We start from the raw sequence: 83,591 nt of genomic DNA, 5'->3' as shown, positions 1-83,591 counted from the left end.
TCGCTACTTTTGCTTTAAACGTTGCTCCATGATTCCTTCTTAATTTCTTCATTTTACCGCTGCTCCTTTCTATATTTTAAAATCAATTTAGAACAGCTTTACCACTTAAGCAACTGTACAGTTTTTCCCGACCAGCTCTTAGCCAGACCGCGCCAGGTATGGGGACAGTAGGAGCAGGCGCACCAGAGCCATAAACAACCCTTTGGAGATTAACAGAACCCACAATTGTTCCACCAAATGTTGTACTTCCATCATAGTCATTGTCAACACTGGGAAAATGCATAGCAGAGATAGCAGACAAATCCCAATTTGTTGGCAGGTATATCACATTCGAGTTATTATCAATAAAGTATGGAGTTGCAGATGAGTCATGGAAATAAAGACCGAGAGCCCCTCCCTCTATAGAAAGTCCATTCGGTACAGACACTAAATCTTCTCTTTCACCGCTTATGTCATTTTCAAGCCAAGTATCAAAAACCACCGAACCATCAGAATTCATATCTAGTGACATTCCTAATTGATGCCGGATATCAATCGCATTAATTGGAGCATAAAATTCAAGTTCTAAACATAAACCTAAATCTGCAGAACCAGTTATTGCATTTGTTAATGAGCCGTATTCTAGTTGAATAAAACCATTATTAAAAATTGAAAACCCAGGCAAATCATGTCTGGATGCATTCAGACCACCCCCTGCTTCGCTCCCAACATCGATATTTGCAGTTATCCCACCAGAAGGGTTATCAGTCAATGTAAGGGTGCCTGGATATTCTTCCTCATATGTCCAGCCTCCACCCAGCTCATATTCAATCGTAGTACTGGCGGCTGCATGACCAGCAAAGAAAATAATTGTCAATATTCCTATCGCCAATATCAAGCGTAGCTTCTTCATTTGCAAATTCCTCCTCCCTTTTTATTATTGATGGTTTAACTGATAAAAAAGACCGATAGGGGTCAAGTCCGCTTTTGGCTCTTATTTGTCATATTAACCCGTTCAATAATGCTGGCAGAACAATGGATCAGCACATCACTCAAAACTGAACAATACACTTTGAACAGAATAACTCCAATTACTATAAATATCTGAAAGCATAATTTCAGGCTTTAGCTTTTTCCTTTTAAAACCTAGGATTCATGAAACTGTTTTATTTCAAAAACAGAATTTATGTGGCTATAACACAAAACAATATACTATAAAAGGATAAACTAATTGTAATAGGCAGTTTTATTTCTCTTTTTGAGATGATAAAGGAGGAATGATGATGTATTGATTTATTACATGACCATCAACGTGAACTGACAAAACCTTAAAGCAGATACCGCAAACAAATTGCTATTCTCAAAAAAATGAGTTTGAATATTGGCAACTATAACGTGACAGCTTACAATAGGCTCATGATAAAATCTTTTGCCGACAAAGAAACGAAACAACTTTTTATAACAGGCAAATCAAAACGTTCGCCCTCTGAATTAATCAAACGGGCCATAAGGCGTTTGGAATATATACATTATGCATCAACCTTAAATGATCTCATGGTGCCTCCAAGCAACCGATTACACGCACTAAAAGAAGACAGGAAAGGTCAATTTCAATATCGATCAATACCCAATGGCGAATCTGTTTCAGTTTCGTTGAAGGCGATTCCTACGATGTTGAAATAACTGATTACCATTGAGGGATAGAAACATGACTATTACAAACACTATAAAAAGAGAATTCCCCCCAACACATCCCGGCGAAATGCTCAGAGAAGATTTCATGCCGGATTATGATTTGAACGCTACTTCAATGGCTACGGCTTTGGGCGTATCACGCCAGACAATTAATGAAATTTTAAGAGAACGGCGGGCCATAACACCTGCCATGGCATTGAGATTATCCCGTCTTTTCGGGAATTCTCCCGAATTTTGGCTGAATGCCCAACATGCCTGGGATTTATGGGAGTCCGAACAGCGGTTTCACAAAGAACTATCTCAGATTAAGCCTTTGAAGCTGCATGACATAGAAGTTATGATAGATAGATGAAGTATATGGGAATGTGAGATGCAGTAAATTATAAAGAGGCAGAAAAATGCAAATGTACATATGATGCCAAAGTATTTCTTACGCGAAATCCTTTGGCTTTTTCTTTCGGATTTCCTGAATAAATATTTTCCATCAGGTTTTTACAAGCAAATAAAATGATTTAATAATAGAGCCCATGCGCAACAACGGCTTTTTGTTTCGGTTATAAACTTTCCAAACCGGTTCAGAAAATCATCCCGATCGGAATCGGTCCTGAATATTTTGACCCGCTCAATTCCCCGTACAATGATATGATGAAGGGCTCTCGGTGCATCTACTCTTGCTTTTTTTGGCATGTTATCTTTTTAATATAAAATGTTTAGATTGGCAACTACAAATGTAAAGGGCGTACCTTAACTGTCCCTAAAATGTTTAGATTGGCAACTACAAATGTCAAGGGCGTCCCCGAACTGTCCCAATTATTAGCTTTTTATGAAGTGTAGTTGTTTAAATAGATAGTTTTGCTGCATAATAAGCTGAGCTTTTCTTTCAACATCATCCTGCAATTGAGATTTAGTCAGATCAGCAATCAATTTGTTAATTTTTTCAATTTTATCGTTATAGAGTTTTATGCAAATAGAACTCCAATCAATATCTTCTATCTCCCCACTTTTTCTTAAAGAACAAATGGTGCAAGGAACTTTGTTACCAAATGAATAAATTATCCGCTCAGTTGCATTAGTTTCTAAATTTTTAACATCATTAAACAAAAATCTAAAGTCTTCTGGCCTATACTCAATATAATCTTCTTCGGATTCTTTCATAGTTTCTGTTATTTCAATAGAGCCGTTTATTTTTATTGAATTTAGAATAAAAGAAATAAACATGTGCAAATCATGTAACGGAATTTCATGCATTACATCTATTATAAAAGCATAATCAGCGTCAAATTTTTTAGTATAGACTTCATGCATAGCAAGAATTTCTGATGAATGAACTTTATTTTCAAAACCTAAATCTTCAATCATTTTTTTTATTGGATAGACTTTTTTGTGGTTTATACCAATATAGTCTATAGTTCTTAATTGTTCTTTTGGCAAATCGCTTAGTCCATATAATAATGCACCTTTTCCACAGCCAATGTCTATTATTTTAATTTGTCTTTGCCCAAACAATCTTGCCAAAGCAAATGTTATATCTGCCCTATCTTTTCCTGTGTAATACTCAGCCTCATCTACTTCAAACATATTCGCATTAAGTATTTGTATCGCTAATGCTTCTAATGTTGGATTTTGGACTTGTTCAATTTTATAAGGTTTTACACCACTGGTTCTTGACATAAATAATAATTGTTTAAAATTTTTTAATACAAATTGTGAAAGTCTTTTAAAACCGTTTATAAAAGCTTCAAAATCAATCATATTTTCTTCTGATGAGTGAACTAAATTATTTCTCGTTAAGTTAATAACATTTAAATTATCTACATCTTCATTATTAAAAAATTCATTTCTTCCGTTTTTTACCCATTCCTCAAAGATTCTGCGCACCTTTCCTAAAGTTAATGGATTCTTGCTTACACGTATACTCAAATCCGATAACATAACATCCCAATTTTCAATTCCGCCATAATTTGCTAAAATTGCAGAAGAAACTATAGGCACTAGTTTTTCTGCACATCGAATGTAATATGCTGTATTATCGATAAGTTTTTCTGTCACAATGGATGATAAAACTTGTTTAGCCGCTTTTTCATAAACTTCATAAAAACTTTTATCATTAATAACACCAGCGCATTCTTTGTAGTTTGCATATATATCCTCTACTAGTTTTATTTTCATAGGTATTCGATCACATATACCTTTGATCTGAGGTACAAAACTCAATGCTTCATATGCTTTTGGGCTTACTCTTGGCAAAATAATGCCTTTATAATAATCACTATTAAACGTTTTTAATGAAATAAGTGTAGTGGTTTTAATTTGAAGATTATTTATTTTGGCATAATCATGTAATGACCAAATAAACTCATCTCTAAACGAACTCTCTGATAAAACTTCAATTAAATAATTTACTCCTTTTATACTGCTCCCTTGAATAAAATTTATAATAATTTTATTCTTATCGAGTTTTGTTAAAACATCAGAAACTAATTTCTCAGCATCTTTTTCAGATCTAGAATAAGAGCCAATTAGTATAAAAGCTCTTCTAAGTTTTTCTGAATTGTTTATAGCGATATTTTCGATTAGATAGTTCCGTTTAAGGTATTCATGATTCTCCTCTAATTGTTGATCACATGCGAGTGCACTGTAGATTCCACACAAATGGCTCTCTATATCAATAGTAGAGTCATTGATGGCCTTATTTCCAATCTCTACTCCATTAAACATATAAAATTTTTCTGCAATAAAGATTAAGGCTTCCTCCAAATAGTGTTTTTTATCACTAAGCAAAAACTGTATAGCAGGTTCGCAATTTAATATATCCAGTATTGCTATATCAAAAGTTCCACAAAGCCAAAAAGTGACAATACCTTCTTTATACTCTATGTTTTCTAAAGCATCTATAAGTCTATCAGTTGTATAGAATCTAAATATATATCGTTTATCAATATATTTACATAGATTCGGATTAAGCGAATATTTAGACATAGTTACAACCCTCTATTTTTGGCGACTCATAATTAAAGATCGAGTTTGATTAAAAGGCGGAAGGATTATTTCACCTATTTTGGGGAACTTAGTATATTGTTTTTTTGCTTCCTCCCCAAGATCTTCTACACGTTTACCTTCAATCTCTTCTTGTTCTATCAAATATGTAATAAAAACTTCTGTAGAATCTAATCTGTTTTTTATTCGATTGGCTTTAGCTATGTCCTTTTTTTCATATAATTCCATCATTAAATTATGATATTCTTCACTCATAAATGATGAATGTTTTATGCAATCAAGATATGCAGTTTCTGAGCAAAGACTATTTAAATATTCCCTACCCTTAAAGGTAAGCCGAATAAAACTTATATGATCATTAATCTTAGTACCTTCATAATGAGGAGCCTCAACCAAAGCAGCCTCTAGAAATAAATCCAACACTGATTTTACAGCATCTTTAGGGTATCCAATTACTTCCATAGTTTCAATTAGTTTAGGAACAAACACTTTATTTGAAAATATATCTAACGCTTGCAACGTTCTTAATCTAATAAGATTATTAAAAGGCGATTGTTTATCTTCATTATCAAAAAGATTAATAATCAAAGTAGAAGGATTATCTCCTACGTAGTATAAGTTGTTACCAAGCATAATCGCTCTTAGAAAATCATAATATCTAATATTTGAGTATTTCTCTTGTCTTTCTTCTGGATAAATATATCCGGAAGAAAGTGCAACTCTAATCATTTTCAGCATATATCGATAATCACCACCGGCCATTCTCTCGATAAAGTTCAAAAGCTCTTCACTTAATAGAGAATCAAGAGCAAACTTTAACAATTCATTTAATGAATCGATATCAAATAACAGCTTTTTACCGGATAAAGACTCTATTTGTATTTCATTTTTTCCAATTTTTTCAAATAAGGATTTAATTACAGTTGAGCTTAAAGCATAATCAATTCTTTTTTTTAATAATTCTTTTATGTTAGGTGAAGATAGGTTTAAAAACCTTGGTTGATAGGCGGATATCCAAGAATGAGTTAACGCTGTTGGCACAGTATATGATCTTGTCGTCATGATGATTGGGCAATTATATTCTGCTCTTAGTCCTGATCCAACTCCGAATGCTCTATTTTGAAAGTCGAGGCTATAATGATCAACATTATCGAATATTAAATAAACTTTTTTATTTATAACATTTGTGATGTACCGAATCCTTGCAGCATTAAATGCTCTTTTGTTTCTGATATTTTTTAATATGTCATTTAATCTTTCGGTATCAGCAGCTTTCTTATCAACAAGTTTTTCAAGTTCTAAATACAAATTTTCTGAGCATGCCAGCTCCTTATCAAATAAAATAAGGCCAAAATTTAGATCTGGTTTTGAGATATCAGGATATTTTGTTGTTAATATAGCATCGACTTTATTCTCTAAGATATCTAAGATGTCAGCATCCTCAGATCCAATTTCTCTTAAATCAATTAATAATCCTTCTATTCTATCATCCAAATGAAGTTTTTTTGCCTCGATTTTAAAGAAATGATTGATAAATGTGGTTTTGCCAGAACCAACATCCCCAATAATTAAATATGGGTGATACGAATCTTGAATAGATGGAAGACGCTCATTTAGAAAGGATGAAGGACTAAAATTACCAGGACATAGTAAAGCACCTGGAATACCTGTAGTTATTGAGAGAATAAATTGCTCATCGAAATCTCTGCTTCTTATCGGAGAATAACATTGCTCTAATAAGTCATCATCATTTGCTATCTCACCAAAAATTTTCGATAAAATTGACCCATAGAGATGCCAAAAACTATCCGGGGTTTCTCGGATTGCAGACCGGTTAAAGGATTCAATTGTTCTGATATAGCGCATTATCGCCTCCAATTAAAATACATTGCTTTCATTACTAATGGTAGACTATTTGCGAAGACAACATAGCATCACAAACACAAGGATACGACTACCGTAAATACTTCGGGGCGTGTTTAGGGTCGGGTATTTAGAAATTGATATAGACCATTTACCCTTCCACTATCACCCCCCCGTTTTGTCGATCAATCAATATAGCAATACCCATCCCCAACTTTTCCTCCTTCACCGCATGACTCTTTCACTCACTACTCCTTGCCGGTTTTTACCTGCGCTCTCGGGATACTTTATCTTCCTTAGGAATCTAATGGGATACAAATGGGCAAGCCCATTATTCATTTCGTGCCAATGATTTATACTTATACTTTTGCATAGCGAAAATACCCTTTGATATGTTGTGCAAAATATTTTCCTTTAGAACTTGCCTCCATTATACCATTATAAACATTCAAAGGAACATCGAAGTATTGGTAAACTGCACCGCTATGAAATTCTACTTCGAGAGTGTTTGATCCTTCATCAAATCCTATTGATGAAATGTTTGATGAATCAACTGGTGTTCTTTTCATTTTTAATTCTTCCTTTACTCTTGATAGAAATGGGTTTTGGGCTCTCCATACTTCTAAAAATTCTTCATAATTTGGGTTTGGTTCCATTGGCATACCCCAACCACCTGGCTGTAATGAATCTTCAGTTGGTGTTTCATCATAAACAATCGGGTCTTGGCTATCCGGTCTTTTCTCTTTTGGTGGTGCTTCAATAATTGTTCTCATAGGCAATTTTACAGATTCGCCAATAATTATTGCTTCACCAGTTCTAAGAATTGGTAACATATTTGTCAGCCCGTCTAAATTATCAGGCAAAGCGGCACTGATGTGGCCTCTGTCAGTAGCATTAGCAAGGCGCATTGCGAAAAATGTTCCGCACTGAGAAAGAATTGTAGAGTTAATTTCAGAAGGTCTTTGGCTTACAATCATTGCTCCAATACCGTACTTCCTACCTTCCTTTACAATTCTCTGAACAACACTTGAAGCAATGCCTTTGAAATTATCGTTCAGATAATTGTGAGCTTCTTCCATTACAACTAATAGAGGTCTATGTCTGCCGCCTTGTGATAAACGTCTTGACCAAAATAATCCTTCATAGAGAACTCTTAGCAAAACTCCTACAATGGTGTTAAGAATATCAATAGGCACGCCTGATAGATCGAGAATAGTTATTGGCTTATCGCTTCCAATCCATTCTTTTAATAATGAATCGAGGTCGCTTTCAACTTTACCATCTAACTCAGGTGTAAATTTCCCTGGGTGAAAAAGAAAATCGTAACGAGGGATTCTAAGTTTAGAACCTAGTGTCTCAAGTTGACCTCTAATATTTAAAGTGCTTGTTCCGTATTGAATCTTTTCTTCATCCTCTTTGACATTTTTAACTTGTTTAAATCGGGGTGGGGTTGCACTTGTAGCATCACCTTTCAATTCATTGCCATCTTTATCTTGTTCATATGCCCAATTTTCCTTTAGAGGTTTCTTTCCTTTGTCTGAATAAAATGTAAAGAATGTTTCGTTCCAAAGTTCAAACCAAAGCTGGTTTAGTCTAAATGGAATTGGGCTGTCAACACTGAGAGTTTCTTTTGAAACTCCTTTCTTAGGATACTTTAAAAGTGTTTTTTCTTTTTGAGCTAACACTCTTTCTATTAAAGCACTTTTTTCCTTTTCTTTTTCATTGCTAAAATCTCCGAAACAAATCTGAGTGAGTTCGTCAAAATTTAGAGACCAATATGGAAGATATAACTCATTCTCTTGGCTTTTGTGGTCTTTGTCTGCATTCACTTTGAAAATATTAGCTCTACCTCTGAATGCTTGGCCATATTCACCATGGATGTCGAGAATTATTATTCTGGCAGACGGATAGTTTTTTGAATCAGATAACGCAGATAAAATACCTGCTACTGTCGTTGACTTTCCTGCACCTGTTGTTCCAACTACTGCACTATGTCGTGTGATGAGTTTATTTACATCAATCAATGCTGAAATAGATTCCGCACCTGCAATGTGTCCGACTTTTACAAAATATGGTTTATCAGGTTGACCGTAGATCCTTTTCAAATCAGATTCGGAAACCAAATGAACTTCATCGCTAATGGTAGGATATTGAGAAATTCCTCTTTCAAATTTTCCGTTTCGTTGCCCTTCTCCAACAAGTTGAATTGTGAGCCAACGATTACCATAGGGCTGATGCTTTGCCTGTTTTTCGGGAACTGCGCTTGCACCAACTTGGGTTACTATTCCAAACAAATCAATATAGCCGATAGGGATTTTTACAAAGCTTCCTATCTGTCCTATTCGATAACCTTCTCCGTCAACATAAGTTAATCCTGAAAGAGATTCATTAGCAAGCGTAACGCTAACGGTTGTTCCATTAACATCTTGTATAGTCCCTAAGTATGTTGATTTATTTTGCATCGTCTATTTTAAATTGTTCTAAACCAATAAGAGCTTGAAGAAAATTCCCAAGTTTTGCAAAATTTCCCAGTTGCAATTGGTAGTGAATGATAATTTCTTCTTTCGCATTAGCACATTCTGCCTTTTTTGTTTCAGTATTTTGAATGATTGCATCAGCTAAATTTTCATCAGTTAATGTTTCAGTTTTTGATACTTTCCATTTTCCTTGTTGTCCACCAATAACTGCTTCATCAAAAGTCCATGCACTCAAATTAAATCTATCCTTGGCATAAGAAAATGCTTTTTCATATCGGATAAATATTTTTCCTTCCTTGTCTTTATAAGTGTATGTATCATGAAGAAGAGCAATAACCATTGCAGTTGGGTTTGCTTTTAATGCGTTCATAATTGTATCGTTCAAGTGCATATCACGAAATGAATATCCGGTTGTAATCAAAACTGCGGATGTTTGTCTGAGAAAAGAATTCAACCGATCAATTAAAGCCAAGTATGGCAATTTTCTGCTTTGATCATACTTCAAGTGCGAAGGGTCAATAATGCAGGAGTCACCTGCCTTGACCTCTGTTGAACGGTAAATTTCTTGATTTAAATTAAGATACCAATTTATTGAGCCGTGTACTTTCCAAAGTCGAGTCCAATGTTTTGGAATCAGAGAATCTTCGATTGCTCTTAAATCAAAAAAGGGCTGTCTTGAGCCAACGAAACCATCAAAGTAAGCAACCCCAGTTTCTTCAAACGCTTGTTCTGTCAGTAAATCATAATTTGTGGTGAAACATTCAATAGGGGAATCACCTCTGTCAATCAAATGGATCCATTGTGCTAATTGATGGTAAGGGGTCTCACGATTTGGCAATCCAACATTTGTTTTCTCTACTATTTTTTTACAGATATCTTTTTCTAATTTCTTCAAATCATTTTCAGTCAACCCTCTCACATCTTTTGCACCAATTGAGACTTGTTTCAGTCCACGAACAAAACTTAAAATATCTTCGATGTTAGGATTCTTGTTGCCAGTTTTAATTAACTCTTCAAGCAATAAGTCATAATTATTTTTCTGATTCTTATCTTTCGATTGAAGTTCCTCACTTACAAATTTTGTGAGCCCAGCAATATCTGGAATGAGAGGACTTTTGCCCTCAGGCATATTTACAGCTAATGGGCAACCTGCCGAAAGAAAAAAACCGAGAGGTTTTTTGTTTTGAGAAAGGGTTTGTCTTAAATATTTTAACTGCCTAACAGGGTCGTGAAAATTACTCATTATAACCTTCCTTATTCAATATCTGTTCGGGCATAGCTTGGGGTTCGGTCGTGAAATATAAGTTTTCCCGCCTCCAATTGACATTTCTGAGCAAGTTGGGACACTCCCTAATATATTGGCAACCATTACTATCTGATATATCGAGTAGCTTTTCCAAGACTTCATGAAAATACATGAAAGTATAATTTCATACTTTGGCTCATTTCTCTTTAATACCTGATATTTATAAAAAGACTTATTTCAAAAAACAGAATTAGTGTGGCTATAACACAAAACTAAATATTAGCAAAGAATAAACTTTTTATAACAGGCAGTTTTCTTTCTCTTTTTGATAGGATGAAGGTAATGAAGTTAGATTTTGACCAAAGAAGAGAAATGCAAATGTACATATGACGCCAAAGTATTTCTTAAGCGAAATCCTTTGGCTTTTTCTTTCGGATTTCCTGTATAAATATTTTCGATCCGGTTTTTATCATTGTTTATCATTTGTGAATAGTGAAAACAGTGACCGCGTACCGGAGTATCTTGTTTTAAAAAAAGAAAATCCTTTAATGGGTTTACTTCGGTATATCCGAGTGACTGAAGCCCTGATTTCATGACTGTAGTGTATGGAAGGCATCCGCACATGGGATATGACTGGCCGTTAACTGTAGTTAATAATTCACCCAAATACATAAGACCGCCACATTCACCATATATGAAAGCGCCTTTTTGGCTTTGTTCAGATATAGCTTTTCGCATTTTCTTATTTTCTGACAGTGCTTTTGCATAAAGCTCCGGATATCCGCCCCCGAAATAATAGGCATCAACATCCTCTGGTAGTGTAGTATTATCTGTGGGGCTGAAAAAAACAATTTCATATCCATGATGTTTGAGAATCTCAAAAGTCACCTACCACGCCCATAGGACGTGGTTTGATGAAGCCCCCTTGAAGGGGGCATTGTCATAGGGAAAGCCCCTGAAGGAGCTAATTATCTATTCGTCTTGTTTGTCTTGCTCTTTGATATATTTCCTTATTGTATCTTCATCTAATCCAACCGTGCTTATACAATATCCTGTCGCCCAAAAACTCAATCCGGTCATCCTCTTGGTATTTAATACCTCCCTGTGAATCCTGATTGCGCTTTTACCTTTTATAAATCCTACTGTATTTGAAATACTGTGTTTTGGCGGAATACTCAAAAGTAAATGGATATGGTCGTCTTTCGCATGCCCCTCATGCATTTCCATCCCTTTTCGTCTACACAAATCCCTGATGATTCCTCCAATTCTCTATCTGGTTTCTCCACATATCTTTCTATGGCGATATTTAGAAACAAATACCAAGTGGTATTTGCAGTCCCACATTACATGTGATAATGATTTCCAATCTTTCATAGGTTCTTCCTCCTGCTCCTTTCCAGAGCTTTCCCTGAGGAAGAACCTATACCTTGTTTTCTCCCCCGCCGGAACGGTCGAACCTTTTAGGATCGCACGGGCATAGCCCGTGGTTTAATTAACAGCAATTATTAACTGGCCCGACCCTCTGGCCAATAGGCATTAACTCAAGCTTCCAGGTCCGCCCACCAACCGCCATGCTGATATTGTGGAGATTCCGGACCAGGGCATTTAATTATAGAGGAGGGCAAGAGGGGCTCGATAATTTTTGCCTCGACGAAAAGTATTTTGTGTGCGTCTTCAGGCATATCCGGGGGCGTGTCTATGTGGGTGTTATCCAGAGGGTTCGGACCATAATGTCCCTTGAAATTAAAAAAATCTATGCATGCCTGATCTTCGTCTACATTAACTACTTGGCCGTTGCTCTCCCAGGGTTTCCAAAGCGGATTATCATAGTACGGAGATGGCATGCCGTATGAGTAGTCCTTATCGTGTTTTGAATCTTTGACTTCTGTCGTGTCTATAATCTCCATCCATCTGATAGGAGGCATGTCAGGTATCGGTAAGTTTCCGGGATTCAGATTCGTATCGCAAGGCGAACAATAATTTGCATGACTATTCCAGGCTGAATACACAATCACATGATTATCTTGCTTGGGTGGGTTTTGTATCCATAGGCTGCCGCTATGTTGGCTGTAATAAGCACCCAATACTTTTGTGGCATCTTTGTCGATGGATACGGTAACATGCTCGACATCCGCTCCATGGCGAGCAAATCGGGCCCATTCAAAATTCGCATGTTTTTTCGAAGAAATATAGTCGTCAATTTCAATACGAAATAGCTGGAATCCGTTAATGACATAGAACATTACATAGACCAAATTATAGTATTTATCTTTGTCCAAGACTTTAACGTACATATGCGCCGGACTAGTGCCATCACTGGTTAACGGGTCACCTGTCTGGTAATCTTTAGAAGCTGTTGGATAATCGTCATCCGATGGATAGCCAAGATAATTTCCTTCTTGATTATACTTCTCATCGGATAGTATCTGATAGCTAATGTCCTTGGCCAGAATATTGCCTCCTGAGTCATACAAATACAACGCAGGATTTGTCTGATAGAGAAAGTTGCTTATGCAAACAGGCCTGTGCATGTCATATGGGTGCAAGTTTACCAAGGGTGCAAATTCTTCAAGTACGCTTTGGCTGATCATGGACATTTATACCTCCTATTTTTTAAATGTTAGATTTTGCTCTTTGAAAATGTACGTTTTCCTTTTTTCATCCTTCAGGTGCCATTGCCTGTTCTATCAATCTCTCATTGATTCAGCCTGAATCAATTAAATAAAATAACAGGCAGTTTTATTTCTCTTTTTGATAGGATTAAGGTGGTGATATTATATTTCGATCAAAGAAGAAAAATGTAAATGTACGTATGACGCCAGGGTATTTTTCAAGCGATACCCCTGTGCTTTGTCTGCCGGATTTCCTGTATAAATATTTTCCATCAGATTTTTATCATTGCTTATCATTTGTGAATAGTGAAAACAGTGACCGCGAATCGGTATACCCTGTTTTAAAAAAAGAAAATTCTTTAATGGCTTTACTTCGGTATATCCAAGCGACTGAAGCCCTGATTTCATAGCCGTACTATATGGAAGGCATCCGCACATGGGATATGACTGGCCGTCAACTGTAGTTAAAAATTCACCAAGATACATAAGACCGCCACATTCACCATATATGAAAGCGCCTTTTAGGCTTTGTTCAGATATAGCTTTTCGCATTTTTTTATTTTCAGACAATGCTTTTGCATATAGCTCCGGATATCCGCCCCCGAAATAATAGGCATCCACATCCTCTGGCAATGTAGTATCATCTGTGGGGCTGAAAAAAACAATTTCATATCCAAGATGTTTAAGGATCTCAAAGTTATCTTCATAGTAGAAGCAAAAGGCTTTGTCTCTGGCAATGGCTATGCGCTTGGGTTTATGCCCGGACAAATTATCAGATGAGGATGAAAACAAATCCGTATGTTTTATATCCATTTCGGAAAGTAAAAGTATTTTATCGATATCCACATTTTTTGAAACAGTATCTGCAAGAACTTTTATTTTAGAATTATCAAGAATTCCGTCTTCTCCCATGTAAAGACCTAAATGCCTTGAGGGAATATCAATATCATTATTTTTGGGAATACAGCCAAGTGCCGGAACACTACAATAGGTACTTACAGCTTTTTCCAGAATTTCATAATGCTTTATGCTACCTACATTGTTAAACACAACACCGATTATATTGACAGTTGGATCAAAATCAACAAGCCCGTTTACTATTGCTGCCGCAGTCCTGGCTATAGAGTTTGCATTCACAATAAGTACTACCGGAACTTTAAGCCATGCCGCCAGTTCGGCTGTAGAACCCTGGGATGAATCAGGAAGCCGTCCATCATGGATACCCATAACTCCTTCAATTACGGAAATGTCAGCTATTGCTGCACGGGATTGGAAGGAACGTTCTAAATATTCTTTAGGCATCATCCAGGTATCAAGATTAATAGAGGGTTTACCGGTTACTATTTTATGAAGGCTGGGATCAATATAATCAGGCCCGCTCTTAAAACCACAAACATCAAGCCCCATTTTCTTAAGTGCAGCCATCAGGCCCAAAGTGAGCGTGGTTTTACCCGATCCGCTGGAAGCACCGGCTATAAGAACCGCTTTTGTTTTCATTATATTTTATGTCTTTCGCTCATAACCGCGCTTCGTGACCATATGACCGTTAATAACTACCGTATCGCTGTTTCCGATAATAATAACAGAATTCATATTCATATCACAATCAAGAAAATTACTAAGAGTACGTATTTCTTTTTTCTGGCCTTTTCTTAAAGCATGGGTAACAACACCAACCGGAGTTTTTTTATCTCTGTATTTAAGAAATTCCGCCTGCAATCTGGTTATTAATTCTTTTCGCCTTTTGCTTACAGGGTTATATACGGCCGTAACCATATCCGATGCAGCAGTTATTTCTATCCGCTTTATAACAGTTTCTGTTGGGGTCAATAAATCCGAAAGACTGATTGTGATAAAATCATTTGTTAAAGGCGCACCTAAAAGAGATGCGGCGGCGGCGGCAGCTGTTACACCGGGCGATACTTCTATATCAATCTCTATACCGGCGCTTACCATCCGTTCATACACAAGACCGGCCATACCGTATATACCGGCATCTCCTGAGCATATCAGCGAAACGGTTTTTCCTTCGGCGGCGGCCTGTATTGCTTTATCCACCCGTTCGGTTTCTTTTGTCATGCCTGTTGATATAATCTCTTTTCCTTTAATAACAGGCTCCACCAACTCGATATATTTTCCATACCCGGCTATTACATCACTGCTTTTAAGAACACGCCTTACATGTTCCGTCATATAATCCAGATCACCCGGGCCTATACCTAAAACAAAAAGTTTCCCTTTATCTTTTGCCGGACAAATATCTTTTTTTCTTGCAACTGCCACTGTAACATTTCCTTTTTTCTGCTTTGCCACAATCAACTGAGATCCCGGACCTGCGCCAAGAAGCGCCGCAGGTTCAGCCACACCTTTTGCTTTAACATATTTTTGTGCATACGCAGAAGGTGCCGACATGCCCTCTGCATCAATATTATCCAGTGTTTCGGCATTATAATATTGCAGATTCAAACCAATAGTTTGAACGTATTCCAGCAAGCCTGCTTCATCTTTTTTCTTATCAATAGTAAAAACACCGGCTATAGAAATCGGAGAAAGCCCTTGCTGCTCAAACACTTCGCATACTGCATCGGATATTTCTTTTTGTGATGTATTTTTGTTGCACCCGATACCTACAAACAGACTATGCGGACGAATGAAAAGTGATTTTTCCAAAAGTTCTTTGTCCAGTTCAAAGATTTTTTCAGTTATAAAGCATACAGCAGCATAGTTACTAAGAGCAGCGGCATTAGGCTTTTCAAAATGATCCGGCTTATAGCCTGCTTTCCCGTAATATGTTTCAAACAACTCATAATCACAAATTAACGCAACCGGAGCATTATTTAGCATAGAAGCAGAAACTTTTTTGATCATTTCCTTATTTTCTACTTTTGCGCCTATCCTCTGGGCAATTTCGTCAACCGCTACAATACCGCTTACATCAGTTGCTGTTGTGATGACCGGCTCTGCACCCAAAGCACTTGCAACCCTGGCAGACAAATCATTGGCTCCGCCAAGATGGCCGGATACCAGGCTGATAACATGTTTGCCTTTTTCATCTATCACCAATACTGCCGGATCACTTGCCTTGTCTCGTATAAGAGGAGCAATAGAGCGCACCACAATTCCTGAAGCCATAATAAAGATATGTGCTTCATATTCATAAAAATGTTCTGTAAGACTTTGCGTGAAACGATCATATACGATAAGCCGAACGTCCTGATAACCGTTTGCTTTGGCAGATGGTGTAAACAGGGCTTTAGCGTTTATAATGTCAGCACATTTAAAGGCCAGGCGAAGTGCATTTTCATTAAGAGTCCAAACGGCAATTTCTTTCTTATCCATTTGATCGTTCATTTTTTTCCTTGCCGTATAAAACCGATCTTGTATTTAATCTCTTCTTTTCGGCAAACACTTCTCCCACCATAATAAGAGCCTGTTTATGAATCCGCTTTTCGCTTATACAGGAAGAAATACCTCCGATTGTGGTTCTGATGATCATTTCATCGGGCCAGCCAATACGGTAAGCAATAACAGCCGGAGTCTTTACAGGATAATGCTTACTCAATTTTTCAACGACCGCATCCGCTTTATGGGCGCTTAAAAAAATAACCATAGTTGACTGGTGTGAGGCAAGTTTTTCCAGATCTTCAAGCTCCGGCACTGGTGTTTTTCCATGGCTGCGTGTAAACATTACCGTTTGTGTGCCGTCGGGAATCATAAATTCCGTTTTAAGTGCTGCTGCTGCTGCCATAGCCGAAGATATGCCAGGGATTACTTCATAATCAATTCCATCCTCATCCAAAAGCGCCATCTGTTCATAAATTGCGCCATAAATAGAAGGATCGCCGGTATGAATCCTTGCCACGTTTTCACCTTTTAAAACCGTTTGAACCATAAGTTGATGAGTTTCTTCAAGAGTCAGATCAGCAGAGCTGATAATATTTTCTTCCGACAAATTCGTATGAGGGAGAAATACGCTTTTCGGAACCAGAGACCCGGCATATATTATTATGCCTGCCGATCTGATCCGATTGACCGCCTTTAAAGTAATGAGTTCAGGATCTCCAGGGCCTGCGCCGATAAAGCTTACAATGGCCATAATATGTTTTTCTCCTTATATATTTTTCTTAATAATTACTGTGCTCATATAATGAGGTCGATATCCTGCGGAGATATCGGACAGAAAGCGTACTTTTTCTTCATTCGTACTAGCCTTTTCCACTACAAACGATGATTTAAGAAAACCTTTTTTTGCTACCAATTCCAAAATCATATCCATACTGGAATGCGCTTTCATAAGTACTACCGTTTCAAAAACATCCAGGCATGATTCAATCTGATCCATTGAATACGTTGCCGGCAATATTGCCAGTTTTTCTTCCGAATATACAAGCGGAGTACCGGATGCTGCCGCAGTTCCGCTGACAGAGCTTACCCCAGGAACAAAATGCATTGAAATGCCTTTTTCACAAAGTACCAAAAAAAGATTTCCGGCTGTTGAATATATGGTTGAACATCCCAGTGTAATAAATACACCGGATTCGTTTTCCTTCAACTGCTCCTGAACGGATTGTGCCGCCGGCTCCATTGCATCAAGTATATTTTGCGCTCCTTTTACCATTGGAAAATGAAGAAAAACTATCCGTTTGTTTTTCAAATCAATGCTATCTGAGATAATATTTAATGCCATGGATTCGGTTGAATTTTTTTTGCGAACCGGAACAAACAAAACATCACATTCTTTAATCAAGCGGATGGATTTTACTGTTAAAAGCTCCGGATCACCTGGGCCTAAACCGACAAAATATAAATTTCTTTGCTTCTCATTTTTCATTTTTTTATTCCAAACAGGGTTATCGGATTTTCAGGTTTAAGTGTATGATATTTGGCTATTGTATGTAAGCGGGAAATCTGAATACTTATACATTCAATCTCTTTATTAATTTGCTTAAAAAAGGTACGGACAACTTCAAACGATTCAATGGTTACGGTATTAACAACCATAATACCTTCACTTGAAAGGCGCTGATAACAAAGAGACAGCAGATCGGGCAGGTCTTCACCTCCACCGCCTATAAATACTCTGTCCGGTGCAGGCAAAGTTAAACACTCCTCCAGAGCATGCCCCTCAATAACGAAGACATTATTTACTTTATGCTTTTTCGCATTGGCTATAATATTTTCTATTCTTTCGGTATTTTTTTCAATACAAAACACCCTGGCATACGGATTAAGAAGTGCTGATTCAATTCCTACAGAGCCTGACCCTGCTCCTACATCCCATAATATTTCGGCATTGCCGAGTTTAAGCTTTGAGAGAGTTATGGCACGAATCTCAGGGTGTGTAATCATATTTGCATCATGTTCATAAGCATCATCGGGAAGGCCAAATTCTGCAGATATCCGAATTGAAGCAGCCGGATCAGGGTTTTGTACAACAAGAATATTTGGAACCCGGAATGTATTATATGAACATAGTTGTTGCAGTTGTCCGCTTTGTATAATTTCATCTTTTGTTCCCAGACATTGACACACATGCCCAGTCCATTTCTTTGTTTGCGGATATCTTTTAATAAGCTCTTGTATTATTTCATAAGGACTGTACGTATTTGAAGTTAAAATAACCCCTGTGTTATGATTCAATAATCTTAGCAAATCATCCGTGTGCGTACCGTGCCTGCTTATGATTACCGCTTCATCGGTTTTTAAGCCAAGCCTTGAAAGCGCTACCTGGGCTGCGGATATACCAGGATAAATTTCTACAGCATCTATGCCGAAGTGTTGAATTAAAGTATTTCCTATTCCAAAAAGCAAAGGATCTCCGGATGCAAGTACTGCAACATTTAAATTTTTCTTAATACACTGTTTAATCTCATCTATTAAAGACTCAATATCTCCGGTAATTAAAATGGTTTTTCCATTAAAAAACTTTGCCTGTTCAAGTTGTCTTTTACCGCCGATCAGCACATCGGCATTTTTTATATATTGACGTTTCTTTGAAGACATTGGTTCACCTGTTATATTCAAACCAATAACACGTATCTTGTCTTTATTTGTTATACTGCCTTTATTTCCCATTTTTTATAAAACTTCTCATGATAGTCCCATAGACAAATTGTGACCATAGGTTTTTGGTTTACAGTGGCCCAGGCATTTCCAATCGCCATCTCACCGATTATATCCACAAAAAGCGGCACTTCTTTATGTGCTGATTCAAAAATTTGCCTGGAATTATTAGCACCCTCTACAAACCGGCAAAATTCATCTGAAAGTCCGGCTTCAAATGCTGCTTTGGACAAATATTTAAAATCTATCAAGCCGGATTTTGCATGAGTGTATGCCATATTCATGGCCCATTTGCATAATTTACCAAAAAAACAAGAAAGAATAATATGTTCAAATCCCAGATCAGACGCTTTTTGTAATGCATATGAGAAAAAATCGGCTGTTTGCACAAAACATCTTTCACTAAAATGCTCATACATCTTCTGCGCCAATTTTTCACTTTTTCGGCCAGTAGATAAGATACAAATCTTTTGATTATCATATCGGGCGGATCTTAAGCATATATCGATTGTGTCCTGATAGCTTTTGGCAGAAAAAGGCTTAACAATGCCGTGTGTTCCTAAAATAGAAAGCCCCCCCACAATGCCTAATCTCGGATTAAGGGTTTTTCCTGCCAGTACTTCACCGTTTTTAACAAAAATAACGGCTGTCACAGAAAAAGCCTTATCTTGCGGCAGGCGTTTTTTTATTTCATGTTCTATCATTTTTAAAGGAACCGGATTAATGGCGGATTCACCTATATTTACAGGCAATCCGGGCCGGGTTACTTTTCCCACCCCTGCCCCGCCTTTTATTGTAATCCGATTGACTTTACTTTCAACAATAGTAACTTGCGCGCCGATTTGCGCACCATTTGTTATATCAGGATCATCTCCGGCATCTTTTATAACAATAGCTTCTATATTTATCCCTTCTTTGATTTGCAGGGATTTTATTGATTTAATATCAACGGACATATTTGCATTATTATCCGGCAAATCCACTAAAACGGCATTTGGCGGATTCCCGAAATATGCTTCAACAGCAGCCCCTGCAGCGGCAGCAGCACATGTTCCGGTAGTAAAACCTTCTCGCAGTTTATTCTTTTTTTCAGTGTTCATGCGAATGTTGGTGCAAATGGCTATGACCGCTTGCAAATTTCTTTGCCTCTTCAGGTGACATTTCCACAAATTCTCCCTGGCCTTCGGGAACAGGAAATTTTTCCCGCGGCAAAAGTTCTATTTCTCTTACATCAGGCAATTTTAAAGATTGCTCAATTCGTTTATACAATATATCCACAAAAGCTTCATCAAAGCCTAACTGTTTTCCATAAATCAGGCGGATACCAGGGTATTTTTCGGCCTCTTCTTTCATCATTTCAGGAATATCAAGCCGGATATGAAGTCCCATGTTCAAAAAATAGGGAATTAAGATTACTTCCGTTGCTCCTTTTAAAACACATGTCTTAAGTGTTTCCGGAAAATGCGGCCCGAGCCGTGACATATTACAGCATTCAACAATATCCAGTTGATATTTTTCTTCAAGCATCCGTGCAGCCGTCTCCATATCCTTTCCTGCACCAGGTACCCGGCTGCCGTGTCCGAGCAAGATAATTGCTTTCATTTATTAATTTCCTCCAATGCCAATATGGCAATTGCATTAACAGCCGCTACAACAAAAGTTGTGCCGCCGCGCGGGCCTTCCATTAATATATAGGAAAGATCCGTTTGCTTAATCATATCTTTTGTTTCAACAACATTAACAAAACCTACCGGCATTGCAAATATCAAGTCAGGTACAATGCCCTCCTCTTTTATAAGCCTTACAATTTCCCAAAGTGCAGTCGGAGCATTGCCTATACAAACAATGCCTCTATGGATTTTATCCTTAAGTGATCGTATATTAAAAATAGAGCGGGGCAAATTATGTGTCTTTGACAGCCTGGCAACTTCATTATCTGCAATATTGCAAAATATATTATCTTTTTCATAAACAGGATTAATTTGGGAAAGACGCTCTCTGGAAATACCGCTTTTTAGCATGGTGCTATCGGTTATAATTGCTGCGCCCCGTTTAAATGCTTCAATTCCTTTTGATATGGGATCTGCATTAAATTTTATTAAAGGCAAAATTGTAAAATCAGCCGAGGCATGTATCATCCTGCGTACAATTGCCCACTGCCTTAGATTAAAGCCATGCTCTCCCACTGTATCTTCTATTATAGCCAGACTGCGCTGTTCGATTTTGTAACCTGTCATTAAATCCATTAGCTTCTATCCTTACTTAGTTGATTTTACGATCTGCTTTCCATTGCTCTTATTATATCTCTTCTGGCTTCGCCGATTGTCAGCGGAATACGCTCAAACTGCAAGCCGTCTTCATTCTTTAATTTATAAACAAGCTCAGCAATCATGGGCAATCTGAGCTTTACTTCCGACATTTCCATGGGAGCCGTAAACACCTCTTCGGGTACGCCACTTCTTACAATCCGGCCACAGCTTAATATATAAAGTTTGGATAAAAATATCGGTACCAGATCCACGCTGTGTGTTGCCATTACGATTGTAACGCCGTTTTCCAGGTTAAGTTTTTTTAAAAGACTCATCATCTTGTATTCGCCCATCGGGTCAAGGCCTGCCGTCGGTTCGTCAAGCAGCAATATTTCATGGCCCATGGCAAGAAGCCCTGCTATACATGCTCTTTTTTTCTGACCATAACTTAAGTTATGAATGGATTTCTTCTCAAGACCATCAAGTTCAACATCTTTTAATGCACAAATAACACGATCCTTAACTTCAGAAACATTTAACCCCATATTTATCGGGCCAAACGCTATATCATCAAACAGGGTTGCAGCAAAAAGCTGATCATCCGGGTTTTGAAAAACAAGGCCTATCTTTTGATATATCATTTTAGGGCTAAGCTCTCTGATATTTTTACCATCAAGAAGTACTGTGCCTTCAGAGCCTTTCAGGAGCCCATCCATGATTTTAAGCAGCGTTGTTTTTCCTGATCCATTGGAACCAAGTACTGCTGCAAACTCTCCTTTTTTGATTTCAATGCTGATGTCTAAAAGAGCTTTTGTTCCATCAGGATATATTAAAGATACGTCTTTTACGCAAAGTCTTACATTATTTTCCATAGCACTCCGGCTGCAACAATTATAACTAATGCTATCGCAACTTCATTTATTTTAAAAGAAGCACTATGGCCAACAGGCATATTCCCGGTGTATCCTCTTTGAAACATTGCCTGGGTCGTTATCTGGCTGCGGTCAAAAGCTCTTATTATAAGTTCACCCGAAAGCGTTCCGAAAGAACTTAAGCCTAATCGGATACTGGAATAACCGAGTCTGTTTTTTTGTGCATTATATATAACACCTGCATCTTCAAAAAGAACAAAAATATATCTGTAGGTAATCATCAATAGCTCTAAGAACAGCGAAGGAATTTTAAACCATGAAAGACCTGTAATGATATCTGTAAAAGGAGAAGAAAATCCGGCAAGTGCAATAAGCGAAACAGCTCCTATAATGCGGCTTGAAAGCCTTATGCCTTCCATCAGGCCGTCTTTGTACCCGATAATGTCAATCCCTGCGATACTTACACAAAACAAAGGTTCGTGGCCTGTAAAAAAGAATTTTAAAAAAAGAAGCATAGCGGCTATAAAAAGGGGCTCTGAAAATCTGATAAGCATAACGCGTGAAGGTATATCAATAATCCTGCAAAGCACTATGGAAAGCACGGCTACAAATAAAGGAAATGTTATTCCATTGCTGCATAAAACCATAATCAGCAGTGAAAACGTTAATATAAGTTTGATTCTAACATCAACTCTTGTGAGAAGATTACTATTTTTATAATATTCGTCAAATAAATGCATATTGGTTTTTATCTAAAGTACTTTTTATTAGTCCTTCATTACGAGGGTTCAAGTGTTTATGGGTTCAAGGTTCAAGGGTTCCAGGGTTCCAGTGAAATCTTGTTTATATATAATATTTAACTGAAATCTTCGCCTAAATACTCGGGCTTTCCTTCCGGTCACCTGGTGGAACAATAAGCATCCTCCAGTAATATCCGCCGATAAATCCGCCTATTGTACCTGCCAGAAGAAATACAAATAAAAGCAGGTCTCCCTGATCCGTATTTATAAGAGGATCGCATGATTCCCGGCCATGTTCTTTTGCGTATTTCTCCACTACGGATTCATCAACGCCCGGCCACTTTTCCGAACTATAAACAAACGGCTGAAAGCAACAAACTACAATTACAGATAAAACAAAGATCATAACCATTTTGACCATAATTTTACTTTTTTCAGGCTTCATTGGCTACACCTCCCACCGGTTTAATTACTTTCATCTTTATGAGCAAATCTGGCCTTTTCTTGTACAGCAATACGACCATTCCGCCGGTGATGGCTCCTTCAAGTATTCCAAGAGGAAGCTGAGTAGGAACAAAAGCTATAATTATTTTTGTGAAAAGCGGCATAAAAGGCGAGCCGCCCATTATGCCTGAGGCCAGTTCAACCGAAGTGGAAAGATATGTGGCCCAGTCTGCTATTAATCCTGCTGCAAACCCTGCCGCAAAAAGATTTGTATTAAATCCGCGCAAGGTTTTAAAGGTAATATATCCGGCAAAAGATCCCATTATGCCCATAGATACTATATTTGCACCCAATGTGCTTAATCCGCCATGTGCAAGAAAAAGAGCCTGAATAAACAGAGCAACAGAAGCTACAAGAACACTTAATCCAGGACCAAGTAATATTGCAGAGATTCCGGTTCCGCATGGATGTGAACATGTGCCGGCGGTTGGAACAGGCATGGGCATGCATGAGATGATAAAAACAACTGCTGCTACAAGACCGACAAGAGGCTTGAAGGAAGGATCAAGACTTGAAAGCTTTTTTAACTTATATAAGCCATAAGCTACAAATGGCGCAGCGACAATAAACCATAAAACCGCCCAGTTGAAAGGTAATATTCCTTCGGATATATGCATTGCATAAGCGTTGTCAGTAAACATCAAAAAGATAAACGCTGATAATATAATAAAATGATTTTTAACATTTTTTAACGCTATGTAAGCTATTTTAAATACAATTCTCTTCATAAGCAGTTCTCCTGTTAAAAAGTTGATAGTAGTAACCTTTTGGGGGATGACCCCAAAAAAAACAAAAAAAAAATCCCCGGACCGATGTTAATCAATCCGGGGAATCCCATTTTTTTCCTCATGATCCTTGCAGTGCTCTCTTGTCCGTAAAAAACACGCAAACATCCAGGCAGGTCTTCTGACTCTCGGATCATTCATCCGGCTGCACCTTCCCATCACGATTATTCGTAACAGTGGTATCTTACAGCCTTTGTCCCCGATTACAGCGGCGGGCCCGCCCCCGAATTACACGGGGTTCCCTGTTCCGGCGGGTTGTAAAACCCCGCCCTACGATATATAATGTAGGGTGGTATTTAACACATACCGCCTTATGCTATTAAAGCACCTGGATTTATATTTATTGCCTATTAATAAGAATTAATAAGGATTCTTGTCAAGATAAATTTTCAACAGGAATTTTCAATTTAAATATGTCCACAGAAACTCTTTCGGTTCATAATCTTCCGCAAGGGCCAATCCTGCCATATTGCGCTTTCGCCAAATTTTGTGGCATCTGATAAAAGAAGGATCAATAAATCGTATAACCTCCCCGAGACAACTCAAATCCTGCTGTATGCGCCAATACAAATACATGGTTTTCTCCTTTTGTTTTATTATGACTTTACTTTCTACTCCGGCACATAAACCATAGAGCCGTCTTCCAGTTTGTATGCAATACCCAGCCTTTCCCCTTTGCCCTCCACCTTTTCTTTACTTACTTTCATAGCTTTGATTGTTTTGCCTTTTTTAGTGATTATTTCCATCTCCTGATTTACGGTGTTTTTTTTTAATATTGTTAACTCGGATTTTTCGCTGAATAAATCCTGAAGATGATACATACTGAAAAGAACCATAATAAGACCAACTATGAATACAAGCCCGATATCAAACAGATTGGCAACACCTGTCATGGGATCATCATCTGAAAAAGCAGGAGTTCCCAAACCCTTACCAACTACATTAACTCGGCGCTTTTTGAAGTATTTCATAATTTACTGTCTCCGTTTGTTGCGTAAGTATCTCGGTTGCAAGCTCCATATTCTTTATATCTTCTTCAACCCATCTATGCTTTACCGTGTAAAAGAAAAATGCTGCTGTGCCAATAGCCATTCCTACTACCGTTGTTGTAAAAGCAATAACAAGATCAGCGGAAAGCTTCGTCATATCTCCCTGCCCTAATGCCGCCAGTCCTGTCCCCATTGGAATAAGGGTTCCTATCAATCCCAGCGCCGGAGCCACTCTTACCATTATTCTCAGCCTGTCCATAGATTTCCAGACATTCAATGTTGTATCCTGCAAAAAGTTTTCTATTGCTATTTCCGTATCATTTCCTTCTACATTCAATTTGTTTAATGTTTTAACAAATTGATTCACACGATGAGAAATAAAAGATGAAGTATTACCTGTTTTTATAATAGCAGGAAAATCATGCGGGGAGCACCTTTTTAGTCGTAGCCGCTCAATCCATTCCGCAAAAAAAGTTCCTGCATAGATAATTACATATACTGTCAGTAACATCAGCAAGATAAGTACAGGATATAGCAGGGAAGAAGATATAAGGTATATAAAGGTTTTTACCAAAGCACCCGGATTAATCATGATATTCTCCCATTTATTCTTTTGGTTTTTACTGTAGTTGCAGCAAAGCCTCCAAGAAAAAGTACTGTAATAAATATTAAGTAAAGAAAGATTTGACCTGTCTGACCAACTGCCGAATCTGATTGATACATAGCTAACCGGTAAATTTTATCTACATCCGCAAATTGCGGCATGATTGTTACCGAAAGAATAAAATAGGCTGCAATTAGAATCATAGCCCCGCCAAGAAAGCTTTCAGCCTGTGAATCACTTCGTTTTTTTAAATAAACCATAACCAGCACACTAATTAAATTAATTACGATAAAGGCAAGATACAATAAAAGAACAACTCTCATCGGAAACTCAGGGAAAAAGGTTATAAGAAAACCAAGAGAAAAAAAAATCACTGTGGCACAAACAGGACAAGGAAGGGCCAGCAATAGCCATCCTTTGCTGCTGTTATTAGAAACGCTGTTTTTTTTCAGTAGCACTACACCCCATACGATAAGCATACCGGCCATAATAAGATGGATAAGCATCCCTGATTGAACAAAGTTTTGAATGGCCGCAAAATGCCTGATTAAATCTATTTTTTCCAAAATTACAGCCGATACCGTAAAAAGCAAAAGATATGTGAGAGCATACAGCAAACTCATTCCCACTTTATTGCGTACAGAATTCTTTTGAAACATATAATAGGATAAACCTATGCCTCCTTTTATCGCAAATATCCCGATGCCAAACAATACTCCCAGAATCAAACTCTTATAAATCATTTCCCTGCTCCTTTATTTGTGTTTTCTTCCCGATCCCCAGACAAACAGCACTATGATCAGAAGAATAAACAATGATGCCGCCCATTGAATGCCGGAAGATGTAAGATCCGTTGTATCATCTGCTTTATCCATATCCTCCATTTTATACCCTTCAACGGTTACAGGCTTTTCTCCATGAGCGGTTTTAGTTGCGGACTCTTTCTTGTTAACGGCAACATCCGACGACGAATCGGCAGATGCTTTCGGTGATATATTTTGCATTTCGGCAATCAATATTGTGCGGTCTTTGACCTGCTGATCCAGTGCTTTGCCTGCGGCCTGTTCCACAGCCAGCTTGAATTTTTCCACTATTTCAGGAGACAGCACCCCCGGCAAAGATATTATCTGTACTACCATTTGGTTAAGCATTGGATTATTGCAGGTATGATCGCAGCAAGCCACGCCCTTTTCGACTACATTTACCGCATATTCTGCTGCCAGTTTCTTTTTGATTTTTTCATCCGCTTTCCAATAACCTTTTCTTGCTGCTTCAAGCATACGGGCGGTCATGGATTGATAGGCCCAGGGATTTTCACGGTTGAAGAACTCCTTAATATCCTGACCATATTTGTCTTCTACATAAACCTCGTACGTCTGTTCCCATTTTGTCTTGTCAATAGCTTTGGGAGTGGTAACCTGCCAGCCCCACATATTTTCCAGAAAATCCGCCATTGCCCTGGCGCCTGCATATTTTTCCTTTTTCATCCCCTCAATCCATTTGGGATTCAGGTACCGGCTGCGCAACTCCCGGCCGATGGTTGCGGAAATCGGCTCTATATGTCCCTGCCCCATGGTTTTCTGCATGGATACATACACCTCAGGATCTTTTCCCGATTCCTTTCGCACAGCCATGGAAAGTCCGCCTAAGTATTGAAACATATCATCATTATCCATTGAGCCATAAAGATTCGAAGAAATAGAGTGAACGGTGGCATCCACTTTTTTCAGGTTTTGTCTGTATGTATCCTTAAGCGGCTTACCCCAGATATCCGATGAATACCCGTATGAAACCATGTTGATAAAACCCTGTTCGGCAACTACACTATCATTATCCCACATACCGCTTGAGCCTGTCATGTTATCTACCTTGGTTCCGTAAGCCCCAGGTTCTGCGCTGAAAAGCCGCACGGTGGACAGTTTCTCAGCCTCTTTTAGCGTGTACCCCTTTTCTATCAGTTGTTTACGTATTTGGACCGTATGGTTTTTAACAAAATTTTCCACATCACTAAGAGTCGCCGCCTGTTTAACAGCATTATCGAGCAAAAGCCCTGCCGTGGGAAACGTATCTCTGAAAAGACCCGACATTTGAAGCAATACATCGATCCGTGGCCTTTTCAACTGCTTTCCCAAAACCGGCTCAACACCCGTTACCTTATCACATTGATCCCAGACCGGTTTCATACCCAATAGCCGCAAGGCTGTGGCTACGTTGATTCCCTCATCTCTTATAGTTTCAACGGACCAGAGTATTATTCCTATCTGCTCAGGATATTTTCCGTTATTTTTTTTCCGGTATGAGTCAATCAATTGATCCGCCGCTTTTTTGCCGTTCTCCCAGGCTTCTTTAGATGGAACCTTATCCGGATCAAAACTATAGAAGTTTTTACCGGTGGGAAGACTTTCCGGGTTCCGTATCGGATCATTTCCTGATGCCGGTGGAATATAGCCGCCTCGCAAACCCCTGATAAGGCTGTTTCTTTCAGAAGGACCGCATTCCAAAAGCAGAGATTTATAGAAATCCGCAGCCTGATCACCTTTTAAAGCAATAGCCTTTGCAGTTTCTTCAAGGCCTTCTCCTGTTGGAGAAAGACCGAAAGTGTGCAAACCGTAAGGTATCATTTCAGTTTTAAGTTCAAGGATATAATGATCGATTATTTCCATGCCATCATCATCAAGACTTCGGATATCCAGATCTTTATCGATACCCAGTTTTACCGCCATATCCCAAATACGAACCATTCTGGCCTGTCGAATCTTTTCGGAAGAAGATGATTCATATTCACTGATCAAAGCTGCCAGTTTGGAGTATTCTCCATAGTCACCTCCTTTTTTAAAAGGTGGTGTTGCATGATCGATAATCACGCCCCGGCCCCGTCTTTTGGCCTGGATACCCTCCCCGACATCATCAACAATATATGGATACAAACTGGGAATATCACCGATAAGAACCTCAGGCGGACATGAAGCTGAGAGCCCGGCCTGTTTTCCTGGCAGCCACTCATGTGTGCCATGGGTACCCAGGTTTATCATGACATCGGGTTTAATTTTATTTTGAAGCCATAAATAAAAAGCCGTATATTGATGATGCGGATATAAAACAGTGCTATGAAAAAGTTTCTCAGGGTCATCGCTCCATCCTCTGGAAGGCTGAGGGGCTAAAATCAAATTGCCCAGCTTGATACAGGGAATTATAAATTTGCCGTTGCGGGTCATGATATCGGAATCATCGGGACTGCCCCAATCTTTTTCAATATTTGCGGCAAATGTTTTATCAACATCTTTTAACCATTTCTTATACTGCAAAAACGGAATAAACTCCACTTCACCTTCCCGTATCATTTTATCCAGTTCATCCGGTGCCCATGAACCTATATTGCGTCCCGATCTGATCAAAAGATCTTTAATTTTATCTTCCGACAGATCGCCATCAACAGTATATCCGGCCTGTTTCATATTACTGATGATTTCCCGGATACTATTAAATACATTAAGATAGCTGGCCCCGATATTTTGCTTGCCGCCACCATGGTTATAGTATATCAGTACTACCTTCTTGTCCTTATTTGCTTTTTGTTTCAACCTGTGCCACAAAGCCGTGCGCCTGGCTTGTTTTTCCACCAGAGATGTTACCGGTATGTAATGGTAGGCATTAACTTTCCCGGATTCTGTTGCCACACGTTCTTTAACTCCCATCACGGTCGGCTCTATCAACCCGGAAAGCTCCGGTACGCCAAATTGAAGTGATATTTCTGCGGGAGTAACGCCTTGTTCGGATGCCATCCATTCTTCTCCGGTTGAAAAGAAAAGATAAATAGGACTAAATACCGGTACATCGGCTTTTTTCAGCACATCCATTGTGTGTGCCGATAATCTGGAACTGAACTTGAAAGTAAATCCGGTAATGGAACCAAGATGAGTTTTTAGCGGTTCGGCGGAAATAAGACGGTCAACGGCCAAATCCCAATCTTTCATGGCCCGCATGAGCGTTATAGTATTAATGCCGTTTTTTTCATATGCCCGTATCAGGGCATTAACAGGAGCCTGCTTATTATCAACAGGAAAAGTAGGAAATATTATAGTCAGATCCCACAACTTGCCCGGCTGGTAGTGACCGCTTTGACGGTACCATTTAATATAATCTTCAAGGGACTTAAATATCTCAGGAGCATCAGGATGATAGAGCCCGTTTTCAGGCGGAATAACCGCAGGGACAAACCGGGTGGCCAATTTCAGATCCTTTTGGGATAAGAAAAGAATCAGGTTTTTAAGATTGGCGGAAGAAGTAAACTTATAATAGTTTCGGACATCCTGATCCATGATAAAACCTGCATCAAGATAATCCTTAAGCTGACCGGACATTCGAACTGCATAGATCCTTACGCCCGGATTGATTGCTGCTTTTTTGGAAATGAGCCATTTACCAAGATGACGAGGCATAATATCAACTATGGCAATATCCATGCGCTTAATAAAGTCTGTGGTCAGGTTTTTATCAATGTCCTCCTGAGTAAAAATTCCGATCTCCACTTCCGGAAGATTGATCATCTTAACTGCCTGCAAGCAAGTATATGCGTCAGAATCACCTACAAAAAAGCCTATCGCATACCGCGCGGCATTAGCCGTATCAGCAGAACATATAATAGCAATTACCAGTATTGCCGACAGAATAATTATATTTTTCCTAATTTTCATAATTAAATTCATAAGAATTCAAGTATATACTCATTAAAAACCCACACTGATTCCGGCTTCAACATAAGCACCATCCTGTATATAATAATAGTTTCTGGGCTCCCCATCTGCTCCGGTAAGCCTTCCGGTCGTGTTGGAAACATATTCTATCTTTCGGTCAAAGATGTTTTTGCCAAGAACCCAGATTTTCCAGTTATTCACTTTGTAGGAAATATTGGCATCACAAGTGGTCTTTGATGAATATTTGATTCGGTTTAAATAATCTACATATTGAGATCCTGTATAATTTACATCTACACCAAGCTTGAGCCCTTCAAAGGGATAAAAATCAAGCCCCACCAAACCGCTGTATTCAGGAACATGATCTACCCGATAGCCGTCCAGATCCCTAAAGACCCTATCATTGGACGGGTGGTCATATACCACCATCTGACCTGATTTCCATTCAATCTTCTGATACGTTCCGGCAAGCCGATAGCCGAAGTAGCGGCATAACCGTCCGTCCACCTCAAGTTCAATGCCTCTTGCCTCGGCCTCCCCCACATTCTTTTGCCCATAGGAAGTTGTGGCTGGGGGATTATAAACAGTGGAGAATTTATCATTATATTCTGTGAAATAGGTAGTCAGATTGATGTTTATTGTTTTATGTAGCATATTACGGTAGCCGATTTCATAAGTCAGTGACTTTTCCGGTTTCAGATCCTCAGGCCGGTTAAGATCTCCGCCGCTTTCCGCGGCCCAGGCATAATACCGGGGCGTGGGAAACCAGTAATTCCTTCCCGCTGAAATATAGACAGTAGCCTTCTCGCTGAAACGATAGGACGGGGCTATCAGCCAGCTATACATTGTATTGCTCTCATCCACCTTGTTCGGAACCCGGTCCTTAAAATCAATTTCAACCCGGTCGACGCGGCCACCGATCTTGAGTCCCCAGTGTTCACTAAGAACCAAGTCATTATCCCAGAACACGCCATATTGCCGTTCTTCAAAATCAAAGATGGAACTGTCCGTATCTTTTGCCGGATCATAGGGGTAGATTCGAAAATTAGAAAACTCAATATCCTCAAAGTTCAAGCCAATGGAGGGTGTGTAACTGATTGCCCCTATGTTAAAATCATACCCCCCCGAAAGTGTTGCCGTATAGGTATCCTGTTCCTTGTCGTCATGATAGACGCTGGTGGGGCTAGTATACAAAGCATAGGATCTGCGGTAATCTTCCTCATAACCTGTCCAGGATATGTTGGAATCTATAAACAAGCCGTTGCCCTTGTGGGAAAACTCAAAAGCTGCAGTTGCGATGTCCTGATCCTTTGAGTTGTGCCAGATCAGGGTCGGATCGGTTTCGCTCCTGGGGAAATGAATGTCCCGGCGATAATTTTCCTTCTGCCATTCGAATTTTGAAAACCCGTCAACGGTGATCTGATCATGTGTGATATAATTTCCCCGGATGCCGATACGGGTTTGATCCGATAGATTGTAACCCACCTTTACAAGGGCGGATATACGATCTTCTTCCTCTTCTTCATAACCGTCAGTACTGTAATTTGCGGTATTAACAAAATAGTCCCACCGATTTACGCTTCCCGAAAATCCCGCATATTCATTATGAGTATTCCATGATCCGTAGGAAACCGACACATCACCGTTAAAGACGCCGGTTTTGCCTTTTTTAGTGATAACATTAATCACACCCCTGGCAGCTCCAGGCCCATAGGCAATCCCGGCAGAGCGCAGAACCTCGATTCTTTCGATCTGTGAAACAGGGATAAAGCTGAATTCATCATACCGGTAATCACCAATCTTCTGGGGCACGCCATCAATGAGGATAACGGGTCCCCCGGCCATAGAACTCTTGGTACCCCGGATGGATATAGCGGAGTCTTTTGCGCTGACATTATCGACTCCCGGAATCTTGCTGATTGCCTCGACAATATTTTTCGCACCCATCTCTGATAGTTCCTCAGCCGTTATAACTGAAATACTAGCCGGTATATCAATCATTTTACTTTTATTGGTTGATGTGACAACGATTTCATCCATAACGTGGCTTGCGGTTTCTTCAGCACATAACTGTTTGACCGAAATAAATATTAAAACAGTGATTAACCATATTATAAATACTTTGTTATAACCCGATAATTTAAGATTATTTAGCTGCACCACTTTACTCCTTTCATGATAACTCTATTCACAAATCAATATCAGGTTAAGGCGAATATAATACTTTTTAATATGACGGTAATTTGTAAAGTATAAATTCGCCATGCGCATAATGCAGGATTTCAAGCTATGCCATATAAGACATTGTTAATATTATATATAAATATTACTATCGCAGAATAAAATAAAAATCCCCGGACCGATTAAATCGATCCGGGGAATCCCTTTTTTATCCTCATGATCCTTGATGCGCCCTCTTGTCCTCGGAAGACACACAAATATTCAGGCAGGTCTTCTGACTCTCGGATCATTCTTCCAGCTGCGCCTTCCCATCATAATTATGCGTGACAGTGGCATTTAGCAGCTTTAGTCCCCGATTACAGCGGCGGGCCCGCCCCCGAATTTCACGGGGTTCCCTATTTGCTCATTATGAGCACCTGAATACTATTGTTTTCTTTAATACGAGTTTATAAAGAGCTATGTCAAGATAATTTTCAATTTACTTATAAACCATTTTCAAATAATTTATTCTTTATTTTGAATAGATTATTATAATTGCTATTACTTGCATCAATTAAAAATGACTAAGTGGTTTACCAATATGGTCAACCCAGATATCTACGAAATCATCATATTCCGCAGTACCTTTAAGAACCGGAACACATGTAATACCGTTTATTGTTAAAATAGATTTCCAAGAATCTGCTTCATCTCCTGCCATGTCGTTCTTGGCATGATCTCCGGCTACCGACATAAAGGGTATCAAATATGCTATTTTTATCTTTTTTTGAAGCAGCAATTCTTTTATCAGACCGATTTCTGGATAACCTTCCACTGTGCCGACGAATATATTAGGATCTCTAAGCTGTAACTGGAACATCAATGCTGCATAGAAGGCATTAGATGGATGGTGGGTGCCGTGTCCCATTAAAACAACGGCTTCGTCTTTTTTCCTGTTTTTGGGTATGTATTTTATTATGGCATTAACCGTCCTTTGCATATCATTCTGGCTTGCCAAAAGAGGATATCCCAGCACAATTCTTTGGAATCTTCCCATCAATTTGAATGCTTCCACAGTTCTTCTTAAATCGTGATATTCTGCCCCGCCGATGGTGTGCAGGGATTGAACAGCCACATGAGTAAATTTTTCGTCTATCATCTTCGCTAAGGCAACTTCGGGTGAATCCAGCAATTTCCCTTGCTTAGCAAGTTTATCCCGGATGATATGAGACGTATATGCCCAGTAAACCGGGATATCGGGATAGGTGGCCTTAACCTTTTTATCGATGTTTTGAAATGAAACCTGGGCTGATGCTTCGCTTGATCCAAAAGCAACCAAAAGAATCCCTACCTTCTTCGAATCAGTGCGAGCATGACCGCTTGCAGCATAAGCATAACCTGAAAGCACAAAAAATATAAAAGCCGTCATCAAACTGTACAATTTTAATCTTCTCATTTTTTCTCCTTTTTTTAAATTGTTTTAATCAATTAAAAATATGAACATTGCATGTAACTATCGTCTGCGCCGCGATCCCCAAACAAACAATCCAATCAATAACAGGACAAACAGTGATGCCGCCCATTGGATGCCCGATGAACTCAAATCCGTAGTTTCATCTTTAGTATCCATATCCTGCATCTTATAGCCCTCAACTTTTTTTGCATCTTTCTGGATTTTACTACTACTCTCATCCACAGGCTTTTTCTTTTCTTCCTGTCCGGTGTTTTTCTCATTCGTTCCCGGCCCGGCACTAAGTTCGGCCAACAGTTCTTTTCTATCCTCGGTCTGCTTATCTAAAGATTTGGCAGCCATTTTCTCTATTGCCAGCTTGAATTTTTCCACTATCTCCGGCGACAATACACCAGGCAAAGAAATAATATTTACTACCATCTGATTAAGCATGGGATTGTTGCAGGTATGGTCGCAGCAGGCCACACCTTTTTCGACTACATTGATCGCATATTCGGCGGCCAGCTTGCGGGTGATTTTTTCATCAGCCTGCCAGTAGTCCTTGCGAACCGCTTCCAGCATGCGGGCAGTCATTGATTGATATGCCCATGGATTTTGCTTATCAAAAAACTCTTTCAGCTCCATGCCATACTTATCTTCCACATAAACATCATATACCTGCTTCCACTTGGCAGCATCCACAGCATCACGTACCGTAACCTGCCAACCCCAAAGGTTTTCCGCAAAATCAGCCATCTGGCGGGCCCCGGCATAATTGTCCTTTTTCATCCCTTCAATCCACTGGGGATTTAAATAGCGTGTTCTAAGCTCCCTGCCGATTGTTTTGGCCACATCTTCAACCATCAATTCATCTTTTTTACGATGCATTGTAACCATAGTATCAGGCGCTTCGCCTTTCACATTCTTCACAGCAAGTGACATGCCTCCCAGATACATGAAAAAATCATCGGTATCGATGATGCCTATCACGTTGCTGGAACGCGAATGAACAGCTATATCCACACCGCGAAGGTTTTCCGCAAATGCTTCTTTTACGGGCACAGCCCATTTCCCCCGGCCCACAGCAAACTGGGTACGGTTCATATAGATGTCGCTGATAGCTTTATCTGATTCCCACAGTCCCGAAGCGCCCACCATCTCTTCCACCCCGTTTCCATAAGAACCGGGCTTTTCAGTAAATATCCGAAAACGTGACTGCTCTTCAGCCTCTTTTTCATTCATACCTGAAGCAATAAGCGCGTTTTTAATAACTGCCTTGTTTTTCGCAAGAAAATTTTCTATATCGGTCTGGGCCATTGCTTTTTGTACTGCTTCATCCAGAAATATGAGTTTATTTGGAAACATATCACGATACAAACCGGAAGGATTTATAAGCACATCGATACGGGGACGACCAAGTTGTCTTCCCGGAATTACACAGCTGTCTGTTACACGTTCTGTAGCATCCCAGACCGGCTCCACACCCATAAGATACAGTATCGTGCTTTCATTAACACCTTCGTTACGGGTGGTCTCGGTTGCCCAAAGCACCACACCTACTTTTTGCGGATATTTGCCATCCTTTTTCAACTTCTCTTCTATCATTTGCACGGCAGCCCGTTTACCGATTTCCCAGGCCGCTTTGGATGGTACCTTTGCCGGGGAAAATCCATAAAAGTTTTTACCGGTGGTAATAGCTGCAAGGTTTCGTAATGGATCATTGCCTTCTCCGGCAGGCACATATTCTCCGCGTAAGGCGCGGATAAAATTATCCATCTCCCTGACAGGAGAAGCATCCAAATCCCGTTGCACCTGATTTATATCGGCTTTCGGATTCTGCTTCATTATCAGCTCAACTGTTTCCGATGCCGCATCAGGGTCATAGGCTTTACCATATGTATGTAAACCGTAAGGAAGTGAATTGTTGTCAATCTCATGAAGATATAGATTAATTTTCTTCATCGCATCTTCATTCATATCGGTTATTGCAAGATCAGTCGCAATCCCGGTTTCTTCCACCAGTTTCTTCATTTTCTTCATGTATTCGGGTGCAGTTTCGCTGCCGCCTGTTTTGGCAATTTCATATTTTTGATACAGATCTTGCAATTGACTGTATTCATGGTAAAGATCGGCTTCTTTCATTGGAGGAGTCAGATGATCAAGAATTACTCCCCTGCCCCGGCGCTTGGCTTCAATGCCTTCTCCTATATCATCCACAATATAAGGATATATATTGGGAATACTTCCGGTCATAATCTCCGGTGGATCTGATGGCGCAAGACCGGCTTGTTTTCCCGGAAGCCATTCATAAGTTGCATGTGTCCCCAGATGTACCATGGCATCGGCTTTAAATTTTTCCGAAAGCCAGAGATATGCCGCAATATACTGATGGTGAGGATAAAGAGTAGTATCATGATACAGTTTCATGGGATCATCCGTCCATCCGCGGGCCGGTTCAGGCAATAATACTATATTGCCGAATTTCACCATGGGAAAAACCATATTACCGTTTTTGGTCATGATAGTACTTTTTTCAGGCGGACCCCATTGGGCTAACACCGGTTTTTTGAATTCTTCAGGCAGCCTGTCAAACCATTTTTTATATTCCGTCAATGAAACCTGCTCTGCATCACCGGCCGCAAGCATTGCATCAAGCTCTCCGGGAGCCCAGGAACCAATATTTCGCCCACTTTTTAAAATAACTTCTTTAAGCCCATCTTCCGTTAGCTTATCCGTATGTTTGATGTTGTAACCTTCCTCTTGCATCCGGTTCATAATAACCTGAAGGCTTCTAAAAACATTCAGATAGGCGGCAGCAATATTTTGTTTACCCTGGCTGTGATTGTAATAAATTATGGCTATTTTCTTTTCGGGATTGTGCATTCGCTGAAGTGCCGCCCATTTTTTAAGGCGCGGGATAAGAAGTTGAATAGTTTCATCTATAGTTTCATATACATACAGACTCCTGCCGGTTTCAGGATCAATAATTTCCTTCTTTCCTACCAACACCGTTGGCTCGATTGCTGAGGAAAACTCAGGTGTGGATACAGCCCAGACAGTTTCCATGGGGCCTAAACCCACCTCGCTTTTTCGCCACTCTTCTATGGTTTCGCCGTAAGGGCGGATTACATTAAAAACCGGCACATTCAAATTTACAAGAGCTGCACGGATTTCATCATTGATACAGGAAGAAAACTTCATTGTAAAAGCCAGAAGTAAATCAACCGGAGCTTTCCCGTCAACAGGTTTTAAATATTGATTAAGGACCATTTGAACAGGGCCGAAACAGGCAAGTACATTAAATCCTGAGGCTTCAAGCTTTTTGATCAAATCATCGGCTGCTTCAACCTGACCTTCTTTTAAAGTAGTACCGTAGAACATGATACCAACCCAGGGATTATCAAGCTTATAACCCGAACGGTATTTATACCAACTTTTATAGGCAACAGTTTCAGAAAATTTATACGGCGCATCCGGGTGATGGATACATAGTTCCGGCACCATTTTTACTTCTTCAAATTTAATCTTTGGATCAATATGACGGTGTACTGCCATACGTACCATATTAACCATATTGGCAATGCTTTTATTATGATAGTAGTCAATAATCTTTGAATCAAACAGATATCCTTTTTTAGCCAGTGCTTCCGGATCACCCGCCCTGTTAAGTGCATAAACTGCCCGACCGGCTATTAATTTCTCATCAGCCATATAATTTGCCAATTCAGGCATCATTACATTTACAAAAACAATTGATGATCCGGTGATAAAGTTTTTCGCCGTTTTATCCGCCTTCAAATCTTCAAAAGTAAAAAACCGTGTTTGAATAGATTTTGGAAGATTCAATTTCTTTACGGCCTGATTAACCTGATAGCTATTGATATCTACTTCCAGAATAGAAATATTTTGTGCATTCGCTTTTGAAAACATGACAAAAAAGCAGCAAGCTGCAATAAGCCACACTCTTGCATTGTAAACCCGAATACTGATCATTAATAAATCCTTTTTTCTTCTTTTTTAGCAATACTGGTCAAAGGTACCATCAACCCCAAAAAAAAATCCCCGTACCGATTAAATCGATCCGGGGAATCCCTTTTTTGTCCTCATGATCTTTGATGTATCTTCTTTTCCTCGGAAGACACATAAACATTCAGGCAGGTCTTCTGACTCTCCCGCTCTTTTGACGGCCTTCCCATTCCGATACGTCTGAACAGTGGCACACAAAGGTCAAAAGAGTTCCCTTTCTAAAGAAAAGGTCAGGATTACAGCGGCGGGCCCGTCCCCGATTTTAACGGGGTTCCCTATTCGCTCGATATGAGCACCTGAATTTCAAACTTATGTTCAATAATTATATGTAAAATATTGTTATCATAAACCTCACATTAACTTATTCCCTGGATTAAAAATTAATATTCATACCTGCCAGAAACCTGAAACCATCATCAGGATATCCGGCATGATGTTCATAATCGGTATCAAACAGGTTATCGACATGAACAAATACTTCGCACGGCCATGACATTAAGGCTAAAGGATGAATTACTTTCAAATTCACTACTGCATAGCTATCAAGTTTTTGTTCCTGAGGTGTATCAGGGCTGCTGTATTGACTGCTGACAGCTTTAAATATTGTTTCAATTTTTGTTTTTGTTGGCAGAACAAATTTTCCTGTAATTTTGAAGTTATGATGCGGTGCCTGCGAGAGCTCGCCCCCCGTTTCCTTATTTTTGGTATCCTGATAAATGTAAGACAGATCCGTGGAAATATTTTTTGTTAATTCAGACTTTAGCGCTAATTCCACACCCTGTTTATAGGCACGTGAAATATTGACAGGACGATAAATATGATCGTTTCCCCTTTGATAAATGATAAGATCACTGGTATTTGTTCTAAAGAGTGAAGCATTAAAAATCGTATCCTTTCTGATTTTATGCTCCATACCCAGATCAAAGGAGTATATCTTTTCTTCATCTAAATCCGGATTTCCTCTTACCTGGTCGATAGAACCATGACTGGGCTGGTATAACTGATTAAAGGAAGGGGTTTCCACGGAATATCCGGCATTCGTTTTAACTGTAGTATTTGCTCCCAAAGCATAACTCAATCCGGCTGTGAATGCAGGAAATTCACCGAAATCATTGGTATGATCCCCTCTTACACCTAAGCTGGCTGTAAAATTGTTAAATTCCTGGTCATGCTGAATGTGAAGAGAAACTTTTTCTCTGTGATGATCTCCGGAAAGATTATGGTCAACCCTGTTTGTTTCAACAAGACCCCCCAGACGCAAGGCGCAAAACCCATTCTCAGGTGTCCATATAGTCTCACCACTTATACCTGCCTTACGTGCATCCAGTGTTGACCGCACCCCGGACTGAGACTCGTCATTAAGATCTTCTATATCCAGATATGTCTTTACTTTATATTCCCTAGTATCATCTCTGATATTATTTACATGAAAATCCATAGCTCCTTTCTGGTAACGCTGTCTGGCATCCGGAGTTGGATTGTCGGTGGGGCCTGGGGAACCATGGTAGGAATGATAATACTTGCCGTTTAAGTCATACCGGATTCCGGATTGTCCTTCCGTTTGCCAATTAAAGCTGGCATTTCCGCTGTCGCTGTCGCTATTTGACCTTTTTCCGTCTTTATGACCGGCGCCTGTTGTAAATAATACTTTTCCCTGATCCTGATGCACCATATAGGCAGCACTTATATTTGCAGTACCATAAGATCCGCCATTTATTTTAACGCGGGCATAATTTTCTTTCTTTTCCGAATTCCTGCCGGAAGAACCTTTGGTTACAATATTTACAACCCCAGCAGCTCCTCCAGGTCCCAGCCAAACAGGAACAGGAGGTTTAAACACAGTAATGCTTTTGACAATCTCAAGGGGAATACTTCCCAAATTTACCCCGCCATATTGTGCGGAATTAATAGGCCTGCCATCTATCAATACCAATACAGAACCTGAGCCTCCACCGCCCCGAATGGAAATCCTTGCTCCCATACTACCCTGACTCTGTGTTACATCTACACCCGGCATTGAATCAAGTACTTCCCCAACTTCAAGAAAATTCCGTTTTATAATCTCATTACGGTCAATTTGCACAACATTTTGAGGATGATTTTTTACGTATTCGGAAAGCCGCTCGGTAGTAACATAGACTGTCCCCAACTTATAAACCACAGCATCATCAGTATCCGAATCTTGTTGCGCATAAATTGTATTTGCCAGACATAGACACAGTAAAAAGCAAAAGATAAATGATATTTTTGTGTTATCCCATTTCATTAGTAAACTCCATAAACAACCGTAAAGAATATGTATTAAAACTGTTAAAAAGCACCCGTCTTCATTTCATCCTCTCCTATTAAAAGAGAAGTGATCAGATCCGTCAATGCACAAAAAAAAATCCCCGAACCGAAATTAATCGATCCGGGGATGTCCCTTTTTTATCCTCAGAATCCTTGCAGTGCTCTCTTGTCCGTAGAAACCACACAATAATTCAGGCAGGTCTTCTGACTTTCCCGCTCTTTTGACAACCTTCCCATTCCGATAAATCAGAACAGTGGCACACAAAGGCCAAAAGAGTTCCCTTTATTAATAAAAGGGCAGGATTACAGCGGCGGGCCCGTCCCCGAATTTCACGGGGTTCCCTATTCCGGCGGTGTGTAAAACCCCGCCCTACATCGCATAACGTAGGGCAGCATTTCACATGCCGCCATATGCTAAAAAGCACCTGAATATATATTTTCTACTCTAATAAGAATTAAAATATATTCTTGTCAAGAAAAATATTATTTTAAGCGCTCCCGTAAAAACTCTCCCAATATAAGACACCATAACAAAAAATTATTCCCCCATTTTTTTTCTTGACATTACTTTTTACATATCATAGCAAGTGCTCATGTAAAGGTGCTCTTAATTGAGCTTAATAGGGAACACCGTTTGAATCGGTGACGGGCCCGCCGCTGTGATCGGGGACGAAAGCTGCAAGAGTGTGCCACTGTCCATATGGATGGGAAGGCGTAGCAAGTAGAGTGATCCGAAAGTCAGAAGACCTGCCTGCATATATAGGGTTTACGGCCGCGAGGACTGCGCCGTTTCCGGTTGTTAAGTATTTTTAAGTCTGTGGATAAAAAAGGGTAATCCCGGGCCGATTTAATCGGTTCGGGATTTTTTTTTGGGCTGACGATACTAATCGCCTTGAGCCTTGATCTTCAACCATCCGGCAGGAGAATTGCGTGTGATAAGAAAAAATCTTTTAATACTATTAATAGCAAGTATATTTCTTCTTTCGGTTAATTCATCCGCAACAGCAGATAATACGGTTTTGCGTTTGGATCAACCGGTACAACAATCAATAAAAATCCGGCAAGCCACCCAACAAGAAGAAGAAAGTTGGCGTTTTGAGAAAGAAAAGCTGATAGCCGGGTACGAAGAGCTTCAGAAACAACAAGAGCAATTAAAAACCCGAAAAGAGCAATTGAATCAACAAATCGAAACAACTCAAACACGTTTGGCTGCCAAGGAAAAACAGCTTACCGATATCGAACAGATCACTGCTCAAGTCCGGCCGTTTTTGGATGGAATCATAAATAATATAGAGTTACAGATATCAGACAGTCTGCCTTTTTTAGCAACCGAACGCAATCAGCGGGTAGAAAAACTAAAAACCATTATGGCCGATCCAAGTATAGATATCAGCGAGAAATATCGAAAAGTAATGGAAGCACTTTTGATTGAAGCCGAATATGGCTTTACTATAGAAACTTACCAGCAAACAATTAGTTTCGAAAAACAAACCATGCTAGTTAATATTTTTCGCCTGGGAAGGCTAAGTTTGTTTTTTCAGAGTCTGGATCAAAAACATTGCGGTTTTTATAACTTGTCAACAAACACCTGGCAAACCTTATCCGGGTCCTACAACCGCACTATCAAAACGGCCATTGATATCGCAGCCAAACAGCTGCCGGTGGAACTGCTTACCCTGCCCATAGGAAGGATCGCAAAGCAATGAAGATACCTATAAAATTGATACTGTTTATACTCATAAGCATATGCTGGGCCCCCTTTCCTATACATGCTCAGGACATGCGGGATCTATCCATAAAAATCCGTCAGACCAAAGAAGAATTAATGCAAAAAACGACTGCTGAAAAAACCGCTTCCGAAAAGGAGGCCGCCTCAAGCAAGATAAAAATAATGGAGAACCGTGAAAAACTTAAAAACGCAATTGCTAAGCTTGTTTCTACAAACCAAAAGCTGGATAAAGAAGTTAATGCTTTGACCTTTCAGCAACAACAATTGGACGAAACAGAAAATATGCTTACCCAAAAACTGAGCCAAACAGACAGCATGATCAAAGAGCTGGTGGGAGTGATCCGGGTAAACGCAAAAGATATTCATGCAATGGTCACACAGAATCTGCAAACTGCTCTTAGCAAAAATAGCTACTCATTTCTTGAATCCATTAACCGTGAATCTCAATTTCCGGGAATGGATGATGTACGAGGCCTGGCACAAGCACTGTATGACCAGATTGAATCTTCAGGTTCAGTGGTTCGTCAAAAATGCATGATCATTGACCGGGCCGGGCTGGATGCAAACGCAGACATACTTGTTTTGGGCCCTTTTACTGCTGCTTACCGTGTCGGTAATGAGACAGGATTTTGCAATTACTCCCCTGCCGGCCGAAAACTCTATGCCCTTTCCCGTCTTCCATCAGGCCGAATGCAGAAAAATATTTCCCGCTATATTGAAGGTAAAAACGAAGCGGTAACCATAGATATTTCCCGCGGGGGAGCATTGCGACAGTTGACTCATGATCTTAGTCTCCGTGAACTTATCCCCAAAGGCGGCCCCATAGTCTGGCCTATCCTGATAATATTTGCCCTAGGGTTGTTGATCATCTTTGAACGTATCTTTTTCCTGTTGCATAATAAATTTGATGCCAACAGCCTGATCCGGCAAATCGAAAATTTATTTGCTGAAAACAAATGGCGGGAATGTACTCAAACTTGTGAGCTGCACATAAAAAAACCGGTGGCACGAGTGATAAACGCAGGCCTGCTTTGTTGCGAAATGCAGCGTGAAGAAATGGAAAATGCCTTGCAGGAAGCAATTTTAAAAGAGATTCCGCCTATGGAACGGTTTCTGTCCACACTTGGAATGCTTGCTGCAATTGCGCCGCTTCTGGGTCTTTTGGGCACAGTCACCGGTATGATCGAAACATTCCATGTAATAACTCTTTATGGCACTGGCGATCCACGGCTTATGTCAGGCGGCATATCGGAAGCCCTGGTAACTACCATGCTCGGCCTTTCGGTGGCAATACCTCTGATGCTGTCCCAAACACTTTTAAACCGTGCCGTAGACAAAAAAATAGGGGAAATGGAGGAAAAAGCCGTGGCCCTGGTTAATATCATTCACAAAAACCGGGGGCAGCGTGATTGAAATTCTGTTTAACGAATATTTGCACCTTGAGGATTATTTTATAGCAGGCGGCATTACTATGGTTCCACTGGCCGTGGTCAGTCTTTTAATGTGGTTGCTTATTGTTGACCGGGCTTTTTTTTTCAGACGCTTATACCGCAAAAACATGAATCTTAAAACTGCGTGGGAACATATCAATGAAAATCGTATGCCTGATCCCAAAATATACCGCGGAGCAATATCACTTTTGGTAGCAAGATTTTTGCAACAACGAAGCAATGACCGCATTCTTGACCGTTTTATTTTAGATGAAACCGTATTGACCATAAACCAAACATTGGTAGAACACTTGTCCTTCATCGGGGCGCTTGCTGCCTTGGCCCCGCTTTTGGGACTGCTTGGAACAGTTATTGGCATGATCGGCACTTTCGACATTTTATCCGCCTTCGGCACCGGCAATGCAAAGGGCATGGCGGGAGGCATTTCCGAAGCACTGATTACTACACAAACCGGTCTGCTTATTGCTATTCCGGGAATGTATATGAAAGGGTTTTTAGAACGCCGTGCACAAAATCTGCAACAGCACATAGCCCGTGCAGGCTATTATCTTAGAAGGAGATTGTAATGCTTAACATAACTGCTGCAAGACGTGGCAAGAGATCAGTTAGCGAACTGAATATGGCGCCACTGATCGATATGGTATTCATCCTGTTGATTTTCTTTTTAGTAACCACAAGCTTTGTAAAAGAAACCGGCATCGATATCAACCGGCCTACAGCCTCAACTGCAGTTGTAAAAAACAAGGCCACTATTTTAATAGCCATTGACCAGAGCAACAGGATTTTTATGGATCATCGGGAAATTGACCCGCGCGCCGTCCGCGCCAATGTGGAACGGGCCCTGGCCGAAAACCCCGAAGGCGCTGTTGTGGTAGTTGCAGACAAAATCAGCAGCACCGGTATCGCCATTCAGATAATGGACGGATGCCGCCTGGCAGGAGCTAAAAATGTCGCCCTGGCGGCAAGCATACCTGAAGGATCTTAGGAGAAGTATTTCATGACAAAGGGGAACCAATCGAAACAATCCGGATATTTTGACGAGTTCTCCAGGCAAAAGCGGGGAACCTGGATTTGGTCAGGATTCACTGCAACAGGAATAAATCTGATCCTGTTTCTTCTTATGCCCCACCTTATGGACACTTCGCCACCCGGTTTATCTATAGAAACCATCGTACCCCAAGTTAACGTAATCAGGGTTAAAAGGCCGGAAACCGAAGTAAAACGCAAAACCGTCAAACCTCCGGACCCGCCCAAAACAAAACCTGATAAACAACCCAAAGCATCCCGGCCAACAGAAACCAGACTGACACTGCCGTTTACAATCAATCCGCGGCTGCCCGGCGGACCAGCCACTTTGGATTTACCGACTTTTAAAAGTGCTCCGCCAATCGGTCAGACGGATATTTTTTCCACAGGTCAATTGGATGCTCCCCTGACAACTTTGGTTCGCATTCCTCCTGTGTACCCCTTGCGGGCCAGGAGGCGCAGCATCGAAGGTTGGGTCAGGATCTCGTTTTTGGTTGATGAAAAAGGAAGTGTCAACAATATCAATATTATTGAAGCCGATCCTCCCGGTATCTTTGAACAAAGTGTAAAGCGCTGCGTCAGCAGCTGGCGTTTTAAACCCGGAACTTTGGAAGGCATGCCCGTCAAAGCAAGTGTTGAAACAATCATACGTTTCGAGTTGGAGTAACAAAGTGACTAAGATATTTTTTCATAAATGTGCTATCGGTATAATATTAGTAGTTTTACTGCTGCCTGTGGCATTGCATGCAGGAGAACACACAGAGTTTAAAAAACTCCCCCTGGCCGTGCGCATGGTGTTGAGCAAGATAAACCCCATGTTGGAAAAAAAAGAATACCAACACGCTGAAAAAACTCTTCAAACCTTCCTTGCTCGTGGTGGCCCGTTACCGGAAAGCGGCGAACAAGATCCCAGAGGCTATCATCATTGTGAAATATACTTTACTCTGGGTAATTGTTACTTATTGCAGGAACAGTATAAATCAGCGATAAAAGCCTATGACCGGGCCGTAACCAGAAATACTTCTCATGCTTTCGCATGGCTGAACATGGCCAAGGCCTGTTATGAACTGCAACAATACTCCCGTGCCGCACATTGCTTTCTTAAAGGTTATGAAAACGCCGAAGAAAAAAATCCCGAATATCTTTATTTCAGTGCAGCCGCTAACCTTATGGCAAAAGACTATCAGCGTTCCATTAAAGTATTTGAACTGTTGCTTGCCGCACATACTGACGCCGTTAAACCGGAATGGAAAGAAAACCTGGTGCATGCCCTGCTGGCTGATGATCAGGCCCGGCGTGCGTTGCCTTACATTCGGGAACTTGCGCATATCTACACTGGTGACAAACAGATTCAATGGCAGGAAATTTTGCTTTATCAATATGTTCAGCTCAACATGTCTGCCGAAGCACTGGATCTGGCGCTGACTTTAACCGGGCAGGCCCCTACAGTGGAGAAATGGTGGAAGGCTCTGGTCAACATCCGTCTGAATGACGGGCAATACGAAGAGGCTTTGGCAGCCTTGACCATGTACGCCTTTTTAACTCCTTTAACGTTTGAGGAAAAAAAGCTTCTGGCCGATTTAAGTCTTCAGGTTGGCATACCTGTAAAGGCCGTACCGGTATATGAAACCTGTCTGAAAGAAAAAGCGGATAAACAAATTTTGCAGCATCTTGCTATGACCTATCTGCAACTCGGAAATCCTGAGACTGCGCTTGAAGTAATGAATAAATTCAGACTGACCCCGGAAGATAAAGATTTAATGATGTTAAAAGGTGAGCTGCTTTATGCGTTGAAGCAATACGACAAAGCCGCAGAAGCTTACCTGTTGGCGGCCCGGGACAAAGGCCCCAAATCAGGTCACGCCTGGCTTATGGCCGGCTATGCCGCCTGGCAGATAAATGATTTCCCCGCCAGCCGGAAAGCATTTACCAAAGCTTCCGGATATGACCGGGAAAAAAAGGCTGCCATTTCAGCTTTGAACCAGCTTAAGGGAAATTTTATGCCATGATTTCCGCTCAGATCCTTTTCAAAACCGCCGCTGTTTTCTATGGTTTAAGCCTTGTAAGTGCACTTGTTTTCAGGAAAAAGCCTATAACCGTTTTGATTTTTATGCTAGCGGCTCTGGCCGCCAATGCAGCCTCCCTTACTTTGCGCTATCTTGCAGCGTGGCCTATGCTGCCCATGTACTTAGGGCCAGTTGCTTTGCCGTTTTGTCTGGGAATACTGTCGATATTTAATAAAAAAAATTATGAAAACAACACAGTTTTTCGTTTAATTCTTTTTCTGATTTTGTTTTTGTCTTTAACAGCCGTATTTTTCCCCAAAGATTTTTATATGCCGTTTATCAAATCAAAAACCGTTTTGTCCCACTTGTTTCTGCTATTCGGTGTAACCGGCAAGAGTTGTTTTCTTACCGGATCGGCCTGGGCAATAGCGGGGTTTATCGGCAGTAAAAGAAAACAAGGAAAAAACGAAACCAGGAAAAGCATTATCGGTATCCTGACCTATCGTATTATTCCCGTTTTACAATCCCGGTATTTTCTTCAGTGTTCTATGCGTTGGATAGTTTGGGGATTTTCACTCCTGACCCTTTCAATGTTTTCCGGCGAACTGTGGTCATATATAGGATGGGGCACGCCGGTAGTCTGGGATGATGCAGCCATTACCACTACTATGGCCATCTGGTTTTTTTACATCTGCCTGCTCCACCTTCATCATACAGGAACCTGGACGCCCCAAGCCCGCGGTTGTTATGCCGCATCAGGTGTATTTTTGATTTTAGGATTAAACAGTATACCGGATTTAGGTCCCTTTCGATGGCCGTTTTAAACATGATAAAACAATTATCATATATATGGCGCAAACTCGGCAGTATTCACCTGACAGTGGTCTTATGCCTGTTGCTCACAGCTGACCTGACTTACGGATATATCAGCATTAATCGTAGAACAAACCTTTTTGCGTCGTTAAACGACATCGGTCTGACTGCCTGGATAGAAACTTATGGCCGCCATAACCTCTTATACACAGCATGGTTTTTCATCCTGCTTGGCTTATTGACTCTGTTATGTATCAACACTTTTGCCTGCACGACGGACAGGGTTATTTTGTTGATACGGTCACGAGAACATTTCGGTATACAGCGTTTTCTCTTTAAATTCTCTCCCCATATAATGCACTATGCCATGATCATTCTACTGGTCGGATACCTTTTCAGTTATATTTCGGCTCAAGTTATTGTCAGCCAAACTATGGTTCCCGGCACAACTATTACTTTGCCGGGCAAGACCGCCCAAATCACCTTTGAGTCATTTGAACCTGTATACTACCATGGTGACCGGCTGGCATTTTTAAACAACTATGTAATAAGCCCCCGGGCGAAACTGCTGTTAACCGATGGCGACTACAACAAGACCGCCGTGCTTAGTTACAACCAACCGGTATGGTTTAAAGGTTACGGCATTTTTCTTAAAAATTTTGCTCCCAGGAAAAAAGACGGTATGGCAATCCGGGTACGCATAGATATGAACATCCGCAAAGACCCGGGTGTATGCGTGTATATAGCCGGTATAATTCTTTTTACAGCAGGTCTTTTCATGTATCTGGCCGAATGGATTTTTTTTAAAAAATATACAAAGGAGTCTTTATGAACGATAATAAAAATATACGGCGCCTGTCGCCTATCCTGATTGCATTGATTATTATCGGTTGCAGCCAGGCCAACCCCGATAAACAACAATCTTTTGTCCAGATCGGCGAATTTACGCTAAACCGGATTTCAAAAGACCGTATTGATGTGCATGACGGAGCAGGGCGCATGCTGGTCTTGATTCCGCGCAATATACCGGCACCAAAAGATGTAGATCCTGTAAAAATTGTCAGAACTCCTGTAAAACGTGTTGTAGCCTATGGGTTTTTTGATGTAGCAGTATTGCGTGCTTTGGGTGTATTGGAAGAAGTTCTGGTGGGTGTTACAAATCCTGCCGGCAATTGGTATATCAAAGAAGTAAAGCAGGGATTAGCTTCAGGCAAAATCGCATATTTAGGTGATGCGAGCAGTATCGATTACGAACGTATAAAACAACAAAGCCCTGAACTGGTGCTGACCTGGGACCCTTCCATAATACCCATGCTTGATGAACTCGGCATCCCCTGCGCAGTCACCTCAACACCGACTGCCATGTGCCTCAATGCCCGGATGCGTTTTGTGCAGTTTCTGGCTCCTTTTTTCAATCGTGAAGCAGAGGCAACCGCCTTTTTCGACCGAGTGAACAATACGTTGCTTGAGATTCGCGAAAAGACAGCCAATGCCGGATCTGCGCCCAAGGTGATGTGGGGTGATATTTACGAAAAAAGGGTATTGGTTGAACCCGGAAATGCCTGGGTCGGTGAACTGATCGGACTTACCCAAAGCGATTATCTGTTTGAGGATGTTTACGGTACTTCCTGTATCGAGATATCTGTAGAACGTTTCCTGTATAGCGGCGAAGAAGCCGATATACTGTTTACCTACCGCACAAAGGAATACGGAGCCACTTCCAAAGCGGCTCTGGCCCGGATGAATCCACTGTTTTCAGATATCAAGCCTTTAAAGTCAGGCAAAGTCTATGCACCTTTACCCCATTATGTTCAATCAGGCGACCATCTGGATGAAATACTAACGGAAATCGCCGCCATTATTCATCCCAAACTCTATCCCGATTTTAAACGCCGGTATTTTACCGAACTGCCTGACACTGATCCGCCTGATATCGGAGGCCTTATATGACAACAGCCGAATCAGCTCTTTCCTGTGTTAACCCTGTAACCTGGCGCAGACCTGCGGTTGTTTTTGCCCTTTTGGGGATTATAACTGCCTGTCTGGTAATGCTCAATATAGGTATCGGATCAGTTTCCATTTCTTTATCTGAAATTCTGCAAGCTCTGATAAGTTCACACGACGTTAACACAATATCATCTATTATCTGGAAAATCCGCATTCCCAGGGCTATCGCCGCAGTATTGGGAGGCGCATACCTTGCTGTTTCAGGACTGCTTCTTCAGGTATATTTCCGTAATCCTATCGTGGGACCCTTTATCTTGGGAATCTCTTCAGGCGCAACGGTGATGGTTTCATTTGTCATGCTGACCACACTGACAGTCGGCATGACCGTGCTTTCGCCCTTCATGACCACGATAGCAGCTTTTGCAGGCGCATATGGAGTAATGCTGATCGTTGTAGCAGTTGCATCACGTGTAAAAAGCGGGGTTACTCTGCTTATCGTAGGGCTGATGATGGGATATTTATGCAGTGCAGTTACCGCCATCCTCACCGCCCTTGCGGAAAAGGAAAAAATCAAGGGCTTTGTCCTCTGGCAGCTGGGAAGTTTTTCAGGCTTCAAGTGGAATGAAATTTCGGTAATGCTTTTTTTGGGTGGGCTCATCCTGGTCCTTATTTATATGCTGAGCAAGCCTTTAAACGCATTTTTACTGGGTGAAGAATATGCAGCTTCAATGGGAGTCAACATTCGCAGATTCCGCATTCTGATTCTGCTGTTCGCCTGCGCTCTGGCGGGCATGGTCACATCCGTGGCAGGCCCGGTGGCATTCGTGGGATTGGCAGTACCTCATATGGCTCGTCTCGGTTTTGGTACTTCAGATAATAGAATCCTTATACCCGGTGCCTGCCTGATGGGAGCGCTGGTTACCAGTCTGTGCGATCTGATTGCAAGGATGCTGCTTTCCCCCGTTGAGCTGCCTTTATCGGCAATCACCGCTTTTTTCGGCGCTCCTGTTGTTATAGGCCTTTTAATTAAACGGAGGGTAAAAATGTGATTGCACAAAAAATGGGGTATTTATGAATAAAAACAAAAAAGACCATATCCTGGCCTGCCGGGATCTGATCGTCGGCTACAAAGGCAAGATTGTTCTAAGCGGGCTGAATATGGATTTTGAAAAAGGACAATTCATTTCACTTCTGGGACCCAACGGAGCAGGCAAAACCACCCTGCTTCGCACCTTGTCACGTCATCTTGACCCGCTTGGCGGTCATATTGAGTTAATGGGGCGGCCTCTGAGCGACCTTAACGCTATGGAACTGGCCAGGATCATGGCAATTGTTCTGACGGACAAGGTATCACCACCTCTTTTTACCGTTTTTGAATTTGTTGTTCTTGGCCGCTATCCTCATACTAATTTCCTGGGACGGCTCAGCAATAAGGATCATTCAGTTGTTCAAAACGCCCTGATTGACGTACATGCCAAAAACCTGTCACACAGACCATTTGCGGATCTGAGCGATGGAGAACGCCAGAAAGTGTTGGTAGCCAGAGCGCTTGCCCAGCAACCACTTCTATTATTACTTGACGAACCGACAATTCATCTTGATCTGAAACACCGGGTTGAGGTTATGTCTATCCTGCGCGATCTGTGCCGGACACAAGGAATTACTGTGGTTGCTTCAATGCACGACATTGATGTAGCAGCAAAAGTGTCAGACAAAGTTGCTTTATTAAAGGGCGGCAGCCTGAATGCCTGGGGGGCTCCCGAATCTGTGCTTACCAGCCGGGCTGTTACCGATCTTTATGATTTCAACGGCGCAAACTTCAATCAACGCCTGGGAAGTATTGAACTGCGCGGAAACGGAAATTGTGGCCGCGCGTTCGTTGTAGCCGGTATGGGAAGCGGCGCTATGGTATACAGGATGCTGGCCAAACGGGGATATTCAATCGCAACCGGCATTGTACATACCAATGATCTGGATTTCTATGTTGCAAAATCTTTGGGAGCCCATTGCACTGTTCATTCGCCAATGAAGTCAATAAACGGAATATGTGTCAGAAAAGCTATAGAGCAAATGGATGATTGCGATGTAGTCATAGACTGCGGTTTTGAGATAAATCAATTAAACAGATGCAATCTGAGCATCTTAAAAACCGCTCTTAAGAACGGCAAACCGGTCTTAACCATGCGGCGCAAAAAAATCAATTCACTATTGAAACCGTCAACACAAGAGCACCTTATCCGCTGCTCCAACATAGGCCAATTATTTGAAGAACTGGACCGCCTGACTCCAAATCATAATTTTGGCCGGTATGTTCCCGAAAAACAGATGGAGGCTCAATGAAACCTTATAAACTTTGTTATTTTTCCGCCACCGCTATGGAATTGCCTTCGCTCAGCGAAGGAGTCCGCCAATACACCGATACCAGCGGCAGTGAAATTTCCGTTCATGCCCGCACTCAAACCCAGTTATTCGACAAAGCACGTCAGAAGGCTTTTGTAACTCAAGCTTTAAATTCCGATGCGATCATCATTACACTACACGGAGGCAAGCCTTCTTTCCCTGCCTTTGATGCTTTGACCGAGGCATTGACCGCAGTTACCAACGATCAACGGCCATATCTGCATATCCAGCCCACCGGCGGTGACGAAGATTCGGTGGAAGCTGCCCGCAAACACTCTCCTGATTTCGGCACCCCTGTCTGGGATACGATCGGGCGCTATTTGAGCCATGGCGGCCATATAAATTATCACCAACTGTTGATTTATCTTAACAACCACCTTTTCGGCTCTAATGCTGAGTGCAGGCCCGCTATACAGCTTCCGCACGAAGGCATCTATCATCCTGATATTGCCGGTATCCCCGATCTTGAAACTTATCTGGCAGAAAAGGTAGATCCATCTAAAATTACTGTTGGTCTGTGGTTCTACCAGACCTATTGGCTAAACAATAATCTTGCATATATAGATGCCATTATCCGGTCTGTCGAATCCCAGGGCGCCAATGTAATTCCGGTTTTTCACCAGCGCTACAAAGACGCTGATCGTGGCAATCGCGGAGCCGATTACATAGTTAAACATTTTTTTATGGACGGTGATACTCCCCGTATCCAGGTATTAATAAATCCATTACTATTCTCACTAACCCTGGCAGCCCCTGAATACAAAGAGCTGCTTCCGTGCCTTAACGTACCGTGCATACAGGCAATGATTTCTCTCAATCCCTATGCTCAGTGGAAGGAAAGCTTACAGGGCATGCACACAATGGATGTCTCCTATTCGGCGGCTCAACCTGAATTCGACGGTGTATTGATCACCGTGCCGGTTGCCACCCGGGAACAGGAAACTATCGATCCTTTAACCGGCGCATTGTTGGCAAAGTATATACCTATTACGGAAAGGATTGACAAGATGGTGCGCTTATCTCTCAATTGGGGTCGCTTAAAATCCAAAACTAATGCGGATCGCCGTGTAGCCATAATTTTTCATCACTACCCGCCGCGCAATGACCGTATCGGCTGCGCTGCTGGCTTAGACAGCTTTGCCAGCGTCAAGGGCCTGCTGGACAGGATGCAGGCAACCGGTTATCGTATAGATCAAACATACAGTGACGGAGATAAACTGGCTCACGATATGCTAAGCCGAATGACCTGCGATCAGCGCTGGCTTACCCCGGACCAACTGGCCGCCAGAGCCGAGGCCCATGCCGGCCGTGAGTGCTTTACACCATGGCATGCTGCACTGCCTGAAACCATACGCGAAAAGATGACAGCCGACTGGGGTGAAATTCCGGGCGAACTTTTTGTCTACGAAGATCAGATGCACTTTGCAGGTATCATAAACGGCAATGTATTTATGACTATCCAGCCGCCCCGTGGTTATCTTGAAAACATAGATAAAATTTATCATGATATGTACCTTTCACCACCCCACCACTATCTTGCCCACTATCGCTGGATCAGGGATGTATTCAAGGCTGATGTGGTTATGCACGTCGGCAAACACGGCTCCCTTGAGTGGCTGCCCGGAAAATCTCTGGGGCTTTCCGAAACCTGCTATCCGGATCTTGCTATCATGGAATTGCCCAATGTTTATCCATATATCATCAATGACCCGGGGGAAGGCACCCAGGCCAAACGTCGCAGTTATGCCTGTATAATCGACCATCTTACTCCGGCTTATACAAATGCCGATCTATATGATGATTTAGGCAAGGTACAGGGACTGGTAACCGACTATGCCGTGGCCGTGGCCGAAGATCCCGCCAAAGTTGAGATTTTGCGTCCCATGATCTGGGAAGCGGTAGAAGCCGCCAATCTTGATAAAGACCTGGAGATAAACAAAGAGAAGGCTCTCAGCGACTTCGACGGATTTCTGGAGCGGCTGCATGCCTACATCGAAGAACTGTCCGACACCATGATAAACGACGGCCTTCATGTCATGGGGATTCCTCCCGAAGAGCAACGCCTGGAAGAATTTGTCGTCCAGCTAACCCGCCTGGCAAACGGTGATACTCCTTCTTTAAGGGAAGCCATGGTACGCTCTATGGGCTATAATTATGATGATGTACTGGAGCATCGAGGCAAGCGGCCGGAACGATTTTGCGGTCTGAGCGGCGCAGAGATTGTCAGCCAGGCACATAAAAAGGCTCTTGCCCTGGCACATGGCCTGGCCGCCACAGGATTTCGGCCCGACAGCGTTGCTGCTGTAACCAAAGAAGTGCTGGGCCAACCCTTACCTGAAGCTGAGGCTGTTCTTACCTATATCGCAGATACCCTTGTACCGAATATCCGGCGCTGCACGGAAGAAATTGATTTTTGCTTCACCGGCTTTACCGGCGGATTTGTGCCTCCCGGCCCATCGGGCGCACCTACGCGCGGCCAGGCCGACATCCTGCCCACCGGGCGCAACTTCTATTCCGTAGACCCCAACAAAATCCCCAGCCCGGCTGCCTGGGAAGTGGGAGTACGTTTAGGCAACGCCCTCATCGAACGCTATATGCAGGAATCAGGCAGGTATCCGGACAATATCGGTATACTTGTTTATGGTACAACCACCATGCGCACACGGGGCGACGACATTGCTGAGATATACTATCTTATGGGCCTGCGTCCTGTGTGGGCCAAAGGCAGCGGTAATGTGACCGGATTGGAGGTAATTCCCTTAAGTGAACTTGGACGTCCCCGGCTGGATGTAACACCACGCATCTCAGGCTTTTTCCGTGATTCTTTCCCCAACCTGGTGGAACGCATAGACGAGGCTGTGCGAATTGTTTCGGCTCTTAAAGAACCGCCGGAATCAAATTTTTTGCGACGAAATGTTTACAAGGATCTTGAAGAATACCGCCGTATGGGAATGAGCGAAGAAGATGCCTTCCGTGAGGCAACATTCCGTGTCTTTGGCTGTCCTCCCGGCACTTATGGCGCAGGCGTAGCCGAACTGGTAGAATCTAAAAACTGGGAAACCCAGGAAGATCTGGGCAACAACTATATCCGCTATTCCTCCCACGCATACGGCATGGGCAGTTATGGCAAGCAGAAACCCGATGTTTACCGGAAACACCTGTCGCGCATGGATGTGACCGTGAAAAATGAAGATTCCAGGGAATACGACATGATGTCATGCACCGACTACTACAATTACTATGGCGGTATGATAGTTGCGGTTAAGACCGTACGAGGCGAGTTGCCGTTTGCCGTAATGGGAGACAGCGCCGATCCCAAGCGCGTCAAAATGCGCACCACTTTTGAAGAAGCAAAACATGTACTTCGATCCAGGCTGGTTAACCCCAAATGGCTGGATGGTATGAAGCGCCACGGATACAAAGGAGCAGGCGATATTTCCCATATGATGGATGTTGTCTTAGGTTGGGATGCCACCGCCGAAGTTGTCGATGACTGGATGTATGAAAAGATTGCCGATGCATACGCCCTCGACCCAAAGATGCAGGAGTGGATGAATAAAGTCAATCCCTTTGCTTTGCAAAATATTCTCGACAAACTCTTGGAAGCCATCAACCGCGGAATGTGGGATGCAGACAAGCAGATGGAAGAAGATCTGCGTAATGCTTATCTGGAGATGGAAGGAGAGATAGAGGAGTGGACTGATACTCCAGGCACCGAAATGATAGCTGAAAAAAAAGCATCAGCAAAATAAAAATAATATTTGCAAGATCAATATTAAGCCATGAAAAATATTTTATTCATTCTGCTTTTGATAAATATCTTCATCTTCATCTTTTTAAACGCTTATGCGGATGAAACATTGCCGGTTTACTACTGGCAACTTATAGATCAGGACAGGTATATCTATCCTTCGGATATGGAACATATGAATTGGCTGGAAATCAGGAAGCTAAGAAAACAATACGGAACAGCAAATCAAGACCCAAATCTTTTTAAACTAAATGTACTAAGCTTGGGAAATAATATCAGTACTTCCGGATCACAGAACAAGGGTATGCCGGATTCTGCTGTAGCAATGATCCGTGATCCCAACGGAAAGATACAACTGTTTCCGGATATAGCGGATGTATCCAACATCATAAAAATCCCCAAAGACGATAATTTGATAGGCCGATATTTGCTTGGTATCCATATTGCTTTAGGAAACCGGGATATAGACAATGACGGCAAACAGGAGTCGGTGCATCTTTGTGCCAAATATCTGATGTCTCATTATAAAAACGGCGGGAATATGGGAGGGACATCGGTTGTCTTTTTTGATGACGCAAAACATATGCCCCTTGAAATCGGTCCGGCTATCAATACCGCCAAATCAAAATTTGGCGGCGGAATGCAAAGAATACATAATACTTACGAAATGATGGTGAAATATATGAACAGGCCGCTTCCGGGCGCTAAAGTAACCGTTATTGCGGAAGACAGTCAATGGCAAAAGACTTTTGTTACCGATGAGAAAGGTAAATTTGAAGTAATCCCGACTGAAGACCGCTTTGTTTTAAGGGACTGGCAAAATTATTTATATATTGCCACCCACCATGACATAAAACAAAATGCTTATTATCTTACAACACTTCCGGTAATGGTTTATGGAAATCAACCCGAATGGCGCTCCAGGAGTTTGGGTTTTGTCTATTGGTCCATTATCGGAAGCGGTATTTGCCTGTTAATTGTGTTTGGTTTTGTCCGTCGAAATAAGTGGCATAACAATCGAAATCTGATTATTTTTGAAAAGTATAAAATAAAGAAGAATTTGCCATGACTATTTCGAAACTTCGTTGGACAATATTGATTTCAGCCTTTTTCATCTTGCTGTTTGGCGCCTACTTCGGACTTTATTTCGGTTCTTTTCTTCCGACCTTTTCCTGCTGTTATGTCAGGGCAAGGGCAGGAACCTGCTTTATGCTAACACTTCAGCAGACACTTGGGATTTTTACCTGGGAAAGCATAGTAATTTTTTTGAAACGTCTTTTTTATTTTTCATTACTTGTAATCATTATAGGACAGGCCTGGTGCGGCTGGATATGCCCGCTTGCCTTTTTTCAGGATGTGCTTGACTTGATAAGAAGAAAGATCGGCATCGGATATATTCGTTTTTCAAAAAAGCTTCGAAAACAGCTTGCATGGATTAAGTGGGCATTTCTTTCCATTGCTCTGCTTATTCCGGTTTGGGTGGCCTTTCCGGTTTTTTGTCCCTTTGTCGCTTTGAATTTAAATATCCCTTTCTGCCAGTTATGCCCCGGAAAATACATACTTCCGCTATTGGTGGGAAATCCCGATCGAATCGCAGTTAATTTTAAAAGCATTACTAATCTGGTGATGTCAATTCTAGGATTAACTTTTTCCGCTGCCGTTATTTTAGGCGCTTTTATCAAACGGCGTTTCTGGTGTCCTTTTTGCCCCCTTGGATTGATTATATCATGGTATAGGAAAATCAGTTTTTTAAAACTTAGAAAAACGGATGAAAAATGCACGCGGTGTGAGATTTGTTACAATGTATGTCCTGTGGAAATTGAGGAAGTATTCAAGTCACGGGGCAAAACGGACGTCACTTTCAGCGGATGCAGCCTTTGCTTAAAATGCGTGGAAAATTGTCCTGAAGAAGATGCCTTAAGCGCGGTTTATCTCGGAAAAACTATATACAAATCAAAATCACGGAATTTTTTTGATAAGCGGGGTGTTCCCCAAAGCATCGACTACAATGCATTAAACAAGCTTCCGCACTTTGAAAAGAAAAGTTTAAAATGAAAAAGAATAGTCCATTATCCTTATGAATAAAATTACTGCAAATGAAAAGAAACAACGGCGCTTTTTAAAAAATATTGCACACAGCGCGGCTTTTGAGCTGGAACAGTTACGTGAGATACCGCAAACATCACCCGTATTAAACTATTTTTATGATGCGCTGGAAGCTGTTTTTGTCCAAAATGATCCTGAACGCATCTTAAATACTTGTTCGGGGAAAAAGCAAACAATCGGGATCTACTGCATGGTCATTCCGGAGGAATTGATTTATGCGGCAGGCGCTATTCCCATACGCCTTTGCGCAGGATCTTTTGAAGCTTCGCAATCAGGTGAAGACTTTGTTCCAAGAGATGGCTGCCCGCTTGTTAAAGCCTCTATGGGATTTTCGGTTCAAAACGGCTTAAAAGCTTTCGATATGTGTGATGTGGTTATTGTTCCTACGACTTGTGATTCCAAACGCAAACTCGGAGAAGAACTGTCGGCATTCAAAAACGTCTGGATGCTGGAAGTTCCTCATATCAAGGATGCAAATTTTTCCAGACGAATCTGGGTCGAGCAAATGTATGCCTTGAAATCACAGCTCGAAAATTATGTGAAAAACGGTTGGAGTAAAAATAAAATAACCGCAAAAAAACTCGGTAAAGCAATAAACAATTCGGCAAGGGCACAATTTGAAATACGAAGACTTCTTTCGCTCAGGAAATCGGCAGCACCTGTTATCTGGGGGCGGCAAGCCATGACAGTGATTAACTCTTACGCATATATCCCGGTAACGGACTGGACTGATTCCATGGTCCGCCTGAATAACGAATTATCGGAAAAAGCTCTTAAAGGTGAATCAGTATGTTCCGAAAAAACGCCCCGAATTTTAATTGCCGGAAGTCCGGCAATTTTCCCAAACTTAAAATTACCCGGTTTGATAGAGGAAATGGGTGGAATTGTCGTTTATGATGAATCCTGTGCAGGCGACCGGTATCTGTACGACCCTGTGGGCAGTACGGAAAACACCTTAAATGATCAGATAACAGGCATCGCATCTCGCTATATGGCTCCCTGCGTTTGTCCCTCATTTGCTCCCAACGATGACCGCCTGATCATGTTAAAAAAAATGGTTACGGAATATCGCGTGGACGGGATCATATATCATGTGCTCAAGGGTTGTATTATTTATGATTTCGAACTTAACCGGGTAGAAAAAGAGAACGGACTGCCCCTATTGCGCATTGAAACCGATTATAACCCGGAAGATGTTGAACAGCTCAGAACAAGAATCGAGGCATTTATTGAAATGCTGAAATCCAAGAATAAAGCAAAATCGGAGAAATAATGATTAACTATTTTGCAGGAATCGACGCAGGTTCCACTTATATCAAAGTGGTTTTACTGGATGAAAACGGACGTCTTGCCGGGTTTGACCATAAACCAACCGGGATTGACGCCGACACAACTTCAAAACAGATGATCGAAGCTCTTGCCGCAGACAAAGGTATAGATTTAGATCAGATCAAGAATATTTTGGCAACAGGCTATGGCCGTAGAAATATAGATATAGCCCATAACACGATAACGGAAATAAAGGCACATGCCGCCGGTGCAGGATGGTCCGCTCCCAAAAGCTGTAGCATACGAACAGTTATTGATATCGGTGGTCAGGACAGTAAAGTAATCGTTATGGATGAACTTGGAGAAATAGTCAGCTTTGCAATGAACGATAAATGCGCGGCAGGAACCGGCAGATTTCTTGAATCTTTGGCACGGGCACTTGAGCTTGACATCAATGAACTCGGCCCGATGTCTTTAAAATCAAACATGCCGCTGACTATTAACAGTACCTGCGTGGTGTTTGCCGAGTCGGAAGTTATATCGCTTGTGGCAAGAAAAAAGAAAAGAGAAGATATTGTAGCAGGCATTCACCGGTCTTTGGCCAAACGAATTTCCGGAATGGCCAGAAAAGCCGGGGTTATCCCTGAAATTCTTCTGACAGGCGGCGGCGGGCTTAATGAAGGAATTGCCGAAGCGCTTGAAGAGGAACTTTTCATGGACATCCATGTTCCTGATCATCCCCAGTTAAACGGAGGCATAGGTGCGGCATTGATTGCCAAACTTGAAATATAGTAAAAAAGTCCGGATATTATATGTACGGCAAAGGACAAAATACCGGTTGTTCTTCCTAAAAGCATTCGTAATGCTTTTCAGGCGGCTCTTAAGCGAACGTTTTATTATGCCTGGCGAATTGCCGTTTTTGTCTCCTTGGTAACGCTGGTGGTTTTTACATTGGAGCATGCAGGTTTTTTTCGAATGCTCCCCATCAGCGTTACCATTATCAGATTGCCTGAAGAGTACAACACCGCTTTGTTTTCTTATATAGGAAATGCTTATGCCGGAATGGGTCTGATTGCTTCTTTTTTAATAAACAATAAAGCAGACACAAATGCTGCTATCAAACTACTTGTTTTCTGTATGATGTGTTCGCGACCGATTGTAGCGATCAAGGCTTGAATATATCAAGAATAAAATTATTTATAAATATTTAATATTAGAATATTAGGCTGTTATTTTTTGAATGGATATATACATAAAATGGAATTATTTGGATCTGGAGATAGAGAAAGAGAAAAAAGTATCCTGACCAATCCTCTTAAATTTATTCAAACTTAAAACCAATTTATTTTACAAGAACAGTTAAGCATTAAGCAAGCATTCACAAAGTATTTAATGATTTCACCAAATATTACGGCTAATGGATGACGTTCTCGGTAAATCATTAATGATGATTTTTATTAAAATAACGATTTTTTTGTTGACAAAGAAAACTATTTAATCTACTATTTATTCTAATAGCACTATAGTGCTTTTAGATAAAGGAGAGATATTTAATGTATACAATAGAGGTAGATTTCGATGTTTTTAAGGAAATCACTAACCATCGAATAACAGAGGATGTTACCCCTAACGATGTCCTCCGGGAATTATTTGGCCTTCCTCGCACAAAGAATGAAAATATTAGTTCCCAATCCGGTGGTAGACCTTGGGTCACCAAGGGTGTATCATTCCCAAATGGGACAGAGTTTCGAGCCACGTATAAAGGATTAAGCTATAATGGTGTTGTAAAAGATGGGGGGCTTGTCTTGAACGGAGAGAGGTTTTCTTCTCCATCATCTGCAGCAGTATCCATCACCAAAAACGCTGTAAATGGCTGGATTTTTTGGGAATGCAAAATACCAGGTCAAGACAGGTGGATACTAATCAATAGTCTTCGCAAAACGTAAGCATTGTAACCCACTACCATCCGGGTTAATGAGGAAAGCTAAATAGCCTGCTTACGGCTTTTGTAATTAGAATGATCCAAGAGTGGACCCATTTTATGAAAATAGAACAAAAAAATGATCGATAAACATTATCATAATAGACAACCTTCTAAAGTTAAACCATTTTCACCAATTGTGAAAAAAGTTATAATTGTAATCGCAATCATTTGGTTCGCTATTATAATTTTATTTGCAATAACCGAACCTGAAGTTTCGGGATGGGTATATTTTGTTGTGGGCGCTCCTCTATTTGCTATATGTTTGTTGGTAATCTATGTTGTTGGTGGGACAATGGGAAGTATGATTATTGATTGGATAGCCGAGACGTCAGATAGAGAGGTGGTTAAAAGAACCATATTAAATGTTATAAAAATAGCAGCAGCCCTCATTATTATTTATTACCTTCTGCATCTAATCGGAGGTTAAAATGAAAAATCATGGACTTTACAGAAAAAATGAAACTGACAGTTACGCATTGCATTATTTTCCAGACACAAAACAAGCTGAAGCTTTACATCTGATTGTACCACCAATTGGCAGCTATATTGGTACTGGGAAATCTGTTGTTTTTTTGGAAAATATAACAAACGAAGAAGCTCTTGAAAAGCTTAAAGAAGTAATTGACAAACTATGATCCCAGCTAAGTAAGATCAGTCTAATGCGAAAACACCGGGGGAATATTAGGAAGGTATATTAGGCTTTATATTTAAAGTGCTCATCAACAAAAAGCCTGACTCGTCTGCTGTTCTTTCACCAGGCTTCACCGATAAGCTTACGCCTGCAATAGAAAACCCCATCTTCCTTAAAAGCTCCAACATACCTACCCCTTTCCAGTGCAAGAAATCACCATTATATTTTTTCGGATTGTACGGACCGGTTAACGGAATGATTCTTATCTTATTTCATTTAAGCGTGTTTTTACCATTACGCGCCTTAACGTTATGGGGTATGACATTTTGAATTTCAGAAAAGAAATTCGAAAAAAGGATAATATATGAAAACAAGAATATTCATCGCTGCAATGCTTTTGTTTGCAACCTGCAATCTTTATGCAGCAGAATCAGAAAAAACCGTAATGCTTCAGACTGATACCGGAACATTGGAAGGAACACTTCTCGTTCCCAACACAAGCAAAAAAATTCCTGCAGCTCTGATTATTGCCGGTTCAGGCCCAACGGACAGAGACGGCAATAATCCGGCTATGACAAATAATTCGTTAAAAATGCTGGCTGTAGAATTGTCAAAAAAAGAAATTGCATCCTTAAGATATGATAAACGGGGAATTGGGGAAAGTAAAATTGCTGCCTGTAAAGAAGAAGATTTACGTTTTGAGCACTACATATCCGATGCACAGGGCTGGATTGAATTTCTCAAAAAAGACAAACGATTTAAACAGATTATAATCATTGGACACAGCGAGGGTTCTTTATTGGGCATGATTGTATCTCAGAAAATTAATGTTGATAAATTCATCTCTATTGCAGGCTCCGGCCGGTCTGCGGATAAATCCCTTAAAGAACAACTCAAGTCACAGCCGCCTGAAATTTTGGAAATGTCTTTGCCAATCATTGATAAACTTGTCCAGGGCAAAACTGTAAGTGATGTTCATCCGATATTATATTCATTGTTTCGCCCAAGCGTACAACCATATATGATTTCCTGGTTTAAATATGATCCGGCCCAGGAAATAGCCAAACTCAAGATCCCTGTGCTGATTATTCAAGGTTCAACAGATATTCAGGTGAGTAAAAATGATGCCGAAATGCTTGCCAAAGCAAATCAAAAAGCCGAAATAAGGATAATCGAAGGTATGAATCACATATTCAAGAAGGCAGAATTGGATCGGATGAAGAATATCCAAACCTATAATCAACCCCAATTGCCTGTAATGCCGGAATTGATTGAATCTATCGTTGGGTTTATTGATAACAAGTAAAACCATGAAATATGGCAAGTATTTGGATCACGTCGTATAAGGATTACTGAAACAAGAAAGCATATGATAGCCTGTTTGGATTAAATTCACCAAAATTACTGTCAGGGTAACCGCATTTGGATTTTATTTTATTCTCTATTTGATTTCTATCCGTAAAACACGGATTCTATTGATGGCACCATTTTTATCATTCCAAAATTGCCCAATTGAGTGCCTTTACATGGCGGCATATAAAATGCCGCCCTACTATTTTTGTAAAATAAAAGTGATTACCGTAGGGCGGGGTTTTATACCCCGCCACAAAACTTCCGTATGCCGGATCAAGTCCGATATGACACCTAAATTATAAAAATGCATGTTTAAAGACTTTCTTTAATTGGATCTGAAAATATATTAATTCTAAATGCGGTTACCCTGAAATTACTGTTTTTTCTTCTTGACTTTTATATTTTATAAATATATCGAATAACCTGTTTAGGTGCTTTTATCAAAAAGCAAAATAGGGAACCTCGTGAAAATCGGGGACGGACCCGCCGCTGTGTTCGGGGACGAAAGCTGCATGATGCCACTGGCCGAAAGGCCGGGAAGGCGCAGCCGGTAGGATGATCCGAAAGTCAGAAGACCTGCCTGAACATATTGGGTAACGGCTACGTGGACGGCGTCGAACCTCATTTTTGCATCTGAGATAAAAAAGGGTAATCCCGGATCGATTTTTTTCGATCCGGGATTTTTTTTTGGTTCTGATAGTCCTCCAAGATTGTGCTTTTGCATAAAAGCTTACATATGCAAGGGTTCATGGCCAACAAGATAAAATAAGCCGTTACCTGTTTGAAATAACCACGGAATTATTTGGTTATCAAATTTTAATACAGGTCACGTTGATATGAACCTTATACATAAAACAACTCGGATCGGATGCATTTGCCGGATATTTGTCTTGCTTTTCATTCCCATCGCTCTTTATGCCGAAGATGCCGACACCATTATTCTTACAGCCAAAGAGATCCGTGAAACACAGGCTTTAAAGATGGCTGATGTGCTTAACAATGTACCCGGCATCAAGGCCGGAGATTCATCAGTCAGTATACATGGTTCATACAAGGTCAAAGTTTTCGTGGACGGACGGCCTATTAATGACCCCACTTCAAGCTACGGCGGGATAAACTGGGACATAATCTCGCCTGATGAAGTAAAACAAATAGAAATTTTACGCGGTAAAGGCGGATTAAGATATGGTCAGGATGCCGCAGGCGGAGTTATACTGATCACAACTAAAAGTCTCCAACGTCAAACCCTAAATATAAAGACCTACGGCGGGAACAATGATACCGCATATGCGTATGCCAACCTGCAGATGACTACCGGCAACTGGGCATTAGGCATTACCGGCGCCGCTGAAGATACTGACGGATACAAGATAAACAATGACAAAAAACAGCGGCAGACAGGCGCAAAAATAGCCTATATCATAGATGACGTTAAAAACCTTTCTCTCTCGGCTGATTATCTGGAAGACGACAGAGGCTTAAGCGGGCTACCGGAATATCCTACTCCTTTTTCACGCAAATCAACCCATACTACCAACCTGTCACTTCAAGGCTGCTATAATAATTTGACCAGCACATCTTTCTTCAATGATGGAAGTAATCACAACACCGACCACAGCAGAAATTTGAACCAGAAATTGCGCGTTTTGGAATGGGGTGAAAATCTTACTGCAACAATAGTCACAAAAGATTGGGTCGAGTCGATTTTAGGCGGCGGCTATCGTATGGGAAAGGCCAATAGCACTAGCTTCGATAATAAAAGAGAAGAGACTTACTCGGCATTTGTCTCCCAATCTCTCAAATGGCTAAAATATTCATTTGAAATGACCCTGGGGCTGAGGGCTGATATCAACTCGGCATTCGACGATGCAATCAATCCCGAAATCAAAGCGACTTATAAGAATACTCACTGGCGGATAACCACAGCCTATGGCCGCTCCAACAATACTCCTTCGTTCCATCAGCGTTATAACCGGACAAGCTCCACACTCCCAAATCCAAACCTTTCAATGGAAACGTCCGATAACTATAGTATAGCATTTTTTATTGAGCCGTATGATTTTGTATCCGGCAGTATTTCACTTTTCTACAACTGTCTGAGCGACCGTATTACCTATGTGACAGATGATTACGGTATGGGGAGTTATCAGAATTTCAACAAGGTTACTTATAAGGGTGGCGATCTTGCCCTTGCCTGGCGGCCTTGCAAGTGGCTGAATATAAAAAGCGGCTATACCTATATGGAAGCTAAAGATAAACAAAGCGGCCTCTGGATTCCGGCAAAGGCCAAACACCAGGCCAATCTGGATTTCTACTGCAATCCGACAGATATGCTTTCCATAGTATTAAGCAATAAATATACTTCCAAAGTCTTTCGTAATAAAAATAACACCAAAACCGTGCCCGAATACTCTATCACTGATCTTAGGGCCGAATATGCATTTAAACGATTCAGTCTTTTTACCAAAATCAATAACATATTTGATAAAAACTATTATTATGCCGACGGCCTCCTGGCACCGCCTCTTAGCTGGATAGTCGGCATAAACGTAAAAATATAGGTATTTAATTACATGTATAACAACATTTACCCTCTGGCCGCTATAGTAAGCCAGGAAACGCTTAAAAAAAGCCTGATGATCGGAGTAGTCAATCCGGCCGTAGGCGGCTTGTTGATAAGGGGAGAAAAAGGAACAGCCAAATCAACTGCCGTGCGCGCCCTTGCCGATATACTGCCGGAAATCAGCATTGTGGAAAGCTGCACGTTTTCCTGCAACCCGGATAAACAAAATGAATTATGCCCCGAATGCCGGCAAAAATATCCTCACTTGCCGGTTACACGCCGCAAGGTTCGGATGGTAAATCTGCCGCTTAATGCCACCGAAGATCGTGTAGCAGGAGGTATCGACTTTTCCCTTGCGGTAAAGCATGGCCGCCGTGAACTGTCCCCCGGACTACTTGCCGATGCCCATCGGGGAATACTTTATGTGGATGAAGTAAATCTGCTTGATGACCATATTGTAGATATCATCCTGGATTCAGCGGCATCCGGTGAAAACCGGCTGGAACGTGAAGGCATCTCTTTTCGCCATCTTTCACATTTCATGCTGGTGGGAACCATGAACCCCGAAGAGGGTGAACTGCGCCCACAACTTCTTGACCGCTTTGGCCTTTGTGTTGAAGTAATTGGCGCTCAAGCACCGGATGAACGGGTTCGCCTGATGGAATGCCGCGATGCCTTCGATCTGGACCAAGCAACATTTATAAAAAGCTATCAATCCCAAAGCGAAGTACTTGCCCGGCAAATAGAAGGTGCTCGCAGACTGCTTCCCCAGGTGCATACAAGCCGTCACCTGCGGGGTTTTATCACCCAATTGTGCTCTGAAAATCATGTGGCGGGTCACCGTGCCGACCTTGTGCTGGAACAGGCTGCACGGGCTCTGGCAGCCCTTGAAATGAAAACCGATGTCACCGTGGATCATATTCGCATGGCGGCACCCATGGTGTTGATCCATCGGCGCAGGGATGTACAACAGCCACCGCCACCACCACCGCCTAAAGATCCTGAATCCGGGCAAGATGAAGAATCACAGCAGGAAACATCTCCCGATGAAAAACAACCTGATGATAACAGGCAAAATGAAACACCGGCCAACTCAAATGGAACGCAACCTGAACAACAGGCTGGCGATACCCAATCCGCGCCTTCTTCAAAAAAGCCTGAAAGCCTTAATAAAGAAGACCAAATCTTTGAAATAGGCAGCACCTTCAAAGTAAAAAACTTCTCAGCTCCCAAAGACCGGATATTCCGGCGTGGATCAGGACGGCGTTCACGCACACGGATCTCCCAAAAGCAGGGCCGTTACGTTAAAAGCTGTATGAATGACAAAAATGCGGATATCGCTCTGGACGCAACCTTACGGGCTGCCGCACCCTACCAAAAACAGCGTAAAAACGGAAATGGTCTATGCATAATCCTTACCGCCAATGATATTCGTAACAAGATCCGTGAAAAACGCATCGGCAATTTTCTGCTTTTCGCAGTTGATGCCAGCGGCTCAATGGGTGCTCGCGGTCGAATGGCAGCTTCCAAAGGCGCCATCATGTCATTGTTACTCGATGCCTATCAGAAGAGGGATCGGGTCGCTATGATCTCTTTTCGGCGTGATGAAGCCGTAGTCAATCTTCCACCAACCACATCAGTTGAAATGGCCGGAAAAATGCTGGCAGAAATGCCGGTGGGCGGACGCACCCCCCTATCGGCCGGTCTTGCCAAAACATACGAACAGGTAAGAAATATACTTATCAAAGATCCCACAACGCGGCCAATAGTAATTTTGATTACAGACGGCAAAGGAAATGTGGCCATTGGTGATCAGAAGCCGGTTGATGAAGCATTACGACTGGCCGAGGCTATGAGCCGGGATGAACGCACCCAATTTATAATCGTGGACACGGAAGAAGCCGGACTGGTTTCCTTTGGACTGGCAAACCACCTGGCAGCCGCAATGCATGCCAAATATTTTAAAATCGATGATCTCAAAGCCCAATCTCTTGTAGATATTGTGAAAGGACAACAATCATGAAAACAACTCCCATTTTCCCATTTACCGCCATCGTGGGTCAGGAAAAAATGAAACTATCCCTGATCCTAAATGTTATTAATCCCGGACTCTCAGGCGTACTTATCCGCGGAGAAAAAGGCACTGCCAAGTCAACAGCCGTTCGTGCTCTGGCTGATATTCTGCCGGAAATCGAGGTCTTTCAGGATGATCCGTTTCAACTCGCGCCCCATGAGGAAAGCGATATCTATCTTGAAATCTCCCGCGCATTAAATCCGCAGGGTGACCGGCAGAATAATTTTCCTGACATTATCCGGCGAAAGGTACGGGTGATAGAATTGCCTGTCGGAGCCACAGAAGACCGTGTTGTCGGCACCCTTGATCTTGAACATGCCCTTAAAAAGGGTGAAAAGCGCATAGAGCCTGGACTGTTGGCGGCAGCCCATCGCGGTATCCTCTATGTGGATGAAGTCAACTTGTTAGATGATCATGTTGTGGACGTACTGCTGGATTCTGCGGCTATGGGAGTCAACACTATCGAACGTGAAGGAGTGTCTTTCTCCCATCCGTCCCGTTTCACCCTGGTGGGAACCATGAATCCCGAAGAGGGTGAACTCCGTCCGCAATTGCTGGATCGATTCGGTTTATGCGTTACGATAGAAGGAATTACAACAGCAGATGAACGGGTTGCTGTAATGGAGAGAAGAGCCGCATTTGATGAATCTCCGGAAGACTTTGTGCGCCGGTATGAATCCGAATGCAAAAAATTAGCTGAGCGCATTTTACAGGCCAGATCAATCTACTCAAAAGTAACGGTAAAAAAAGACCTGCTTTACGAAATCGCCCAGTATTGCCTTAATGTTGGAATAGACGGACATCGCGGAGACATCATCATTTTGAAAACCGCCAAGACCTTAGCTGCCTATGAAGGCCGCACAGAGGTCAGCTCCGGAGACATTCAAACTGCCGCAGAAATGGCCCTTCCCCACCGGGTGCGCCGCCAGCCTCTTATGGAAATAGCAAATAACGTACAGATGTTAAGCAAACAACAGTAAAAGCCCGGTAATGCCGGGCGCTGATAATAAAACGATTTTGATGATGACAACCTAACTTAAGGGAAGAAATGATCCGCATAGAAAATTTACAAAAAACATACGGTAAAACCAATGCGCTGGCAGGAATCAATCTAAAAGTGCCTCAAGGTGAGCTTTTCGCCTATCTGGGGCCAAATGGGGCAGGCAAAACCACCACCATCAGGATCCTGACAGGTCTTACCAGACTGAGCCGGGGTACGGCGTCACTAAACAATAACGATATACAAACCCAATCCAGAGCGGCAAAACGCCAGTGCGGATTGGTGCCCCAGCATATCAATCTGGACAGCGAACTAAGCGTTTATGAAAATCTTGATATCCACGGACGTCTGTTTAGCATGAAGCCGGATGTACGCAAAGCCAAAATCACTGAACTGCTGACCTACGTGGAACTTCAGGACCGAAGCAACAGCCTTGTCAAGCAATTATCAGGAGGTATGAAGCGGCGTGTGATGATTGCACGCGCCCTGATGCACAACCCTAAGATTCTCTTTCTGGATGAACCAACAGTAGGGCTGGACGCCAATATCCGGCGACGCATTTGGGCCTTGATAAAAAAAATCCGGCAGGACGGGGCCACCATTTTTCTTACCACCCATTACATAGAAGAAGCGGAGTTCCTGGCTGATCGGGTGGCCTTTTTGGATAATGGCAGTATTGTGGCAATTGATTCACCTGTTAATCTTATGGCCGGTTTGGGTAACTGGGCTATGGATTGGCTAAACGATGAGGGAATGCAAACAACATATTTCCCAAACAGGGAGGCGGCCCGTGAATCGGCTGCAACCAGGGATAACGGATTTACATTGCGGCGGGTCAATCTGGAAGATGCCTTTTTGTCGCTGACCGGAAAGAAGGTGCAATAATGCAGGGGTTTATTGCAGTTTATCTGCGCGAGATTCTGATTTTAAAACGCCGTCTAAAGCGTCAATTAGCAGGCATGGCTATATCGCCATTGCTTTATTTGATTGCTCTCGGATATGCCATGGGTGGCTCTGCAACTTTTGACGGACACACCTACCTTGAGTTTCTGATTCCGGGACTGGTTGCCATGACAAGCATGACTCAATCTTTTAGTATTGCCACGGATATTAATGTGGCGCGCTTTTACTGGTACATCTTCGAAGAGTTTCAGTCATCTCCCATCAGCAATGTAAGCTACGTAGCCGGTGAGGTGCTGGCCGGTATGACAAGAGCACTGATTGCTACAGGCATACTTCTGGGTTTGAGCCTCCTTTTCGGTGTAACACTGCATTATGGACCCCTCTTCTGGCTGGCGATATTACTCAACAGTTTTGTTTTCGCCTCTCTGGCAGTCGGTTTGGCCATGCTTGTCAAATCCCATGCAGACCAGAGTCTGTTAACAAGCTTTATTATAACACCCATGGCCTTTCTGGGCGGTACTTTCTTTCCCCTGGATCGCTTGCCGCAATGGGCGCAGACACTTCTTGCCGGATTACCGCTGACTCACGCATCCCATGCTATCCGGGCATGTGCTTTTGGTCAGACCCCGAACTGGCAGTCATTTCTAGTGCTGGCTATAGCCGGTTTGGTTTTCTTTATTTTAGCTATTAACACAGTAAACAGAGCAAGAGATTAAAGCAAAAGATGACATATTATAAATACAGTATAAAGAACAGGAGACAGGAGAAGGAAATGAATTGGAAGTTATTTTTGGCAGCAGTAATCATGGCGCTAATCCTTTGGCTCCCTGCCTTTGCGGAAGAATCGGAATCTGTTGAAAAAATAGATGAAGTAATTGTTAAATCAACTAAAATCGAACGAAAACCGGAACACATGACAGATTCGGTTACGGTTATTAGTGAAGAAGATATCAAGCTTCAAAGTTTTACGGACATGACGGAAATCTTGCGCTTTACTCCCAGCGTTGAATTCAAACAGGCCGGGGGACCGGGGCAGTTTAGTTACCCCAAAATGCGCGGATACGGACAGGGACATTTTCTTGTTCTTGTTAACGGCATGAAGATCAACGAAGCATATAGCGCAGGCATTGGTAATTTTATCGGGCAACTGGATACCAAATTACTGCAATCCGTGGAGGTTCTCCGGGGGCCACAGGCCGCTCTTTACGGTTCTGATACAACCGCCGGTATCATTTCTTTTACGACCATCGGGGGCAAACCCGGCAAACATATAAATGCGGGTGCAGAATACGGCTCATTGAACTGGAAAAAAGGATACAGCTCCATAAGGGGCGGAACGGTCATCTGGGATTACGCTTTCGGCGTTGCTTATACCGACAGCAACGGAGTGCATGACGATGAATACTACAGAAATTTTTCACCAACATTTAAATTAGGATGGCATCCGGATACAATCGATATAGAACTTGCTTATTTGTATGTTAAAAGCGAGTTTCAGGCGGCAGAACTGAATGAGCCATCCAATACCCTGAACAGTCGCTCGGAACACTGGTCTTTTCAGACACCGGACCCAAATAACGCCAATGAATACAAACACCAAATTGCCACACTCAATGCCTCTCATCAGATCAATGATTATTTTCGTCACAAATTACTTCTGGGCTGGTTTGAAAAAGAGCATTACCGAAACGACCGTGACGACGGTCTTTTAGGATACGAGTCGGCACCGTTTAATAATTTTACCTTCGATGGCGTTACTTACAATGCCGGTGAAGCGGTACCGATTTATGATGAGGGTACCGGTGAGGCGTATGGTTACGATAACAGGAACCTGATGGCGGACTATAATTTGATATGGGACAGCCGTTTGGGTGATCTTGGTTCCAATTCCACTCTCTTCGGACTTGAGTATTATTACCAGGAAGGCGGGAAATGGGGCCGATACGGGGATGTGGATTCAAATAACTATAACTACTCGTTTTACATCAATGACCAGTTGCTGCTACTTAAGGAGGCATTAGTTCTGTCGGCCGGTCTGCGTCGCGATGAGCATGAAGCCTATGGCACCCAAACAACCGGTAAAATAGGTTCAGCCTACACTTTTTTCAATATGGGAACAACCTTGTTTACCAACTACGGCACCAGTTTTCGAGCGCCCACATTTTCCAATCTCTATGATCCGTCATACGGCAACGAAGATATTGATCCGGAAACCGGTTGGACAGTTGAAGGCGGACTCCGCCAGGAACTGATGAACGGTCGCATTGATGCTGAGGTAACTTATTGGTATTCGGAGTTAGATGACGTAATCGTCTTTGACTATACTATTCCCAACTCGAAACGCCCATCGGGTTTCGGTGAATACGGAAATCGTGATTCAGCTGAAACCAGCGGTGTGGAATTTGCGTTTGGCGCCCATATTACCGACCACATCAATCTAAAAGGAAACTACACTTATACAAACTCTAATAGTGAAAATGATGGAGAAAGATTTAGAACCGTGCAAATCGCAAGAAACAAAGGCAATCTTTCGCTGTCTTATGTAACGGATGAATATGCTTTCGGTGTAACGGGATATTACTCTGGCCCGCGGCTTCGCTGGAAAGGTGATATTGAGATGAAAGAGTATTATCGGGTGGATCTCTTCGGACGTTATGAAATTCTTAAGGGGGTAAATCTGTATGGACGAATCGAAAATCTGACGGATGAAGATATTGAAGAAGGTCTTGGTTATGAACAACCAGGTTTTTACGGCATCATAGGCATTGAATATTTGATGTAAAACTAATTTTATATTTTTGAAAAAGGATTGGAAGAAAAAGATCATGCTGATTGAAACATATTACGACGGAGTGGAAATTCACCGAGAAGAAAAAATTATCTACGCCGATTTTCTCCTCCCCCATCAGGTGCTTTCCACCTGTCGTTCGGCCGGCGGGTTTCAAACCGGGCTTAAATATATATACAACCATCAAAGTTGTGAACCCGCCGGCCATAACAGTATGATGGCTAACAAATTATGGCGAAATCCTGTTGCTTACAGGCAACGAACGTGTGAACCATACGGCCTGCCCGCAGAAAGCTGTGCCACTATGGGAACAGCTGCTAATATGAATAACGCTGCTTTGATATCTGAAAAATTTCGTGATTTACAGGTAGTGGCTGTTTGCACCGGCGGTGTGGAAAGCAATGCAGGACGGGCAGGCGATCCGGCTTCGGTATTCGAAAGCGCCGATGGTTTTGAACCCATAAAGCCTGCCGAATCTGTGCCGGGTCCGGGCACTATAAACAGCATGATTTTCATTAATAAACCGCTGATTCCCGGCGCTATGGCCCGAGTTATAATGACCGCAACCGAAGCCAAGACTGCGGCATTGCAGGAGCTGGCTGTCAACTCTCGATACTCGGACGGACCTGCCACCGGCACGGGAACAGATCAGATTATCGTTGCTGCGATGCAAAATGATATTCCGCCACTGACAAGCGCCGGTAAACACTCCAAGTTGGGAGAGCTAATCGGACACACCGTATTGATGGCAGTCAAACAGACTTTAGCCAACCAGAACAATCTGACACCGGCCGGTCAATGCTCGGCAAAGATCCATCTGGAGCGTTTCGGAGTAAACCGTGACGGTTTGCAAAACGCTATTTGCCGTTTCCTAAGCAAAGAACAAGCACTGCTGCTGCGCAATAATTTTACTGAAATCGAGCGCGACCCGCTTACAGTAGCTGCTGTTGCCGCCATGACCCATCTTAAGGATAAATTTGCATGGAAAATTCTACCTGCCTCATGCTGGTCTGAAATAATGGGAACCTATGCAGCACAGATCGCCTGTGCTGTGAGCGGTGATTATAAGCAAATGACAGCATACCGGGAAAAACTTAGCCTCACACAAACTGAAAACAATAACCCGGCATTTATTGATTTGTCCAGCCGCGCTATAGCTTTGGGTTTTGCAAACAAATGGGAAAAACCATTAGGCGAAAGGGGGTGATAAAAAAACATTAAACATATAAGCCGTCTGTCGCTATGCACAGACCATGACCTGTGAATAGCGATAACAGGGAATCACTTACAAACAGTGACGAACCTGCGGCTACCTCTCTGCCCTGCCCGCAATCGCGGGCAGGGAACCCGAGGGTTATTTATTCCTCACACCACAAAATATTAAATCAATTACAATTATTAAAATTGTTGGAGGAAACGAAGAAGCAATATGAAAAATATTACGAAAATGAGTTTAAAATCACTATTACTTGTATTGAGCTTTTTACTGATTAATGGACTTTCGGCAGCAGCAGAAGTTGAAAACAAAAAAACCATAGATGAAATGGTGGTCACAGGAACACGATCAAAGGAGCGTCTTATAGATGTGCCTGTAACCACGGAAGTAATCACACGGGAAAAAATCGAGATGTCGGGAGCCGTCGATATCGGCGATCTTGTCGGTAAATATATCACCGGCCACTACCACAAATATAATGGCCTTTTAAGTCCTGTGGGTCTGAGGGGATTTCGCACTGAATCCCATGGCGACGATGTCAAAGGATATGTTTTGCTTCTTATCGACGGCCACCGTATCGGAACCGGAAATGCTGCTAAAATCAATCTGGACCGTATCGAACGCGTGGAAGTAACCAAAGGGCCTGCATCGGCTCTCTATGGTTCGGCAGCCATGGGGGGGGTCATCAATCTGATTACAAAAAAAGGAGAAGGGGATCTTTCCGGAAAAATAAGCGGAGACTACGGCAGCTTCAGTTATTACAAAGGTGAACTGGCAGGAGGCGGGGAAGTTAATGATAATTTTCGCTTCTATCTCTCCACTTCATATGAAGATATTGACGATTACGACGACCCCGAATTCGGGACAGTGTATAATACCGGCCTGACAAAAAAAATTATCGGCGGAAATCTTGTCTACATGTTCAATGATTCCCATGAGCTAAGATTAGGAGGCAACTATGCCGACCTTGCCAGTGAATCACCCTCATGGGAAAACGGCACCTACTCGAACTATGTCAGGAATAACAAAAAACACAATGACAAAAGCCATGGTTATTCAGATTTGGAATACAACGGAGATTTTTTTGGGGGCCAAGTCCATATACGGAGTTTGGGATACTATCTGTGGGATCGTAATCACTGGAATTACGGATACCCTGTTGCCAAAGATCTCCAGAGCAAATATACGGATACCACATGGGGCACCGACCACCTGTTTACCTGGAATATGACAACCTGGAACAAGCTGCTTTTAGGATGCACTTTTGAATGGATGGAAAAAGAATCTGAGGCAGTATCCGGCGGCTTGCCGTCTACACCTTACACGCCTGGAATGGAATACGATACCAAGGCACTTTTTTTACAGGACTCCCTGGATCTATGGAACAACCGTATCAATTTAATTGCCGCTGTCCGATATGATCGTTTTGATGTTAAAACGACCAGACCTGAGACCGGTTATCTTGCAAATTTCATCGGAAAGGAAGAAGACTACGACAACATTTCCCCGAAAGTGGGTATAGGTATCAAATTCTTCGACGAACTGCTGCGGGTTCGGGCCAATGTGGGCGAGGGATTTAAATCGCCTTCTGCTGATCAGCTCTCCGCTGATTATGTCCACTCCACTACCGGTGTGCACTATGTTGGAAATCCGGATCTGGACCCTGAAACCAATCTGACCTATGATGTAGGCTTTGATATTTTTCACGACCTGTTTACTTTAAAGGTCGGGTATTTCCATTCGGACTATGAAGATAAGATTGTTCAGATCTCTAGTACAATTAACGGCAGCCCTGTCCAAACTTATGCAAATCACGGAAATGCCATAATGGAAGGTATTGATATCAACGTTGAATGGTGGGTCGGTCAAACCTTTCAGTTTCCTTTTGATATGACTTTGTGGTCCAACATCACATTCAATACAAACTATGAAGATAAAGAAACAGATACTGATTTGACTTATATATCCGATTATGAAGTAAAAAGCGGTCTTGATCTGAAATATAGAAACTTCAGCTCACAGCTAAACTATGTCCTGGTGGGACCTCAAGTGATCCAGAATTGGGATAACTGGCCTGCAACCGAAGAAGGAAAAAGCCACTTTGATTTCTGGGACCTGACCATGCGTTACAAGATAAAGGAGCATTGGGAAGTCAGAGGTAGTGTATTTAATCTTTTTGATGACCGGGTTGAATGGACACGCGGCTATCCCATGGCGGAACGTAATTTCCGTGTAGGTTTTTCTTATAAATTTTAAGCCAACGGCAAAGCCGTATTCTGAATAAAGCCGACTACGGCTTTGCCAGGTTTAAAATTTTATAAACAAGCGTGAAAACGAGGTTTAAAAAAAATGAGAATACTATACATCCATAGCCAAATGTTTCACCGCCGGACATGGCTGCGAACAGTCAACCGGTTGTTTCATGACGGCATTGAGTTGTCATTTACCGACCAGATGTCGGCCCTTGAGATACTTAAAAGCCGGGACAAGAAAGAATATTTTGACATGATGATCGCCGAGCTTATGTTAGGAGTGCCCGGCTTTGAACAACTTATAGCCTACAGCCGGAGGATCGAACACCGCATAGGCATATCCCCGGAGATTCCATCCGATTTTACTACTTTTCCGACTGCTACAGCAAACGAATTCAAGCGATATTTGTGCAAGGTCTCTTTGATCAACTACGTCAACGGAATCCGGTTTCTTGCAGCACAGGCCGGTATGTCCGTGTCTTTTGAATCACGGACTTCAGTGCGTACCACAGGAATTTACCATCCCCATGCTTTGGAACCTTTCGATGACCCGGATAAATATAGGACATGGCTTTCCGGTCGCCTCAAGGATAAAAGCCCCCCATGGATAGGCTTACTCTTTTATTACAGCCAGCTGGCTGAAGAAAACACCGCTGATATTGATGCCGTAATTCAAGGTTTGGAGTCACATGGTCTTGCTCCGTTATGTGTGTTTTGCGCCGGTGTGGATGAAACGGAAAACGAAGATTTCAAAATACCTCTTTGGTTAAGCTTTTTCCGGCAGGCACCAGGCATTGATGTACTACTCAACATGACGGCTGGCCGATTGCTTAAAAAACCTGAACAGAATTTTCTTCTGGAGTTGCTGGATGTACCTATTATACAGTTGCTTCGCTCCCACAGCCAGGCACCGGACCAGTGGCACAATGACCCCCAAGGACTCCCTGCACTTACTACTGTCTATAGTCTCGCCCAGCCTGAAACATGCGGGGTTATCACCCCGGTTCTGATAGCGGGCAGCAGGCAGGAAGGTTCCCATGGCAAGGGTATCGGGTATCTTCCTTTCATGCCCATTGAAGAGCGAATCCTAACTCTCTGTTGCAGGCTAAAGCGCTGGATTCGGTTACAACGCCTGGCCAACCGGGAAAAGCAAATCACCTTTGTTTTGCATAACAACCCATGCAAGGGGGCGGAAGCAACAGTTGGTATGGCAATGGGTTTAGATACTTTCGAAAGCCTGGCACTGGTTTTAAAAGCAATGAAAGCCGCCGGATATGACGTTGGACAAGCTCCGCATTGTGGCCGTGACATATTAAATGAAATTATGAGCCGTAAGGCTACAACTGAATTTCGTTGGACCACTGTAGACGAAATTATAAACAAGGGCGGCGCACTATATAAAATGGACTCAAAAGAGTATAAATACTGGTTTGATAATATTCCCGAATCTTCCCGCCGCAAGGTTTTTACCGATTGGGACGTGTTTCCCGGTAAGGGCATGGTTTATAATGACAATGGAGAAGATGTTCTGGTGATAACAGGCATTCAATACGGTAATATCCGTATCATTGCTCAACCAAAGCGGGGTTGCTATGGCGCAAAATGCACTGGTGAAGTTTGCCGGATTTTACATGATCCTCTGCTGTCACCGCCGCATCATTGGTTGGCCACATACAAATATATCCGGGATAACTCGGATGCGGTAGTACATTTCGGCACCGAAGGATCACTTGAATTTTTACCCGGCAAACAAACAGGTCTTTGTGATACCTGTTTTTCCGAAATCTCCATCGGAGATCTGCCCAATCTTTATGTTTATATCATGGATGCCACCGGTGAGGGCCTGATTGCCAAACGACGCGGACAAGCAGTTCTTGTAGATCATCTGACGCCTGTATATCGACCTGCGCCTATGGATGAAAAGACCTGCCGTTTGGAGGCTCTTTTGGAGCAATACCACAAAGCTCACCAGATGGGTGAAATTGGTCGCAAAGAAGTTATAGGAACAGAACTTATACCGCTTCTGCTGGAACTGCACATTGTTGACTCAGTTCCACAATCTCAGGATCTGATGAACATTGCTACTATGGCACGCCAACAGATTACACTTGCAAGACAGGCTTTGATGCCGGAAGGACTGCATCTGCTGGGAAAACCACCCGACAGCGGGGCCGTGGGCCGCCTTTTGGCTACCATGCTTCGGACATCGCCTCCTGATCTGCCGGACATCGCAACAATAGCTGGCTGGTTGCAAAAAAAAGACTCTTCATCTTATGATTCGGCGGCAGAATTACTTGACCAACTTGCTTCAGGCAGGGAGTCAGATACATCATCACCGGATATTGAACCACTTCGCAACTTTTGCCGGAATACGGCAAAACAACTCAAACATTGTGATCATGAAATCACGAACCTGTTGGCCGGAATGGAAGGCCGTTATATACCTCCGGGTTTGAGCGGTTCCCTTAGCCGGAGCCGTATTGATTTGTTGCCGACAGGGCGTAATTTCTTTGCCACTGATGTAACTGCTTTGCCAACACAAGCAGCCTGGGCCATAGGCCGGCAGATGGCGGACAAACTGTTGTGTAAGTTTCTGAATGAGGAAAATCGTTTCCCGGAAAGCATAGGCATAAACATTTGGAGCACCGATGCTTTTAAATCAGACGGCGAACTGTTATGCCAGATTCTCTATTTGATGGGCGCACATCCTTTATGGCACCCCTCCGGACTTATCCGTGAAGTAGAGGCCATCCCTTTGGATGAATTAATCCTGAACCGGCCGCAAGGCCAACCCATACCACGGCCCCGTGTAGATGTAACAGTTCAGACTTCATCTATTATGCGCGATATGGTTCCCAACTTTTGCGAGCTGATAGATCGTGCTGTAGTTACACTCAGTTTTTTAGACGAACCCGAAGATCGCAACTTCATCCGCAAACATACCAGGCAGGAAATGGACAAACTGCGTGAACAGACCGAAGATGAGATCTTAGAATCTAAAATAAGGCGATTGGCCACCTTAAGAATCTTTTCTTCAGCCCCGGGCGCTTATGGCCTGGGGGTAGGACTGGCGCTGGATGCCTCAGCATGGAATGATGCCGTCGATCTGGCCGAGGTTTATATAAATGGGGGCGGGTTTGCTTACGGCTTTAACGACCTGAACACCGAGGTATACGGCATGCAGTCCAAACAAATGTTTGCCGAACAACTGGCCCGCATCGACGTAGCTTACATGAAACAGTCCTCAGCAGAATATGATCTTTTAGACTGCGGATGCTACGCTGTCTGCCAGGGCGGTATGGCCGCAGCTTCCGCCACTGTGGGGAAACATCCCCCTCGGCTCTACTGGGGCGACAGCACCTTGCCTGAAAACGCAGATGTTCGAGACTTAGGCCAGGAAATACAGAAAACAGCCAGAGCTAAACTGCTCAATCAGGCCTGGATCGACCAGTTAAAACATCACGGCTACCAAGGAGCCCAGATTGTGGCAGGACAAGTCAATACACTGTTTAAATGGAGTGCCACAACGAATCTTGTTCCCAAAGGCATGTTTGAATCTGTAACGGAAAAATATATTCTTAATGAAATAAACAGCGAATGGTTGCGAGAAAATAATCCCTACGCTCTTGAAGAAATCACACGGCGGTTGCTTGAAGCTGCTTCCAGAGGACTATGGGAAGCCGATGCCGATAAGCTTTCGGCTGTACAGGCAACAGCTCTGGAAATCGAAGGATATATGGAAGAGATAATGGGAGAGGTGCAAGAAGATTTTCAAGGCAATAAGGTGGAGGTCTTAACTGTATCGGATGTGGAAAAGTGGGAAGTGGACTGGAAAATCGGTGAACGTTAAAATTAAGGAATATGGAAACATAAGGAATCATATATGAGAAAAGGATTACTTATTGTCAATACAGGAAACGGCAAGGGAAAAACAACTGCTGCTTTGGGAATGGCAATGCGAGCTGCCGGTCATGGCATGAAGGTATGTTTTATACAGTTTATCAAAGGCAGTTGGAAATATGGCGAAATGGAATCTGTAAAACGATTCAAAAACATAATTGACTTTCATGTAATGGGTAATGGATTTACCTGGAAGTCGGATGATATTGAAAAAGATAAAGCCGCAGCAAGGATAGCGTGGGAATTCGCTTGTGAGACCATGTTATCAGATCACTATGATATGGTTGTACTAGATGAGTTCACCTATTTGTTACTATATAAAATGATATCTTTAGATCCTGTACTGAAAGTTTTTGCAAACAGAACCGCAAACATGCATGTTGTAATAACCGGCCGGGAAGCACCTCGGGCTCTACTGGATGCTGCCGATATGGTAACTGAGATGGGTGCAATCAAGCATCCTTTAAAGTCCGGCATAATAGCACAAAAAGGCATCGAGTTTTAAATTTGAAAATGGGAGGTAAAAATGTATCTTTATTGGCGCATACAACAAGATTTGGACTGTATGGGAGAAGTACTTCAGTTTCATGATCCCAGTTTTATACGATGTTTCAGGCAATGGGTAAGCCGTAATTCTGCCGGTATAGCTCTCGCAGAAGATATGGATTATCAACAATTTTATTGGCCTTGTCTGAACTGATAAATGAATTAATGCCAGTTTAAGCGCTTTCATATTTTTTACCTGTTAGCCATTTTTGCTCATCCTTTTTCTATTTGCCATAGAGCATGATACAGATCACATACCTGTGTCGGGTTTTCTTGTTGATTGTAAAATAAGCGGCTGGGACAATCACCGGGACATATTTTCTCAAGATCACAAGAGTTACACAAAGCGCCATGCGGTTTAAAATTACTCAGTGTTTTTAAGTTTTCGAATCGCGGTTCCCAAACTGTTCCGGCAAAAAACCGCGAATCACCCAGTGTTTGACCGCAGGGAAAGATCTTGCCATCGGGCTGCACTGCAATGCTTTCTCCAAGGCAGGCGTGACAAAAAACGGAACACTTTTGATTTTTAGCAGTCAAAAGCAAATCGCGTTCACGTAGGCGAATAGGAACTGATCTTCGCTCATTAACGCCATCCAGAGCAGCCACCATTTTTTGCAATCCATTTGTTAAGATATGCTTGTCCGCCGGTGCTACGAACGCAGAATCCTTCGCGCGCCCTTTGTTTATCAGCAGATCTAAACCGATACCCCGAACGCAGGCAAATCCTGCCACGGCCAGCACCAGGCTGTCTAAAAAGGCCGCATTGGCTTGTGTTACCACCGTAGTAACATTAAAGGGAATACCCGCAGCTTCCAATCTCTGTAAGCCCTGAAAAGTTTCGGATGCCATACCACGCTGCAAGTGCTGGATCGGAGGCGGGCCGTCCAGGCTGACTCCAACCTGAAATGAATGAGCCTTTAATATATCCAGCAGATCAGATGAAAGGCAGGTGGTATTGGTCTGAACACCCATACTGCCACAGCGTCCGGTATCACTCGCCAGAATGGCTGCCCTTTCAATCAGTTCAGGTACCAGGGTAGCTTCTCCACCTGTAAGCTGAAGATGAAACCTTTGTTCTCCGGCAACAACCAATGACATAGCTTGCTGCATCACTTTCGCAGTCATGTCCGGCGCAGAGCAAGATTCGCCATAGTAGCAATAACTACATTGCAGGTTGCAGCGCATGGTCAGAACCAAAATAAGATAACGTATGGGCATGAAATCAACAATTTCAATTACAATCTTTTTTGTATCGAGTGCTTCCCCAACTTCAAGATAATTCCGTTTTACAATCTCATTACGGTCAATGTGCATAACATTTTGAGGATGGTTTTTTTACATATTCGGAAAGCCACTCGGCAGTAGTATAGATTGTCCCAAATTTATAAACCACAGCAGTATCCGTATCCGTATCCGTATCGTGTTTTACATAAATTATATTTACCAAACAATCTAAAACAAGCTGCAATCGTTAGATAATTTGGACAATCACTATATTAATTATCCGCACAATCTAAGTTCACGACCTGTTAATCTTAGCTCCGAATGGCTGACAAGTTCACAGGTCATGCAGACAATCCTGTTCATTCCTCTTGCTGTGAGCACCCAACAGGCATCCATAACATCAAAATGGCCCTCTTTTGAAGAAACAACTTCCACTCTATCCGCATTAATCTTTAAGTTCTTGACTGCCTGGACCAAATCAAAATTTGTTTCTGATGTTTGATCTCCCACCATACAAACAATTACACCAGTTTTCATCACATCTTCTCCCAATTAAAAGATTTATATCCAGGCCCGCCAATGCACAAAAAAAATCCCCGAACCGAAATTAATCGATCCGGGGATGTCCCTTATTTATCCTCAGAATCCTTGATGCGCTCTCTTGTCCGTAGAAAACACGCAAATATTCAGGCAGGTCTTCTGGCTCTCGGATCATCCATCAGGCTGCGCCTTCCCATCACAATATTATGTGACAGTGACATCTTACAGCCTTTGTCCCCGATTACAGCGGCGGGCCCGCCCCCGATTCACACGGGGTTCCCTATTCCGGCGGGGTGTAAAACCCCCGCCCTACATCGCATTACGTAGGGCGGCATTTCACATGCCGCCATATTCTAAAAAGCACCTGAATATATATGTACCTCTTTAATAAGAATTAATGAAGTATTTTGTCAAGACAATTCTTTAATGGCAAACTCCATTGTTATTTCTCCTTTTTTTCACCGTTGAGCCACTTTCAAAACGTTTCAGTTTGGTCAAGTTCAAGGTGGGTGATAATTTTAACCGCAGGAATACATGGAGTATTTCGAGGATTAAAATTTTCACCCAACGCAGAGATCGGCCGAAATGGAACGTTTTGAAACTGGCTCCGTTATTTCAACATTCCCATGTCATACTCAGCTCCGATTTTCCTGTAATCTTTTTTCATGTCAGCGTACACCGGCTTTCCCACCATGAAAGCATAAATCTCATCTATTTTTTTCTCCAAATCAATATCTGTAAATGCTTTTGGAGCATGGTTCGACTATCAATCGAACTTTCTGCATTACCTTAAGGCACCATTAAATTTGGTTCACTGCTAAAATTGAAGATAAATAATAGAAGTCTCATTCGGCTATACTTTATAAATCTTTTTTGTCCGTAACCCAATTAGAGCTGCTATCCCTGAACCTAATAACCATAATGTACCTGGAATTGGGACAGATGCCGCATATATTATAGTTTCGAAGTCATAGCCTCCGCTGGAGGGAAACAACTCCCACATGGATAATTCTGCCAAATTAGGGACATTGAAATTAACACCGTTTATACCATTAACAAGTACATAGTCTAATGAAATTGGTATAAAATCATCAAACGAAAGTTCAGGATATCCGTTGAAGTCTATATCATTGGTTTCGTCAAAAAACTGACTGTAAAAAGAAAACATAACCGATAATCCGCCTGTTGGATTTATCCCTTCATCGCCATTATTTATAAGCTTATCGTCATAAGAAAAGCTACCAGTTCCAATGTACCCCGTGAAAGGGCCATCCCATACAGTGCCCCAGAATGTTTTTGTTACTGAAGCAGATTGAGCCATCACAGGTATTCCAACCAGTATTAAAACTGCTATTAATATGGATAAATACTTATTCTTCATACCTTCCTCCTTTTTCTTGTACAATTTATAAAATTACTTCTACCAATAATAAACAACTATTACATTTCGCGCCTCCTTATTTTTTGATTTCGCCATCGAGATAGAACGGCCAGTTACCCGACCGCCCTCTCACACATCCCTGCATGCGGTTCTCCCGCACAAGGCTCCTCGGTATTGTTCGATTCGTACAAAAATTGCTATTCCCTACAGTGAGGTTTGCATATGTTTATCAACCTGTCTTATCTGCATATGTTTCCTTTGCGGGCTGCACAATACCGTCATCCCCTTCCCCTTATAATCGGCGTTACCGTCTCAGAGTACTATGAGATTATCTGGCTCCCTTAATGCCCTTCTTTTGGTTGAAACATCCTACCTTTAAGTTCAAGGAGGCCGAAAGGGTCTCCCAAGTTCCTGGTACTTCTCTCACTGCATGCCACGCTCTTG

The 83,591-nt window shown here is 42.0% G+C and carries 63 protein-coding genes, 3 pseudogenes and 7 riboswitches; of the genes and pseudogenes, 34 read left to right on the top strand and 32 right to left on the bottom strand.

Annotation, left to right across the window (positions count from 1 at the left end; translation table 11 throughout):
* Positions 1 to 82: 82 nt before the first annotated feature.
* The gene (locus KKC46_19905; protein ID MBU1056065.1) at positions 83 to 892 is read right to left on the bottom strand and encodes a hypothetical protein; all 810 of its coding nucleotides are present in this window, start codon (positions 890 to 892) and stop codon (positions 83 to 85) included.
* A gap of 503 nt (positions 893 to 1,395) precedes the next feature.
* Here KKC46_19905 and KKC46_19900 point away from each other — a divergent pair.
* Positions 1,396 to 1,676: pseudogene (locus KKC46_19900) on the top strand (type II toxin-antitoxin system RelE/ParE family toxin).
* An 11-nt stretch (positions 1,677 to 1,687) separates the two neighbouring features.
* Positions 1,688 to 2,026: a HigA family addiction module antidote protein gene (locus tag KKC46_19895; GenBank protein ID MBU1056064.1), complete on the top strand. Its 339-nt coding sequence runs from the start codon at positions 1,688 to 1,690 to the stop codon at positions 2,024 to 2,026.
* Positions 2,027 to 2,487: 461 nt separating this feature from the next.
* Here KKC46_19895 and KKC46_19890 read toward each other — a convergent pair whose 3' ends face one another.
* From KKC46_19890 to KKC46_19755, 28 genes and pseudogenes are all read right to left on the bottom strand, one after another.
* Entirely contained in the window at positions 2,488 to 4,653 is a 2,166-nt protein-coding gene (locus tag KKC46_19890) for a hypothetical protein (protein ID MBU1056063.1), read from the bottom strand.
* Between the two features lie 12 nt (positions 4,654 to 4,665).
* On the bottom strand, positions 4,666 to 6,537 hold the full coding sequence (locus KKC46_19885; GenBank protein MBU1056062.1) for a hypothetical protein: 1,872 nt from the start codon (positions 6,535 to 6,537) through the stop codon (positions 4,666 to 4,668).
* Positions 6,538 to 6,893: 356 nt separating this feature from the next.
* Positions 6,894 to 8,996: a DUF853 family protein gene (locus tag KKC46_19880; GenBank protein MBU1056061.1), complete on the bottom strand. Its 2,103-nt coding sequence runs from the start codon at positions 8,994 to 8,996 to the stop codon at positions 6,894 to 6,896.
* Positions 8,986 to 10,254 carry an SIR2 family protein gene (locus KKC46_19875; GenBank protein ID MBU1056060.1) on the bottom strand — a complete coding sequence of 423 codons (1,269 nt, stop codon included), beginning with the start codon at positions 10,252 to 10,254 and terminating at the stop codon, positions 8,986 to 8,988. The genes KKC46_19880 and KKC46_19875 overlap by 11 nt, the downstream gene beginning before the upstream one ends.
* Positions 10,255 to 10,605: 351 nt before the next feature.
* Positions 10,606 to 11,145 (bottom strand): hypothetical protein, encoded by a 540-nt coding sequence (locus KKC46_19870; GenBank protein MBU1056059.1) that lies wholly within the window; start codon positions 11,143 to 11,145, stop codon positions 10,606 to 10,608.
* An 84-nt stretch (positions 11,146 to 11,229) separates the two neighbouring features.
* A pseudogene (tnpA, locus tag KKC46_19865) lies at positions 11,230 to 11,631 on the bottom strand (IS200/IS605 family transposase).
* A gap of 167 nt (positions 11,632 to 11,798) precedes the next feature.
* Positions 11,799 to 12,854 carry a Vps62-related protein gene (locus KKC46_19860; protein MBU1056058.1) on the bottom strand — a complete coding sequence of 352 codons (1,056 nt, stop codon included), beginning with the start codon at positions 12,852 to 12,854 and terminating at the stop codon, positions 11,799 to 11,801.
* 177 nt (positions 12,855 to 13,031) lie between these two features.
* On the bottom strand, positions 13,032 to 14,366 hold the full coding sequence (locus KKC46_19855) for a cobyrinate a,c-diamide synthase (protein ID MBU1056057.1): 1,335 nt from the start codon (positions 14,364 to 14,366) through the stop codon (positions 13,032 to 13,034).
* Positions 14,367 to 14,372: 6 nt separating this feature from the next.
* On the bottom strand, positions 14,373 to 16,220 hold the full coding sequence (cobJ, locus tag KKC46_19850) for a precorrin-3B C(17)-methyltransferase (protein MBU1056056.1): 1,848 nt from the start codon (positions 16,218 to 16,220) through the stop codon (positions 14,373 to 14,375).
* Positions 16,201 to 16,965 (bottom strand): precorrin-4 C(11)-methyltransferase, encoded by a 765-nt coding sequence (cobM, locus tag KKC46_19845; GenBank protein MBU1056055.1) that lies wholly within the window; start codon positions 16,963 to 16,965, stop codon positions 16,201 to 16,203. Before cobM ends, cobJ begins: the two co-directional genes overlap by 20 nt.
* Before the next feature lie 15 nt (positions 16,966 to 16,980).
* Positions 16,981 to 17,700: a precorrin-2 C(20)-methyltransferase gene (gene cobI / locus KKC46_19840; protein ID MBU1056054.1), complete on the bottom strand. Its 720-nt coding sequence runs from the start codon at positions 17,698 to 17,700 to the stop codon at positions 16,981 to 16,983.
* Positions 17,697 to 18,944, bottom strand: a complete 1,248-nt coding sequence (gene cbiE, locus KKC46_19835; protein ID MBU1056053.1) for a precorrin-6y C5,15-methyltransferase (decarboxylating) subunit CbiE — start codon at positions 18,942 to 18,944, stop codon at positions 17,697 to 17,699. Before cbiE ends, cobI begins: the two co-directional genes overlap by 4 nt.
* The gene (cbiD, locus tag KKC46_19830; protein ID MBU1056052.1) at positions 18,923 to 20,068 is read right to left on the bottom strand and encodes a cobalt-precorrin-5B (C(1))-methyltransferase CbiD; all 1,146 of its coding nucleotides are present in this window, start codon (positions 20,066 to 20,068) and stop codon (positions 18,923 to 18,925) included. The genes cbiE and cbiD overlap by 22 nt, the downstream gene beginning before the upstream one ends.
* On the bottom strand, positions 20,022 to 20,534 hold the full coding sequence (locus tag KKC46_19825; GenBank protein ID MBU1056051.1) for a CbiX/SirB N-terminal domain-containing protein: 513 nt from the start codon (positions 20,532 to 20,534) through the stop codon (positions 20,022 to 20,024). The genes cbiD and KKC46_19825 overlap by 47 nt, the downstream gene beginning before the upstream one ends.
* Complete coding sequence (locus tag KKC46_19820; protein MBU1056050.1) at positions 20,531 to 21,178, bottom strand: precorrin-8X methylmutase; 648 nt, start codon at positions 21,176 to 21,178, stop codon at positions 20,531 to 20,533. The genes KKC46_19825 and KKC46_19820 overlap by 4 nt, the downstream gene beginning before the upstream one ends.
* Positions 21,179 to 21,204: 26 nt before the next feature.
* A complete protein-coding gene (locus KKC46_19815) occupies positions 21,205 to 22,053 on the bottom strand; it encodes an ATP-binding cassette domain-containing protein (GenBank protein MBU1056049.1) in 849 nt (282 codons plus the stop codon).
* Positions 22,038 to 22,793, bottom strand: coding sequence for a cobalt ECF transporter T component CbiQ (gene cbiQ, locus KKC46_19810; protein MBU1056048.1), 756 nt, complete (start codon positions 22,791 to 22,793; stop codon positions 22,038 to 22,040). Before cbiQ ends, KKC46_19815 begins: the two co-directional genes overlap by 16 nt.
* 133 nt (positions 22,794 to 22,926) lie before the next feature.
* Positions 22,927 to 23,145: pseudogene (locus tag KKC46_19805) on the bottom strand (cobalt transporter).
* Positions 23,146 to 23,227: 82 nt separating this feature from the next.
* Positions 23,228 to 23,938 carry an energy-coupling factor ABC transporter permease gene (locus KKC46_19800; GenBank protein MBU1056047.1) on the bottom strand — a complete coding sequence of 237 codons (711 nt, stop codon included), beginning with the start codon at positions 23,936 to 23,938 and terminating at the stop codon, positions 23,228 to 23,230.
* A gap of 237 nt (positions 23,939 to 24,175) precedes the next feature.
* Positions 24,176 to 24,370, bottom strand: a riboswitch (cobalamin riboswitch).
* Between the two features lie 114 nt (positions 24,371 to 24,484).
* The gene (locus tag KKC46_19795) at positions 24,485 to 24,658 is read right to left on the bottom strand and encodes a hypothetical protein (protein ID MBU1056046.1); all 174 of its coding nucleotides are present in this window, start codon (positions 24,656 to 24,658) and stop codon (positions 24,485 to 24,487) included.
* A gap of 35 nt (positions 24,659 to 24,693) precedes the next feature.
* On the bottom strand, positions 24,694 to 25,053 hold the full coding sequence (locus KKC46_19790; GenBank protein MBU1056045.1) for a DUF2149 domain-containing protein: 360 nt from the start codon (positions 25,051 to 25,053) through the stop codon (positions 24,694 to 24,696).
* The gene (locus KKC46_19785; protein MBU1056044.1) at positions 25,025 to 25,660 is read right to left on the bottom strand and encodes a MotA/TolQ/ExbB proton channel family protein; all 636 of its coding nucleotides are present in this window, start codon (positions 25,658 to 25,660) and stop codon (positions 25,025 to 25,027) included. Before KKC46_19785 ends, KKC46_19790 begins: the two co-directional genes overlap by 29 nt.
* Positions 25,660 to 26,418, bottom strand: coding sequence for a DUF2162 domain-containing protein (locus KKC46_19780; protein ID MBU1056043.1), 759 nt, complete (start codon positions 26,416 to 26,418; stop codon positions 25,660 to 25,662). Before KKC46_19780 ends, KKC46_19785 begins: the two co-directional genes overlap by 1 nt.
* Positions 26,419 to 26,430: 12 nt before the next feature.
* Positions 26,431 to 30,369, bottom strand: coding sequence for a cobaltochelatase subunit CobN (locus tag KKC46_19775; protein MBU1056042.1), 3,939 nt, complete (start codon positions 30,367 to 30,369; stop codon positions 26,431 to 26,433).
* Between the two features lie 33 nt (positions 30,370 to 30,402).
* Positions 30,403 to 32,409 carry a TonB-dependent receptor gene (locus KKC46_19770; protein ID MBU1056041.1) on the bottom strand — a complete coding sequence of 669 codons (2,007 nt, stop codon included), beginning with the start codon at positions 32,407 to 32,409 and terminating at the stop codon, positions 30,403 to 30,405.
* Between the two features lie 387 nt (positions 32,410 to 32,796).
* A riboswitch (cobalamin riboswitch) is annotated at positions 32,797 to 32,985 on the bottom strand.
* Positions 32,986 to 33,103: 118 nt separating this feature from the next.
* Positions 33,104 to 33,985 (bottom strand): sirohydrochlorin cobaltochelatase, encoded by an 882-nt coding sequence (locus tag KKC46_19765; protein MBU1056040.1) that lies wholly within the window; start codon positions 33,983 to 33,985, stop codon positions 33,104 to 33,106.
* Positions 33,986 to 34,042: 57 nt separating this feature from the next.
* Positions 34,043 to 37,909, bottom strand: a complete 3,867-nt coding sequence (locus tag KKC46_19760) for a cobaltochelatase subunit CobN (protein ID MBU1056039.1) — start codon at positions 37,907 to 37,909, stop codon at positions 34,043 to 34,045.
* Positions 37,910 to 38,114: 205 nt separating this feature from the next.
* A riboswitch (cobalamin riboswitch) is annotated at positions 38,115 to 38,320 on the bottom strand.
* A 58-nt stretch (positions 38,321 to 38,378) separates the two neighbouring features.
* Positions 38,379 to 40,271 carry a TonB-dependent receptor gene (locus KKC46_19755; protein MBU1056038.1) on the bottom strand — a complete coding sequence of 631 codons (1,893 nt, stop codon included), beginning with the start codon at positions 40,269 to 40,271 and terminating at the stop codon, positions 38,379 to 38,381.
* Positions 40,272 to 40,470: 199 nt separating this feature from the next.
* A riboswitch (cobalamin riboswitch) is annotated at positions 40,471 to 40,682 on the bottom strand.
* 194 nt (positions 40,683 to 40,876) lie between these two features.
* Positions 40,877 to 41,064: riboswitch (cobalamin riboswitch) on the top strand.
* A gap of 162 nt (positions 41,065 to 41,226) precedes the next feature.
* Between KKC46_19755 and KKC46_19750 the strand changes: the two genes are divergently transcribed.
* The 32 genes from KKC46_19750 (at position 41,227) to KKC46_19595 (ending at position 80,156) form a co-directional block, all read left to right on the top strand.
* Positions 41,227 to 42,000 carry a DUF3450 domain-containing protein gene (locus KKC46_19750; protein ID MBU1056037.1) on the top strand — a complete coding sequence of 258 codons (774 nt, stop codon included), beginning with the start codon at positions 41,227 to 41,229 and terminating at the stop codon, positions 41,998 to 42,000.
* Complete coding sequence (locus KKC46_19745; protein MBU1056036.1) at positions 41,997 to 43,436, top strand: MotA/TolQ/ExbB proton channel family protein; 1,440 nt, start codon at positions 41,997 to 41,999, stop codon at positions 43,434 to 43,436. Before KKC46_19750 ends, KKC46_19745 begins: the two co-directional genes overlap by 4 nt.
* A gap of 58 nt (positions 43,437 to 43,494) precedes the next feature.
* On the top strand, positions 43,495 to 44,040 hold the full coding sequence (locus tag KKC46_19740; GenBank protein ID MBU1056035.1) for a MotA/TolQ/ExbB proton channel family protein: 546 nt from the start codon (positions 43,495 to 43,497) through the stop codon (positions 44,038 to 44,040).
* Positions 44,040 to 44,459 carry a biopolymer transporter ExbD gene (locus KKC46_19735; protein ID MBU1056034.1) on the top strand — a complete coding sequence of 140 codons (420 nt, stop codon included), beginning with the start codon at positions 44,040 to 44,042 and terminating at the stop codon, positions 44,457 to 44,459. The genes KKC46_19740 and KKC46_19735 overlap by 1 nt, the downstream gene beginning before the upstream one ends.
* Before the next feature lie 12 nt (positions 44,460 to 44,471).
* Positions 44,472 to 45,167, top strand: a complete 696-nt coding sequence (locus tag KKC46_19730; GenBank protein ID MBU1056033.1) for an energy transducer TonB — start codon at positions 44,472 to 44,474, stop codon at positions 45,165 to 45,167.
* Between the two features lie 4 nt (positions 45,168 to 45,171).
* Entirely contained in the window at positions 45,172 to 46,509 is a 1,338-nt protein-coding gene (locus KKC46_19725) for a tetratricopeptide repeat protein (GenBank protein ID MBU1056032.1), read from the top strand.
* Positions 46,506 to 47,330, top strand: a complete 825-nt coding sequence (locus KKC46_19720; protein ID MBU1056031.1) for a cytochrome c biogenesis protein — start codon at positions 46,506 to 46,508, stop codon at positions 47,328 to 47,330. Before KKC46_19725 ends, KKC46_19720 begins: the two co-directional genes overlap by 4 nt.
* Before the next feature lie 2 nt (positions 47,331 to 47,332).
* The gene (locus tag KKC46_19715; protein ID MBU1056030.1) at positions 47,333 to 48,151 is read left to right on the top strand and encodes a hypothetical protein; all 819 of its coding nucleotides are present in this window, start codon (positions 47,333 to 47,335) and stop codon (positions 48,149 to 48,151) included.
* On the top strand, positions 48,148 to 49,269 hold the full coding sequence (locus tag KKC46_19710; GenBank protein ID MBU1056029.1) for an ABC transporter substrate-binding protein: 1,122 nt from the start codon (positions 48,148 to 48,150) through the stop codon (positions 49,267 to 49,269). The genes KKC46_19715 and KKC46_19710 overlap by 4 nt, the downstream gene beginning before the upstream one ends.
* Complete coding sequence (locus tag KKC46_19705; GenBank protein MBU1056028.1) at positions 49,266 to 50,315, top strand: iron ABC transporter permease; 1,050 nt, start codon at positions 49,266 to 49,268, stop codon at positions 50,313 to 50,315. The genes KKC46_19710 and KKC46_19705 overlap by 4 nt, the downstream gene beginning before the upstream one ends.
* Before the next feature lie 22 nt (positions 50,316 to 50,337).
* Positions 50,338 to 51,606, top strand: coding sequence for an ABC transporter ATP-binding protein (locus KKC46_19700; protein MBU1056027.1), 1,269 nt, complete (start codon positions 50,338 to 50,340; stop codon positions 51,604 to 51,606).
* Entirely contained in the window at positions 51,603 to 55,418 is a 3,816-nt protein-coding gene (gene cobN, locus KKC46_19695) for a cobaltochelatase subunit CobN (protein ID MBU1056026.1), read from the top strand. Before KKC46_19700 ends, cobN begins: the two co-directional genes overlap by 4 nt.
* 30 nt (positions 55,419 to 55,448) lie before the next feature.
* Positions 55,449 to 56,486: a DUF4198 domain-containing protein gene (locus KKC46_19690; protein ID MBU1056025.1), complete on the top strand. Its 1,038-nt coding sequence runs from the start codon at positions 55,449 to 55,451 to the stop codon at positions 56,484 to 56,486.
* The gene (locus KKC46_19685; protein ID MBU1056024.1) at positions 56,483 to 57,472 is read left to right on the top strand and encodes a 4Fe-4S binding protein; all 990 of its coding nucleotides are present in this window, start codon (positions 56,483 to 56,485) and stop codon (positions 57,470 to 57,472) included. Before KKC46_19690 ends, KKC46_19685 begins: the two co-directional genes overlap by 4 nt.
* Positions 57,473 to 57,494: 22 nt before the next feature.
* Entirely contained in the window at positions 57,495 to 58,796 is a 1,302-nt protein-coding gene (locus tag KKC46_19680; protein MBU1056023.1) for a 2-hydroxyacyl-CoA dehydratase family protein, read from the top strand.
* Positions 58,797 to 58,798: 2 nt separating this feature from the next.
* Positions 58,799 to 59,584, top strand: coding sequence for a benzoyl-CoA reductase (locus tag KKC46_19675; protein ID MBU1056022.1), 786 nt, complete (start codon positions 58,799 to 58,801; stop codon positions 59,582 to 59,584).
* Between the two features lie 183 nt (positions 59,585 to 59,767).
* On the top strand, positions 59,768 to 59,968 hold the full coding sequence (locus KKC46_19670) for a hypothetical protein (protein ID MBU1056021.1): 201 nt from the start codon (positions 59,768 to 59,770) through the stop codon (positions 59,966 to 59,968).
* Between the two features lie 377 nt (positions 59,969 to 60,345).
* A complete protein-coding gene (locus tag KKC46_19665; GenBank protein ID MBU1056020.1) occupies positions 60,346 to 60,738 on the top strand; it encodes a DUF2924 domain-containing protein in 393 nt (130 codons plus the stop codon).
* 114 nt (positions 60,739 to 60,852) lie between these two features.
* Positions 60,853 to 61,203 (top strand): hypothetical protein, encoded by a 351-nt coding sequence (locus KKC46_19660; protein ID MBU1056019.1) that lies wholly within the window; start codon positions 60,853 to 60,855, stop codon positions 61,201 to 61,203.
* Position 61,204: 1 nt separating this feature from the next.
* Entirely contained in the window at positions 61,205 to 61,411 is a 207-nt protein-coding gene (locus tag KKC46_19655) for a hypothetical protein (GenBank protein ID MBU1056018.1), read from the top strand.
* Positions 61,412 to 61,771: 360 nt separating this feature from the next.
* Positions 61,772 to 62,713, top strand: coding sequence for an alpha/beta hydrolase (locus KKC46_19650; protein ID MBU1056017.1), 942 nt, complete (start codon positions 61,772 to 61,774; stop codon positions 62,711 to 62,713).
* A gap of 459 nt (positions 62,714 to 63,172) precedes the next feature.
* Positions 63,173 to 63,359, top strand: a riboswitch (cobalamin riboswitch).
* Positions 63,360 to 63,596: 237 nt separating this feature from the next.
* Positions 63,597 to 65,321, top strand: a complete 1,725-nt coding sequence (locus KKC46_19645; protein MBU1056016.1) for a TonB-dependent receptor plug domain-containing protein — start codon at positions 63,597 to 63,599, stop codon at positions 65,319 to 65,321.
* Between the two features lie 12 nt (positions 65,322 to 65,333).
* Positions 65,334 to 67,346, top strand: a complete 2,013-nt coding sequence (locus tag KKC46_19640) for a putative cobaltochelatase (protein ID MBU1056015.1) — start codon at positions 65,334 to 65,336, stop codon at positions 67,344 to 67,346.
* Positions 67,343 to 68,377 carry an ATP-binding protein gene (locus KKC46_19635; protein MBU1056014.1) on the top strand — a complete coding sequence of 345 codons (1,035 nt, stop codon included), beginning with the start codon at positions 67,343 to 67,345 and terminating at the stop codon, positions 68,375 to 68,377. The genes KKC46_19640 and KKC46_19635 overlap by 4 nt, the downstream gene beginning before the upstream one ends.
* Positions 68,378 to 68,445: 68 nt before the next feature.
* Positions 68,446 to 69,282: an ABC transporter ATP-binding protein gene (locus KKC46_19630; GenBank protein MBU1056013.1), complete on the top strand. Its 837-nt coding sequence runs from the start codon at positions 68,446 to 68,448 to the stop codon at positions 69,280 to 69,282.
* Positions 69,282 to 70,016: an ABC transporter permease gene (locus tag KKC46_19625; protein ID MBU1056012.1), complete on the top strand. Its 735-nt coding sequence runs from the start codon at positions 69,282 to 69,284 to the stop codon at positions 70,014 to 70,016. Before KKC46_19630 ends, KKC46_19625 begins: the two co-directional genes overlap by 1 nt.
* Positions 70,017 to 70,072: 56 nt before the next feature.
* A complete protein-coding gene (locus KKC46_19620) occupies positions 70,073 to 72,082 on the top strand; it encodes a TonB-dependent receptor (protein MBU1056011.1) in 2,010 nt (669 codons plus the stop codon).
* Between the two features lie 43 nt (positions 72,083 to 72,125).
* On the top strand, positions 72,126 to 73,295 hold the full coding sequence (locus KKC46_19615; GenBank protein ID MBU1056010.1) for an adenosylcobinamide amidohydrolase: 1,170 nt from the start codon (positions 72,126 to 72,128) through the stop codon (positions 73,293 to 73,295).
* A gap of 222 nt (positions 73,296 to 73,517) precedes the next feature.
* Positions 73,518 to 75,560 (top strand): TonB-dependent receptor, encoded by a 2,043-nt coding sequence (locus KKC46_19610; protein MBU1056009.1) that lies wholly within the window; start codon positions 73,518 to 73,520, stop codon positions 75,558 to 75,560.
* Positions 75,561 to 75,653: 93 nt separating this feature from the next.
* Positions 75,654 to 79,406, top strand: a complete 3,753-nt coding sequence (locus KKC46_19605) for a cobaltochelatase subunit CobN (GenBank protein MBU1056008.1) — start codon at positions 75,654 to 75,656, stop codon at positions 79,404 to 79,406.
* Positions 79,407 to 79,439: 33 nt separating this feature from the next.
* Complete coding sequence (cobO, locus tag KKC46_19600; protein MBU1056007.1) at positions 79,440 to 79,961, top strand: cob(I)yrinic acid a,c-diamide adenosyltransferase; 522 nt, start codon at positions 79,440 to 79,442, stop codon at positions 79,959 to 79,961.
* A 21-nt stretch (positions 79,962 to 79,982) separates the two neighbouring features.
* Positions 79,983 to 80,156, top strand: coding sequence for a hypothetical protein (locus KKC46_19595; GenBank protein ID MBU1056006.1), 174 nt, complete (start codon positions 79,983 to 79,985; stop codon positions 80,154 to 80,156).
* A 59-nt stretch (positions 80,157 to 80,215) separates the two neighbouring features.
* Here the strand turns inward: KKC46_19595 and KKC46_19590 are convergent, their stop codons facing one another.
* The 3 genes from KKC46_19590 to KKC46_19580 all read right to left on the bottom strand — a co-directional run bounded on the left by KKC46_19590 (position 80,216) and on the right by KKC46_19580 (position 83,147).
* A complete protein-coding gene (locus tag KKC46_19590; protein ID MBU1056005.1) occupies positions 80,216 to 81,316 on the bottom strand; it encodes a radical SAM protein in 1,101 nt (366 codons plus the stop codon).
* 186 nt (positions 81,317 to 81,502) lie between these two features.
* Positions 81,503 to 81,763, bottom strand: a complete 261-nt coding sequence (locus tag KKC46_19585) for a hypothetical protein (GenBank protein ID MBU1056004.1) — start codon at positions 81,761 to 81,763, stop codon at positions 81,503 to 81,505.
* Positions 81,764 to 81,897: 134 nt separating this feature from the next.
* Positions 81,898 to 82,093: riboswitch (cobalamin riboswitch) on the bottom strand.
* Between the two features lie 526 nt (positions 82,094 to 82,619).
* Positions 82,620 to 83,147, bottom strand: a complete 528-nt coding sequence (locus tag KKC46_19580) for a hypothetical protein (GenBank protein ID MBU1056003.1) — start codon at positions 83,145 to 83,147, stop codon at positions 82,620 to 82,622.
* Between the last annotated feature and the right edge of the window lie 444 nt (positions 83,148 to 83,591).

The organism is Pseudomonadota bacterium (assembly GCA_018817425.1).
In the GTDB taxonomy this organism is placed as follows: Bacteria; Desulfobacterota; Desulfobacteria; order Desulfobacterales; family RPRI01; genus RPRI01.
Note: the sequence above shows the minus strand (reverse complement) of the source record. Positions and strands in the feature narration are given on the sequence as shown.

Coding starts and splice junctions, on each gene's coding strand:
- KKC46_19665 (MBU1056020.1), top strand. CDS start 60,346: ATGTATACAATAGAGGTAGATTTCGATGTTTTTAAGGAAATCACTAAC.
- KKC46_19635 (MBU1056014.1), top strand. CDS start 67,343: ATGAAAACAACTCCCATTTTCCCATTTACCGCCATCGTGGGTCAGGAA.
- KKC46_19795 (MBU1056046.1), bottom strand. CDS start 24,658: ATGTATTTGTATTGGCGCATACAGCAGGATTTGAGTTGTCTCGGGGAG.
- KKC46_19720 (MBU1056031.1), top strand. CDS start 46,506: ATGATTTCCGCTCAGATCCTTTTCAAAACCGCCGCTGTTTTCTATGGT.
- KKC46_19670 (MBU1056021.1), top strand. CDS start 59,768: ATGCTCCCCATCAGCGTTACCATTATCAGATTGCCTGAAGAGTACAAC.
- KKC46_19895 (MBU1056064.1), top strand. CDS start 1,688: ATGACTATTACAAACACTATAAAAAGAGAATTCCCCCCAACACATCCC.
- KKC46_19730 (MBU1056033.1), top strand. CDS start 44,472: ATGACAAAGGGGAACCAATCGAAACAATCCGGATATTTTGACGAGTTC.
- KKC46_19585 (MBU1056004.1), bottom strand. CDS start 81,763: ATGAAAACTGGTGTAATTGTTTGTATGGTGGGAGATCAAACATCAGAA.
- KKC46_19660 (MBU1056019.1), top strand. CDS start 60,853: ATGATCGATAAACATTATCATAATAGACAACCTTCTAAAGTTAAACCA.
- KKC46_19705 (MBU1056028.1), top strand. CDS start 49,266: ATGACAACAGCCGAATCAGCTCTTTCCTGTGTTAACCCTGTAACCTGG.
- KKC46_19640 (MBU1056015.1), top strand. CDS start 65,334: ATGTATAACAACATTTACCCTCTGGCCGCTATAGTAAGCCAGGAAACG.
- KKC46_19690 (MBU1056025.1), top strand. CDS start 55,449: ATGAAAAATATTTTATTCATTCTGCTTTTGATAAATATCTTCATCTTC.
- KKC46_19595 (MBU1056006.1), top strand. CDS start 79,983: ATGTATCTTTATTGGCGCATACAACAAGATTTGGACTGTATGGGAGAA.
- KKC46_19710 (MBU1056029.1), top strand. CDS start 48,148: ATGAACGATAATAAAAATATACGGCGCCTGTCGCCTATCCTGATTGCA.
- KKC46_19645 (MBU1056016.1), top strand. CDS start 63,597: ATGAACCTTATACATAAAACAACTCGGATCGGATGCATTTGCCGGATA.
- KKC46_19605 (MBU1056008.1), top strand. CDS start 75,654: ATGAGAATACTATACATCCATAGCCAAATGTTTCACCGCCGGACATGG.
- KKC46_19885 (MBU1056062.1), bottom strand. CDS start 6,537: ATGCGCTATATCAGAACAATTGAATCCTTTAACCGGTCTGCAATCCGA.
- KKC46_19735 (MBU1056034.1), top strand. CDS start 44,040: ATGCTTAACATAACTGCTGCAAGACGTGGCAAGAGATCAGTTAGCGAA.
- KKC46_19700 (MBU1056027.1), top strand. CDS start 50,338: ATGAATAAAAACAAAAAAGACCATATCCTGGCCTGCCGGGATCTGATC.
- KKC46_19775 (MBU1056042.1), bottom strand. CDS start 30,369: ATGAAAATTAGGAAAAATATAATTATTCTGTCGGCAATACTGGTAATT.
- cobM (MBU1056055.1), bottom strand. CDS start 16,965: ATGGCCATTGTAAGCTTTATCGGCGCAGGCCCTGGAGATCCTGAACTC.
- KKC46_19905 (MBU1056065.1), bottom strand. CDS start 892: ATGAAGAAGCTACGCTTGATATTGGCGATAGGAATATTGACAATTATT.
- KKC46_19610 (MBU1056009.1), top strand. CDS start 73,518: ATGAAAAATATTACGAAAATGAGTTTAAAATCACTATTACTTGTATTG.
- KKC46_19855 (MBU1056057.1), bottom strand. CDS start 14,366: ATGAAAACAAAAGCGGTTCTTATAGCCGGTGCTTCCAGCGGATCGGGT.
- KKC46_19815 (MBU1056049.1), bottom strand. CDS start 22,053: ATGGAAAATAATGTAAGACTTTGCGTAAAAGACGTATCTTTAATATAT.
- KKC46_19590 (MBU1056005.1), bottom strand. CDS start 81,316: ATGCACATTGACCGTAATGAGATTGTAAAACGGAATTATCTTGAAGTT.
- KKC46_19800 (MBU1056047.1), bottom strand. CDS start 23,938: ATGTTTACTGACAACGCTTATGCAATGCATATATCCGAAGGAATATTA.
- KKC46_19890 (MBU1056063.1), bottom strand. CDS start 4,653: ATGTCTAAATATTCGCTTAATCCGAATCTATGTAAATATATTGATAAA.
- KKC46_19650 (MBU1056017.1), top strand. CDS start 61,772: ATGAAAACAAGAATATTCATCGCTGCAATGCTTTTGTTTGCAACCTGC.
- KKC46_19685 (MBU1056024.1), top strand. CDS start 56,483: ATGACTATTTCGAAACTTCGTTGGACAATATTGATTTCAGCCTTTTTC.
- KKC46_19740 (MBU1056035.1), top strand. CDS start 43,495: ATGGTTCCACTGGCCGTGGTCAGTCTTTTAATGTGGTTGCTTATTGTT.
- cbiE (MBU1056053.1), bottom strand. CDS start 18,944: ATGGGAAATAAAGGCAGTATAACAAATAAAGACAAGATACGTGTTATT.
- KKC46_19760 (MBU1056039.1), bottom strand. CDS start 37,909: ATGTTTTCAAAAGCGAATGCACAAAATATTTCTATTCTGGAAGTAGAT.
- KKC46_19655 (MBU1056018.1), top strand. CDS start 61,205: ATGAAAAATCATGGACTTTACAGAAAAAATGAAACTGACAGTTACGCA.
- KKC46_19615 (MBU1056010.1), top strand. CDS start 72,126: ATGCTGATTGAAACATATTACGACGGAGTGGAAATTCACCGAGAAGAA.
- KKC46_19680 (MBU1056023.1), top strand. CDS start 57,495: ATGAATAAAATTACTGCAAATGAAAAGAAACAACGGCGCTTTTTAAAA.
- cobJ (MBU1056056.1), bottom strand. CDS start 16,220: ATGAACGATCAAATGGATAAGAAAGAAATTGCCGTTTGGACTCTTAAT.
- KKC46_19715 (MBU1056030.1), top strand. CDS start 47,333: ATGATAAAACAATTATCATATATATGGCGCAAACTCGGCAGTATTCAC.
- KKC46_19630 (MBU1056013.1), top strand. CDS start 68,446: ATGATCCGCATAGAAAATTTACAAAAAACATACGGTAAAACCAATGCG.
- KKC46_19745 (MBU1056036.1), top strand. CDS start 41,997: ATGAAGATACCTATAAAATTGATACTGTTTATACTCATAAGCATATGC.
- KKC46_19790 (MBU1056045.1), bottom strand. CDS start 25,053: ATGAAATACTTCAAAAAGCGCCGAGTTAATGTAGTTGGTAAGGGTTTG.
- cobI (MBU1056054.1), bottom strand. CDS start 17,700: ATGAAAAATGAGAAGCAAAGAAATTTATATTTTGTCGGTTTAGGCCCA.
- KKC46_19770 (MBU1056041.1), bottom strand. CDS start 32,409: ATGGATGAAATCGTTGTCACATCAACCAATAAAAGTAAAATGATTGAT.
- KKC46_19860 (MBU1056058.1), bottom strand. CDS start 12,854: ATGTCCATGATCAGCCAAAGCGTACTTGAAGAATTTGCACCCTTGGTA.
- KKC46_19825 (MBU1056051.1), bottom strand. CDS start 20,534: ATGAAAGCAATTATCTTGCTCGGACACGGCAGCCGGGTACCTGGTGCA.
- KKC46_19820 (MBU1056050.1), bottom strand. CDS start 21,178: ATGGATTTAATGACAGGTTACAAAATCGAACAGCGCAGTCTGGCTATA.
- cobN (MBU1056026.1), top strand. CDS start 51,603: ATGAAACCTTATAAACTTTGTTATTTTTCCGCCACCGCTATGGAATTG.
- KKC46_19625 (MBU1056012.1), top strand. CDS start 69,282: ATGCAGGGGTTTATTGCAGTTTATCTGCGCGAGATTCTGATTTTAAAA.
- KKC46_19580 (MBU1056003.1), bottom strand. CDS start 83,147: ATGAAGAATAAGTATTTATCCATATTAATAGCAGTTTTAATACTGGTT.
- KKC46_19780 (MBU1056043.1), bottom strand. CDS start 26,418: ATGATTTATAAGAGTTTGATTCTGGGAGTATTGTTTGGCATCGGGATA.
- KKC46_19620 (MBU1056011.1), top strand. CDS start 70,073: ATGAATTGGAAGTTATTTTTGGCAGCAGTAATCATGGCGCTAATCCTT.
- KKC46_19765 (MBU1056040.1), bottom strand. CDS start 33,985: ATGAGAAGATTAAAATTGTACAGTTTGATGACGGCTTTTATATTTTTT.
- KKC46_19880 (MBU1056061.1), bottom strand. CDS start 8,996: ATGCAAAATAAATCAACATACTTAGGGACTATACAAGATGTTAATGGA.
- KKC46_19755 (MBU1056038.1), bottom strand. CDS start 40,271: ATGAAATGGGATAACACAAAAATATCATTTATCTTTTGCTTTTTACTG.
- cbiQ (MBU1056048.1), bottom strand. CDS start 22,793: ATGCATTTATTTGACGAATATTATAAAAATAGTAATCTTCTCACAAGA.
- cobO (MBU1056007.1), top strand. CDS start 79,440: ATGAGAAAAGGATTACTTATTGTCAATACAGGAAACGGCAAGGGAAAA.
- KKC46_19875 (MBU1056060.1), bottom strand. CDS start 10,254: ATGAGTAATTTTCACGACCCTGTTAGGCAGTTAAAATATTTAAGACAA.